The organism is Seonamhaeicola sp. ML3 (genome assembly GCF_023273855.1).
Classification (GTDB): domain Bacteria; phylum Bacteroidota; class Bacteroidia; order Flavobacteriales; family Flavobacteriaceae; genus Seonamhaeicola.
Window position 1 is genome coordinate 3,170,515 of record NZ_CP096884.1, and the last position, 115,343, is coordinate 3,285,857.

The 115,343-nt window shown below is 35.2% G+C and carries 125 protein-coding genes and 1 other RNA gene (2 of these 126 only partly in view); 90 read left to right on the top strand and 36 right to left on the bottom strand.

Going from position 1 to position 115,343, the window contains the following annotated elements; genetic code table 11:
- Positions 1 to 272, top strand: partial view of a dihydrolipoyl dehydrogenase gene (gene lpdA, locus M0214_RS13730; protein WP_248723132.1) — the 3' end only. 1,105 nt of this gene lie to the left of the window's left edge; 272 of the gene's 1,377 nt are visible here — the last part of the coding sequence; its start codon lies beyond the left edge, outside the window; its stop codon occupies positions 270 to 272.
- A 154-nt stretch (positions 273 to 426) separates the two neighbouring features.
- Here the strand turns inward: lpdA and aroQ are convergent, their stop codons facing one another.
- A complete protein-coding gene (aroQ, locus tag M0214_RS13735) occupies positions 427 to 843 on the bottom strand; it encodes a type II 3-dehydroquinate dehydratase (RefSeq protein WP_248723133.1) in 417 nt (138 codons plus the stop codon).
- Positions 844 to 930: 87 nt separating this feature from the next.
- Here aroQ and xerD point away from each other — a divergent pair, with 87 nt between their 5' ends.
- Complete coding sequence (gene xerD / locus M0214_RS13740) at positions 931 to 1,827, top strand: site-specific tyrosine recombinase XerD (RefSeq protein ID WP_248723134.1); 897 nt, start codon at positions 931 to 933, stop codon at positions 1,825 to 1,827.
- 62 nt (positions 1,828 to 1,889) lie between these two features.
- Here xerD and rny read toward each other — a convergent pair whose 3' ends face one another.
- The 4 genes from rny to M0214_RS13760 all read right to left on the bottom strand — a co-directional run bounded on the left by rny (position 1,890) and on the right by M0214_RS13760 (position 4,286).
- Positions 1,890 to 3,464 carry a ribonuclease Y gene (rny, locus tag M0214_RS13745; RefSeq protein ID WP_248723135.1) on the bottom strand — a complete coding sequence of 525 codons (1,575 nt, stop codon included), beginning with the start codon at positions 3,462 to 3,464 and terminating at the stop codon, positions 1,890 to 1,892.
- 59 nt (positions 3,465 to 3,523) lie between these two features.
- Positions 3,524 to 3,632, bottom strand: a non-coding RNA gene (ssrS, locus tag M0214_RS13750) — 6S RNA.
- Between the two features lie 54 nt (positions 3,633 to 3,686).
- A complete protein-coding gene (locus M0214_RS13755) occupies positions 3,687 to 3,980 on the bottom strand; it encodes a cell division protein ZapA (RefSeq protein ID WP_248723136.1) in 294 nt (97 codons plus the stop codon).
- A 15-nt stretch (positions 3,981 to 3,995) separates the two neighbouring features.
- Positions 3,996 to 4,286 (bottom strand): hypothetical protein, encoded by a 291-nt coding sequence (locus M0214_RS13760; RefSeq protein ID WP_248723137.1) that lies wholly within the window; start codon positions 4,284 to 4,286, stop codon positions 3,996 to 3,998.
- 214 nt (positions 4,287 to 4,500) lie between these two features.
- On the opposite strand from M0214_RS13760, the gene M0214_RS13765 reads away from it, so the two are divergent.
- The 3 genes from M0214_RS13765 to M0214_RS13775 are packed head-to-tail and all read left to right on the top strand — an operon-like array spanning position 4,501 to position 9,831.
- Positions 4,501 to 6,150: a M23 family metallopeptidase gene (locus tag M0214_RS13765; protein WP_371873508.1), complete on the top strand. Its 1,650-nt coding sequence runs from the start codon at positions 4,501 to 4,503 to the stop codon at positions 6,148 to 6,150.
- A 13-nt stretch (positions 6,151 to 6,163) separates the two neighbouring features.
- On the top strand, positions 6,164 to 8,626 hold the full coding sequence (locus tag M0214_RS13770) for a carboxypeptidase-like regulatory domain-containing protein (protein ID WP_248723139.1): 2,463 nt from the start codon (positions 6,164 to 6,166) through the stop codon (positions 8,624 to 8,626).
- Between the two features lie 14 nt (positions 8,627 to 8,640).
- Positions 8,641 to 9,831 carry a retropepsin-like aspartic protease gene (locus M0214_RS13775; protein ID WP_248723140.1) on the top strand — a complete coding sequence of 397 codons (1,191 nt, stop codon included), beginning with the start codon at positions 8,641 to 8,643 and terminating at the stop codon, positions 9,829 to 9,831.
- Between the two features lies 1 nt (position 9,832).
- On the opposite strand, the gene M0214_RS13780 is transcribed toward M0214_RS13775, so the two are convergent.
- On the bottom strand, positions 9,833 to 10,978 hold the full coding sequence (locus tag M0214_RS13780) for a cysteine desulfurase family protein (protein WP_248723141.1): 1,146 nt from the start codon (positions 10,976 to 10,978) through the stop codon (positions 9,833 to 9,835).
- A 144-nt stretch (positions 10,979 to 11,122) separates the two neighbouring features.
- Here M0214_RS13780 and M0214_RS13785 point away from each other — a divergent pair, with 144 nt between their 5' ends.
- Positions 11,123 to 12,037: a hypothetical protein gene (locus M0214_RS13785; RefSeq protein ID WP_248723142.1), complete on the top strand. Its 915-nt coding sequence runs from the start codon at positions 11,123 to 11,125 to the stop codon at positions 12,035 to 12,037.
- Here M0214_RS13785 and M0214_RS13790 read toward each other — a convergent pair.
- Both M0214_RS13790 and M0214_RS13795 read right to left on the bottom strand, forming a co-directional pair.
- Positions 12,030 to 12,590, bottom strand: a complete 561-nt coding sequence (locus tag M0214_RS13790) for a Smr/MutS family protein (RefSeq protein WP_248723143.1) — start codon at positions 12,588 to 12,590, stop codon at positions 12,030 to 12,032. The genes M0214_RS13785 and M0214_RS13790 overlap by 8 nt on opposite strands.
- Positions 12,580 to 12,780, bottom strand: a complete 201-nt coding sequence (locus tag M0214_RS13795) for a hypothetical protein (protein ID WP_248723144.1) — start codon at positions 12,778 to 12,780, stop codon at positions 12,580 to 12,582. Before M0214_RS13795 ends, M0214_RS13790 begins: the two co-directional genes overlap by 11 nt.
- Before the next feature lie 123 nt (positions 12,781 to 12,903).
- Between M0214_RS13795 and M0214_RS13800 the strand changes: the two genes are divergently transcribed.
- From M0214_RS13800 to M0214_RS13810, 3 genes are all read left to right on the top strand, one after another.
- A complete protein-coding gene (locus M0214_RS13800) occupies positions 12,904 to 13,278 on the top strand; it encodes a T9SS type A sorting domain-containing protein (RefSeq protein WP_248723145.1) in 375 nt (124 codons plus the stop codon).
- A 175-nt stretch (positions 13,279 to 13,453) separates the two neighbouring features.
- A complete protein-coding gene (locus tag M0214_RS13805; protein WP_371873560.1) occupies positions 13,454 to 13,720 on the top strand; it encodes a DUF2752 domain-containing protein in 267 nt (88 codons plus the stop codon).
- 13 nt (positions 13,721 to 13,733) lie between these two features.
- Positions 13,734 to 14,063 (top strand): CCC motif membrane protein, encoded by a 330-nt coding sequence (locus tag M0214_RS13810; protein ID WP_248723147.1) that lies wholly within the window; start codon positions 13,734 to 13,736, stop codon positions 14,061 to 14,063.
- 47 nt (positions 14,064 to 14,110) lie between these two features.
- On the opposite strand, the gene rocD is transcribed toward M0214_RS13810, so the two are convergent.
- From rocD to M0214_RS13825, 3 genes are all read right to left on the bottom strand, one after another.
- Positions 14,111 to 15,355, bottom strand: a complete 1,245-nt coding sequence (rocD, locus tag M0214_RS13815; RefSeq protein WP_248723148.1) for an ornithine--oxo-acid transaminase — start codon at positions 15,353 to 15,355, stop codon at positions 14,111 to 14,113.
- Positions 15,356 to 15,565: 210 nt separating this feature from the next.
- Complete coding sequence (locus tag M0214_RS13820) at positions 15,566 to 15,952, bottom strand: DUF6768 family protein (protein WP_248723149.1); 387 nt, start codon at positions 15,950 to 15,952, stop codon at positions 15,566 to 15,568.
- Complete coding sequence (locus M0214_RS13825; RefSeq protein ID WP_248723150.1) at positions 15,942 to 16,499, bottom strand: RNA polymerase sigma factor; 558 nt, start codon at positions 16,497 to 16,499, stop codon at positions 15,942 to 15,944. The genes M0214_RS13820 and M0214_RS13825 overlap by 11 nt, the downstream gene beginning before the upstream one ends.
- Before the next feature lie 159 nt (positions 16,500 to 16,658).
- Here M0214_RS13825 and rlmD point away from each other — a divergent pair, with 159 nt between their 5' ends.
- The 7 genes from rlmD to M0214_RS13860 all read left to right on the top strand — a co-directional run bounded on the left by rlmD (position 16,659) and on the right by M0214_RS13860 (position 23,411).
- Entirely contained in the window at positions 16,659 to 18,110 is a 1,452-nt protein-coding gene (gene rlmD, locus M0214_RS13830) for a 23S rRNA (uracil(1939)-C(5))-methyltransferase RlmD (RefSeq protein ID WP_248723151.1), read from the top strand.
- 45 nt (positions 18,111 to 18,155) lie between these two features.
- The gene (locus tag M0214_RS13835) at positions 18,156 to 18,518 is read left to right on the top strand and encodes a four helix bundle protein (RefSeq protein WP_248723152.1); all 363 of its coding nucleotides are present in this window, start codon (positions 18,156 to 18,158) and stop codon (positions 18,516 to 18,518) included.
- 24 nt (positions 18,519 to 18,542) lie between these two features.
- Positions 18,543 to 19,067: a DUF6452 family protein gene (locus M0214_RS13840; RefSeq protein ID WP_248723153.1), complete on the top strand. Its 525-nt coding sequence runs from the start codon at positions 18,543 to 18,545 to the stop codon at positions 19,065 to 19,067.
- Positions 19,033 to 19,749, top strand: a complete 717-nt coding sequence (locus tag M0214_RS13845) for a DUF6048 family protein (protein WP_248723154.1) — start codon at positions 19,033 to 19,035, stop codon at positions 19,747 to 19,749. The genes M0214_RS13840 and M0214_RS13845 overlap by 35 nt, the downstream gene beginning before the upstream one ends.
- 27 nt (positions 19,750 to 19,776) lie before the next feature.
- Entirely contained in the window at positions 19,777 to 20,982 is a 1,206-nt protein-coding gene (locus M0214_RS13850) for an acyltransferase family protein (RefSeq protein ID WP_248723155.1), read from the top strand.
- A 4-nt stretch (positions 20,983 to 20,986) separates the two neighbouring features.
- Complete coding sequence (locus M0214_RS13855; protein WP_248723156.1) at positions 20,987 to 21,997, top strand: DUF3500 domain-containing protein; 1,011 nt, start codon at positions 20,987 to 20,989, stop codon at positions 21,995 to 21,997.
- A 160-nt stretch (positions 21,998 to 22,157) separates the two neighbouring features.
- Positions 22,158 to 23,411: a DUF6161 domain-containing protein gene (locus tag M0214_RS13860; RefSeq protein ID WP_248723157.1), complete on the top strand. Its 1,254-nt coding sequence runs from the start codon at positions 22,158 to 22,160 to the stop codon at positions 23,409 to 23,411.
- Between the two features lie 159 nt (positions 23,412 to 23,570).
- Here the strand turns inward: M0214_RS13860 and M0214_RS13865 are convergent, their stop codons facing one another.
- Positions 23,571 to 24,728 (bottom strand): class I SAM-dependent RNA methyltransferase, encoded by a 1,158-nt coding sequence (locus tag M0214_RS13865; protein ID WP_248723158.1) that lies wholly within the window; start codon positions 24,726 to 24,728, stop codon positions 23,571 to 23,573.
- A 157-nt stretch (positions 24,729 to 24,885) separates the two neighbouring features.
- Between M0214_RS13865 and M0214_RS13870 the strand changes: the two genes are divergently transcribed.
- The 12 genes from M0214_RS13870 (at position 24,886) to M0214_RS13925 (ending at position 35,653) form a co-directional block, all read left to right on the top strand.
- A complete protein-coding gene (locus tag M0214_RS13870) occupies positions 24,886 to 26,196 on the top strand; it encodes a CoF synthetase (protein ID WP_248723159.1) in 1,311 nt (436 codons plus the stop codon).
- Between the two features lie 117 nt (positions 26,197 to 26,313).
- Positions 26,314 to 27,045: a bifunctional 2-polyprenyl-6-hydroxyphenol methylase/3-demethylubiquinol 3-O-methyltransferase UbiG gene (locus M0214_RS13875; protein WP_248723160.1), complete on the top strand. Its 732-nt coding sequence runs from the start codon at positions 26,314 to 26,316 to the stop codon at positions 27,043 to 27,045.
- A gap of 9 nt (positions 27,046 to 27,054) precedes the next feature.
- Positions 27,055 to 27,765 carry a ZIP family metal transporter gene (locus M0214_RS13880; protein ID WP_248723161.1) on the top strand — a complete coding sequence of 237 codons (711 nt, stop codon included), beginning with the start codon at positions 27,055 to 27,057 and terminating at the stop codon, positions 27,763 to 27,765.
- A gap of 61 nt (positions 27,766 to 27,826) precedes the next feature.
- Positions 27,827 to 28,255, top strand: a complete 429-nt coding sequence (locus M0214_RS13885; RefSeq protein WP_248723162.1) for a DUF4268 domain-containing protein — start codon at positions 27,827 to 27,829, stop codon at positions 28,253 to 28,255.
- Between the two features lie 102 nt (positions 28,256 to 28,357).
- A complete protein-coding gene (locus M0214_RS13890) occupies positions 28,358 to 28,756 on the top strand; it encodes a MerC domain-containing protein (RefSeq protein ID WP_256467932.1) in 399 nt (132 codons plus the stop codon).
- Positions 28,757 to 28,962: 206 nt separating this feature from the next.
- Positions 28,963 to 29,679, top strand: a complete 717-nt coding sequence (locus M0214_RS13895) for a hypothetical protein (protein ID WP_248723163.1) — start codon at positions 28,963 to 28,965, stop codon at positions 29,677 to 29,679.
- A 364-nt stretch (positions 29,680 to 30,043) separates the two neighbouring features.
- Positions 30,044 to 31,726, top strand: coding sequence for a PhoX family phosphatase (locus tag M0214_RS13900; protein ID WP_248723164.1), 1,683 nt, complete (start codon positions 30,044 to 30,046; stop codon positions 31,724 to 31,726).
- Positions 31,727 to 31,772: 46 nt separating this feature from the next.
- A complete protein-coding gene (locus tag M0214_RS13905) occupies positions 31,773 to 32,402 on the top strand; it encodes an ABC transporter ATP-binding protein (protein ID WP_248723165.1) in 630 nt (209 codons plus the stop codon).
- Entirely contained in the window at positions 32,399 to 33,721 is a 1,323-nt protein-coding gene (locus tag M0214_RS13910; protein WP_248723166.1) for an ABC transporter permease, read from the top strand. The genes M0214_RS13905 and M0214_RS13910 overlap by 4 nt, the downstream gene beginning before the upstream one ends.
- Positions 33,711 to 34,151: a hypothetical protein gene (locus M0214_RS13915; protein ID WP_248723167.1), complete on the top strand. Its 441-nt coding sequence runs from the start codon at positions 33,711 to 33,713 to the stop codon at positions 34,149 to 34,151. Before M0214_RS13910 ends, M0214_RS13915 begins: the two co-directional genes overlap by 11 nt.
- 41 nt (positions 34,152 to 34,192) lie before the next feature.
- Positions 34,193 to 34,726 carry a molybdopterin adenylyltransferase gene (gene mog / locus M0214_RS13920; RefSeq protein ID WP_248723168.1) on the top strand — a complete coding sequence of 178 codons (534 nt, stop codon included), beginning with the start codon at positions 34,193 to 34,195 and terminating at the stop codon, positions 34,724 to 34,726.
- Positions 34,727 to 34,741: 15 nt separating this feature from the next.
- Positions 34,742 to 35,653 carry a GTP-binding protein gene (locus M0214_RS13925; protein ID WP_248723169.1) on the top strand — a complete coding sequence of 304 codons (912 nt, stop codon included), beginning with the start codon at positions 34,742 to 34,744 and terminating at the stop codon, positions 35,651 to 35,653.
- 57 nt (positions 35,654 to 35,710) lie between these two features.
- On the opposite strand, the gene M0214_RS13930 is transcribed toward M0214_RS13925, so the two are convergent.
- The 4 genes from M0214_RS13930 to M0214_RS13945 all read right to left on the bottom strand — a co-directional run bounded on the left by M0214_RS13930 (position 35,711) and on the right by M0214_RS13945 (position 38,309).
- On the bottom strand, positions 35,711 to 36,421 hold the full coding sequence (locus tag M0214_RS13930) for an endonuclease/exonuclease/phosphatase family protein (RefSeq protein WP_248723170.1): 711 nt from the start codon (positions 36,419 to 36,421) through the stop codon (positions 35,711 to 35,713).
- 78 nt (positions 36,422 to 36,499) lie between these two features.
- Positions 36,500 to 36,994 (bottom strand): GNAT family N-acetyltransferase, encoded by a 495-nt coding sequence (locus M0214_RS13935; RefSeq protein WP_248723171.1) that lies wholly within the window; start codon positions 36,992 to 36,994, stop codon positions 36,500 to 36,502.
- Between the two features lies 1 nt (position 36,995).
- Positions 36,996 to 37,622 carry a hemolysin III family protein gene (locus M0214_RS13940; protein WP_248723172.1) on the bottom strand — a complete coding sequence of 209 codons (627 nt, stop codon included), beginning with the start codon at positions 37,620 to 37,622 and terminating at the stop codon, positions 36,996 to 36,998.
- 3 nt (positions 37,623 to 37,625) lie between these two features.
- Entirely contained in the window at positions 37,626 to 38,309 is a 684-nt protein-coding gene (locus tag M0214_RS13945; protein WP_248723173.1) for a DUF4294 domain-containing protein, read from the bottom strand.
- Positions 38,310 to 38,444: 135 nt separating this feature from the next.
- Here M0214_RS13945 and M0214_RS13950 point away from each other — a divergent pair, with 135 nt between their 5' ends.
- From M0214_RS13950 to M0214_RS13960, 3 genes are all read left to right on the top strand, one after another.
- The gene (locus M0214_RS13950; protein WP_248723174.1) at positions 38,445 to 39,533 is read left to right on the top strand and encodes a M42 family metallopeptidase; all 1,089 of its coding nucleotides are present in this window, start codon (positions 38,445 to 38,447) and stop codon (positions 39,531 to 39,533) included.
- Between the two features lie 154 nt (positions 39,534 to 39,687).
- Entirely contained in the window at positions 39,688 to 40,245 is a 558-nt protein-coding gene (locus tag M0214_RS13955) for an NUDIX domain-containing protein (RefSeq protein ID WP_248723175.1), read from the top strand.
- Positions 40,242 to 40,910 (top strand): PrsW family intramembrane metalloprotease, encoded by a 669-nt coding sequence (locus M0214_RS13960; protein WP_248723176.1) that lies wholly within the window; start codon positions 40,242 to 40,244, stop codon positions 40,908 to 40,910. The genes M0214_RS13955 and M0214_RS13960 overlap by 4 nt, the downstream gene beginning before the upstream one ends.
- A 106-nt stretch (positions 40,911 to 41,016) precedes the next feature.
- On the opposite strand, the gene M0214_RS13965 is transcribed toward M0214_RS13960, so the two are convergent.
- Entirely contained in the window at positions 41,017 to 41,613 is a 597-nt protein-coding gene (locus M0214_RS13965; protein ID WP_248723177.1) for a YceI family protein, read from the bottom strand.
- A 264-nt stretch (positions 41,614 to 41,877) separates the two neighbouring features.
- On the opposite strand from M0214_RS13965, the gene M0214_RS13970 reads away from it, so the two are divergent.
- The 3 genes from M0214_RS13970 to M0214_RS13980 are packed head-to-tail and all read left to right on the top strand — an operon-like array spanning position 41,878 to position 45,354.
- Positions 41,878 to 42,363, top strand: a complete 486-nt coding sequence (locus M0214_RS13970) for an acetyl-CoA carboxylase biotin carboxyl carrier protein subunit (protein WP_248723178.1) — start codon at positions 41,878 to 41,880, stop codon at positions 42,361 to 42,363.
- Positions 42,364 to 42,366: 3 nt separating this feature from the next.
- Complete coding sequence (accC, locus tag M0214_RS13975) at positions 42,367 to 43,806, top strand: acetyl-CoA carboxylase biotin carboxylase subunit (protein WP_248723179.1); 1,440 nt, start codon at positions 42,367 to 42,369, stop codon at positions 43,804 to 43,806.
- A gap of 6 nt (positions 43,807 to 43,812) precedes the next feature.
- Positions 43,813 to 45,354 carry an acyl-CoA carboxylase subunit beta gene (locus tag M0214_RS13980; RefSeq protein WP_248723180.1) on the top strand — a complete coding sequence of 514 codons (1,542 nt, stop codon included), beginning with the start codon at positions 43,813 to 43,815 and terminating at the stop codon, positions 45,352 to 45,354.
- Between the two features lie 321 nt (positions 45,355 to 45,675).
- Here the strand turns inward: M0214_RS13980 and M0214_RS13985 are convergent, their stop codons facing one another.
- The 4 genes from M0214_RS13985 to M0214_RS14000 all read right to left on the bottom strand — a co-directional run bounded on the left by M0214_RS13985 (position 45,676) and on the right by M0214_RS14000 (position 49,322).
- Positions 45,676 to 47,262, bottom strand: a complete 1,587-nt coding sequence (locus tag M0214_RS13985; RefSeq protein WP_248723181.1) for a hypothetical protein — start codon at positions 47,260 to 47,262, stop codon at positions 45,676 to 45,678.
- Positions 47,263 to 47,493: 231 nt separating this feature from the next.
- Complete coding sequence (locus M0214_RS13990) at positions 47,494 to 48,069, bottom strand: YceI family protein (protein WP_248723182.1); 576 nt, start codon at positions 48,067 to 48,069, stop codon at positions 47,494 to 47,496.
- A gap of 96 nt (positions 48,070 to 48,165) precedes the next feature.
- Entirely contained in the window at positions 48,166 to 48,756 is a 591-nt protein-coding gene (locus M0214_RS13995; protein WP_248723183.1) for a Crp/Fnr family transcriptional regulator, read from the bottom strand.
- 47 nt (positions 48,757 to 48,803) lie between these two features.
- Positions 48,804 to 49,322, bottom strand: a complete 519-nt coding sequence (locus tag M0214_RS14000) for a DinB family protein (protein ID WP_248723184.1) — start codon at positions 49,320 to 49,322, stop codon at positions 48,804 to 48,806.
- 140 nt (positions 49,323 to 49,462) lie between these two features.
- Between M0214_RS14000 and M0214_RS14005 the strand changes: the two genes are divergently transcribed.
- The gene (locus M0214_RS14005; RefSeq protein WP_248723185.1) at positions 49,463 to 50,080 is read left to right on the top strand and encodes a fumarylacetoacetate hydrolase family protein; all 618 of its coding nucleotides are present in this window, start codon (positions 49,463 to 49,465) and stop codon (positions 50,078 to 50,080) included.
- An 82-nt stretch (positions 50,081 to 50,162) separates the two neighbouring features.
- Here M0214_RS14005 and acs read toward each other — a convergent pair whose 3' ends face one another.
- On the bottom strand, positions 50,163 to 52,070 hold the full coding sequence (gene acs, locus M0214_RS14010; RefSeq protein ID WP_248723186.1) for an acetate--CoA ligase: 1,908 nt from the start codon (positions 52,068 to 52,070) through the stop codon (positions 50,163 to 50,165).
- A 109-nt stretch (positions 52,071 to 52,179) separates the two neighbouring features.
- Here acs and M0214_RS14015 point away from each other — a divergent pair, with 109 nt between their 5' ends.
- Together M0214_RS14015 and M0214_RS14020 are read left to right on the top strand one after the other, a co-directional pair.
- Entirely contained in the window at positions 52,180 to 53,274 is a 1,095-nt protein-coding gene (locus M0214_RS14015; RefSeq protein ID WP_248723187.1) for a heparan-alpha-glucosaminide N-acetyltransferase domain-containing protein, read from the top strand.
- A 22-nt stretch (positions 53,275 to 53,296) separates the two neighbouring features.
- On the top strand, positions 53,297 to 54,187 hold the full coding sequence (locus M0214_RS14020; RefSeq protein ID WP_248723188.1) for an alpha/beta hydrolase: 891 nt from the start codon (positions 53,297 to 53,299) through the stop codon (positions 54,185 to 54,187).
- A gap of 56 nt (positions 54,188 to 54,243) precedes the next feature.
- Here the strand turns inward: M0214_RS14020 and M0214_RS14025 are convergent, their stop codons facing one another.
- Positions 54,244 to 55,944 carry a sodium:solute symporter family protein gene (locus M0214_RS14025; RefSeq protein WP_248724972.1) on the bottom strand — a complete coding sequence of 567 codons (1,701 nt, stop codon included), beginning with the start codon at positions 55,942 to 55,944 and terminating at the stop codon, positions 54,244 to 54,246.
- Between the two features lie 16 nt (positions 55,945 to 55,960).
- The gene (locus M0214_RS14030) at positions 55,961 to 56,218 is read right to left on the bottom strand and encodes a DUF4212 domain-containing protein (RefSeq protein ID WP_248723189.1); all 258 of its coding nucleotides are present in this window, start codon (positions 56,216 to 56,218) and stop codon (positions 55,961 to 55,963) included.
- A 79-nt stretch (positions 56,219 to 56,297) separates the two neighbouring features.
- Here M0214_RS14030 and M0214_RS14035 point away from each other — a divergent pair, with 79 nt between their 5' ends.
- The 5 genes from M0214_RS14035 (at position 56,298) to M0214_RS14055 (ending at position 63,102) form a co-directional block, all read left to right on the top strand.
- Positions 56,298 to 56,666, top strand: a complete 369-nt coding sequence (locus tag M0214_RS14035; RefSeq protein WP_248723190.1) for a TfoX/Sxy family protein — start codon at positions 56,298 to 56,300, stop codon at positions 56,664 to 56,666.
- A 141-nt stretch (positions 56,667 to 56,807) separates the two neighbouring features.
- Entirely contained in the window at positions 56,808 to 57,407 is a 600-nt protein-coding gene (nrfH, locus tag M0214_RS14040; RefSeq protein WP_248723191.1) for a cytochrome c nitrite reductase small subunit, read from the top strand.
- A 36-nt stretch (positions 57,408 to 57,443) separates the two neighbouring features.
- Positions 57,444 to 58,922 carry an ammonia-forming cytochrome c nitrite reductase gene (gene nrfA / locus M0214_RS14045; protein WP_248723192.1) on the top strand — a complete coding sequence of 493 codons (1,479 nt, stop codon included), beginning with the start codon at positions 57,444 to 57,446 and terminating at the stop codon, positions 58,920 to 58,922.
- Between the two features lie 108 nt (positions 58,923 to 59,030).
- Entirely contained in the window at positions 59,031 to 62,210 is a 3,180-nt protein-coding gene (gene ccsA / locus M0214_RS14050; protein ID WP_248723193.1) for a cytochrome c biogenesis protein CcsA, read from the top strand.
- Between the two features lie 97 nt (positions 62,211 to 62,307).
- A complete protein-coding gene (locus M0214_RS14055; RefSeq protein ID WP_248723194.1) occupies positions 62,308 to 63,102 on the top strand; it encodes a carbonic anhydrase in 795 nt (264 codons plus the stop codon).
- On the opposite strand, the gene M0214_RS14060 is transcribed toward M0214_RS14055, so the two are convergent.
- The 3 genes from M0214_RS14060 to M0214_RS14070 are packed head-to-tail and all read right to left on the bottom strand — an operon-like array spanning position 63,099 to position 64,836.
- Positions 63,099 to 63,329 carry a VF530 family DNA-binding protein gene (locus M0214_RS14060; protein WP_248723195.1) on the bottom strand — a complete coding sequence of 77 codons (231 nt, stop codon included), beginning with the start codon at positions 63,327 to 63,329 and terminating at the stop codon, positions 63,099 to 63,101. The genes M0214_RS14055 and M0214_RS14060 overlap by 4 nt on opposite strands.
- On the bottom strand, positions 63,329 to 63,538 hold the full coding sequence (locus M0214_RS14065; RefSeq protein ID WP_248723196.1) for a DUF6500 family protein: 210 nt from the start codon (positions 63,536 to 63,538) through the stop codon (positions 63,329 to 63,331). Before M0214_RS14065 ends, M0214_RS14060 begins: the two co-directional genes overlap by 1 nt.
- 2 nt (positions 63,539 to 63,540) lie before the next feature.
- A complete protein-coding gene (locus M0214_RS14070) occupies positions 63,541 to 64,836 on the bottom strand; it encodes a DEAD/DEAH box helicase (RefSeq protein WP_248723197.1) in 1,296 nt (431 codons plus the stop codon).
- A gap of 455 nt (positions 64,837 to 65,291) precedes the next feature.
- Between M0214_RS14070 and M0214_RS14075 the strand changes: the two genes are divergently transcribed.
- Together M0214_RS14075 and M0214_RS14080 are read left to right on the top strand one after the other, a co-directional pair.
- The gene (locus M0214_RS14075; protein WP_248723198.1) at positions 65,292 to 65,939 is read left to right on the top strand and encodes an HAD family hydrolase; all 648 of its coding nucleotides are present in this window, start codon (positions 65,292 to 65,294) and stop codon (positions 65,937 to 65,939) included.
- 131 nt (positions 65,940 to 66,070) lie between these two features.
- A complete protein-coding gene (locus M0214_RS14080; RefSeq protein WP_248723199.1) occupies positions 66,071 to 67,729 on the top strand; it encodes a SulP family inorganic anion transporter in 1,659 nt (552 codons plus the stop codon).
- Positions 67,730 to 67,738: 9 nt separating this feature from the next.
- Here the strand turns inward: M0214_RS14080 and ppgK are convergent, their stop codons facing one another.
- Positions 67,739 to 68,488, bottom strand: coding sequence for a polyphosphate--glucose phosphotransferase (gene ppgK, locus M0214_RS14085; protein ID WP_248723200.1), 750 nt, complete (start codon positions 68,486 to 68,488; stop codon positions 67,739 to 67,741).
- 340 nt (positions 68,489 to 68,828) lie between these two features.
- Between ppgK and M0214_RS14090 the strand changes: the two genes are divergently transcribed.
- The 4 genes from M0214_RS14090 (at position 68,829) to M0214_RS14105 (ending at position 72,080) form a co-directional block, all read left to right on the top strand.
- Positions 68,829 to 69,413 (top strand): TIR domain-containing protein, encoded by a 585-nt coding sequence (locus M0214_RS14090; protein ID WP_248723201.1) that lies wholly within the window; start codon positions 68,829 to 68,831, stop codon positions 69,411 to 69,413.
- A complete protein-coding gene (locus tag M0214_RS14095) occupies positions 69,410 to 70,297 on the top strand; it encodes a DUF4231 domain-containing protein (RefSeq protein WP_248723202.1) in 888 nt (295 codons plus the stop codon). The genes M0214_RS14090 and M0214_RS14095 overlap by 4 nt, the downstream gene beginning before the upstream one ends.
- On the top strand, positions 70,298 to 70,831 hold the full coding sequence (locus tag M0214_RS14100; RefSeq protein ID WP_248723203.1) for a TIR domain-containing protein: 534 nt from the start codon (positions 70,298 to 70,300) through the stop codon (positions 70,829 to 70,831).
- 229 nt (positions 70,832 to 71,060) lie between these two features.
- A complete protein-coding gene (locus M0214_RS14105) occupies positions 71,061 to 72,080 on the top strand; it encodes a serine hydrolase (protein WP_248723204.1) in 1,020 nt (339 codons plus the stop codon).
- Between the two features lie 211 nt (positions 72,081 to 72,291).
- On the opposite strand, the gene M0214_RS14110 is transcribed toward M0214_RS14105, so the two are convergent.
- Both M0214_RS14110 and M0214_RS14115 read right to left on the bottom strand, forming a co-directional pair.
- Complete coding sequence (locus M0214_RS14110; RefSeq protein ID WP_248723205.1) at positions 72,292 to 73,239, bottom strand: phosphoribosylaminoimidazolesuccinocarboxamide synthase; 948 nt, start codon at positions 73,237 to 73,239, stop codon at positions 72,292 to 72,294.
- Positions 73,240 to 73,725: 486 nt separating this feature from the next.
- Positions 73,726 to 74,688: a PhoH family protein gene (locus M0214_RS14115; RefSeq protein WP_248723206.1), complete on the bottom strand. Its 963-nt coding sequence runs from the start codon at positions 74,686 to 74,688 to the stop codon at positions 73,726 to 73,728.
- 132 nt (positions 74,689 to 74,820) lie between these two features.
- Here M0214_RS14115 and M0214_RS14120 point away from each other — a divergent pair, with 132 nt between their 5' ends.
- The 19 genes from M0214_RS14120 (at position 74,821) to M0214_RS14210 (ending at position 92,222) form a co-directional block, all read left to right on the top strand.
- Positions 74,821 to 75,657: an S-adenosyl-l-methionine hydroxide adenosyltransferase family protein gene (locus M0214_RS14120; protein WP_248723207.1), complete on the top strand. Its 837-nt coding sequence runs from the start codon at positions 74,821 to 74,823 to the stop codon at positions 75,655 to 75,657.
- 3 nt (positions 75,658 to 75,660) lie between these two features.
- Positions 75,661 to 75,957, top strand: a complete 297-nt coding sequence (locus tag M0214_RS14125) for a putative quinol monooxygenase (RefSeq protein WP_248723208.1) — start codon at positions 75,661 to 75,663, stop codon at positions 75,955 to 75,957.
- A 6-nt stretch (positions 75,958 to 75,963) separates the two neighbouring features.
- A complete protein-coding gene (locus tag M0214_RS14130; protein WP_248723209.1) occupies positions 75,964 to 76,359 on the top strand; it encodes a hypothetical protein in 396 nt (131 codons plus the stop codon).
- 5 nt (positions 76,360 to 76,364) lie between these two features.
- On the top strand, positions 76,365 to 77,081 hold the full coding sequence (gene gldF / locus M0214_RS14135; protein WP_248723210.1) for a gliding motility-associated ABC transporter permease subunit GldF: 717 nt from the start codon (positions 76,365 to 76,367) through the stop codon (positions 77,079 to 77,081).
- The gene (locus M0214_RS14140; protein WP_248723211.1) at positions 77,078 to 77,572 is read left to right on the top strand and encodes a hypothetical protein; all 495 of its coding nucleotides are present in this window, start codon (positions 77,078 to 77,080) and stop codon (positions 77,570 to 77,572) included. Before gldF ends, M0214_RS14140 begins: the two co-directional genes overlap by 4 nt.
- Entirely contained in the window at positions 77,556 to 79,223 is a 1,668-nt protein-coding gene (gene gldG, locus M0214_RS14145; RefSeq protein ID WP_248723212.1) for a gliding motility-associated ABC transporter substrate-binding protein GldG, read from the top strand. The genes M0214_RS14140 and gldG overlap by 17 nt, the downstream gene beginning before the upstream one ends.
- Before the next feature lie 88 nt (positions 79,224 to 79,311).
- Entirely contained in the window at positions 79,312 to 80,430 is a 1,119-nt protein-coding gene (gene dnaN / locus M0214_RS14150) for a DNA polymerase III subunit beta (RefSeq protein ID WP_248723213.1), read from the top strand.
- Positions 80,431 to 80,650: 220 nt separating this feature from the next.
- A complete protein-coding gene (locus tag M0214_RS14155) occupies positions 80,651 to 81,193 on the top strand; it encodes a hypothetical protein (RefSeq protein ID WP_248723214.1) in 543 nt (180 codons plus the stop codon).
- Between the two features lie 83 nt (positions 81,194 to 81,276).
- Positions 81,277 to 82,035, top strand: a complete 759-nt coding sequence (locus M0214_RS14160) for a Rossmann-like and DUF2520 domain-containing protein (protein ID WP_248723215.1) — start codon at positions 81,277 to 81,279, stop codon at positions 82,033 to 82,035.
- Between the two features lie 55 nt (positions 82,036 to 82,090).
- Positions 82,091 to 82,624 carry an HAD family hydrolase gene (locus tag M0214_RS14165; RefSeq protein ID WP_248723216.1) on the top strand — a complete coding sequence of 178 codons (534 nt, stop codon included), beginning with the start codon at positions 82,091 to 82,093 and terminating at the stop codon, positions 82,622 to 82,624.
- A gap of 174 nt (positions 82,625 to 82,798) precedes the next feature.
- Positions 82,799 to 83,710 carry a geranylgeranylglycerol-phosphate geranylgeranyltransferase gene (locus M0214_RS14170; protein ID WP_248723217.1) on the top strand — a complete coding sequence of 304 codons (912 nt, stop codon included), beginning with the start codon at positions 82,799 to 82,801 and terminating at the stop codon, positions 83,708 to 83,710.
- Positions 83,711 to 83,713: 3 nt separating this feature from the next.
- Positions 83,714 to 84,169, top strand: a complete 456-nt coding sequence (locus M0214_RS14175) for a contact-dependent growth inhibition system immunity protein (RefSeq protein WP_248723218.1) — start codon at positions 83,714 to 83,716, stop codon at positions 84,167 to 84,169.
- Positions 84,162 to 84,755 carry a Maf-like protein gene (locus M0214_RS14180; RefSeq protein ID WP_248724973.1) on the top strand — a complete coding sequence of 198 codons (594 nt, stop codon included), beginning with the start codon at positions 84,162 to 84,164 and terminating at the stop codon, positions 84,753 to 84,755. Before M0214_RS14175 ends, M0214_RS14180 begins: the two co-directional genes overlap by 8 nt.
- A 40-nt stretch (positions 84,756 to 84,795) precedes the next feature.
- On the top strand, positions 84,796 to 85,191 hold the full coding sequence (locus M0214_RS14185) for a hypothetical protein (RefSeq protein WP_248723219.1): 396 nt from the start codon (positions 84,796 to 84,798) through the stop codon (positions 85,189 to 85,191).
- Positions 85,192 to 85,202: 11 nt separating this feature from the next.
- Positions 85,203 to 86,138, top strand: coding sequence for a septum formation inhibitor Maf (locus M0214_RS14190; protein WP_248723220.1), 936 nt, complete (start codon positions 85,203 to 85,205; stop codon positions 86,136 to 86,138).
- A 54-nt stretch (positions 86,139 to 86,192) separates the two neighbouring features.
- The gene (locus M0214_RS14195) at positions 86,193 to 86,717 is read left to right on the top strand and encodes a mechanosensitive ion channel domain-containing protein (RefSeq protein ID WP_248723221.1); all 525 of its coding nucleotides are present in this window, start codon (positions 86,193 to 86,195) and stop codon (positions 86,715 to 86,717) included.
- Between the two features lie 88 nt (positions 86,718 to 86,805).
- The gene (locus M0214_RS14200) at positions 86,806 to 89,328 is read left to right on the top strand and encodes a PIG-L family deacetylase (RefSeq protein ID WP_248724974.1); all 2,523 of its coding nucleotides are present in this window, start codon (positions 86,806 to 86,808) and stop codon (positions 89,326 to 89,328) included.
- A 115-nt stretch (positions 89,329 to 89,443) separates the two neighbouring features.
- Positions 89,444 to 91,243 (top strand): sodium:solute symporter, encoded by a 1,800-nt coding sequence (locus tag M0214_RS14205; protein ID WP_248723222.1) that lies wholly within the window; start codon positions 89,444 to 89,446, stop codon positions 91,241 to 91,243.
- A complete protein-coding gene (locus tag M0214_RS14210) occupies positions 91,236 to 92,222 on the top strand; it encodes a Gfo/Idh/MocA family protein (protein ID WP_248723223.1) in 987 nt (328 codons plus the stop codon). The genes M0214_RS14205 and M0214_RS14210 overlap by 8 nt, the downstream gene beginning before the upstream one ends.
- An 80-nt stretch (positions 92,223 to 92,302) precedes the next feature.
- On the opposite strand, the gene M0214_RS14215 is transcribed toward M0214_RS14210, so the two are convergent.
- Positions 92,303 to 93,154, bottom strand: a complete 852-nt coding sequence (locus M0214_RS14215) for a DUF2911 domain-containing protein (protein WP_248723224.1) — start codon at positions 93,152 to 93,154, stop codon at positions 92,303 to 92,305.
- A 166-nt stretch (positions 93,155 to 93,320) separates the two neighbouring features.
- Here M0214_RS14215 and M0214_RS14220 point away from each other — a divergent pair, with 166 nt between their 5' ends.
- The 19 genes from M0214_RS14220 to M0214_RS14310 all read left to right on the top strand — a co-directional run bounded on the left by M0214_RS14220 (position 93,321) and on the right by M0214_RS14310 (position 107,057).
- On the top strand, positions 93,321 to 93,977 hold the full coding sequence (locus M0214_RS14220) for an MIP/aquaporin family protein (protein ID WP_248723225.1): 657 nt from the start codon (positions 93,321 to 93,323) through the stop codon (positions 93,975 to 93,977).
- A gap of 98 nt (positions 93,978 to 94,075) precedes the next feature.
- Positions 94,076 to 94,732, top strand: a complete 657-nt coding sequence (locus M0214_RS14225) for a TetR family transcriptional regulator C-terminal domain-containing protein (RefSeq protein WP_248723226.1) — start codon at positions 94,076 to 94,078, stop codon at positions 94,730 to 94,732.
- 6 nt (positions 94,733 to 94,738) lie between these two features.
- Positions 94,739 to 96,049, top strand: coding sequence for an AarF/ABC1/UbiB kinase family protein (locus M0214_RS14230; protein WP_248723227.1), 1,311 nt, complete (start codon positions 94,739 to 94,741; stop codon positions 96,047 to 96,049).
- A complete protein-coding gene (locus tag M0214_RS14235; protein ID WP_248723228.1) occupies positions 96,049 to 96,678 on the top strand; it encodes a flavin reductase family protein in 630 nt (209 codons plus the stop codon). Before M0214_RS14230 ends, M0214_RS14235 begins: the two co-directional genes overlap by 1 nt.
- On the top strand, positions 96,678 to 98,147 hold the full coding sequence (locus tag M0214_RS14240) for an SDR family oxidoreductase (RefSeq protein ID WP_248723229.1): 1,470 nt from the start codon (positions 96,678 to 96,680) through the stop codon (positions 98,145 to 98,147). The genes M0214_RS14235 and M0214_RS14240 overlap by 1 nt, the downstream gene beginning before the upstream one ends.
- On the top strand, positions 98,098 to 98,244 hold the full coding sequence (locus M0214_RS14245; RefSeq protein WP_248723230.1) for a DUF2256 domain-containing protein: 147 nt from the start codon (positions 98,098 to 98,100) through the stop codon (positions 98,242 to 98,244). Before M0214_RS14240 ends, M0214_RS14245 begins: the two co-directional genes overlap by 50 nt.
- The gene (locus M0214_RS14250; RefSeq protein WP_248723231.1) at positions 98,214 to 99,524 is read left to right on the top strand and encodes a DASH family cryptochrome; all 1,311 of its coding nucleotides are present in this window, start codon (positions 98,214 to 98,216) and stop codon (positions 99,522 to 99,524) included. Before M0214_RS14245 ends, M0214_RS14250 begins: the two co-directional genes overlap by 31 nt.
- Before the next feature lie 2 nt (positions 99,525 to 99,526).
- A complete protein-coding gene (locus tag M0214_RS14255; protein WP_248723232.1) occupies positions 99,527 to 101,011 on the top strand; it encodes a cryptochrome/photolyase family protein in 1,485 nt (494 codons plus the stop codon).
- Positions 101,004 to 102,485 carry a cryptochrome/deoxyribodipyrimidine photo-lyase family protein gene (locus M0214_RS14260; protein WP_248723233.1) on the top strand — a complete coding sequence of 494 codons (1,482 nt, stop codon included), beginning with the start codon at positions 101,004 to 101,006 and terminating at the stop codon, positions 102,483 to 102,485. Before M0214_RS14255 ends, M0214_RS14260 begins: the two co-directional genes overlap by 8 nt.
- Before the next feature lie 103 nt (positions 102,486 to 102,588).
- Positions 102,589 to 103,038: a hypothetical protein gene (locus M0214_RS14265; protein WP_371873509.1), complete on the top strand. Its 450-nt coding sequence runs from the start codon at positions 102,589 to 102,591 to the stop codon at positions 103,036 to 103,038.
- A gap of 8 nt (positions 103,039 to 103,046) precedes the next feature.
- Complete coding sequence (locus M0214_RS14270) at positions 103,047 to 103,307, top strand: TIGR03643 family protein (RefSeq protein ID WP_371873510.1); 261 nt, start codon at positions 103,047 to 103,049, stop codon at positions 103,305 to 103,307.
- Positions 103,308 to 103,353: 46 nt separating this feature from the next.
- On the top strand, positions 103,354 to 104,049 hold the full coding sequence (gene folE / locus M0214_RS14275; protein ID WP_248723235.1) for a GTP cyclohydrolase I FolE: 696 nt from the start codon (positions 103,354 to 103,356) through the stop codon (positions 104,047 to 104,049).
- A gap of 4 nt (positions 104,050 to 104,053) precedes the next feature.
- A complete protein-coding gene (locus M0214_RS14280; RefSeq protein ID WP_248723236.1) occupies positions 104,054 to 104,281 on the top strand; it encodes a hypothetical protein in 228 nt (75 codons plus the stop codon).
- A gap of 47 nt (positions 104,282 to 104,328) precedes the next feature.
- Positions 104,329 to 105,012, top strand: coding sequence for an SDR family NAD(P)-dependent oxidoreductase (locus M0214_RS14285; protein WP_248723237.1), 684 nt, complete (start codon positions 104,329 to 104,331; stop codon positions 105,010 to 105,012).
- A gap of 5 nt (positions 105,013 to 105,017) precedes the next feature.
- Positions 105,018 to 105,554 carry a glutathione peroxidase gene (locus M0214_RS14290; RefSeq protein WP_248723238.1) on the top strand — a complete coding sequence of 179 codons (537 nt, stop codon included), beginning with the start codon at positions 105,018 to 105,020 and terminating at the stop codon, positions 105,552 to 105,554.
- Positions 105,555 to 105,561: 7 nt separating this feature from the next.
- Positions 105,562 to 105,738, top strand: a complete 177-nt coding sequence (locus tag M0214_RS14295) for a Lacal_2735 family protein (protein ID WP_248723239.1) — start codon at positions 105,562 to 105,564, stop codon at positions 105,736 to 105,738.
- Complete coding sequence (locus tag M0214_RS14300; protein ID WP_248723240.1) at positions 105,725 to 106,189, top strand: TspO/MBR family protein; 465 nt, start codon at positions 105,725 to 105,727, stop codon at positions 106,187 to 106,189. The genes M0214_RS14295 and M0214_RS14300 overlap by 14 nt, the downstream gene beginning before the upstream one ends.
- Positions 106,189 to 106,686 (top strand): SRPBCC family protein, encoded by a 498-nt coding sequence (locus tag M0214_RS14305; RefSeq protein ID WP_248723241.1) that lies wholly within the window; start codon positions 106,189 to 106,191, stop codon positions 106,684 to 106,686. The genes M0214_RS14300 and M0214_RS14305 overlap by 1 nt, the downstream gene beginning before the upstream one ends.
- Positions 106,687 to 106,826: 140 nt before the next feature.
- Complete coding sequence (locus M0214_RS14310) at positions 106,827 to 107,057, top strand: hypothetical protein (protein WP_248723242.1); 231 nt, start codon at positions 106,827 to 106,829, stop codon at positions 107,055 to 107,057.
- A gap of 152 nt (positions 107,058 to 107,209) precedes the next feature.
- On the opposite strand, the gene M0214_RS14315 is transcribed toward M0214_RS14310, so the two are convergent.
- Complete coding sequence (locus M0214_RS14315; RefSeq protein WP_248723243.1) at positions 107,210 to 107,644, bottom strand: cupin domain-containing protein; 435 nt, start codon at positions 107,642 to 107,644, stop codon at positions 107,210 to 107,212.
- Positions 107,645 to 107,716: 72 nt separating this feature from the next.
- Here M0214_RS14315 and M0214_RS14320 point away from each other — a divergent pair, with 72 nt between their 5' ends.
- Entirely contained in the window at positions 107,717 to 108,319 is a 603-nt protein-coding gene (locus M0214_RS14320) for a TetR/AcrR family transcriptional regulator (RefSeq protein ID WP_248723244.1), read from the top strand.
- A gap of 2 nt (positions 108,320 to 108,321) precedes the next feature.
- Here the strand turns inward: M0214_RS14320 and M0214_RS14325 are convergent, their stop codons facing one another.
- From M0214_RS14325 to M0214_RS14340, 4 genes are all read right to left on the bottom strand, one after another.
- Positions 108,322 to 109,221, bottom strand: a complete 900-nt coding sequence (locus tag M0214_RS14325) for a hypothetical protein (RefSeq protein WP_248723245.1) — start codon at positions 109,219 to 109,221, stop codon at positions 108,322 to 108,324.
- 107 nt (positions 109,222 to 109,328) lie between these two features.
- Positions 109,329 to 110,639, bottom strand: a complete 1,311-nt coding sequence (gene murA / locus M0214_RS14330) for a UDP-N-acetylglucosamine 1-carboxyvinyltransferase (RefSeq protein ID WP_248723246.1) — start codon at positions 110,637 to 110,639, stop codon at positions 109,329 to 109,331.
- A gap of 8 nt (positions 110,640 to 110,647) precedes the next feature.
- Positions 110,648 to 111,280, bottom strand: coding sequence for a DUF4290 domain-containing protein (locus M0214_RS14335; RefSeq protein WP_248723247.1), 633 nt, complete (start codon positions 111,278 to 111,280; stop codon positions 110,648 to 110,650).
- 198 nt (positions 111,281 to 111,478) lie between these two features.
- Complete coding sequence (locus tag M0214_RS14340; protein WP_248723248.1) at positions 111,479 to 111,772, bottom strand: DUF493 family protein; 294 nt, start codon at positions 111,770 to 111,772, stop codon at positions 111,479 to 111,481.
- 214 nt (positions 111,773 to 111,986) lie between these two features.
- On the opposite strand from M0214_RS14340, the gene M0214_RS14345 reads away from it, so the two are divergent.
- The 3 genes in view from M0214_RS14345 to fmt are tightly spaced (at most 2 nt apart) and all read left to right on the top strand, a layout consistent with a single transcriptional unit that may run on beyond the window.
- Complete coding sequence (locus M0214_RS14345; protein ID WP_248723249.1) at positions 111,987 to 112,526, top strand: AAA family ATPase; 540 nt, start codon at positions 111,987 to 111,989, stop codon at positions 112,524 to 112,526.
- A gap of 1 nt (position 112,527) precedes the next feature.
- On the top strand, positions 112,528 to 114,426 hold the full coding sequence (locus M0214_RS14350) for an ATP-dependent DNA helicase RecQ (protein WP_248723250.1): 1,899 nt from the start codon (positions 112,528 to 112,530) through the stop codon (positions 114,424 to 114,426).
- A 2-nt stretch (positions 114,427 to 114,428) separates the two neighbouring features.
- On the top strand, positions 114,429 to 115,343 hold the 5' portion of the coding sequence (gene fmt, locus M0214_RS14355; RefSeq protein WP_248723251.1) for a methionyl-tRNA formyltransferase. Its footprint extends 33 nt past the window's final position; 915 of the gene's 948 nt are visible here — the first part of the coding sequence; its start codon is at positions 114,429 to 114,431; its stop codon lies beyond the right edge, outside the window.

Genomic DNA, 115,343 nt, shown 5'->3' on the forward strand with positions numbered 1-115,343 from the left:
GAAAATTCCCATTCTCGGCATCTGGTAAAGCTAGTGCTGGAGGGAATAAAGATGGTTTTGTAAAAGTAATATTTGATGCCAAATATGGCGAGTGGTTAGGATGCCATATGATTGGTGCTGGTGTTACCGATATGATTGCTGAAGCTGTAGTGGCCAGAAAACTAGAAACTACAGGACACGATGTTTTAAAAGCTGTTCACCCTCACCCAACAATGAGTGAAGCAGTTATGGAAGCTGTGGCAGATGCCTATGACGAGTGCATCCATATATAGCCCCTCCTAACCTCCCCAAAGGGGAGGCACACTTACTCTTGGGTAAACAAAATATTTAAAAACAAAAACGGTTTATAAATTTTTTATAAACCGTTTTTGTTTTTTTTGAATATATGAGTGGAATACCTCCCCTTTGGGGAGGCCAGGTGGGGGCTTACAAAAAGCTTTCCAAGGCCAATTCATAACTCTGTAATCCAAAACCAAGAATAACACCTTTTGCATTAGGAGAAATGTAAGATTGATGTCTAAACTCTTCCCTTCCAAAAGTGTTAGAAATATGGACTTCAACAACGGGTGTTTCAATTCCTTTAATGGCATCACCTATACCAATAGAAGTATGTGTGTATGCACCTGCATTTAAAATAATCCCATCAAAATTAAAACCAACTTCATGAAGTTTATCTATAAGTTCCCCTTCTATATTGGACTGAAAATAATCAAAAGTCACCTCAGCATACTTTTCCTTTATCTCGTCTAAAAATTCAGTAAACGTTAAACTACCATAAATATTTGGCTCTCGTTTTCCCAATAAATTTAAATTAGGTCCGTTAATGATGGCTATTTTTTTCATGTGATAAATATATCTAAATTTTGGGCATAAAAAAAGGAAGCCGTTATGCTAACTTTATAAAATAAATAGTTACTACCTTTACTTATTATGAAATGGGAACATGCCATAAAAGACTATAAACTATTCCTTAAGATAGAACGAGGGTTATCCATAAACTCTATTGATAACTACTCAAGAGATGTTAGGAAATTGGTCCATTATCTAGATACAAATGATATTGACAGCACTCCTATTTCAATTTCAGCAGACATTATTAAACAATTTATCTACGAAATTGCTAAAAATGTTAATGAGCGGTCTCAAGCAAGAATTATTTCTGGGCTAAGAAGTTTTTTTGATTATTTAATATTCGAGGATTACCGAAAAGAAAACCCACTTGAACTCATCGAATCTCCCAAAATAGGAAGAAAATTACCAGACACCTTATCTGAAGAAGAAATAGACTCCATAATCAATGCTATAGACTTGAGTAAACCCGAGGGCGAACGAAATAGAGCTATGCTAGAAACTCTTTACGGTTGCGGACTTAGAGTTAGTGAACTTATTAATCTTAAAATATCCGATTTATTTTTTGATGAAGGTTTTATAAAAGTTACAGGAAAGGGAGATAAAGAACGTTTTGTGCCTATTGTTGATACCACAAAAAAATATATTAATATTTACCTTAATGAAATTAGGGTACATATTGGAGTTAAACCTGGTTTTGAGGATACGCTTTTTTTAAACAGACGGGGTAAACAGCTTACAAGGGTTATGGTCTTTACAATTGTAAAGCAACTTGTTGAAAAAATAGGTCTTAAAAAGAAAATTTCCCCACATACTTTTAGACACTCTTTCGCTACACACCTACTTCAAAACAACGCAGATTTGCGTTCTATACAGCTCATGTTAGGCCATGAAAGTATTACCACTACCGAAATATATGTGCATGTGGACCAAACCCATTTAGCTAGAGTTGTAGAAAAATATCACCCTAGAAAATAAAAAAGCCCAGAACGTACTGGGCTTAAATTATAGATTCCTGCTTATGCAGAAATAACTAAGTATTATTTAGCGATATTAACCGCTCTGGTTTCTCGTATAACTGTAACTTTAACCTGACCAGGATATGTCATGTCTGTTTGTATTTTTTGTGAAATATTGAATGACAAATCAGCTGCTTTATCATCGTTTACTTTTTCACTTTCAACAATAACACGTAACTCTCTACCCGCCTGAATCGCATAAGCTTTCTTTACACCTGTAAAACCAAAAGCGATATCTTCTAGGTCTTTTAAACGTTGAATATAACTGTCGAGTACTTGGCGACGTGCACCAGGACGAGCTCCAGATATAGCATCACAAACCTGAATAATTGGTGCTAGTAATGATTTCATTTCAATTTCATCATGGTGAGCTCCAATGGCATTACAAACATCGCGTTTCTCACCATACTTTTCTGCCCATTGCATACCTAAAATAGCATGTGGTGTTTCCATGTCTACCTCTGCATCTGGTACTTTTCCGATATCGTGTAATAAACCAGCTCTCTTGGCAAGTTTTGGGTTTAGCCCTAATTCTGCTGCCATAACCCCACAAAGTTTAGCGACTTCACGAGAATGCTGTAACAAATTCTGTCCGTAAGAAGAACGGTATTTCATTCGGCCTACCATTTTAATCAACTCAGGATTCAAGTTGTGAATACCCAAATCTATAACTGTACGTTTACCTACTTCTATAATTTCTTGGTCTATTTGCTTTTTGGTCTTCTTTACAACTTCTTCAATGCGCGCAGGATGAATCCTTCCATCAGTTACTAATTTATGTAAAGATAAACGGGCAATTTCCCTTCTTACAGAATCGAAACAAGACAGAATGATAGCTTCAGGAGTATCATCTACAATAATCTCAACTCCTGTTGCAGCTTCTATAGCACGAATATTTCTACCTTCACGCCCAATAATACGTCCTTTAACATCATCAGATTCAATGTTAAATACAGAAACACAATTGTCTACTGCTTCTTCGGTCCCAATACGCTGAATGGTGTTTATAATGACTTTTTTAGCCTCTTGCTCTGCAGTAAGTTTAGCTTCTTCAAGAGAACTTTGTATAAATGCCATGGCATCATTTTTGGCCTCCCCTTTTAAAGATTCCACCAACTGTTCTTTAGCTTCTTCGGCAGATAAACTAGAAATGACCTCTAGCTGTTGTACTTGACTTTTATGAAGTTTATCTAGTTCTTCCTGTTTTTTATCAAGAACATCAAGTCTATGATTGTAATCTTTTATTTTATCATCTAGGCTCTGATTTAACTTTTTGTTTTTGGAAAGCTCACTAGAGACTTGAGATTCTTTATCTCTTGTTCTCTTTTCAGCCTCGGCCATTTTTTTGTCCCTAGACAGTATTACTTTTTCATGTTCGGCTTTAAGTTCAATAAACTTTTCCTTAGCCTGAAGAATCTTATCTTTTTTTATCGTTTCTCCCTCACTTTTAGCTTCTTTTAAAACTAGAGAGGCATTCTTTTTTGCTTCTTTAATTATTTTAGAAGCCTTACTCTTCTCGAGTGATTTGGCAATGACAAAACCTATCAATAGGCCTACAACTGCCGCTCCAATAATTAATATAATTGGGTTATCCATCTTTCATTTAGTTGATTTATAAATATAAAAAAAGCCTACACCGGTATAAAGTTTTGTATAAACTCCTTAAAAACAAGTTTAGGGCTAACAAGCTGATCAAGGATCCTCTAACTAGGAGGCCTGCTTTTACAACTTAAACTCACCCTTTTTAAAGAATTAACGTTGAGTTTATCAAAAAAAATAACCAATGTAGGCAGTAACTTTTATTATTTTAAAGAACGCTTAAGAATTTAAGTGTGAGTGTAATATCTCATTTAATTCTTTGAGTTTTACTTCTACGTGTTCGTTTACGTTAGCTTTATCTATAGATTTTTGTTCTACTTGAGAAGCGAACTGCAAGGCACACATAGCCAACACATCTTGTTTATCTCTTACAGAGTAACTTTGCTCAAACTGTTTTATCATATAGTCAATGTTCTTGGCAGCTTTACGTAAGCCTTCTTCTTGACTTGCCTCTATAGTTAAAGGATAAACCCTATTGGCTATAGATAGCTTTATTTTAAGCTTTTCTGACATTGAACCTTAATAACATTAATCTGAAAGCTGAGCTATACAGTAATCTATCTCTCTAATTAATGCGTTTATTTTGAGCTTAGTTTCTCTTTTATTATCGTCACTACCAAGTATGGAATTTGCTATTTTGAGCGCTTCATATTTTTCTTCCCAGTGTCTCAATTGCTGATTTTGGTCTTGAATCTTTTCCTTTGAAGCTTTTAATTCTTTGTTGAGATTTAAGTTAGCTTGTTTATAAAACTCTAATTTGTGTAATACTTTGCTAATTTTATTCTCTAGAGAATCTACAATATCTTCAATACTACTCATTTACCAAATCCAATACTTACCTAGCAAAGTTAACATACCTAACCCTAAATTACAATTGTTTTATGATAAATTTTAAAACACACTCAATATCACCTTTTTAAAAACAATGGCTTGATTTTTGTCTCATGCTTTGCATATTCATATCAAATTAATATTTTAGCCATAACACTTACTTATGAGATTATTTCTGGTTTTATTTTTCCTCTGTCCACTCTTGTCGAATACCCAAAATAATTATCCTCAAGACTATTTTAGGAGCCCTTTAGACATCCCTCTTATTCTTTCGGGAACTTTTGCAGAGCTACGATCTAATCATTTTCATTCTGGAATAGACTTAAAAACACAACAACGTGTAGGCCTTAATGTGAAAGCCTGTGCTGATGGATTTGTAAGTAGAATTAAAATTTCCAACTATGGTTACGGCAAAGCTATTTATGTAACCCATCCTAACGGTTACACTACTGTTTATGCGCATTTACAAAAATTTGAACCTGAAATTGAAGCCTATATAAAACAACAGCAATACAAAAAAGAGTCTTATGAAATAGAGTTGTTTCCAAGTGCAGATACTCTACCCATAAAAAAAGGACAACTTATTGCTTACTCCGGTAATTCTGGAGGTTCTGGTGGCCCTCACTTACACTTCGAAATTCGGGACAACGCACAGCGCCCTGTTAATCCTATGCTTTTTGGCATAGACATAGCAGACACCAAAAAACCTTTTGTAAAATCGCTATATGCGTACCCGCTAGATAACAATACCTTCGTAAACAATTCCAACGAGAAACAAAAACTAAGATTAATTCCCATTGAAGGAGGAAATTATGTGGTAGAAAGCATCAAAGCCATAGGGAACATAGGTTTTGGAATTGAAACCAATGATAGACAAAATTTAGCTTCAAACTCAAATGGCGTATACAATATACAATCTTTTGTGAATGGGAATAAAAACTTTGAACTGGACTTTAAGCGGTTTGCTTTCAGTGAAACGAAACATATTAATCAACTAATCGATTATGAACATTATGCTAAAAAAAAACAGCGTATACAGAAGTTATATCGCGTAAATAATCCGTTGAGTATATACAAATCTGTATTAGATGAAGGTGTAGTTTCTATAAAAGATAGTGCCTATGTAGTTTATAAAATAAGAATCACAGATTTTAAGGACAATGAAACTTGGGTTACCCTAAACGTAAAGGGAACTAAAAAGGCCGTTGCTAAAGCCAAACAACCAAAAACAACGCCATATTATATAAATGTTAACCAAGACATAAACCTTAAAAAAGACAATGTAACTGTAGATTTTTATAAAGATACTTTCTATGAAGATTTTTACCTCAATTTTGAGGTTAGTAATGATACGCTTACTTTACACAAAGATGTAAAAGCAGCTAAAAAAAGTTTTAACATTAGTTACGACATTAGTAAATACAATGCTAAAGACAAAAGTAGTCTCTACATTGCTCGCCTTCTAGGGTATAACAAGTATCCTTCTTACACATCCACAAAACGAGAGGGTGATTTGTTAAAAGCCCGAACTAAAACACTAGGAACATTTGCCCTAGCATTGGATACCATCAATCCAACCATAAAACCTGTTAACTTTAAAAATGGGCAATGGCTAAGTAAGTATCGTTACTTAAAAATAAAAATCGACGATAAAGAATCTGGAGTTTCAAAATATAGAGCTACCATTAATGGGAAGTGGATTCTGATGGAACGTAACAACTATACAGATAATACCATAACCTTCGATTTTAACGATGGCATCGTAACCGATACCAAGAACATTTTAAAAGTAATTGTTACCGATAATGTTGGAAATAATTCTACTTTTGAAGCGTTGTTTTACAGAAAATAAACACTAACGGCCTTTGAAACCTAAATTTCTACTTTCTCTAACGCTATTTTTCTCGATAATTAGCACTTGTTTATCACAAACAGCAACCATAAGAGGTGTTATATTAAATGAAAACATACAACCTATTGAAGGTGTAAATATTACAGCAGATAAGTTAGGGACTCAAACTAACAGTAACGGTTTCTACGTTTTGGAAATTCCTTCTAACAGCGATGTAAAAATAGAGTTTACACACATATCGTTCAAAAAAGTATCCAGTGTATTTAATTTAAAAAACGGTGAAGAATTAGAGTTTAATCCAGTAATGAAATCTGAAATTGAACAAATCTCCACAGTAATAATTAATACAAAAAGAAGAAAAGAAGTTGAAGGAATCATTACGCTTCAACCAGAGGTTATTAGAAAGATTCCCGGAGCACAACCAGGTGTAGAAAACTTATTAAACACTCTTCCTGGTGTTAATATTAGTAATGAACTTAGTACCCAATATTCTGTTAGAGGTGGTAATTTCGATGAAAATTTAGTTTATGTAAACGATATTGAGGTTTACAGACCATTTCTAATTCGTTCGGGGCAGCAAGAGGGACTAAGTTTCGTAAATACCAATCTTGTTCAGAATGTAGAATTTTCAGCAGGAGGATTTCAAGCTAAATATGGGGATAAATTATCTTCTGTTCTCGATATTACTTACAAAACACCCTACCAATTTGAGGTGAATGCAGATTTAAGCCTATTGGGAGCAAGTGTTTCTTATGAAAATATTAGTGCAGATTCTAAATTTACGAGTATCATAGGTGCTCGATATCGCGACAATAGCTTACTTGTAAATGCTAGGGAAACAGAAACTAATTTCAATCCAATTTTTGCAGACTTACAAGCCTATCTTACCTATAAATTCACAAACAAGTTCCACTTAAGTTTTCTTGGAAACGCCTCTTTGAACAAATATAATTTTGAACCGGAAACCCGACAGACAAACTTTGGTACCCTAAGCGACCCTGTTGCGCTATTAGTGTTTTATCAGGGGCAAGAAAAAGACCAGTATCAAACTTACTTTGGAGCTTTAAAAGGCACCTACTTTGCCAATGATGATTTAACCCTGAAATTAATTGCTTCTACTTACTACACTTCAGAAGAAGAGTATTTCGATATTTTGGCGCAGTACAGATTGGGTCAAGTAAATACTAATATTGGTGATGAAAATGTTGGCGAGGTAGAGTTTAGTGAAGGAATTGGTAGCCAACTCAACCATGGTAGAAACGATTTAGATGCCTTAATAACAAACATAGAACACAAGGGAGATTTTAAAATTGATGATAATAGAATTGAGTGGTCTGTTAAGTATACTAACGAAGATATAAGAGACCGCTTAGTAGAATGGGAAGTTATAGATTCTGCTGGATTTTCAATAAGACCACCAAGAACAACTCCGGTAAACGAGCAACCTTATATTCCGTATAGCGGACCGATAGAACCTTTTCAAAATGTAAGAGCCACAAACAACACTCAAATAAATAGATTACAGGCCTATGCACAATGGAGTAAACGTTCCACTCTAGGCCAGAGTGAAGTCTGGTATAATGCTGGTGTTCGTGTTCACAACTGGTCTGTAAAAGGTGATGGCATTAGTTCTTCCAATCAGACTGTTTTTAGCCCAAGGGGGCAATTCACCATAAAACCAAAATGGAAAAAGGATATGTTGTTTAGGGCTGCAGCTGGTTTGTACTATCAGCCACCGTTCTACAGAGAACTGCGAGATGCCACCGGTACTGTTAGGCCAAATGTAAAAGCACAACAATCTGTTCACATTGTATTGGGTAATGACTATAGTTTTAAGATGTGGAATAGACCGTTTAAACTCACTTCCGAAGTTTATTATAAGAACTTGTCTTACGTAAACCCTTATACCATCGAAAATGTTCGTATTAGATACAGAGCCAATAATAGTGCTACGGCTTTTGCCTACGGATTAGATATGCGACTCAACGGAGAGTTTGTTCCTGGTACCGAATCTTGGTTTAGTTTCGGGTACCTTAAAACCGAGGAAAATATTAACAATAGAGGGTTTATACCAAGACCAACAGACCAACGTTTAAAGTTTGCTGCTTTATTTCAGGATTACGTACCTAACGTACCCAATTTAAAAATGTATTTAAATTTAGTCTATAACACTGGAGTTCCTGGTGGTTCACCAAGTTATGCAGACCCTTACGTTTTTCAAAGTAGATTACCCGATTATAAACGTGCAGATTTTGGACTTCAATTGGTATTAGTTGATGACGATAGACAGTTTAAGCGTGGTTGGAAAAAACCATTCAAAGAGCTTACATTAGGTCTTGAGATATTCAATATTTTTGATGTTCAGAACTCTATCACCAACACTTGGGTACGAGATGTTGCCAGTAAAAGACAATTTGCTATTCCTAATTTTTTAACACCAAGGGTGTTTAATGTACGAACAACAATGAGGTTTTAATAATTAGATGTATCATGAAGAAACTTGTAATAACGATATGTTTTATATTATGCTTTACAGGTTTATCTAATGCTCAAAAAACTCAATTCAAAACAGGTAAACCCTCAACGAGAAATTATTATACTCAAGTTACTTACGAGGATGTAAGAGGGAAAATGATAATTCCAGTTTCTATCGATGGTGAAAATTATCGTTTTCTTTTTGATACCGGGGCTCCAAATATATTGTCCAAAGCCTTATGGGATAAAATTGGTTCCAAGAAAGTAAAAAACCTTTCCGTTTCTGATGCCAATCAAAAGAAACAAAAAATGAAACTGGCAGTCATCCCAGAACTTAAGATTGGTAATATAACATTCAAAAATACCAGCGCTTTGATTTTTGAAGGCAAGAATAATCTCGTTTTTGAATGCTATAAAATTGATGGTTTCATTGGAAGCAATATTTTAAGAAAGTCAATAGTTCAAATTCGTTCTAAAGAACAATTGCTTATTCTAACCAATATGCAGAATAGGTTAAATCTAGGTCAAAATAAACCTTCAGAATTAATGCTTAGAGGAAACCAAAGTAGTCCGTATATAAAAATCAAACTTAAGGGTGAGGATATTGGTACTGAAAATTTATTGTTCGATACAGGAGCTAGCGGATTTTACGATTTAAGTAAGCAGAACTACAAAATTTTAAATACTAAGAAAATTACAACCCTATTATCTAAGGCTAGTGGTTCTTCAAGTATTGGCATGTTTGGCATGGCAGATAAAAGTGAACAATATAGGCTACTAATCCCAGAAATAACCATAAACAATCATGTCTTTAAAAATGTTATAACAGTAACGGGAAACGATAATAGTTCTAGAATTGGTTCTGATATTTTAGATTTCGGTATACCAACCTTGAATTTTATCACAAAAGAATTTTACTTTGAAACTTATAACTCTGAAAACGATTTAAACGAAAGGCTATTCGGGTTTGATCCAACCGTAGAAAACAACAAATTGGTGGTTGGATTTGTTTGGGATGAAAACCTGAAGAAAAAAATATCTTTTGGAGATGAAATCATAGAAATAAACGATACTAATTTAGAAAACACCGTCGTTTGCGATTTCATAACCAAAACTTCTGTTTTTAGGGAAAAAGACACTATAAATATGACAGTTAGAACAAAAAAAGGGAAAAAAATTCCTCTAATCTTACACAGAAAACAATAGACTAACCCTGATTGAAATCCTTTAAAATCCCAACCACATAATCAATATCTTGCTTGGTATTGTAAATACTAAACGAAAATCTAACGGATGGTTTTTGCATATCCTCTTCAGATAGAATTTCATAAAGCACATGGGAAACTTGAGCACTTCCGCTTTGGCAAGCACTCCCCTTGGAACAAGCCACACCTTTTAAATCTAACTGAAACAACATCATAGTTGCCTTTTCAGGTGGTATTGGCAAACAAACATTAACTAGTGTGTAGGTACTTTTGTTAATGTCTTCTGATTGTCCATTGAAAACAACATCGGGTATCGCTTGCATTAATTCAGAAATAAAATATTCTTTTAAACCTGTAATGTACTTTGCTTCTTGAGATAAGTTTTTTAAGGCAATATTTAGCGCTACTTCCATACCCGCGATATTATGCACACTCTCGGTACCTGCCCTAAGTCCACGCTCTTGTTCACCACCATAAATTAGTGGTTTTAACCCTGTATTTTTTCTAATGAAAGCAAATCCAATACCTTTTGGCCCATGAAATTTATGCGCAGAGGCCGCCAGGAAATCTATTGGCATGTCTTGTAAATCCAAATGATAATGTCCAACACTTTGAACAGCATCTGTATGAAACAATGCATCATTAGCTTTGCACATTGCCCCCACACGGTTTACATCTAAAATATTACCAATTTCATTATTAACATGCATTAGGCTTACTAAGGTTTTGGTTCCTTTTTTTAGATAATCCTCAAGCTGTTCGAAATCAATGTCACCTTTTTCGTCAACATCAAGATAACTCACAGTAATCTTATATTCCCTTTGAAGTTGCTCTATGGTATGTAAAACCGCATGATGTTCGATTTTAGTGGTGATTATATGATTAACACCTAAATCTCTTACCGCACTGTTCAATACCAAATTATCGGCTTCGGTACCGCCAGAGGTGAATACAATTTCACTGGCGGTAATGTTGAAATGCTTTGCAATGGCCTTTCTAGATTTTTCGACCAAAGCTTTGGCAGATCTCCCAAAACTGTGTGTTGAAGAAGGGTTACCATAACTGGTATGCATAACCTTGGCCATTTCATCAATAACCTCTTCGCGTATTTGAGTCGTAGCGGCGTTATCTAAATAAACGTTTTTCATAAAAACTATCTAGGATTTTAACTTTGGTGTGAACTGGAATAATCTAAACCGATAAATTAGACCAAAAATACTTGAAATAAAATTATTATCCATAACCAGCGTTATAAATAACAATTCTATTATTTTTGCTCTAAAAATTACCCCATGCGTAAATTACTTCTTGTTTTCATTTCTGTATTTTTTGTTGGTATTTTTTCATGCGACGACGGCGATATTATTACTTTCAATCTTGATTTTGGTGATGAATTCCTTGCCTGTAACGGAGTAAATAATTTGGTTATTTACAAGATAAAGGAAGACCCTGCAGAATCTATGTCTGTTCTTATATCTAATTATTCGAAAGAAGATTTATTAAACGTTGTAGATAATAATGAACTCGTAGAATCTAAATCAGGGACTTTTAATTACAGATCATATAACAATGAAAGTGTTTCCAATTTATTTTGTAATGATGTGCCTCCCTCTGATGTCATGATTACTCGAGACGAAGAAAGCTCTTGTAATGTAACAGTAAGAACCGTATTAACAGAAGATGATGAGGATTCTATACCTGCTAGTCTTGAAAATCAAGACCCTAATGGTGATGGTATATATGATGACGCTCAAGATACCGATGGCGATGGATTACCAGATTATTTAGATATAGATGATGATGGGGATAATGTACTAACCGATGATGAAAACCCCGACCCAAATGGTGATGGTGATTTAAGTGACGCCCAAGATACCGATGGTGATGGTACGCCAGATTATTTAGATACCGATGACGATGGTGATGGCACCTTAACTAGAGACGAAGAAAAAGGGGACCAAGACCAAAACCCAAATAATGATATTTCTATTGAAGGTGCCGGACCTGATTTTTTGAACAAAGACATTAAGGATGTACTTCCTGCGGTTGGATACAGACAACATTCTTTTAGAAAAACATACTTAGTGACTATAATTTTAGAAAATGTTAAAATAAATGAGGCAGTAATCGAATCATTAGATTTCGGGATATTAAGAAGCGATAGCGCAACTAACTTTACCGAAACAATAACACCCGATTTTAATTAGAATTTGTGTTCTGATAAATATAAACCTCAGTTGCTCCCTGTCCGTATTTTTGATAATTAGCATCGTAGAACTTTAAGTTATCGTATCTCCCAAAAAGATACTCAAGTTCTAACTTTAACACCCCTTCGCCTACACCGTGAATAAAAACAACTTTTTGGATGCGTTTGTTTATAGCAAACTCCAATTGTCGTTTAGCAGTATCAAGTTGTAAAGTAAGCATATCGTGATTACTCATCCCTTTGGAAGATTTAATCAATTTACCAATGTGTAAATCTACTTCCATGGTGGGCTGAAAACGCTCTTTTGACTTTACCTTAGGTTGCGTTCTCCGTTTTGATTGCTCCTTCTCTGAAACAACTTTATTTAAACTGGTGTGAGAGAAAATATCATTTTTAAATGAAGCTGGTTTATTAATCACTAAAGCATCATATTCAAAACTAAGCTCAAAACCATCCTCAGTTTCGATAAATACTGTATTACCAGAAACCTTTTTTACGATTCCAGACAAATCTTCATCTAAAACAGAAACCGAATCACCAATTTTAAACTTCATCTTCTGTGTTTGTTTCATTATAGCTTTCACACTCATTCTTACTGGGAATTGTTCTAGAAATTCTATAAATCCCAATCATTAGCAAAACAATGCCAAGTATTAACAAATACGTATTCTGATCATCGGTATTGTTGGCATACAACGATATTACTGCTCCAATAACCATAAGAAAATAATTTATATACTTCATGAAAGATTTTTATAACTCCTAATTAATTTTAAAATATCGATTAAAAACATTTTTTATCGATAAATTGTATTATTTGTAAGATTTTATTATATTTGTAACCAAACCTAACAAACTCTCACAACCATGCCCCTAAAGCTCTCAATTCTCGTATTGCTATTTCAGGTCATATTAAAACCGCCTATTGCAAACAAAAGTATAAACTCAGACGAAATAATCGCAGATAACTTTTACGAAAAATCTACTCAAAGCCATAATGGTATTAAAATAGTTTCGGAAAATAACGTTCCATATTTTACTTTATTAACACCAGCTCCCCTTCGTATAGAATCCTTAACTATTTTCGATTTAAGTGGTAAACAATTATACAGACGAAGAAAATTTATAATCAGGAGACGAGAAAAAGTACCCACGAGAGGACTTAAAAAAGGGATTTATTTAGTACAAATAGAAACAAAAGACCAACCATTGTTTTCTAAAACAATACTGATTAACAACTAATCTTGACTATAGTCCATACTTACTTTTGATATTCTTCACCATGAAGTATTTATGGCATTTTTATTAGACTATAAAGGTGTAAAAGTGATTTAGCATCAAGTAAATCAGGTAATAATATAATATCTTTTATATTTTTAGCATAAAATACCTTGTAATGCTATCTCCAGAAGAACATATGCTACCTTGCTTAAACAAAAAACTATTTGGTTTTGAATGTTTTGGTTGTGGTCTACAACGCTCTGTTGTTTTAATTTTTAGAGGTGAATTCGTTGAAGCATTTCATATGTATCCTGCTATTTATACACTAATAATATTATTTATTTTAATTGGCATTAACTTCTTTAAACTTTATAAAATCTCTACAAAATTAATTACTGCTATAGCATTGTTAAATGCTGTTATAATTATTTGTAGTTTTATAGTGAAAAACTTTTATAACTGATAAAATTAAAAATATGGAACAACAAAAATTACCTAACGCAACACTTGTACTAGTATTTGGAATAATATCCATAGTAGGGTGTTGTTTTTACGGTATTGGAATTATTTTAGGGATTGTGGCTTTAGTTTTAGCTTCTAAAGCCAGTAAAGTTTATGCTGAAGACCCAGATGCTTATTCTGGAATTCAGAATGTTAAAATTGGTAAAGTGCTCTCCATTATTGGTATTATTTTAAGTGCACTGTATTTAATTTTAATTATTTGGATGGTTATGACCTTTGGATGGGAAGCTATGCAAGACCAACAATTAATGCAAGAGCGAATACAAGAAATGATGGGGCAATAATTCCCTTGAATCACTATAAAGAAAAAGCGACCAAATGGTCGCTTTTTTTATGGTTCAAATTGCGTTAATGTTTTTGTTATTATATCAATACACTCTTGCAATTGTTCTCTATTCATTACCAAAGGTGGTGCAAATCTAATAATGTTACCATGGGTTGGTTTTGCCAATAAGCCATTATCCCTTAGAGCTAAACAAATATTCCAAGCCGTATCGCTGTCTTCGGTATCGTTCACCACAATAGCATTTAAGAGCCCTTTTCCTCTAACGAGATTAACTATTTTACTGGTTTTAATATAAGTGTTTAATTCGCTTCTGAAAACTTTACCCAGTTTATCGGCATTGGCCGCTAAGTCTTCATCTTTTACAACCTCTAGGGCAGCTATGGCAATAGTGGCCGCTAAAGGATTACCCCCAAACGTACTGCCGTGTGTTCCCGGGGTCATAACATCCATAATCTTGTTATCTGCCAAAACTGCACTTATCGGGTAAGCGCCTCCACTAAGAGCTTTACCAAGAATTAAAATATCTGGCCTTACATTTTCATGGTCTACTGCTAAAAGCTTGCCCGTTCTGGCAACACCAGTTTGAATCTCATCTGCAATAAACAACACATTATACGCTTCACACAGGGCCTTAGCTTTAGCTAAAAAGCCTTCTGAAGGTACATAAACACCTGCTTCACCTTGAATTGGTTCCACTAAAAACCCACCTACATTTGGATTGCTTTTTAAAGCACTTTCTAATTCTTCCAGATTATCGTAATCTATTTTAATAAACCCATCAGAATAGGGTCCGAAATTTTTATTGGACGTACTATCACTAGAAAACGAAACAATAGTAGTCGTTCTTCCGTGGAAGTTATTGTTGCAAACTATAATCTTGGCTTGATGTTCTGGTACACCTTTTACCTCATAGGCCCATTTTCTACAAACCTTCATAGCCGCTTCAACAGCTTCAGCTCCTGAGTTCATTGGTAATAATTTTTCAAAACCAAAATACTCACAAGTATACTTCTCGTAAAGCCCCAGTTTATCGTTGTAAAAAGCTCTGGAGGTAAGAGTAAGTTGTTGCGCCTGTGCAGTCATAGCCCCTATAATCTTAGGGTGACAATGTCCCTGGTTTACAGCGGAATAAGCCGACAGGAAATCATAATATCGTTTTCCGTCTACATCCCATAAATACACACCTTCTCCTCTACTTAAAACTACAGGAAGTGGATGATAGGTGTTAGATCCATACTTATTTTCTAGTGCTATTGCTTGTTTCGATGTTAACTTTTGTAACACAGCCATTTTAAAAAAATTTAAAGGTTGAATACCAATATTTAGAATACAGGTATTGTCTATAAAGACATTAAATAATTAAACCTCGTAAAACGAGTAAATAACCATTCCTGCTCTACCTTTATCCTTTCGGAGGACTCCGAAAATTCAGCGTGGGAGAGAAATCATCCCTGGATAGGCCTGCAAGTTAACAAATAATACGCTGTTTTTTTCTAAAATCTATTCAGTAATTTTGGTAGATAACGACGAAATTTGAAGCTCTAACCTTTTAATTTCTCGAGTTAATGCATTTCTATGCATTTGCATCCACAGGTATATTTTTATCATACTGATATATAAAAAGCACACTAAAACACCGCCAACCCAGAGGATTAAATCGTTGGTTTTTTCGGCATCAAACGTTTTTATGATACAATATATCAACAAACCAAAAACAATAGCCGTCATAAAGTTCATAACAATAGCTAACCAAGAGTTTTTACCTTTAAACAGTCCGCCCAACATTTGAAAAAGATTCTGCTCATCTAATTCATCATAAAATTTCGCTTCCTCTTGCGTTAATGTCTCTTTAATTAATTTATCAATGTCTTCTTTATTATTTTTCATATGTTCTATGTTTTAAAATGTCCTTTAATTTTTCTCTGGCATGATATAACCTCGACTTAACCGTTCCTTCGGAAACATCGAGTGCATTACTTATTTGCTTCAGCGAATATGATTCTGAATAAAACAACCTAATTACCATTTGTTGGTTTATGGGCAGTTTTGTTATGGCGCTTAACACATCTTTTCTAAGTGCCTCCCTTTCATCCTCTAAATCATTATTTTCGGTTTCCTCACCATGTGCATACGTTTTTAATCGGTCTTTAGTTTTATTTTGGCTTTTAACCCAATCAAAAGACTTGTTACAAACAATTCTCAAAGACCAGCTTGCAAATGTCTTTGGGTCTTTTAATCCAGATATCTTTTCAATTATGGTCTTCCATGTATCTTGTGCAATATCTTTAGCCACTTGCTTGTCCTTCACAATCCAGTACGCCTTGTTACAAAAGATTTTGTGCCACCTTTTAACCAATTGTGCCAATGCCAAATCATTTCCAGACTGATAATCTATTACCAATTCTGCATCAATGCTGTAATTGTTTTTGCTCATTAAAAAAGCCTGCTTTTAACTTAAGGACGACAAATGTCTCTAAAGGTTCATTTTGGGTTAAAGAATGTTCTAAAAAATTAAAGAAAATAAATTTTATGACCTTTTAAAGTTAATGGAAAATTACCGTAATATTTTTATGGCTATTACTATTTTTGCAGCATGCCAAGAAGAGAAAGAAACAAGTTTGTAAAGCGCGGAGAAATTATAGAATTGCTTATAGAAGATTATGCCTTTGGTGGTAAAGGTATAGGTAGAATAAGGAACGAACATGGCGAATTTATTGTCTTTGTACCCAATACTATTCCGGGGCAAACCGTTAAAACCCAAATAAAAAAATCGAGCAAGAAATATGCTGAAGGTAAACTTTTAGATGTCATTTCTAGATCGGAAGATGAAACCGAAACCCCTTATCAAGATATTCCGGGAGCACCGTATATTTACTTGCCCATAGAAAAACAGCACAATTATAAACTCAACAGTACAATAGAGCTTTTTAAGCGTATAGGAAAAGTAACGGATATTGAATCTGTTTTCGATGAGTTTGTAGGTTCTCCAAATACATTCCATTACAGAAACAAAATGGAATATGGTTTTTCGGCTATTGGTTATGACCGTAACGAAAAAACAGATATTGATGCTTTTACACTTGGTTTTAAAAAACGAGGCACCTGGTGGTGTGCCGAAAATCTTGATAAGGATAGCGGCCTCTTCGATGCCGATGTAGAAAACCAACTCAAAAAAATAAGGAGTTACTGTGAGCAAACTGGTTTAGCGCCTTGGCACGCCCCTAGAAAAGAAGGGTTCTTCCGTTATTTTATTGTTAGGAAGTCTTATAAAACCAACAAACTGCTTTTCAACTTGGTGACTACATCTTACGATTTACCTAAATTCGACCTAAATGCCTTTGCCAATTATTTAGTAGAATTATTTGGCGATAGAGTTGCTGGTTTTTTACACACCATTAACGATGAAATTGGAGATAGAACCATTGCTACGACAGGAAGTATTAAATTAATCTACGGAGATGATAAGATTGTAGAAGAGTTACTGGGCTTAAATTTTGAAATAAGTATAAAGAGCTTCTTTCAAACCAACCCTAAATGTGCAGAAAAGCTGTATTCTAAGGTTGTAGATTATGCTTTAGAAAACAAGGAAGCCGTTGATAACACAGTAGTTTTAGACCTTTTCTGTGGTACCGGCACTATAGGGCAAATTATAGCCTCTAAAGCCAACAACACAAAAATTGTAGGTGTAGATATTGTAGCCTCTGCAATAAAAGATGCTAAAGAAAATGCCAAAAGAAACCGCATAGAAGGTCTTGAATTTTATGCAGCCGATGTTGGTAAGTTCTTAACCGAACATCCTCAGTATAAAAACAAAATAAGAACTATTATTTTAGACCCTGCCAGAGCTGGAATTGCACCAAAAACACTCAAAAAAATCATAAACTTAAATTCAGAACGTTTGGTTTATGTATCTTGTAACCCTGCAACACAAGCCAGAGATGTAGAACAGTTAATGTTGGCAGGATATAGCATAAAAAAAATGAGTTTGGTTGATCAGTTTCCGCATACCGCCCACATTGAAACCGTGGTATTAATGGAGAAATAGTAATTGTGTTTATATGTTTATCCGATTATCTATGTACTCGTAAAAATGAAGGTTTATTCGTTTGAAAACTTAAAAGTCTGGAAAGAATCAATAGAACTTGTGAAGTGTATTTATAATATGACCAATAATTTCGCTCCTGAAGAAAAATTTGGATTAGTAAGTCAGTTAAGAAGAGCATCTGTTTCAATATCTTCAAATTTAGCTGAGGGAACTTCGAGAAAGTCAAATAAAGATAAAGCTCATTTCACTACAATTGCTTTTAGTTCATCCATGGAAGTTTTAAACCAAATAATAATTTCCAAAGAACTGGGTTATATTTCTGAAAAGGATTATATATTAGTCCGTAGTAAAATTGAAAAAATAACTAATATGCTGAACGCTTTAAGAAAAGCTCAATTAAACGCATAAACAGATAAACGAATCAACCTATTAATGAAATATATAAGACTAGTTTTCATTCCAATTTTTGCCCTATTGATTGGAATTTCAATAAGTTGCGAAAGAGACGATATTTGTCCGGAAAGCACCCCGACCACTTCCAGATTGGTCATAGACCTATTTGATTTCAATAATCAAGAAAATAAAAAAAATGCTTTCAACTTAATAGTAGCAGACTTAGATAACAGAGTACTAAACGATTATTTTCTAACTACAAGCAATAATCTTCTGCTACCACTTAACACCAATGAAAACACGACTACTTTTAGATTGATTAAAGATGCCAAAGTTGATGATGATGGCTTTATTACAGAAGGAAACGAAGATATTTTAGTTATTAATTACACCCGAAAGGAAGTTTATGTTTCCAGAGCCTGTGGTTATAAGACTATTTTTGAAAATGTTGGCGTTGTTGTTCAAGACGATGGCGATAAATGGATTTTAGGAAACCCAATTAACTTAACCGAAAACGAACCTATTGAAGATGAAAACGAAGCACATTTTAATCTTTTTCATTAATATTTTTCTATTCACTACTGTCGCTTTTTCACAAAACGACAGTCTAGTTAATGTTGCCGATTCACTTAAGATAAAGCAAAAATACGGGCTAAGGATTTCTGGTGATATTGGCAAACTAACCCGTTCGTTTTTAGACGATGACTATACCGGTTTTGAAATAGCTGCAGATTTTAGACTCAAGGAAGATTTTTATATCGCCGGTGAAATAGGATTTGAAGAAAAAAACACAATAAACGACTATTTAGACATTACCAGTTCGGGATCTTATCTAAAAGCAGGTGTTGATATTAATATGTACGACAACTGGTTGGATATGGACAACCTTATTTTTGCTGGTTTTAGAGTGGGCGCCAGTACTTTTAGTCACGACCTAAACAGCTTTTCTGTTTATAATACCAATCAGTTTTGGGCCCCTCAGTACAGTTCAGACGTTGCACAAGAATTTAGTTCGCTTACTGCTTTTTGGGCAGAATTAATATTAGGTATGAAGGTTGAACTTTTTAATAATCTATACTTGGGGCTTAATGTACAACTCAAATTTTTAGCCTCTGAAACTAGCCCAGATAATTTTGAAAATGTATATATCCCTGGCTTTGGAAGAACTTACGATAGCGGTCGCATAGGTACCGGATATAGCTACACTTTAGGTTATAGAATTCCGCTTTACAAAAAAAATAAGTAACTTGTTGGAATAACCCACCAACTAAATATGAAAACTACGCTTAGTAAAACCGAGCGAATTCATTCTTTAGACTCGCTACGTGCCATCATGATGCTTTTGGGTTTGGTTATTCATTCTGTTATTACTTATGGCACCTTTGATTATAAAGTTTGGCAAATTCAAGACCCAAATACCACCCATTTATCTAACGACTATATACTTGGATTAATTCATGCCTTTAGAATGCAAATATTTTTTGTAGTCGCAGGTTTTTTTGGTGCTATGTTATTCTTTGAACGCACACCTATAAAAATGATAAAAAATCGTCTTGAAAGGATTTTATATCCCTTTTTGGTTTTTGTAGTTTTACTTTGGCCTACCATTTTATTTGCTTTTAGTTATACCAGTAAAGTTTTTAGAGGTAATAGCAATGCCATGGGCGATACTTTGTCCTTATTTTCCAACTTAGAGGTGTTTGTACCCAAAAGCACATACCACTTATGGTTTTTGTATTATTTGGTACTAATTACGTTTTTTTCTGTTGTTCTGGGATTTATTTTCCAAAAGCTACCTAGAGTTTCACTTCAAATTTCAAACGGATTTAGTTGGATTATTAAAAAACCAATGTTTCGTATTTTAGCTTTGGCTAGCATATCTGCCTTTGTGTATTCTATAATGGGCACCTATTCTGTAAATACTTCGGTCTCATTTGTTCCAGACTTTAATACTTTTATCTATTATTTCACTTTTTATAGCATTGGCTGGTTATTATACCAATCTAAACATCTTTTACATGTATTTAAGAAACACGATTGGGTTAATATTATTTTAGGCATAGGTTTATTTTCAGTGTATTTTTTTATGCGTAAATCGCTTAATAAAGAAAGTTTAATCATCATAAAATCAATAATGGTTTGGTTCTTTATTTTTGGTATTACGGGGGTATTTATTCGCTATGCCAGTAATCATTCTGCAAGAATGCGCTATATTTCAGATTCATCATATTGGGTGTATTTATTACATGTTACACTAACAGCATTTATTCCAAGTTTTATTGTTGATTGGCCCGTTCCATCAACTGTTAAAATGTTGTTTGTGTTAGTTACTTCTGGAATCTTATGTTTTGTCACATATCATTATTTTGTTAGAGCTACTTTTATTGGCAGGTTCTTAAATGGCAGGCGTTATTCAAGAAAAATTTCTGATATTAAACCAACAACACCCATTGCAACTAAAGTTGTTTTAAAAAACTAAACAAATGAAAAATCTAACCATTATAATTGGCCTAATCACCTGCGTTCTATTTCAATCTTTTGGTTTCTACAATAGCAACAACGTTGTAAAGTTTTTAGAGACTTTAAATTCTGAACAGTTAGAAAAAGTAATGTTTCCTTTTGAGGATAACTCCAGAGAATCATGGCATTTTTTACCAAACACCTCCCATCCTCGTGAGGGCATTTCACTAAAAGAACTCAACAAAGAACAGAAAGACCTTTTCTTTAAAATGCTTGGCTATTTTTTAAGTGAAACTGGTTACAACAAAACCAAAAAGATAATCAGCCTTGAAAGTGTTTTGGCTGAGTTAGGTGGTGATCCGGATTACAGAAATCCCGAGGCCTATTTTATAGCCATTTATGGCAACCCAAAAAAGGACAATCTTTGGGCTTGGTCTTTCGAGGGACACCATGTGGCTTTAAACTTTACTGTTGTTAATGGTATTATTACCGCGTCACCTCGCTTTTTTGGGGCTAATCCTGCCATTGTTAAAAGTGGTAGCAGAAAAGGAGAGCGTACTTTGCACAGAGAGGAAAAACTGGCCTACATACTTGTTAACGCCTTAACCGAGAAACAACGAGAACAAGCTATTATTGCTAACGTTGCCTATAAAGATATTTTAACTTATAACCACTCGAAAGTAAAGCCCTTAAAACCCGAAGGTATTCTGGCAAGCACCCTCAATAATAGCCAAAAGACCCAATTAAAGGCTATTATATTTGAATATTTGAGCGCTCTACCAGACGATTTAGCGCACATAAGAGAGGCCCAAATACATAAAGAAGAATTTAATGACTTACGCTTTGCTTGGGCGGGAAGTACCAAAAAAGGCGAACCACACTACTACAGGATTCAGGGAAAAACATTTTTAATTGAACTCGATAATACGCAAACCAATGCCAACCACATACATTGTGTATGGCGCGATTTTGATGGCGATTTTGGTAGGGATTTGATTATGGAACACTACAAAAAATCTAAACACCATAATTAATTAGCTTCTCAAATTAAGTTCTCTGCACAAGTATATCCTGTTGATAATTCCTAATAAGTATTCATTATTTTCTGTCATTATAATTCTAACTTTGTTTATTACTGAATATAAATCATTGAAAGCGATTTATATTCTGAATACGTTAGTCAAAAGCTGAAAAATGACAACTACAGAGATTAGAAAAATAATTACCAAATCAGAAAACGCCGAATGGTTCAATACAATTGAGGTATCAATTGAATACCCGAAAATTAATTTTTCTAAACGTTTTAAAGGAGTAAGTTCTTTACACAGATTTCTAACTGAACAAGTCAAAGGTTGGGAAAAATATGGTAATAGTATCCCGAACGAGTTGTCAAATTCAAAAAGACATTTTACAAATCTAAAATCTCGAATAGAAAATTTTGTCGACACAAGACAAAATGACCATCAAAGTAATTTAGTTAGTTATTGGAGAAATGAACAAACTCAATTACAAAGCTATAATCAAAACAGTCCATTTTTTACTTATGATTCGCCACAAACGGAATTCCTAATTGATGTTCATAATAAATTCCCTTCTTCTTTTCAAGGAGCTTATCTTTTTACCATTGGTCAACATAGAACAAACAATAGGGACGAACTAATTGGAGCTATTCTTGCCTATGAATTTGAATTAAAAGACCACACAGAAATTACTCAAAGAAGGGATAAAGAAAAGGCATCAATCAGTAGATTAAGAAATGATTTTGAAAAACATATTGTCAAATCGGAAAATGAACTCACCGAGCATCTAACAAATGCCAATAAAGAATATGAAAATTATACTGATAAAATAGATGAACTTAAAAACAACAAAGAGACAGCATTTGACGAATGGTATAGTAAAATTCAAAATAAATTTTCAGCATTTGATTCTGATTCGAAAAAGAAAATTAGCGACCTTGAGAAAACCTATGAAGAATTATTAAGACTTAAAAAACCAGCTGAGTATTGGAAAACTAGGGCTTCAACTCTAAAAAGTGAAGGTTGGAAAGCAATTTATTGGCTAATTGGCTTGGTGATATTTGCTTGTGTAACTCTATACTTATTACTTTGGTTAACCCCTGAAGGAATGTTGTTGAGTTTTGTAAAAGGGAATACACAAGCTATAAAATGGTCGATTATTTATATTACGTTTATTTCTTTTCTAGCTTTTGGGATTAGAGCATTAAATAAAGTTGCTTTTAGTTCATTCCACTTAGCTCGAGATGCAGAAGAAAGAGAACAACTAACTTATGTTTATTTGGCTTTAATTAAAGATAAAGCAGTAGATGAAAAGGATAAGAATTTAATTATACAATCATTATTTAGTAGAGCTGATACTGGTTTACTAAAAGATGATTCAGGACCAACAATGCCGAATGATTTTACAGGAAAAATATTAGGAAGATAATAAAGGTCAGTGGCTAACAAAGATGTATATCCGCAATTACGGCGGATTCGACTACCTTCGAATCCAATCGGAATTGCTAACAACAGTTCTAAATCGACAAACATTAACTCTTAACCCGTAACGGAAGGTTATACGAACCGATAAGCAAACCTCCCCAAATTACTTCATATACTTCCCTTTCTTACTGCCTTCGTACATTACGTATTTTACCAAGCGAGATTCTAATTTAGCATTAAACAGCTGTATTTTTCTAGAAGGGCGCAAACCAACATGTTTTAAAGCATCTAGATTTGAGGTGATAAACCAAGCATCGGTTCCAGGGTAGTTTTGTTTAAGCGTATCTCCTATACTCTTATAAAACGCCTGCATGTCTATATTTAAACGCTCTCCATACGGCGGGTTAAACACCATGTGTAACTTATTACTACCTCCTTTTTGGGTCTTGAAGAAGTCCTCATGCTTTACAGAAATAAAATCGTCTAACTGGGCATTCTTTACATTGTCTTTAGCCTTGTAAACCGCACTGGGTGCTTTATCGTAACCAATAATTTTATGATGGAAATCTCTTGTTTTTTTTAATAACGATTCTTCAATTTTCTCGAATAAATCGACATCCCAATCTTGCCAACGTTCAAAAGCAAACTCTTTGCGCATTAAATTTGGAGGAATATTACAAGCTATCATAGCCGCCTCAATGAGCATCGTTCCCGAACCGCACATGGGATCCATAAAATCCGACTGGCCATCCCAACCCGACAACATAATCATCCCAGCAGCAAGAACCTCGTTTATTGGTGCAATATTAGTTGCTGTTTTATAGCCACGCTTATGTAGGGAGTCTCCAGAAGAATCCAGAGAAACAGTACAGTTGTTTCGGTCTATATGTACATTAATTTTAAGATCAGGGAATTTTAAATCTACATTAGGTCGCTGACCGGTAATATCGCGAAATCTATCAACGATGGCATCTTTGGTCTTAAGTGCAATAAACAAAGAATGCTTAAATAAATGCGAATGGATGGTCGCATCAACAGCCAAAGAACCTGAAGGCTTTAGGTAATCTTCCCAAGGCATTTTGTATATGTTATTATACAAATCCTGTTCATTGTTTACCTTGAATGTATGAATAGGTTTTAATATTTTTATCGCGGTTCGTAAACCTAGATTAGACTTGTACATAAAACCCTTATCCCCTATAAAACTTACGTTTCTAACACCCTTCTTAACCTCTTGGGCACCTAGTTGCGTAAGTTCATTTGCTAACAAGTCTTCAAAACCAAACAAAGTTTTGGCGACCATTTTGAAATTTTCATCCATTTTTTACTACTACTTCACAAATTATCTTATTCAGAGTGCTAAAATAAGGCTATTTATAATCAATTTGTGCGCTTTGTATTTAGAATTGATTTTGGTTAAATGAAAATTGTCGAAATCTTTGGTTATATTTTGACCTGAAATCTTAATTCAATTGAATTTGAAATATATTATTCATTTATTAGAACACCTTAGGCGATTCTCTTTTTGGACCCAAGACTTTATAAAAGGTCAAAAAACACGAAAACACTACAGAGAGATTCTTAATTTGAATGAAGACTTTACAAACCCTTCAAATATAAAGATTAGAGAAAATCATCTAGACAACATTCTGGGACATGCCGTAAGCACTACAAGTTTCTACAGCGATTACAATAATTATAAATCTTTAAGTGACTTTCCAGTAATCAACAAAAATATTATTCGGGAAAACCAAAAAGCTATGGCTTCCCAGAAATTCATGAACAGGAAAAATAAAATTGTAAGTACCAGTGGTTCTACTGGTGCCAATCTTTCGGTTGCGCACAACAGAGATAAATCTCTTAGAAATACCGCAGATACCATTTACTTTTCTGAAAAGGCAGGTTTTAAAATTGGTCATAAACTCATTTTTTTAAGACATTGGGATGACGAACTGAGAAAATCAAGACTAAAAAACTTTATTCTAAATATACAGGAGGAAGAAATTTTTGGGTTTACGGGAAATCGCATTTCAGAACTATTGATTCAAGCGGAAAAAGACACATCAAACAAAGGTTTGATAGCTTATGCCTCCGGATTAGAACTTATATGTAAACATTTAGACAACTTCAATGGTAAACTACCCACAATTAAATTTAAATCTATAATTGCTATTTCAGAACACTTGAACGACTATACAAAAAATGCTTTGAACAAATATTTTAACGTACAGGCTGTCTCCAGATATTCGAATACAGAAAATGGCATTATTGCGCAACAAAATATTGAAGGTGACCTTAGTTTTAATATTAATTGGGCAAGTTATTATGTTGAAATTTTAGATATACACAAGAACATTCCTGCAAGAAACATGGAAATGGGCAGGATTGTAATAACCGATTTATTTAATTTCGCAACCCCTTTAATTCGCTACGATACCGGAGATGTGGGTTGTATGGACTATAGTGTAACCCCTCCTGTTCTAAAAAAAATAGAAGGTAGGAAAGGAGATATTATATTCAATACAAAAGGAGAAATAGTTACACACTTTATTGTAACCAACCTATCTCTTTATAGCAATGTAAAACAAGGACAATTAATTCAAACAGATAAAACGGTCTATACACTCAAACTAAACGTTAATCCTAATTTCAATAAAGAAGGTGAAATATTAAATCTCTTTAAGGGTTTCTTAGGTGAAGATGCCTCAATAAACATTAAGTATGTAGATGAAATCCCAGTACTATCCTCTGGAAAGAGAAGATTAACCATAAATGAGTATACGGTTTAGACTTTATTACTTTAGTACTTTTTAATACAAGACAAAATAGTTTAGATTTGCTAAAATAAAGACAAAAAGGGAGTTGATATTCAAAGTAAATCATTCCCTTCAAGTTGAATACAAAAAATGACAACAAATACAACCTCTTGGTATGCGTCATGGTTCGATACACCATACTATCACATACTCTATAAAGACCGAAACGACACTGAGGCTCATGCCTTTATGGATACCCTAACAAATTATCTAAATATTCCAGAAAACGGTACTATTTTAGATTTAGCCTGCGGACGAGGAAGACATGCTCGGTTTTTAAACAAAATTGGGTATGATGTAACCGGTGTTGATCTTAGTGAAAATAGTATAGCCTTTGCAAAACAGTTTGAAAATCACCGCCTAAAGTTCGATGTCCATGATATGAGCAAACCCTACAACAAACAATTTGATGCTGTTTTTAACCTGTTCACAAGTTTTGGTTACTTTGATAATGATGAAGACAACCTTAATACAATCAAGGCTATAAAAGCTAATTTGAAAACATTTGGATTTGGAGTTATCGATTTTATGAATACCGACTTTATTATAGATAATCTTGTTCCGGAAGAAGTGAAAGTTGTAGATGATATTACTTTTAATCTAAAACGCTATGTAGAAGATGGTCATATTATTAAGGATATAAATTTTATTGCAGATGACCGCTTATACAATTATCAAGAACGTGTTAGAGCCTTTACTTTAGAAGACTTCGAGGATTTCTTTAAAAAAGCCGATGTATATTTACTTGATATTTTTGGAGATTATAAATTGCGAAAGTTTAGCAAAAAATCCTCAGAACGACTCATAATGATTTTTAAATAAAAAAGATAGTTGGCTTTACCTTGTCATATTTCAAGCAGTTTTAACTTTAGTGATTACCTTTTCCCTTTTTTGGCGGTCGTTATTGGAGTCATTATTGCAAGTTTCTCTAAAAACAGTAAATCCTGGAATACCAGGCTACTACTCTCCTTTAGTGGTGCTTTTTTATTGGCACTAACTTTATTCGAGCTTTTACCAGAAGTTTACCATCATTTAGACAGTAAACTTACCGGACTCTTTATTATGGGCGGTATCATGCTCCAAATCATACTAGAGCTTTTTTCTAAAGGTGCAGAGCATGGCCATGTTCATATTCATGAAAACAACAAAAAATTCCCGTGGTTATTGTTTATAAGTTTATGTATACATAGTTTTTTAGAAGGGTTTGCCATACACGAACACAATGATATGGTTTACGGTGTTTTAATACACAAATTACCAATAGCCATAATGATTACCATGTTCTTGTTTACATCTAAATACAACAAATTTCAAATCGCCCTCTTTTTAACTGTTTTTGCTTGTATGACACCTTTGGGGACTTTAATTTCTCAATCTTGGGAGGCTGTAGAAAATATGGTACACATAATTAATGCCATAGTAATTGGTATCTTTTTTCATATTTCTACTACGATTTTATTTGAAAGCAGCGATGGACATAAATTCAATATGTCTAAATTTATAGCCATTATTTTAGGGGTTGGCATTGCATATTTAGTTTAAAAAGTAAAAAAGGATAGAACGTTTGTTTATTGTTCCTGCATAGGAAAGACAAAATGAGTATATGTTTTCAAAAGAAGAATCTAGGTTATTAAGGCAAGAATTTTGGACCAGTTTTGGGAAATCATTCCCGAGAAAGTGGATATTATACAACACTAAACTGAAAGGATTTAGTTTTAAGTTTCATTTTGACAACAAGAAAGCTTTAGTCGCTTTAGACCTTGAAGATGATTTGGAACACCGCATTAAATATTGGGAAAAACTAACAGCTCTAAAATCTATATTATTAGACGAATACTTACCTAACGCCATTTTTGACGAGGAATATATTCTTGAAAACTATAAAGAAATCTCTAGAATTTATGTCCCGCTAGAGCAAAAAGTGTCTATTCATAATAAAAATTCATGGCAAACGGTAATGGTGTTTTTTAATGAAAAAATGAGTTTGTTCGAAGCCTTTTTTGATGAATATAAAGAGGTTATTGAGAGCTAACCAAAATAAATTTACTACAATAACACAAATCTATAGATGGCATGCAGATATAACAATCTAGATAATTATATTTGCGGCTTGGTTCGTTTTATCTAATCGTAAATGAAATTACTTTTACAAAAATCTGATACTATAGGTGCATTTTCTAGTGGACTTTGTATGGTGCATTGCCTTGCCACACCACTACTCTTTATTGCACATGCATCTTCGTTATGTTGTGACAACACAGTGCCCACATGGTGGAAATCTATAGATTACTTTTTTCTAGTAGTTTCTTTTTTTGCTGTATATCGTTCCACCCAAACAACCTCAAAAAGTTTCATTAAGCCCATAATGTGGTTTTGTTGGATACTGCTATGTCTCACAATAATAAACGAGAGCATACAACTTATACCCATTAAAGAAATCTTCAATTATATTCCAGCTATAAGTCTAATTATACTTCATATTTACAATTTAAAGTTTTGTCAATGCAAAACAGAAAATTGTTGTACCAATTAAGGCAAAGGGTGTCTTTTGAGGGTTGATATTTAGTGTATTCAATACGGTTGTACTATCGGATATTGGAACCAAACGGTGAACTTAAGCCCTATTTTTAAAGTTATTTTTCTTAAAATTGATATAATAGAGGTTGGTATTGAAAAATATTAATATATATTTATGAGATACTAAACTATTTTTCATTAATAAAAAACAAACTAAATAACATGTTACAAAGAAAATTTGACGAGGTTGTAAAGAGTGAATATCCTAACGCCAAGGATGCTAAAGACACCTCTATACATTATCTAGGCAAAATGCAATCTGAGCACAACATCGATATTTCTAAGGTATTGATGGCAACTTCGGTATGTTCTGACGATATTAATATTCCATCAACAACATTTTTCAATGTTTTATTTGGGCCTTTCATTATGGGTGGACTTGGCGGTATACCATTTGTTGGACAAACTGGTATGACAGCTTTTGCGCACCACATTCCAGATGAAGGAAGTGCTTTTATTTTCTACGGACCTCACATTGGTGTTACATTAGAGGGAGAATTGGGTAAAATGTACAGGCCAAGAATGGAAGAAAAAGGGAGCTCTTGCGGTGCTTTAATGTTGGCCCTGAGCAGATTGGGCAATACTGGTTATGAACCAGTTCTAAATGACGATGATTACCAACAAATGAAATTAGAGGAAAGCTTACTACCTTACCGAGAAGACATTATTAATAGTGACAACCCACAAAAAGCTATCACTGAGGCTACTTACAAAATCATCGACAAAAAAATACACGATCACTTAAAAACATGTAAAGATGAATTTCCTGTTGATACCGTAACCCTATTAGGCGGTGTAATCATTAATACGGGACATGGTATAGACGATTACTTCGATGCTAGAAACTTTGAAGTTATTGATTTAAAAAATTATAACTAGAATTCAAATAAGAATAAATGCTTAACTGGTTAATTTAAATATTAACGAGTTAAGCATTTTTATTTAATTAACTCAATTTAGAGTTTCAAGGCAAACAACACACCCTCTAAGACTATTGACACGAAACCATTACACTTTCCTCTCAAATACGTTACTCAAGACCTTCTTTTATCTTCAATATCCTAAAAGGTAATCCCCTTTTCTTCAAAAATGGTTTTAACATTTTATTAAAATAATGTATTGGAAAAACACAGTAAAAAGGCAGATTTTTGTAGTTGTTAAAAAGCAAGCTTTTTACAACTAGAGCATTAAACTTACTGTATATTTACAGTTCGGTTTACAAAACCAAATTTTCCTTTGAATTATGGTATACAATAGAAGAGAATTTATCGCATTTTTAGGTAAAGCCAGCATAGCAACTATTACCATACCTCCTTTTTTATCGGGTTGTAGTAGCAATACAAAACCATTAAAAAACAAACTATCCGAAGAACAAATCAAAAAGCTAAAAAATGTTGTTTTAGAGGCTTTAGTTCCTTCAGATAAAGACGACCTACTCCTTGCCAATGGTCTAGACTATAAAATAGTAATAAAATGGGGTGACAGAATAAGTGACAAAGACACCTTTGGCTTTAATCCAGACTTCAACTGTTTTATTCCTTTAGACGAAAACAATCCCAAAGATGGGTTGTTATGGGTAAACCATGAGTATACCAATCCGCTTTACGTAGCTGACTTTAATCCAAATGATTTCGAAAATCCTTCAGAACATAAAACCAAGGCTCAAGTAGATAAGGAAATGTATAGTGTTGGTGGAAGCATTGTTAGAATTAAAGAAGAACAAGGCGTTTGGAAGGTTGTGAACAACGACAGTCATAATATACGCATTACAGCCCAAACTCCCATTGCCATAAATTGGGACAAACCTATTATGGGCAAAACCGAAATTATGGGAACCAATAGCAACTGCTCTGGAGGTATAACGCCTTGGAATACGTTTTTAACCTGTGAAGAGAATTACGATAATTGTTTCGGCCAAACTATTTATGGTGAAAATGATAATACTACTCACATTCCTAGTCTAAATGGTTGGGAAAAGTTTTATAACAATCCACCAGAACATTACGGCTGGGTCGTAGAAGTAAATCCAAAAAGTGGGACTGCACAAAAACATATTGCCCTTGGTCGTTTTGCTCATGAGTGTTGCACACTTTATGAATTAGAGGATAAACGTGTGGTAGCATATTCTGGAGATGACACCAAAAACGAACACCTGTATAAATTCATATCCTCTAAACCCGGTTCGCTAAAAGAAGGCACCCTTTATGTAGCCGATACCGTTAATGGGAAATGGCTTGCGTTAGATTGGGAAAACGAACCTGTGCTAAAAAACAAGTTTAAAGATCAGACTGAAGTTCTTATCAGAGCTAGAGAAGCTGCCAAATTACTTGGAGCAACACCGCTAAATCGTCCAGAAGACATTGAAATAGACCCCATTACTGGGCATATTTTTGTTTCGTTAACAAACAATAAACCCAAAGGGGATTATCATGGGTCTATCCTAAAAATTGAAGAAACCAATGGGAAATTTGATGCGCTAACGTTCAAGGCTTCTACGTATTTAGCTGGTGGTGAAGAAAACGGATTTTCATGCCCTGATAATTTAGCGTTCGATTTATCCGGTAACCTTTGGATGACTTCAGATATGTCTGGAGACGCTATGAATAAAGAAAATGGCCCGTACATGCCTTTTAAAAACAATAGCTTGTTTGTTATTCCCAGATATGGAAAAGATGCTGGTAAAGTAATTCGTGTGGCTTCTGCCCCACGCGATGCCGAACTAACAGGACCATGGTTTTCACCAGATGGAAAAACACTATTTTTAAGCGTACAACATCCTGGAGAACAAACTACAGATAAAGCAAACCCAACCAGCCAATGGCCTTTCGATGGTGATAACATTCCAAAACCTGCCGTAGTTGCCATTACTGGAGACTTAATTGACAAAATGAATTATCTAAACCTTGTAGAAGGAAGCTCTACATAAATTATAAAATATCCGTTTATATTTTCAACGGTATCCTTGAAATGTAATGATACAAACCCAGGCACTTAGTTTCAAATACAAAAAAGGCCAAGAAGACTTCAGTTTTCCAGACATAGCTTTAAATGTTAATGATAACCTATTAATTTTAGGTAAATCTGGAATAGGAAAAACGACTCTATTACACCTTTTGGCAGGACTGTTGGAACCAACCAGTGGAAAAGTTATAATTAACAACGTAGATATAAACGAGTTGTCTTCTGGTAAATTAGACAAATTTCGAGGCAAACATATAGGGCTGGTATTTCAGAAAAAATATGCCATTCCTTCTTTAAGTGTTTACGAGAATATTAAAGCCCGTCTTTTTTTTAGCAAGCATGAGGTCGATGAATCTCAAATCGATGCTTTACTAAATGATTTGGGTTTAAGCGAATACAAAAACAGTAAACCAAATGAGTTAAGCGAGGGCCAACTTCAACGCCTTAACATAGCCATGGCCGTAGTTCATCAGCCAAAAATTATTCTTGCAGACGAGCCTACGTCTAGCTTAGACGATGAAAACTGTAATGCTGTAATGGAGCTATTACAAAAACAAGCAAAACGCACCAATGCTATTTTAATAGTGATCACGCACGATTCTAGGATAAAAGAAAACTTCCAAAACACGATAGCGTTATGAGTATTTGGAAAATTAGTTTACTCAACCTTAAATCGAAACCACTATACACGTTCTTAAGTGTTTTCACGCTGGCATTAAGTATTGTTTTATTACTCGGTATTAAGCAAATAAAAACTTCGTTTAATCACCAAATTGACAATAATTTAGCAGGAATCGATATGGTAGTAGGTGCAAAAGGTAGTCCATTGCAATTGGTTTTTGCGTCTGTATTACACCTCGATAACCCTACAGGAAATATATCATACAAAGAAGCCAAAAACATTAGTAAAAACCCTTTTGTTAAAAAGGCGATACCAATATCTTATGGCGACAACTACAAAGGATATAGAATTGTAGGCACTACTAAAGCATTTAGACATTTATATGAAAGTGAGTTAGTTACCGGACAGGATTTCAAAAAGCCCATGGAAGTTATCTTAGGCCATCATATCGCACAAACAACTAAACTTGCTATTGGAGATACCTTTTTAAGCTCCCACGGATTGGTGGAGTCCGACATCGAAGTTCACAACGAAAAGTTTACCGTTGTGGGCATCTTAAAACCTACACAAAAAGTCATTGACAGACTCATTATTTGTGATTTAGAAAGTATATGGAACGTCCATGACCATGATGAGCATGATAATGATGAAGGCCATGTTTTAGATAGCCATGATGAACATGACGAGGGACATGAACATGAGGAGCACGACGAACATTATCATGAAAATAAAGGTGAAGAATTAGATGGACACGACCATAAAGAGCATGACGAACATCACGATGACACAGAAAATGAAGTTACATCCCTATTGTTAACATTTAGCAACCCAACAGCGTTTTTAACATTACCAAGAACCATTAATGAAAGCACCAATATGCAGGCTGCCCTGCCTAAACTCGAATTAGAAAAACTGTATAATTTTCTTGGTATAGGCCTAAATGCTATTTCGTGGATTGCCTATTTAATATTGGTCATCGCGGCGCTAACCATTTTTATTAGTCTTTATAAAATGGCTAAGGAACGTGCTTTCGATTTGGCTCTACTGCGCACCTATGGAGCCACGCATTACCAAGTCATTAAGATAGTAGCATACGAGGGGCTTCTAATAATACTTTCAGCCTTTTTAATAGGGGTGTTAATAGTAAAAATAGCGCTTCCACTCATATTAGAAAACTTAGATACCGGTCTGAACAACAATTTGCTTCAAAATTTACCGTTTCAAGATATACTTCAAATTGGTATACTTGTTTTTGTTATAACTTTACTATCTATCATACTGGCGGTTTACCCGATTATGAAGATGAAAATTTCTGAAGTTTTAAGAGATGAAAAATAAAATATTAATAGCATTGGTTTGCTTTTCCAGTCTCATGTGTTTTTCACAGAAGAAAATAACATGGGAAGACTTATCGAAAGTAACATTTAAAGAACACTTTTTTCCAGCTTACGATAGAGCGTTTTTAAAGCCAACATTTTCTGATTCTGTAAAGGCTCTTGAGGGAAAATTAGTTACCATAACTGGGTATTTTTTAAATATAGACCCCCAAGGGCGTTTGTACATTTTATCAAAAGGCCCCATGTCGTCTTGTTTCTTTTGCGGTTCTGGAGGCCCAGAAACAGCCATAGAAATACAATTACCAGCTAAGCCTCCCTATAAAACCGATGATGTTCTAGAAGTTACTGGCAAATTAAAATTGAATGTTGATGATATTGAACACTTCAACTACATATTGGTTAACTGTGAAGTACAACCACTAAAACAATAATCAGCATATTTTAACAATAAAAATTCCAGATTTAAGACTCCATGACAGATATAAAAATAGGAATCATAACAGTAAGTGATAGAGCCAACGCAGGGATATATGAAGACTTAAGCGGAAAAGCAATAATAAATACGCTTAACGACTACCTCACTTCAAAATGGAAAGAAGTGTATACCATAATTCCCGATGAACAAGATGTTATAGAAAATACCATTATTAACATGGTGGACAACGAAAACTGTTGTTTGGTCGTTACCACTGGTGGGACTGGCCCGGCTAAAAGAGACGTAACACCAGAAGCTACTGAAGCGGTATGCGACCGCATGATGCCCGGTTTTGGGGAACTTATGAGAATGGAATCTTTAAAATATGTACCTACCGCGATTCTTTCAAGACAAACCGCTGGTCTCAGGGGTAGTAGCTTAATTATTAATCTGCCCGGTAAACCAAAATCTATTAGAGAATGCTTGGATGCTGTTTTTCCCGCAGTACCCTATTGCATAGACCTTATGGAAGGTCCTTTTTTAGAATGTGACGAGTCGGTTATAAAACCCTTCAGACCAAAGAAAAAATAATCTATTTGTAAAAGTATGGAGGCCATTATAACTATTGTTGGATTTTTAGGAGCCGGAAAAACCACATTATTAAAGCATTTAATAAATCGTTTTACCGATGAAGGTTGGAATCCCTTTGTGGTTTTAAACGATTATGAAAACGCCCTCATGGACGCGCAACAGCTTACAGAACACATTGACTTAAGTGCTGTTAAAGCGCTTAGTGGCAGTTGTATATGTTGTAGTGGTATTGAAGAACTTAGAAATACAGTGAATAGAATTCCCGAAAGGTCAAAGGGCATTACCTTAATTGAAGCTAATGGCACATCTGATGCTTGTAAGCTCATCGAGTTTCTTGGTGTAGGAATTAACAAGCGGTTCCTCCCTCCTGTTCAAATAGCTGTAGTTAATGTAAAGAATTGGCAGAAACGTGGCGAACACAACGAATTGGAAGCAAATCAAATTCAGGTGTCATCGCTTTTGGTATTAACACATTTGGAGGATATATCTTCTGAAAGATTACAAGAGGTTACAGACGCTTTAAACACGCTTAATCCTTATGCTAAAGTAATACCTATGGCCGAACTGGATGTTACACTTCTCCCCGAGCTTTTACCCTCTAATGCCACTGGTAAAAAGTTTGACCACCTAAAGGCGCATTGGGCGTCTTGTTCTGTAGATTTACCACATCTACCAGACACAAATACCATTTACGAGATTTGCAATGCCTTGCCCAATAGTATACTTCGTGTAAAAGGCTGTACTAAAATTGGCAACGAAGACAAGTATACCTATTTTGAACGTAAACCGGATGGAGAAATCCTCATAAGACCGTTTAACGGCTCTCCTATAACAGGCACCAAACTGCTAACCATTGGTGCAGGTAGTGAACCTTCAATATTGAATAAAGCTGTTAATGGGACTTTAGATGCTGTTAGGACAGATTAATCCTGTAAAAAATGCGAATTGGCTTTAATTTCAGTTATATATTTTACGGCTTAGTTCTTATATTTCAAATTCGCAAATAATTGGCAAGTGGTCGCTTACTTTTAACCAATCACTGATTTTTCCAAATTCCATTTTTCTTAGTCCGTTTTTAAATTCCTTACTACCGAAAACATAATCGATGTGATATGGCTTTTCTAATTTTCTTTGCAGGAAAAAAGTTGGTTGGGTTTCATCTCCTTGTTCTTCTTTCCAATATTTATGATATAAACTTTCAATTCCTATTTCTTTTAGTTCATTCACAACATCAGAGTGATTCCACCATCTATCCCATTTGTCCCAAATTTTATTACTATTGAAATCACCAATTATTAAGCTTTTACTTAAATTCGATTTATTGATTTGTAGATATTTCCACAGTTGTCCTATATATCCAAAAGTTGGTGATTTATTGCTATGATTCCATACTGCCAATAGGTCAAAATCTCTATTTACAGAGCAAGGTAAAAAGTATTTTACTTTGTGGTCTTTGAAATTATCCGACCAATTCAACCTTTTAAGTTCTATACTCTTTTTTGCAAAAATCCCAATTCCTTTATTTTTTGTATCACCAATCCATAAATAATTTACAGCCCATTCGTTATATTCATTGTGTTTTGTCTCGGCTGGATTTTCACACTCTTGTATTATGTGTATGTCAGCATCAAATTCAATTAAATTCTCAAACTTCTTTCTTAATGCTCCGTTACAATTCCAAGTTATTATTTTCAATTTGATTTATGCTTTTCTAATACTTGCCAACTTAAAAACAAGACCAATATATCCAATCTCAATTTTTCTTACAAAAACTTACAAACAAAATATCATTTCAAAATCGTCCATTACAAAACCATTACCAATATCTATAACTATTGGTCTTGCTTTTTTAAAACCCATCTTTGTATAGGCGCTTATAGTGTTTGAATTGTTTATGTTTACGGTAAGTCTAATGTTTTTAAGCTCATATTGTTTTGCTAAATCTTCAATAAAATCCAAAGCAAACCTCCCGATACCCTTACCTCTCTTATGTTCTAGAATATAAAACTTACTCAAAAAAAGAGCTTCTTTCTCTTTCTTAACAGAAAAATATCCAATAGGCTCTACTTTTTCATAAAGCAAATAATAACCATATCCATCTACGATCTGTTTTTCAATGGCCTTTTGTGACTGAAACATCTTCAGCATATAAGCCACCTGGTTTTCACCAATAATGGGAATATAATGTTCACGCCATACTACCCTCGCAATATCCGCTATAGTTTTAATATGCAATGGTGAATTTGCTTTAAGAACGTCTATTCCCATACTAGATAATATAAAAGAATATCATAAGAAAATGGCATACTGCGCCAACCAAAACAAACAAATGCCATATAACATGATTGAAGGGTATCTTTTCAAAAGCATAAAAAATTATGCCGCCTGTGTAGGCTAAACCGCCTGCAAATAGCAATAATATGGCATCGCTATGAACTAACGCAGACAGGTTCGTGAAATCAAAAACGATTAACCACCCCATCACTAAATATAAAATTGTTGAAAACGTTTCGAAACGTCCGGTAAAGAAAAGTTTTAAAACCAATCCAAAAATTGCAATGCCCCAGACCACCCAGAACAAAGTCCAGCCTAAACTTTCGTATAGCACTATCAACAAAACTGGAGTATAAGTACCGGCAATAAGCAAGTAAATGCTTATGTGGTCTACAATCCTAAAATAATGTTTTAACGTTTTTAGGGATACGGCATGATACAGTGTGGAAGCTGTAAAACAGATAATGATAGAGATACCGTAAACTACGACACTAAAAAGGCTGTAAGGTGTTTTATTGGTATCGAAAACAATGAGCAGCACCAAAGCCGCAATTCCAAAAAAAACACCAATTCCATGAGTTGTAGCATTGAGCTTTTCTTCCAACTTGCTCTGTTCTCTCATGTTTTAATCAGGTTTATGGTCTGTATTCACCCATTTTTCAGTAAGATCGTAAAAGTCGAATTCGACAGCAGATTTTTGGTATTCCAATCTGCCACTCTGGAAATTACGTTGTAAAATATCCTCTATTAAATAATCTTCTTTTACGTTTTCGGGGTCGAATTCTCGTTTTAAAGAAATATCGAACATACTAGCTGTGGTATTATACCAAAATGCACGCCAACCATTCCGTAATTCCTTTACCAAGTCGAATGCCGTTGTACCTGTTTGCCTGTGAATTAGCTTGACTAAAATCTGGCCTTCTGTTCTGGTCATTTTCTTTAATTCATCAGAGAACTCCCCTTCAATATACTTCTGTACTTTTTTGGTGTAACGTTTTTTTTGACGGTTCTTTTTCAATTGTACCAACCGTTTGTTCATAGAGTCTAGCCTTTCAGCAGCAAGTTTAGCATAAGGATACACCTTGATAGTTTTCTTTCTTAGAATTAAATATCTAATGCGCTCCTTTTTATTATCAAACTTAAGTTTATGCAAAAGTTTTACTTCCTCTAGCCCTATGGAAGTTCTTGGCACAGAATCGCCTTCGATAATAAGATACTCCACGTCAACAACAGAGTCTTTGACAATCTCATTTGTCTGTGCCAATAGCATTAAAGGAAAAAAAATGAATATGGATTTAAGAAAGTTCATGTATATAATATCGAGGCTTCTATATTCAAAATTAATAATTTACTTCTTTTAAAACGTTTTTATGATATAGATATTTTTATTCTATTAAATGTTGGCTTTCATTAATATTATTATTTTAGTGCAAAACTTTTATTTATGGCAAAGAAGCAGATTCTTAATAAAAAGTCGATTGACTTTTTAGAAAAATATTTAAATAATGCAGCACCGACGGGCTACGAGTGGGACGGACAAAAATTATGGATGGACTACCTTAAGCCTTATGTGGATGAATTTATTACCGATACTTACGGGACTGCCGTTGGTGTCATCAACCCTAAAGCGAAATACAAGGTTGTTATAGAAGGACATGCCGATGAAATATCTTGGTACGTAAATTACATTAGCGATAATGGTCTTATTTATGTTATTAGAAATGGTGGTAGCGACCACCAAATTGCACCGAGTAAGGTTGTTAATATTCACACCAAAAAAGGTATTGTAAAAGGGGTATTTGGTTGGCCAGCCATTCATACAAGAAACAGAGCGAAAGAAGAACCTCCAAAACCAGACAATATTTTTATTGATTGCGGATGTGCCAATAAAGAAGAGGTTGAAAAACTTGGTGTTCATGTGGGCTGTGTAATCACATATCCAGATGAGTTCCATATTCTAAATGACGATAAATTTGTTTGTAGAGCCATAGATAACCGTATGGGAGGTTTTATGATTGCAGAGGTAGCGAGACTACTCAAGGAAAATAAAAAAGAATTACCTTTTGGTCTTTACATTACCAATGCAGTTCAAGAAGAAATTGGCTTACGTGGGGCAGAAATGATTACCCAAACCATAAAGCCAAATGTTGCTATCGTAACCGATGTAACGCACGATACCACGACTCCTATGATTGAACAGAAAAAAGAAGGGCATTTGGAAATTGGTAAGGGGCCTGTAGTTGCTTATGCACCAGCAGTACAGCAAAAACTTCGTGATTTAATTATCGATACAGCTGAAGACAAAGACATTCCTTTTCAACGTTCTGCGCTATCTAGAGCTACTGGAACTGATACAGATGCTTTCGCTTACAGTAATGGTGGCGTTGCCTCTGCTCTAATTTCATTACCACTTCGTTATATGCATACTACGGTAGAAATGGTACATAGAGACGATGTTGAAAATGTGATTAGACTCATTTACGAATCGCTTTTGAACATTAAAGACGGTGATACGTTTAGTTATTTCGAATAAAACAGTGAGACTGTTCCAAAAAGTATTTTTTTTGTCAACCTGAACTTGTTTTAGGTTCTTGTAGTAATTGATTTTAAACCACATGTGAGATTCTGAAACAAGTTCAGAATGACAGACAGTTTCAAGTATTCTTCGGACAGTCCCTCTCTTATAGATGGACGAACTTATAGACATAGTTGACGCTCAAGGTAACCCAACCGGACAATCAGAATTAAAATCTGTTATCCACACAAAAGGCCTTTATCACCACACGGCTCATATTTGGTTTTATACGGCAGAGGGCGATATATTATTATCGCAACGTTCTGCCGAAAAGGCTATTTGCCCTTTAATGTGGGACGTATCAGTGGCGGGGCATATCGATGCCGGTGAGTCTCCCGAACAAGGTGCCATAAGAGAAACTCTAGAAGAAATAAGTTTATCTATTTCTGAAACTGCTTTAAATAAAATAGGTGTTTTCGAGTGTTTTCAAGACTACGATAGTGGCATTAAGGATTATGAGTTTCACAATACCTTTATTGCAGAATTAAAAGTCGCTCTTTCTGAACTAGTTCCCCAACAAGGCGAAGTTGAAGCACTAAAACTAGTCACTGTTAATGAATTCCAACATCTTATTAACACTATTGGTAACAACGGAAATCATTTTGTGCCGTCTAATAAAGAGTACTATGAGTTTGTACTTCAAAACATTATTCAAATTTCTAAATCATGAGTTTACTTATAATAGCCTTAGCTCCCGTTTTTTTAATTATTCTGTATATCTATTACAAGGATAAATATGAAAAAGAACCCAAAAAACTATTGTTTTACAACTTTCTGCTAGGGGCAATTGTAAGTATTATAGTCACTACAGTACTCTACTTTGCCATTGGTACTGTTGCAGAATTTAGTAGAACAAGTGTATTTGAGCAATTTATCTATGCTTTTTTTGTTGTTGGACTTGTAGAAGAATTTAGTAAGTACATTATTGTTAGGTATTTTGCACAACCTAACAAGGAATTTAATGAACCTTTCGATGGCATTGTTTACGCGGTAATGGTGTCTTTGGGTTTTGCAGCCACAGAAAATATCTTTTACGTAATCGAGGGAGGATATGCAACAGCGCTTTTAAGGGCTTTTACAGCAATTCCTGCTCATGCTACTTTTGGGATTCTTATGGGGTACTTTATGGGTAAAGCGAAATTTGCAGACAATAAAAAATTCTTGAACTTAATGGGATTGGCACTAGCTACCGTATTCCACGGTGCCTATGATTTCTTTTTGTTTATAGATTTCATCCCCGGAATTTGGGTTGGTGCATTCGTCTCCTTAATAATAGGCATCATTCTATCCAAAAAGGCAATAAAACGACATCAAGCCAACTCTAATTTTAAGTAACAATCGGCTTGGGGTTTCTAATCTAGAATACTTTTTAATGAGAAAACCTCTTTCTTAAGACAAAAAACATCAAAAGAAAGAGGCTTTACGCTGACTTAATTCAAAATTACAAAGATTCCTCGGTGATAAATTTAGTTTCAAATCTTATCATAAGGTCATCCTTTACTTTTAATTTTCCCAATAGCGCTTTAGGTGGGGTTATGTTAAAATCTGTCATCTTTAACTTAGTTTCTCCACGCAATTGCACCGTATTTTCGTTCTTAACCAAATCCAAATCCAGTTGAACTGTTTTTTTGAATCCTGAAATAATTAAATTCCCTAAAACTTCAACTTTAAAGACACCCGGGCTTATTTCTTGAACTTGTTTAACTTTAGAAAGCTCAAAAAGAATATATCGGTATTTATCTGCATTTAGAGTCTTTGCAACGGTTTCAGTAATGCCTGGTTTTACTCCTTTTAAACTTTTTGTAAGTACTGCTAGTGTTAAATGATCAATTTCACAGGTAAAGAGGTCATTAAAACTTATGGAGCCTTGCTGGGTTTCTGCACTGACTTTCCATCCATGTAGGTTTGAAGTACCAAAAACAGTTAAATGCGAAGCACTATTATCAAGTTTAAATATTTGACTTTGTATATGGTTAACTGAAAAACCTAATACAACAAAACATAGAAATAGCTTTTTAAAAAATTTATTAGTTTTCATAATATCGATATTAAATGATTAAAATAACAAGACAAATTTGAAACTATAATTATTACATAAAAATGACTTAAATCAGTTATTTATTAAAAATATGATAATTTTAATATATTTTTTCATCATAAAATTACATTATATTCAAAATTGAAATATTTAAAAATTACATTAAGCTATTGAAATCCATATAAAGCATACAACAAACAAGGTTTATAAACATCAAAACCCACCTATTAAAATTATGTATCTTTAAAGAACAATTTCTCGGTTATGAATAAACACTTTAAAGCGAAAGTTAACGCAGAATACGAATTTGAAATCAATAGTAGTCAAATTGAAGACCTTGATGCTTTTGTACTATCGGAAACCAGTTATCACATCATACATGATGATAAATCTATAGAAGCTGAAATCGTCTCTTCAAATTTTGATAAAAAAAGCTACCAAATAAAAATAAACAACACGAGTTATAATGTTGATATTCATGACGATTTAGATCTGCTCATTAAAAAAATGGGATTTGCCTCTGGCAACTCCCAAAAAATCAATTCCATAAAAGCGCCTATGCCCGGATTAATATTAGAAATTAATGTAAAAGCAGGTCAAACAATCGAGGAAAATGATAACATACTAATTCTCGAGGCCATGAAAATGGAAAATGTAATTACATCTCCTAGAGACGGTATTGTGAAGTCTGTTCACGTAAAAAAGGGGGATGCTGTAGATAAAAACCACCTATTAATTGAATTCGAATAGTGTATGAAAAAAATTTTAGTTGCCAATAGAGGTGAAATTGCCATTAGGGTGATGCAAACAGTAAAAAAGATGGGGATTAAAACTGTTGCTGTTTACTCAACTGTCGATAGGAATGCACCTCATGTAAAATTTGCAGATGAAGCTGTATGTATTGGGGAAGCCCCTTCAAACGAATCGTATTTAAGAGCCGATAAAATCATTGAAGTTGCCAAAAAACTACATGTTGACGGTATTCATCCAGGGTATGGTTTTCTTAGTGAAAATGCCGATTTTGCTGAACTTACAGAACAAAACAACATTATCTTTATAGGTCCGGGTTCTGAAGCTATAAAAATCATGGGCAGCAAATTGGCGGCCAAAGACGCTGTGAAGGCTTACAATATCCCTATGGTTCCTGGAGTTGATAAAGCCATAACCGATGTTAACAAAGCTACACGTATTGCTAAAGATATAGGGTTTCCCATTTTAATAAAAGCCTCGGCAGGTGGCGGTGGAAAAGGCATGCGTATTGTTGAAAAAGAGAGTGATTTAGAGTCTCAAATGCAACGCGCCATTAGCGAGGCAACTTCTGCATTTGGTGATGGATCTGTTTTTATTGAAAAATATGTCACCTCACCTAGACATATTGAAATTCAAGTCATGGCAGACAAGCATGGTAATATACTCCATTTCTTTGAACGAGAATGTAGCATACAAAGAAGGCATCAAAAGGTGGTTGAAGAAGCACCTTCTTCGGTTTTATCTCCTGCATTAAGAGCTAAAATGGGAGAAGCTGCAGTAAAAGTTGCTAAATCGTGCAATTATGTTGGGGCTGGAACCGTTGAATTTTTAATCGATGCGGATCATAATTTCTATTTTCTGGAAATGAATACGCGTCTACAAGTTGAACACCCCGTTACCGAATTAATCACAGGAGTTGATCTGGTGGAGCTCCAGATACGTGTTGCACGGGGTGAAAAACTTCAAATAAGGCAAGAAGATTTAAGCATAAAAGGCCACGCGCTTGAACTGCGGGTTTATGCCGAAGACCCTGTAAACGATTTCCTTCCAAGTGTTGGCAAACTAAGCACATACAAAATCCCTGTTGGTAGTGGTATTCGTGTTGATAATGGTTTTGAAGAGGGCATGGATATACCCATTTATTACGATCCTATGATTTCTAAACTAATCACTTACGGAAAAACGCGAGAAGAAGCCATTCTACTTATGATAAAAGCCATAGAAGATTACCAAATTGAAGGGGTTCAAACCACCCTAGCCTTTGGTAAATTTGTTTGTGAACATGAAGCATTCCGTTCAGGAAACTTCGATACACACTTTGTTAAGAAGTATTTTTCACCGAAAGCTTTACATCAAAAAAGTGAGTATGAAGCTGAGATTGCAGCTTTAATTGCTTTGAAACAGTACCTGTCTGACCAAAAACTTTTAAGATTACCAAACTAAACACCTATGGACTCTAGAATAAAAAAACTTAACGAACGCTTAGCATTGGCACACTTAGGAGGTGGCCAAAAGCGCATAGATAAACAACATGCCAAGAAAAAGCTAACTGCAAGGGAGCGTATTGCGTACTTAATGGACGAGGGCTCTTTTGAAGAAATTGGAGCACTGGTTACGCACAGAACTACCGATTTTGGTATGGATAAAGAAATATATTTTGGTGACGGTGTTGTTACTGGCTACGGCACTATAAATGGTCGCTTGGTTTATGTATATGCACAAGATTTCACCGTATTTGGTGGTGCCCTATCTGAAACCCATGCCGAAAAGATTTGTAAGATTATGGACCTAGCCGTTAAGGTTGGAGCACCAATTATAGGCTTAAACGACTCTGGGGGTGCGCGCATTCAAGAAGGCGTAAAATCACTTGGAGGTTATGCCGATATTTTTTATCGAAATGTACAAGCTTCTGGAGTAGTCCCGCAAATCTCTGCCATTATGGGCCCTTGTGCCGGGGGCGCTGTATATTCTCCAGCTATGACCGATTTTACTATCATGGTAGAAAACACCAGCTACATGTTCGTTACCGGGCCAAATGTGGTAAAGACCGTAACAAACGAAGAAGTAAGTAGCGAAACTCTGGGGGGTGCCCATACACATGCTTCTAAATCGGGAGTGGCGCATAAAACCTCAGCAAATGATATTGAATGCCTCGAAGACCTTAAAAAACTACTCCATTATCTGCCCCAAAACAATACAGAAACGGCCAATACGTTAGATTTTACGCCACAAGATGAAATAAGAGACGTCCTCTCCGGGATTGTTCCTAGCATCCCCAACAAGCCTTATGATATGCATGAGGTAATATCTGGCATTATAGATGTTGATTCCTTTTATGAAATCCATAAAGATTATGCTGAAAATATTATTGTTGGCTTTGCGCGATTAGGAGGAAGAAGCGTTGGAATTATTGCCAATCAACCTCTATTTTTAGCTGGTGTTTTAGATGTCAACAGCTCAAAAAAAGCAGCCAGATTTACGCGCTTCTGTGATTGTTTCAATATTCCCCTCCTCGTCTTGGTTGATGTACCAGGTTTTTTACCCGGAACCGACCAAGAATGGAACGGTATTATAATTCACGGAGCCAAACTCCTTTATGCTTTAAGTGAAGCCACCGTGCCTCGAGTTACTGTAATTACAAGAAAAGCTTATGGTGGCGCTTACGATGTGATGAATTCTAAACATATTGGTGCCGATATAAACTTTGCTTGGCCAGGAGCAGAAATAGCCGTAATGGGTGCTAAAGGTGCTAGTGAAATTATTTTTAAGCGAGAGATAGCAGCTTCTGAAAATCCGGAAGAAAAACTAGCAGAAAAAGAGGCCGAATACGCTGAAAAATTTGCAAATCCTTATCGTGCTGCCAGACGCGGTTTCATTGACGAAGTCATTCTTCCAAAAAATACCAGAAGGAAATTGATAAAAGCATTTTCTATGTTAGAGAAGAAAGAAGTAAAGGTACCTAAACGAAAACATGGTAATATTCCTTTATAAGTAAAAAGGAGGCTCCCTAACTAGCCTCCTTTTTTGTTTTAATTAATTCCTCTAAACTTTTTCTTCTGAATAATAGTTTAGTTTCATTAATTAGCTCTTAGAACCATGTTTTTAAACAAATTTTCATTAAGAAATTTTGCCCAACCAAAAAACAGGTTGAAAAAGCTTTTGAGAGATATTGATGTTGATCAATAGCTTCTTCAAATATCTTAAACTATTGCCAAAATGTTGAAAAATTCACTACGCATTTATTACGCACGCATAATATTTGCTAATTTTTTAATAAAATTTCATAAAAAATAACAAAAACCAATGGCTAACTTAATCTGGAAAAGTAGATTTTAAAAACTCATAAAGTGATATGTTTTCCTTGTGAAAGTTTAGCTTTTTTGTAATTCTATAGCGCTTACTTTCTACAGCTCTTACTGTAGTATTTAGGAATAAAGCGATTTCTTTATTCTTAAAGCCAATGTAGATGTGATAACATATAATTATCTCAGAATCATTTAATTGAGGATACATTTCTTTAAGAATATTGAAAAAGTTAATATTAAAATCGTTGACTAAATCTAGATGATTATTGCTTTCGTCTAATATTGTGGATGAATTTAAATGCAAGTCTCTGTAAAACTCCTTTATCATGTCCTTTTGGACAGAAACATCGTGTACATTGGAAATCATTTTTACTTTATTCTTCATGTTACCAATGTAATCCTCCAAACCTTGAACTTTTACCGTAAGTTTCTCGTGAGTAGATTTTAAATGAGAGAGGTTTCGGTTCTCAACATCTAAGTAATGTAACTTGAGTTTTTGTTTTCTGTAATAAATCAAATACAATGAACTAATAACCAATAAAACACCAAAAACTACAATACCAAAAAGTCGGAAAAAATACTTTTTCTCACTTTCCACAGTCAGTTCCGATTCTGTCTCCAATAGAGCCTTATTGATATGAAGGCTTGAATCCAGCATGTATTTAAACATATTATCTTCATACTGGCCAAGTGAATCTAAATAAGCTTTAGATTTTTCTAAATCTCCCATATTGGAAAAAACATCAGCGTAAGCCCCCAAATATTTCCTAACGGTGACTTCGCTCATATCAAATCGTTTTTTCGATGCTTCAGAAAGATGATATAATGCCTTATCGTTCTGATTTTTTTTAATATAAACTTTTGCAAACAATGTATTCAAACTAACCTCGAAAGCATTGAAGTTGTAACTTGACAGCTTGCTATTCCCCTCTAAGCTTTTGAATTCTTTAAAGCGTATCTTAGCATTATCTAGATCGTTTAATTTTAAATAATTATTTGTAAGCATATAAAGACCAAAAAGATAGTAGTATGGGTCATCCTCTATACTCTTATAGCTTTCTATACTTTTAAGCAACAAATCAATACTAGCTTCATGTTCACCATCCATGAGCTTAGCATACATTTTCCATTGCTCAACCTCAAGTACCCCATTTTCATAATCACATAATTCGTAATATGTTTTGGCTTTTTCAAGGTAAGCAAAAGCAAGAGAATCTAGTTTTGCAGAATACAAGATTGAAAATAACTCAGAACAAGAAAACCCTGCTGTTCTGTTGTTTTCTTCCTTATTGGCATATTTTAGTGCTAAAATATAACTATTATATTTTCCAGTAGGCTCATTTAAACCGTCATGTATTAGAGCTTTCAACACATAATATCTGGATAAATACCCTTCTATATGATTTTCAACGGGTTTCGGAATGGAATCCAAAAAAACAAGAGCCTTATTTTCACTGTATTTAACATTAATATAATAATCGGCTGAATCTAAAAAACGAGAATATTCATCTTGGGCTTGTAATAAACCAAATGATAGGAAACTAAAAACTACCAGTCCTTTTATTTTTAAATTGTTTTTGAGAGAATGAAACAAAATAATGTAATAGGATTAATTAATAAAATGTCTAATAACGTAGGGGTAGATTTACGCGAAAATATTAATTACTTGACAAAAAACAATTTTTATAGAAAAAATAGTGCATTTTCATCGAAAAAGGTAATACTACACTTACATTAAAATATATGTCGCAAAACACAACTGAAATTTACAAAAAAAGTGCTCTTTTCAGAGCACCTTTTACTATTAATCTATTTAGGTTTGAGTTTAGAACTCTAAATCGGATACTAAATCGAATTCGTCATAGATAACCTTATCTTGCAAATTATCGAAAAAGCTGGCTGAGCCATATCTTACATCGTATTTTGATCTGTCAATCTTTATATTGGCTGTAGCTTTGTTGCCGTATATAGACATATCGAAAGTAACTGGGTTAGTTTTTCCTTTGATAGTAAGATCACCAGTAACTTTATAAGAATTTTTACCAGAAGCCTCTACACTAGTAAAGATTAAGTTAGCTGTTGGGTACTTTTCAACACCAAAAAAATCATCAGACTTTAAATGCCCATCTAATTTATTTTTCCAGTTACCTTCTAAATCTGTGGTATTGATAGAGGTCATATCAATCACGAACTCCCCGCCTACTAATTTATCAGCTTCGAAAGTTAAGGATCCAGACTTTATAGCAATAGTTCCCTCGTGTGAACCAGTAACTTTGTATCCTTTCCAGACTACTTTACTTGATTCTGTTTTAATTGCTTTTTTCTCTTCATTTAAAGTAGTAAAAGAAAACGTTACGAAAGCTAGTGCAACGATAGCAGTTTTTTTAATTATGTTTTTCATTTCTATATGGTTTTAAATAATTGACGTAACAAAGATCGGCAACTTACACGATTCTAAAAATAATGTAGTTTATTAATTAATGTTAATCTAGTTTAACTAAGTCATTGCCAGTTTACGCTTTATTTTGCTCAAAAACTCTTTGGTTATACCCAAATAAGACGCCACCATATATTGTGGTACGCGCTGTTCTATGTTCGGGTATTGCGTTCTAAAATGCAAATATTGCTCTTTGGCCGTTAAGCTAAAATTTCTAGCAATGCGTTTTTGTGAAGATACCAGAGCGCGTTCTAGCATAATCCTAAAAAGGCGCTCTAGTTTAGGAATTGTTTGTAATAATTGTTCTTGAGTATGGTATGGAAACTGAATAACCTCTGTGGGCTCCAAGCATTGAACGTTATAATCGGCAGGAGTTTGGGTTATAAAACTTCCTATGTCTGATGTCCACCAATCCTCAATAGCAAATAATATGATGTGTTCCAAACCTTTATCATCCACATAAAACGTTCTTGTACACCCAGAAACAACAAAACTACTGTATTTGCACACATCTCCCTGTTGCACTATGTAATGCCCCTTAAGATACTTTCTATATTGAACTACAGAAAGTAAGATAGCTTCTTCCTCTTCGGTTAAGGTGACATGCTTTCTTATATATTGTAACAACGGGATTCCTTCTTGTCTTGTCAATTTCTTTTTAATTTTTTAACTCTTAATTTGTAAAATGACTTGATTAATCACAAATAACGTTCATTAATTACCTTAATATGCCACAGATAATGCCCCAATATAATGAATGCAGCTGCTCTGGCCGACATATTATCTCCATTAGCTATTCCAATCGCTTTTAAATCACTATCGGCTAAACTCTTTAAGAGTACAATAAAACTATCCCTAACAGTCTTAAATTCTTCTATTAATAATCCAATTGTTTTTGAGTTTGCTCGAGATGGCTTAATATACTCATCTTGTTCAAACCCTGGTATTGGTGTTTTATCATGTCGAGCAATATGAAAACACCTAAACTGAAATACGCGTTCGGTATCAATGAGATGTTGCAAGACTTCTTTAATAGTCCATTTGCCTTCTTGATAACTATAATTTAATTTGTCTTCAGCAATAGACTCAAAAAACCTGATAACTTCCTGTGCCTGATTCCTAAATCCTTCTGCCAAAGTGGTTTCCTCAGGCACTAAGTCGAGATATCGACTGTAGAAAGCATTATATTCTGATACTTTAAGCTGATTTTTATTCATAATCTGTATAAAATATTATTGCTAAAGATACTATTTATTGGGTGTAACATTCGTTATATATTCGTTAATAATTTCTTTTTCCTTCCTAGCCATTTCACTAATTTTAGAGCCTAAATTAATCTCATTTAAACTAAATACGCATGAAAATTATAGGTATTGGAAAAAACTATGTTAGCGATAAAAATGAAATAGCCGATTTAAAGGATGGGCACCAATTAATATTTCTTAAAGCCGATAGTACATTAGTTACAGGAAATAAAGATGTAGAATACCCCGCTCACCTCTCTAATGAAGTGGTTTACGAAGTAGAATTATTAGTTAAAATTGGTAAAACTGCAAAAAATATTACTAAAGAAGATGCTGCTAACTACATAAGTGAAATCGCCGTTGGTATTGACTATACAGCAAAAGACATGTTAAATGATAGCAGAGATAAAAAATGGCCTTGGGCTTTAGCTAAAAGCTTTGATGGGGCTTCTCCTATTTCTGATTTTAAACCTATTTCTGATTTTCCAGATCTTGATAATATTAATTTCGACCTAAAGATAAACGGTGTTCCTACTCAAACTGGAAATACGAGTTTTATGATTTATAATTTTAGTGAAATTATTGCTTATGTATCGCGAGTTATGACTTTAAATCCGGGTGATTTAATTTTTACTGGAACACCAGCCGATGGTATTGGCCTAATTAATAAAGGTGACCACTTAGAGGCTTCAATAGAGGGTGAATTATTATTGGATTTTAAAACGATATAATTATAATCTAACAGGTAAACAAAAAGCTACCAATATGGTAGCTTTTTGTTTTTGTAGTTTTTGTAGTTTTTGTAATGACTATTTAAAGAACATTATCCATTATATCTTGAACCACCTCTGGATTTAACAAGGTACTTGTATCACCAAGGTTACTTGTATCCTTATGAGCTATTTTTCTAAGAATACGTCTCATAATCTTACCTGATCTTGTTTTTGGAAGCCCACTTGTAAACTGAATTTTATCTAATTTAGCTATAGGCCCTATGTGTTCTGTTATGATTTGATTTATCTCATTTCTGAGGTTATTATGATCCCTGCTCTCTCCTGTATCTTTCAAGATAACATAACCATATAGTGCATTACCTTTCACATCATGCGGGAATCCAACAATAGCAGATTCGGCTACGGCAGGGTGCTCATTTACAGCATCCTCAATTGGTGCTGTGCCTAAATTATGACCCGAAACTATAATTACATCATCTACCCTACCTGTTATCCTGTAATAACCAACCTCATCTCTTAAGGCCCCATCACCTGTAAAGTATTTATTTTCAAATGCTGAAAAATAAGTATCCTTATAGCGCCCATGATTGCCCCAAATGGTTCTCGCCATACTCGGCCATGGGAATTTCACACATAATCGCCCATCTACTTGGTTGCCCTTAATTTCTTCTCCATTTTCATCCATTAATGCAGGTTGAATACCAATAAAAGGTAAAGTAGCATAGGTTGGTTTCGTAGGAGTTACAAACGGAATTGGCGTAATCATAATACCTCCTGTTTCAGTTTGCCACCATGTATCCACAATAGGACTCTTCTTTTTGCCGATATTATCATTATACCAATGCCAGGCCTCTTCATTTATTGGTTCTCCAACAGAGCCCAGTGTTTTTAAAGACGATAAATCATATTTCTCTACCAGTTCCGAACCTTGTTTTGCTAAAGCTCGAATAGCTGTGGGTGCCGTGTAGAATTGATTTATTTTATGTTTTTCTACAATCTCCCAGAAACGTCCGAAATCTGGATAGCTCGGCACACCTTCAAACATTACGGTGGTTGCTCCATTGGCTAATGGCCCGTATACAATGTAACTGTGTCCTGTTATCCAACCAATATCGGCAGTACACCAGTAAATATCATTCTCGCGGTATTGAAAGACATTCTTAAAAGTATAGGCCGTATAAACCATATAACCTGCTGTAGTGTGTACCATACCTTTAGGCATTCCTGTAGAGCCAGATGTGTAAAGAATAAATAGCGGGTCTTCGGCATTCATAACCTCTGCTTTACAATTTGGCGAAGCTTCATCCAAAAGAGGCTGTAACCATTGATCACGACCAGCTTCCATATGAATATCTGTTTCAATACGTTTGGCAACTAAAACAGTTTCAACACAAGAACAATCATTTAAAGCTTCATCAACAATGCCCTTTAAATCGATGGTTTTAGCACCACGGTAAGACCCGTCGCTGGTAATCACCATTTTACATTCAGAATCGTTTATTCTTGTGGATAATGCTGTTGATGAAAACCCAGCAAATACAACCGAATGGATAGCTCCTATTCTAGCACATGCCAATACAGAAATTGCTAGCTCGGGAATCATGGGTAAATAAACACAAACCCTGTCTCCTTTTCTAATGCCTTGCGATTTTAGTACATTGGCAAACTTATTAACACGCTCAGAAAGTTGATTATAAGTAATACTTTCGGCAGTTTCGTTCGGATTATTCGGTTCAAACAAGATAGCTGTTTTTTCTCCTCTTGTTGCTAAATGCCTGTCAATGCAATTTTCAGTAATATTCAATTGAGCACCTTCAAACCACTTAACTTCTGGTTTTGAAAAATCCCAACTTAAAACCTTGTCCCACTTTTTACGCCACATAAAATGCTCTTCGGCTATTTCTTCCCAAAAATTTTCGGGTTCCCTAACCGATTTTCTATAGACTTGATAATATTCCTCTAAATGCTTTATGTGGTAATTACTCATGTTTAGTTGTTTTATTATGGTTGTCTAAAATAAACAATTCAAGTAAAAATCATATACCTTGAACCCTAACTTTAAATTTTTAAGCCTATATTTAGTTACATCTTTTTTTATGCAAAAAACTAAAAGGTTATATTTTATAGATGCTGTAAGGGCTTTTGCTATTTTAATGATGCTTCAAGGGCACTTTATAGATACCGCATTAGATCCAGCTTACAGAGACACTGACAATATTGCTTACAATATTTGGCTTTATTTTAGAGGTATTACCGCCCCAGTATTCTTCACCATATCTGGCTTAATTTTTTCCTATTTATTACTAAGAGCGCATTCTCAAAATAACGATAAAGCAAGAATAAAAAAAGGGTTCTTTAGAGGGTTACTGCTTATCTTAACGGGCTATCTACTACGTGTAAATTTCTTTAGTTGGTTGTCTGGAGATTTCAATACCAATTTTCTTAAAGTAGATGTCTTACAATGCATAGGCTTGTCTTTAATTCTTTTAATTGGATTACACTTGCTTTTAAGGAAATACAGCTACCTATTCTCAATAGTTTTATTCACCATAGGCTTTTTATGCTTTTTAACCGAACCGTTGTATCGAGATTTAGAACTCAATAACATCCCTTTATTATTGGCAAATTATTTATCAACAACCCATGGTTCTGTATTTACGATATTACCTTGGTTTGGCTACTCTGCTTTTGGAGCTTTTTTAGCAACAGTATTTTTTAGGCATGCCGATAAACATAAATTTAAGTTTTTAACCATAATCATTTTTGTCGTTACTGGCTATTTACTCATGTTTCATTCTTCCTGGTTTTTAAATGAAGTGTTTCATATTAGCGGTATAGAAATATTTCATCTAAGTGCTGGTTACAACTATCTATTTACTCGTTTTGGAAATGTCCTCGTTTTATTTGGTCTTTTTTATACTTTAGAACGATACCTCAAAGCTTCGTTCATTGCTAAAATTGGACAAAAAACTCTATCCATCTATATATTTCACTTTATTTTACTTTTTGGAAGTTTCACAGGTTACGGATTAAAAAGATATCTGACTAAGGTTTTAAATCCGCAAGAAGCCATTGCCGGTGCTTTTCTTTTCATCTTTTTTGTATGCACCATAGCTTTTTATTACGCCAAGACCAACGCGTTCCTATACTCTAGGATAAAATTTTTGATAGAAAAAATGAAAAGTAATTAACATTTATTTCGACTACTGGTTCATGAAGTTTTTAAACACACTAATTATTGCTTTTATATTTCAAATGGGTTGGTCTCAAACTACTCACAACCATGTCCTCGATACGGTCACAATGCCATCACTAACTTATAAGGTAATTAAAAGAGACAGCCTTAAACTAGATTTATACAAACCCAACCAATCAGATAGTTCTAAACCACTAATAATCTTTGTGCATGGCGGAGGCTTTGCAAGCGGTTCTAGAAATGAACCCCATATCACTAAGTTTTGCAAAAAACTTACCCAGCATGGCTTTGCTGTAGCTTCAATTTCCTATAGATTAAGTATGAAAAACAAAGGGTTTGGATGCGATGTAAAACGAAAGGATAAAATAAAAGCATTCAATACAGCTTCTGAAGATATAAGTCATGCCACTAAATTTTTAATAAAAAACAGTAAAAAACTGGGGATAGACACCAATAAGATAGTCTTAGCGGGCACAAGTTCTGGAGCAGAAGCAGTATTAAACCTTGTTTATTTACATGAAAACAAAATACTACCCAAAGATTATAAATACTCAGGTGTTATTGGGTTTGCTGGCGCAGTAACATCTTTAGAAAAAGTGAATGCATCGAAAGCCATACCCACTCAATTATTTCATGGAACGAATGATAATTTGGTACCTTACTACATAGCAGCTCATCACTTTTGTAATGAAGATAAGGCCGGGTATTTAATACTTCATGGATCTCGTGCCATAGCAGATCGTCTAAAAGGTCTAGGAAAAAGTTACTATTTGGTATCGATTATTGCCGAACCACATGAAAGATCGAGCGCTCCCATGTTTACTCATTTTAATGATATTCTAGATTTTCTCAATAATGATGTTATGAGAGAAAAAATTAGACAAACCGAACGTACCTTAGGTTTCTAATTGTTGCTTGTTACTATCACTTTTTTTTCATAATTCTGAACTCAAAGAATTTAGTATTAATGATGTGAAGAAACTTCGCTAGCACCCTTGGGTATTCTTATATCCTCGACCAACTTTTGAATTTCTTTAGATGGCGCCTTAGTAAATCTCATAATAGTAATGGCAACCCCAAAATTTAAGAGCATAGCAACTGTCCCAAAACCTTCTGGAGATATCCCAAACCACCATTCGCTCTTATCTGGTAAGGTTTCATCGAACCAACCTAATTTATACTTAATCATGTAAAGCAACATGGATACAATACCAACTACCATTCCTACAATAGCACCTTCTTTATTCATACGTTTGTAAAAAATCCCTAAAACAATGGCTGGAAAGAATGACGCAGCAGCTAAACCAAAGGCTAAAGCTACAACAGCAGCAACAAACCCCGGAGGGTGAATACCATAGTAACCTGCTATAACTACCGCCCCTACGGCAGACAAACGCGCGGCTATTAACTCGCCTTTTTCTGAAATAGAAGGTTTGATAACTTTCTTAATTAAATCGTGTGATACCGATGCCGAAATAACCAATAGCAATCCGGCAGCAGTAGATAATGCTGCAGCTAAACCACCGGCAGCAACTAGCGCTATAACCCAATTAGGCAATTTGGCAATTTCGGGGTTTGCTAACACCATGATATCTCTATCAACAGTTAATTCATTCTTTGATTTATCGGCTAAATATTGAATATTACCATCTCCATTTTTGTCTTCAAAACTTATAAGTCCTGTAGTTTCCCATTTCTTAAACCATTCGGGCATCTTGGCATAGGGTTGATTAGAAACCGTTTCAATCATATTTGTTCTTGCAAAAACAGCAACAGCAGGTGCAGTTGTGTAAAGAAGTACAATTAATAGTAAGGCAATACCAGCTGATTTTCTGGCATCTTTTACCCGCTTTACGGTAAAAAACCGAACAATTACATGAGGCAACCCAGCCGTACCCACCATAAGTGCTAACGTTATGGCAAACATGTCTATGGTTGATTTGGTTCCCTCTGTATATTCTGAAAAGCCTAACTCGGTGCTCAAACCATCCAGTTTATCCAAAAGGTACCCTGAGCCATCAGTCAACTTGTCTCCAAAACCAAATTGTGGAATAGGATTCCCTGTCATTTGAAAAGAAATAAAAATAGCAGGAACCATAAAAGCAAAAATAAGCACACAATATTGGGCTACCTGCGTATACGTGATACCTTTCATCCCTCCAAGAACAGCGTAGAAAAGAACAATGAGCATCCCAATAATTACACCAGTGTTAATGTCTACCTCCAAAAAACGTGAAAACACAATACCAACACCACGCATCTGCCCAGCCACATATGTAAACGACACAATGAGCGCACAAAACACTGCTACAATTCTTGCCGTTTTAGAATAGTATCTATCTCCAATAAAATCGGGTACAGTAAATTTACCGAACTTACGCAGGTAAGGTGCCAAAAGCAGTGCCAAGAGCACATAACCTCCAGTCCATCCCATAAGATAGACTGCACCATCGTAACCAGCAAAAGAAATAATACCGGCCATAGATATAAATGATGCTGCACTCATCCAATCGGCCGCAGTTGCCATACCATTTGCCCAAGGCGAAACACCACCTCCGGCTACATAAAATTCTTTTGTAGAACTTGCCCGTGACCAGATTGCGATACCAATGTATAAAGTAAATGTTAATCCAACTAAGATATAAGTCCAATCCTGTACGCCCATAGCTGCAACTAGAAATTTAATCGTTATAGCCATATTTTTTATCCAGTTTATTCATGAGACGTACATAAACAAAGATGAGAATAACGAACACATACATAGACCCTTGCTGTGCAAACCAAAAGCCTAGTTTAAATCCGCTTATTTTAATAGTATTTAATTCGTCTTTAAACAAGATACCTGCTCCATAAGATACTAGAAACCATATTAAGAGGAGTGCTAAAACATATTTAATGTTTTCTTTCCAATAGGCTTTTGCCTTATTTTTATCAGTCATTTTTTAGTTGGTTATAATTTCTAAAGATAGAAAAATGTATTTTTAGGGTTACAACACTATCTTAATCAAATTTTAAATCATGGCTTACGACAACTATTTAGCAGACCGAATTATCAATCAGCTTAAAGAGAAAAAAGTAAACTTCACAGATCAAAAAATGATGGGTGGATTGTTGTTTAAATTAGATGGCAAAATGCTTTGTGGTATTAATATTGACAAAAAATTTGGCGATAGTCTATTAATGGCACGTATTGGTGAAGACGCTTATGAAAAAGCGCTTGAAAAGCCGTATTGTTTGCCCATGGATTTTACCGGCCGCCCCATGAAAGGTTATATTTTTGTTACACCCGAGGGTTTTGATTCTGAAGATGATTTAAGTTACTGGCTAGATTTATGTATTGCATTTAACCCTAAGGCGAAGGCGAGCAAACCTAGAAGGAAAAAATAAACTAAGTTTTACACACCCACTTCATTGCATTTTTTTAATATTTTTTTGGAAACATGACAAATGTTAGTTTTTAATAGATAACCCCAATGTACTTTTGGTTCAACAATATTTAGGATATAAAACTCCTTAAAAACTAAAGACTTGAACCTAAAGAAAAAAGAAATTCTACCCAACAAAAAGTCCAGATGGCGTCCCGTAGCTATTGTGCTCATAGGTGCTCTTGTAGGTTTGGGCTTTTTTATGGCTAAGGAAGCCTCGTTAGTTTCCTATATGTCTAACAAGCCAGAGGCTTGTGTTAATTGCCATGTCATGACCCCTATGTACAATAGTTGGATGCACAGTTCTCACCGCGAATATGCCAACTGTAACGATTGTCATGTTCCTCATGATAACGTAGCAAACAAATACTTTTTTAAAGCTAAAGACGGTTTATTTCATGCCTCGATTTTTACAGCTAGAATGGAGCCTGAAGTCATGTTTATGCGCGAGGCTTCCGAAGAAGTCGTTCAAGACAACTGTATAAGATGCCATGTTCAACAGGTAACACAAGTAAAATATGATGGTTGGCTAGACGGACACAAAGCGAGTAGAACAGACCGAAAATGTTGGGAATGCCATCAAGAAATACCTCATGGTACTGTTCACGGTATTTCAACTATAAGAAACAACATTGCGCCAATTCCAACCGATACGGTTACCACAGTAATACCTAAATGGCTGGATAATAAAATAAACGATTAAAACTAATTTACACGACCCACAAATATTTTTAAAAAGATGAAAAACAAAGTATTATTTATTGTAACTGTAGTTGTAGTTTTCCTTTTGGGATTACTCGCTTCGAGCATTGTAAATAGGAAAAACGAAGCTAAATACAAGTATGTTCCTCAGGTGGAGATTGCCGAAAATGAACCAAGAAATGAGGAATGGGGGAAAAATTTTCCGGCAGAATACCAATCATTTTTGCAAACCGAACAAGGTGACTTTGCTTCTTTTCAAGGTGGTAATGCCATGAGAGATATGTTGGAAGAAGATACACGATTAGCAGTACTTTGGGCAGGGTACGGATTCGCTAAAGACTACAATCAAGGTCGCGGTCACCAATACGCTGTTGAAGACATCCACAACTCCTTAAGAACTGGTGGGCCAAAAGGTAAAGGTGACGGACCAATGCCAGCGACTTGTTGGACTTGTAAATCTCCGGATGTACCAAGATTAATGAACGAAATTGGAATAGCTGAGTTCTACAGCGGTAAGTGGGCCGATAAAGGTGAAGAAGTTGTAAACCCGATTGGTTGTGCAGATTGTCACGATTCCAAAACTATGAAATTAACCATTACGCGTCCAGCATTAGTTGAGGCGTTCGAAGCCATGGGCAAAGACATCAATAAAGCAACACACCAAGAAATGCGCTCTTTGGTTTGTGCACAGTGTCACGTAGAATATTACTTCAACAAAAACACACCAGGTAAAGAAGGCGTGCCTTACTTAACATTCCCTTGGAAAAACGGTATGTCTGTTGAAGCCATGGAAAAATACTACGACGATATGAACTTCAAAGATTGGACACATAAATTAAGTAAAGCGCCAATGCTAAAAGCACAGCATCCAGGTTACGAAACTTACCTAACTGGTGTTCACGCCGACAGAGGCGTTTCTTGTGCCGATTGCCACATGCCATATAAGAGCGAAGGTGGTCAAAAATTCACAGATCACCACATACAGTCGCCTCTTAATAATGTAGCCAACTCTTGTCAAGTATGTCACCGTGAAGAAGCCGAAAAACTAAGAACTAATGTTTACGAGCGTCAGCAAAAAGCTGCAGAAAGCAGATTGCGTTTAGAAGATGCCTTAGTAAGAATGCACGTAGAGGCTAAAAAATGTTGGGACTTAGGTGCTTCCGAAGAACAAATGAAAGACATCTTAATGGACATTCGTCACGCACAATGGCGTTGGGATTATGCAGCAGCAGCCCACGGTGCCTCTTTCCACTCTCCGGTTGAAACAGCTAGAGTATTAAGTAGCGGACTAGACAAAGCTACCGAAGGTCGTGTAAAACTGGCTCGCTTATTAGCAGAATTAGGACATAACAAACCTGTTGAAATACCAGATATTTCCACTAAGGAAAAAGCACAGGCATATATTGGTTTAGATATGGAAAAACTAAACAAAGAAAAGGAAGAATTTAAAGCAAATCTTCTTCCAAAATGGTTAGAAGCAGCAGAAAAAAGAGAAGCTACTTATGGTACTAAGTAAGTTTCCAAGAAAACTAAATATTTAAGTTAAGTAATAGTAAGGCCTTCTTGGCCGAAAGAGGTAATCTTTGGAGGCGTTTCAAAGATTATCTCTTTTAAAAATAAAGGTATGAGCAAGTTATATAAATTCTTTTCCTCTTCAGGATTAGCATTAATCCTGTTATTGGTGTTCGCAATAGCCATGGGCGTTGCTACGTTTGTAGAAAATGATTACGGTACAGCAGTAGCTTGGGCCAGTATTTACGATTCTTGGTGGTTCGAAGTTGTAATGGTCGGCCTCGCCATAAGTTTTGTCTTCAATATTTTTAAATACAAACTGTATAGAAAACAGAAATGGGCCATTTTCTTATTTCATATTGCTTTTATTGTCATTATCCTTGGGGCAGGTATTACGAGATATACGGCATTTAGTGGTATTATGCGTATTCGTGAAGGGAGTAGTTCTAATGTTATTATCTCAGATACAAAACTTTTAACGGCAACAATTACCGACGGCAAAAACGAAAAGACCATTCACAAAAAACTGAGCTTTTCGCCGTTGGAAGACAATCATTTTGAAATCGAAACTGATTTTAATGGCAAAGACATCAACATTAGTTATAATGAATATATCGCTGATGCTTCTCCAAAAGTAATTGAAGATTCCATTAACGGAAAACCACTTTTAGAAATGGTTGTTACCTCGGGCAATGGCAGAAATACCATTTACTTAGAGAAAGGAGAAATAGAACGCATAGGGTCGCACCAGCACGAAGTTGGTTTTGAGTCCAATAAAGAAGACATCATCAATATTTATGAAGATGACGGTACTTTTAAAATAAGAAGTCCGCATCCGGTAGATTTCTTTATTATGGCCAGTCAGCAAGCTGGTAAAATAAAGCAAGATACGCTTCAGCAGATATCATTAAAGACTTTGTTCCGTTCAGGAGATTTTTCTTTTGTACCAACCGCCTATTATCCAAATGGCACTTTTAAATTAGAGAGTTCTGCAATTACTAAAACCGATAACGATGCTACTTTAGATGATGCTTTAATCGTGAATGTTAAAGTGGGAAACGAAGCCGTTCAAGAAACCAACCTACTTTATCGCGAAGGTTTTTTACCTATAAAACATATTGGTGAGTTTGAGGATGACGTGCAGATCATCCTATCTTATGGTGCAGGAGCCATAGAATTGCCATTTTCATTAAAACTGAACGATTTTCAATTAGAACGCTATCCAGGCTCATCAAGTCCATCTGCCTATGCCAGTGAGGTTATGATACTGGATGATGGACAACAAATACCGTATAGAATATTCATGAATAACGTTTTAGACCACAAGGGCTACAGGTTTTTTCAAGCCAGTTATGATACCGACGAACAAGGTACGGTTCTATCTGTAAATCACGACAGTGTGGGTACATGGGTAACTTATATCGGCTATTTTTTAATGGGTCTAGGTATGTTTTTCACCTTCTTCGGAAAGACATCGCGTTTTCAAATAATCAATAAAAAACTGAAAAAATTAAAAACCAAGACCGCTGTAGCTGTTGCTATTTTGACGTTATGGTTTGGTATGCCATTCGCCAATGCAACCACTAATCAAGATAGTATTCCTGATGCACCTTCAATTGAAAACTTAATAAAGTCACAACAGATTGAGCAACAACAAGCCGATTTTTTTGGGCGCTTATTGGTTCAGGATTTAGACGGACGGATTAAACCCATAAACACACTGGCTTCAGAATGTATAAGAAAGATTTCCAGAAAGTCGTATTTCAAATACCCAATAGACGGTGAAAACTTTAAACTTGATGTTAACCAGGTCTTTTTAGGAATGCACATGGCGCCAGGTGTTTGGCAGCGCATCCCTATTATTAAAGCCGATTCTGAAAAAACCGGTGACTTACTAAACGATATTCCTGTTGGTAAAAATGGACTGTATGCTTTTGTTAGCTTTTTGGATGAAAACGGAGCATATTTACTATCTGAAACGGCAGAACAAGCCAATAAAAAGAAACCCGCCGAACGTAATGAGTTTGATAAGGAAGTCTTGAAAATTGACGAGCGTTTTAACATCCTTTACAATTTATTCACCGGTAATTATCTCAAGGTTTTTCCAAATAAAGAAGACACTAATAATACTTGGTTTAGTTACACGCACGACTTCAAGGATTTTAGTGATGAAGATGGCAGGTTTGCCAAAAGTATTCTACCGGCATACTTTAATGATATGAGAACAGGTAAATACAATGAAGCCTATGAGAAAATAGGCTACATTAAAAAGTACCAAGACGTTATTGGAGCCAATATTATTCCGTCTCCAGAACGTATTGAGGCCGAGTTGTGGTACAACAAAGCCAATATTAATTTTTGGTTGTTCCAAGTGTTCTTTACCATTGGTTTTGTGTTGTTAATTATGGCCATTGTAAAGATGTTCCTTAACAACAAACTGGTAGATATCGTTTGGAACGGGCTTGTCTTACTCACGCTTATTTCGTTCTTGTTATTTACATTCAATATTATTTTACGTTGGTATGTATCACAGCATGCCCCATGGAGTAATGGTTACGAAATGCTGGTCTTTGTGGCTTGGTGTTTATTATTAAGCGGACTCTTAACGTTTAGAAAATCTGATTTTTCTTTACCGCTCTCCACCCTATTTTCTGGCGCCTTACTGTTTGTGAGTTATCTAGATTGGCTTAATCCAGAAATTACTAACCTCATGCCGGTATTAAAATCATATTGGTTGAAAATTCATGTGGCGACTATAGTTAGTAGTTATGCGCCTTTAGCCTTATCGGCCGTTTTAGGCATCATGGCATTGTTGCTCATGTTATTCAAAACCAAAAAGACTAAAGATATCATCGAAATAAAAGTAAAGGAACTGTCTTACATCAACGAGCTTTCCATGACCATAGGGTTGTTCACATTGGCAGTAGGAACTTTTCTAGGAGGTGTTTGGGCCAATGAAAGCTGGGGACGCTATTGGGCATGGGATCCAAAAGAAACTTGGGCACTTATTAGCATAATAGTATATGCTATTGTGTTACACTTGCGGTTTGTACCAAAGTTGAACAACTTCTTTACGCTTAATGTGGCCAGTATGTTTGCTTTTTGGTCAATTATCATGACCTCTTTTGGAGTAAATTATTACCTGTCTGGCTTGCACAGTTATGCCTCTGGAGACCCTGTTCCTGTCCCAAAATTTGTGTATTTGATTTTTATGGGTATGGTATTGATTAGTATTCTCGTGGCTTTTAAACAGGGAAAAAACAAATTACAAACAACTAAAGGAACCCGATAGTTATTTTTTTAAAATTTAAACCAAAACCTGACAAAAGTTAGATTTTATAGTTATTCAGTGAGGTAATTTTGTAGTACAATTACAAATTACTCCAATTATGAAAACTACAGTCAAATTATTAATTACCCTTATTCTTTTGGTAAGTATTGCCTGTAACAAAACCAAAAAACTATCAGACCATCATATTGCAGAGCATACGCCCCACGAAAAGCATTGGAGCTACGAAGGTGAAACCTCTCCTATCCATTGGGCTGAGATAGAAAAGAACTCAGATTGTGATGGCAATCATCAATCACCCATAAATATTATTCATAGCGAAGTAGATTCCGTTCGTATCAACGACGATTTAAAGATTCTTTACACACCTACTACGCTCTTAAGTGAGGTTGAAAACAATGGTCATTCCATTCAATTCGATTTTGAACCTGGAGATTCCATTAACTACAAAGGCAAAACATTCTACTTAAAACAAATTCATTTTCACGAACCTGCTGAGCATAGAATCAATGGTATTACTTACCCTATAGAAATGCATTTGGTTCATGTTAGTAAACGGGGTGAAATAGCCGTACTTGGTGTTTTAGGCGAAGAAGGCCAAGAGAGTCAACTGTTCGAATTCTTTGAGAGCTTTTTACCACTTGAAAATGGAGCAGTAAAAGATATTCATCAGAAGATTGATTTGTCTAGTCTACTTTTAGAAGATAAGCATTACTATTCGTATGGTGGTTCGTTAACAACGCCACCATGTTCAGAAAATGTGAATTGGATTGTTTTTAAGGAACCTATGGTATTATCGGTAGAAGAAGTACTAAAACTAAAAAGCAATATGCCTGTAAATAATTATAGAAACGAACAACCCTTAAATGGTAGAATTGTAAATTATCATTATTAGCCACGCTTTCTATTACTTAGCATCTTCAAATACATTTGCTCCACTTTGGTTCTAGCCCATGGTGTTCGGCGTAAAAATTTTAGACTGGATTTTACAGAAGGATCGAGGGTAAAGCACCTAATTTTTATGGTATACCCCATATATTCCCAACCATAATGAGCTACCAAATCATTTATAATTTGCTCTAGCTTAATACCGTGCAAGGGGTTATTGGGTTGTGCTTCCACTACAAAACAAGGGCTTTTATCTTGGTAGCTTTTTCAAAATGATCTAACTGGTGGGTTTTAATCCACCAAGTGGCGGCTTCCATTAAAAAATCAGGGTTATCATTTTTATTTGAGAAAAATGCATAAAAGGATACACCAACAGTCTCACCTTTCTGTGCTATTTTCTTGTCGCAAACCGCAATTATCTTATCTCTTAATTCAGAAGTCATTTTTAAGCCCTGTTGTCTTTAGACCGTCTATTTCTATTTCGTTTTGGTCGTCTAGATTGATTGCTTTCATTTCCTGCACTTCTGGAATTATTAGAACGCCTAGATTTAGGTTTTCTTTTGTTTCCACCGCCTTGGCCTTGTTTTATAGGTTCTGTTGAAGCATTTGGGTCTGGTTCAAACCCTTCAATAATTTCTACTGGTATTTTAAGGCCTACCAGTTTTTCAATATTCTTTAAATAAGTAGTCTCATCGGCACTAACCAAAGATAGCGCTTCACCGCTAGCACCTGCTCTACCCGTTCTACCAATACGGTGCACATAATCTTCAGAAATATTGGGTAATTCAAAATTCACTACGTGCGGTAGCAACGGAATATCCAATCCACGAGCAGCAATATCGGTAGCAACCAAAACCCTCACAGTTCCTTTTTTAAAACCTGCCAATGCCTTGGTTCGTGCTCCCTGGCTTTTATTTCCGTGAATAGCAGCTGCAGAAATACCAGCGCTAACCATCTTTTTACAAAGCTTATTTGCACCGTGTTTGGTCCTGGTAAACACCAACACCTGTTTCCAGTTACCATCAGAAATCAGTTTGATAATCAACCCCGTTTTCTTTCCTTTGGCTACTCTATATACTTTTTGGTCAATAGCATCGGCCGTTGAATTTTCAGGAGTTGCCTCAACCAAAACAGGATGATGTAAAAAACTATTGGCTAAATTTTTAATCTCTTTTGAAAAGGTTGCCGAAAACAAAAGATTTTGTCTTCTGGCTGGTACTAAACTAATCACCTTTTTAATATCCCTAAGAAACCCCATATCCAACATTCTATCGGCTTCATCTAAAACTAAAATTTCGATTTTGGCAAGCGATAATAATCTTTGGTTTTCTAAATCCAACAAACGCCCCGGTGTTGCGATGAGAATATCCACGCCTCTGCGAATGGTGGCCACTTGTGGTTTTTGATTCACACCCCCAAAAATAACAGCAGATCTAATATCCAAAAACTCACTATACGCCTTTACATTATTATGCACTTGGGCAGCCAATTCTCGGGTTGGCGTTAATACCAAAGCACGAATAGGACGTTTACGCATGCGTTGTCCTTGCGTCAACTTTTGTAACATAGGCAACGTAAAACCAGCAGTTTTACCAGTTCCTGTTTGTGCCGATGCCAAAACATCTTTACCTTCTAAAATTAACGGAATGGCTTTTTCTTGAATGGGAGAAGGCGTTGTATAGCCTTGTTTACTGATTGCTTTTAATAAAGCATTTGATAATCCTAAGGAATTAAATGACATATAAATGAATGTACAAATGACATTCTTATATATAGCGTCATTCTAATTAAGCTGCAAATTTAAGCCTTTAAGTATTAACTAGAGCATATTTACAGTAAAACGTGGGGAGCAGAAGAAATATTAGCGATTTAACACCTAAAGTTTCCGTTAGTAAAATAAACCACTAGGGATTGGAAATCCATAGTTTTAATCAATGAATGAAATTATTTTTCAACGCAAGACTGTCATTCCTGCGAAGGCAGGAATCCAAGTATAATGATTGGATTCCGCATCAAGTGCGGAATGACAAATCGATTGAAAAAGTTTATAGAAACTAAAGTAACTGCAATGGAATTGCAAGGTTTTAACCTTTAACTGGATAATAAAATGGAACCTGCTACTAAAACTTCCAAATTTAACAAAATGAACAAGCTATAAACCTTAGAATTGTAGACTTTAATTATTAGTTTTACTGCATGACATATAAAGCAGTAATTTTTGATTTAGACGGCACATTGGTAAACTCCATATTCGATATAGCCGATGCTATGAACACCGTACTTAGCCAACGTAATTATAAGACTTACGATTATGAAACCTACAAAACTTTTGTTGGGCATGGCGTAAGGAGTTTGGTATTAAAAGCCATACCAGATTCTCCCGAAAAAGGAGAACTTGTGGATGTGTGCTTAAACGAAATGCTAGACATTTACAGTGAAAATTGCACCAATAAAACCGAACCTTATCCGGGTATTTTGGAGCTACTGGAAACTTTAGAACAGAAAGGGATTAAACTGGCAGTACTATCCAATAAAGAAGATACTTTAACCAAAAAAGTAGCTGCTGCCCTGTTACCTAAATATGTCTATCCTACACTGGGATTAAAAGAGGAAGCCCTAAAAAAACCAAATCCGCAAACCCTTTTGGGAATTTGTGAATCCCTGAACGTAACACCCGAAGAGAGCATCTATGTAGGAGACACCAATGTAGATGTAGAAGTTGCTAAACGTGCCAACATGTTTTCGGTTGGTGTAAGCTGGGGATTTAGGGATAAAGCAGAACTTATTGCCCAAGGTGCCAATGCTATTATAAATCACCCTTCAGAATTACTCGATATTTTATAATTCTCAGATTAAAAATTGAAAACTAAACAGCTGTCTTTCGGATAAATAGGCTATAAATCTTTATCGAAATGTAAAAAGCATATCCGGTTTACTCCTGTTTTTAGTATCTTCAAACCTGAAAATTTTAAAATATGCTTTCAAGATTCTATAATATCAAAAATTTAAAAGGAGATTTTACTGGTGGTTTAGTGGCTGGGGTTGTGGCACTTCCATTAGCATTAGCATTTGGTGTGCAATCTGGAATGGGTGCTACCGCAGGACTTTACGGCGCTATAGCCGTTGGTATTTTTGCAGCCTTGTTTGGGGGAACCGAAACTCAGGCTAGCGGACCAACAGGACCTATGACCGTGGTTTCTGCAACACTTGTAGCCGCCGCCATAGAAATGAGCGGCAGTCTTGAAAACGGACTAAGCATCATATTGGCAGCCTTTCTACTGGGAGGACTGTTTCAGGTTATTTTTGGTTTTTTGAATATTGCCAGCTACGTAAAATATTTCCCTTATCCTGTAGTTTCTGGGTTTATGAGTGGTGTCGGACTCATTATCGTTATTCTGCAATTGTTTCCATTTGCGGGTTTAGACTCGGCTAAATCTACCGTGAAAGTCATTCAGCAATTTCCAAGATTGTTTACAGAGGGTAATTTGAATGCATTACTCTTGGGGGCGGCCACCATTGTTATCTATTTTATATTTCCCAAGATAACTAAAGCCATACCAAGCGCCTTGGTGGCTTTGATAGCAGCAACTTTAATCGCTTACTTTTTAAAGCTAGATGTGCCTTTAATTGGTGAAATTCCTTCGGGCTTGCCTTCATTTCAATTGGGCGGTATTTTAGAAATAGATTCTAGTGCTTACAGTACTATTTTAGAATACGGGGTTGTCTTTGCTGTTTTGGGTAGTATCGATTCCTTACTTACCTCGGTTATTGCCGATAATATGACCAAAACCAAACACAATAGTAACAGAGAATTAATTGGCCAAGGTATTGGCAATATGCTAGCAGCGGCCATAGGCGGAATTCCAGGTGCTGGGGCTACAAAAGGTACGGTTGTCAATATAAATGCAGGAGGAAAAACACGTTTATCGGGTATTTTTCATGGGCTCTTTCTACTGGCGGTTCTTCTTGGTTTAGGGCAATTAGCAGCGCATATTCCGCTTTGTGTTTTGGCTGGTTTGTTAATTCCTATTGGATTTAAAATCGTTGATTTCAAAGGGCTAAAGCACTTAATAAAAGTTCCAAGAGCAGATGCCGTGGTCTTAGTTTTAGTGCTATTGATAACCACTTTTGGAAGTTTAATACAAGCCGTAGGTATTGGAGTTGCCCTTGCTTGTTTACTCTTTATGAAAAAATCTGGAGATATCAGCGAACAAGGTTTAGAAGTTGGTGCTGTGGCCGATATTGATGGTGATAAACCTTGGCAAGACGAAACCGAGTTTTACGAAAACTATAAAGACAAGGTAATTATCAAACACCTGTACGGTGCTTTATTCTTTGGCTTTACCTCCTATTTTAAAGACCAAATTAAAGAACTCCCCGACCAGGTAAAAGCCGTTATTTTAAGAATGGATCGTGTGCCCTACATGGACCAATCTGGCTTATATGCTTTAGAAGATATCATCTTCGATTTAAATCAAGAAGGTATTGAAGTGCTTTTAGTAGGTCTAAAAGAACAACCAAAAGATATGCTAGAGGCCGTAGATATTATCCCCGATTTGGTTCCCGAAGACGACGTTTTCGAGCATATTGAGGATGCCTTTGTGTATTTAAAGGAAAAACTTAAAAAGAAATAAGGCTAAAAATTAGTCTTTATTAAACTGACGAAATGCAGCAGCAGCGGCACCAATAATACCTGCATGGTTACCTAATTTAGCTGGTATAACGGGAGTATTGATTTTAATCTGCTTTTTGTATTTATCAAAATCCTTTGAACTACCACCTCCTAAAATAATTTCATCGGGGCAGATAATAAGTTCTACCAATTCCAGAAACTTATTGAAACGTTTTCCCCATTGTTTGTGGTTAAGCCCGTACTTTTCTTTGGCGCCATTAGAAGCATAAGCCTCAATCTTATTGTATTTCTTGTAAGGTATTTGTCCGAGTTCGAAATTAGGTAAAAGTTCGCCGTTTAAAAACGCACCACTACCTAGGCCAGTACCAATGGTAATCATTAACACCAAACCCGGCTTGTCTTTGCCAATACCGTAATTCATAACCGCATATCCGGCGGCATCGGCATCGTTAATAACGGTAACAGGTAATCCTGTAGCTTCTGAAAATAATTTTTGGGCATTAACTCCTAGCCAATCTTTGCTTAAGTTACCCGTTGCCATACAAACCCCGCGTTTTATAATGGTTGGAAAACCAACACCAACAGGTCCGTTATAATCAAAGTGCGTTACAATCTTATTGAAGACTTTGGCCATGGCCTCGGGAGTTCTCGATTTTGGTGTGGGTATTCTAAAGCGTTCGGTAAGCATTTCGCCCGTTGCAGCATTTACAATAGCACCTTTCATGCCTGAGCCACCAATATCTATCCCGAGTATGTTCATCTGTTAATTTTTAAGTTGGAAACGCTAAAAATAAGAAAAGTAAATTTGTTTCTGTTTCAATCTGACTATCAACACGTTTACAAAGTTCACTATCCAAAACCTAGTTTAAAAGCCCAGCATATTGGTGCATTGTATTTAAGCAAATCATAGAGAACCTTGTTATGATAATTTTCAGAATTGCACTAAATAGCTATTAATAATATAGTTCATATTGTTTATAACTTTTCTTTCTTTATATGTAGTATATATTTACTTTTAACTTGTAAAATTAATTTGGCTTATCAATTAATGAATTCGGTTACAACTGAGTTTATTTAGCTGTTAGCAACAATTATAAAATATGGCACACAAATGTTTTATTTCATTCAAGACTCAAGATATTGATTATAAAGAATATATCAGAGACGAAATGAATTTAGATATGATTGACAAATCACTGAATGAACCTATAAATTCGGAGGACGAGGATTATATAATGAGAAAAATAAGAGAAGATTATCTATCAGACTCTACTGTCACTATCTTTTTAATTGGAAATAACAGTGCAGAAAATTCATTTTTTCAAAATCAAAATTTTATAAAAAGAGAACTACAAGCTTCTCTTTTTAATGGACAAAATAACTCAAAAAATGGAATTTTAGGAGTGGTTCTTCCCAGTATGACTGACAAAATATTTGGAGGAACGTATGACTGTTCAATTTGTAATAGTTCTCACAATACAGTCAAAATAAACGACAGCACAGTAATTAAAGAATTTTCGTATAACTATTATATACCAAACGACAAGTGTGCTTGGGCAGATGAAGATAGATATTGTGTACTCGCTAAATGGGAAGACTTTGAAAAAACACCAAATGTTTATATAGACAAAGCATTCTATAAAAGAAGCGAACCTATTGCTAATAAAACTAAGGTAAAACCGTGAAAGAAACAACAGAATACCCAAACTACTTTCAAGCATCGGACAAGTTATCTAATGATTCCCAATCAAATTATTTAAATATTATAAGAATCGACCTAGTGTCAATGGTCTTAGCAGCTGTACTGGCTATATACTGTTTTACAGATACTAATTATAAACTTTATATTCATATACTTTCAGGAATCTTTTTATTATTAGGTTTAATCTTAACAATTATTCTTAAAAGTAAAAAATACGAAGATGTTTGGTATCAATGTAGAGCATTTGCAGAATCATGTAAAACACTTACCTGGAGATTTGCGATGTGTTCGGAGTCCTTTGAAAAACAAATACCTATTGATATCGTGAAAGAACTTTTTATTGAACGGATATGCGATATATCTAATGAGTTTAATTCATTATCAAGACATTTAGATTCAAAAATTCTAAACTTAAAAATTATTACATCAAGAATGCTAGAATTGAGAGACTATTCAGTTTCGGACAGAATAAGTTATTACATCGAAAATAGAATTGAGAATCAGAAACAATGGTATTCTGATAAAGCTGAGTGGAATAAAAAAAAATATAATATCTGGTTTTATATAATAATCGCCTCTCAAAGTCTAGCTATTATCAGTGTAGTCTTTTTGATTAAATTCCCCAATAACGATTGGAATTTTGTAGGGTTTCTTACCACAATTGCGTCCTCTGCGATAAGTTGGTTGCAAATAAAACAACATCAAGAGTTAAAACAAGCCTATACAACAGCCTCTATAGAATTGAATATTATTAAGGAACTATCATATAAAGTTCAAACTGAAGAACAGCTATCAGAGTTTGTTTTGGACTCAGAAAATGCAATTTCGAGAGAACACACATTATGGACTGCTCAAAGAAGAAAATAAATGGATAATGAAACTAAAAAATCATCTTGGCTGCCGCTTATTATTTCAATTGGAGGAGTTCTTTTATTTGCAAATTTGATTTCTAAACTTATAGATTACCTTATCAGTAATCAATTGAATGAAGATGAAAGTCATATCTTAGAAAGAAAACAAAGAAAACCTCGAATTTTTGTAAGCCATTCTTGGAAACATAATAAAGATTACAATAACCTAATCAAAGGTTTTGAAAAACAAGGTTTCAATTATTACAATCATAGTATTTCTCTAGATAAAGCAGAGGATTTAAAAAACGAAAAAGAAATTGAAAATAAAATAAAAAACCAATTACTATACAGTAGATGTCTACTTGTCCTTGGTGGTAGTTATTCAAATAAATACTGGATAAAAAAAGAGGTTGAAATAGCTAAATCCTTGGGTAAAAAAGTAATTGCAGTAAGACCTTGGAACACCAATAAAGTTCCGAAATATTTGGAGAAAACAGCTGATGAAATTATTGGGTTTAACTCTAAAGCGATTATTGAAAAAATAAAATAACTGAGATAGCTATAAGTAAGTGCTTGTTCTCACCTACTAGTGAAAACCCTAGCAACTACTATTAGACCAACTCTTAGGCACAACCAGTAAAATATTCCTAATCAAATCACTCTTTAAATAAGTCAAGGACTTCTTATCATCAACCAATCCCAAAAAAACAACAATCCAGACACTAAGATTTAAATAAATTGTATCTTAAACACACCTTTGCGCTATCAATCCATTAGGTATGAAAAAAATACAAATATTCAGAATCGTGTTGCTAAGCTCAACGGCCATATCCTTATTTTTTGTGCCATGGATTTTAGTTTGGTCATGGATATTACCCTTACCCGATACCATACAAGAACAGGTTGATGAAACCGTTGGCCATGGCTTTGCTGGTATGATTGTTTATGTAGATGAAGCTGGTAACCCCCCTGTGTTTTATGCTGGCGGCTATGATAACAAAGAAAACAAAACACCAGCTAACCCCAACGCCTTATTCAAAATTGCCAGTATTAGCAAATTATACACTGCTGTTGCGGCAACTAAGTTGGTTAAAGAAAAACGTTTGTCTTTTGATAAAACACTCACGGATTATATGCCAGAACTTAAAGGCAGGATTGAACATGCTGAAGAAATTACCTTGAGGATGATGATTCAACACCGTTCTGGTATTCCGAATTTTACGGATAACCCTGCCTATTGGGAAAACGAACAGGAAAATGGTACACATGCTCTAGATTTTGCCCTCGACCTACCCGCCAGTTTTAAACCTAACGATGGTTACGAATATTCGAATACGAATTATTTATTGCTTAGGAAGATTATGGATGATGTTTTGGGCTATGACCACAATGCGTATATCAAAGAGAACATATTAATTCCACTAGAATTGAACCATACATTTTTTTCAATTACCGAAGTTAATCTAGATGATGTGATGAGTGGTTATTACGTAGGTTATGAGGAAGATTTTAAAGCTCGTGAATATGGCATGTTAGCCACCGCACAAGATGTTGGTAAATTTTTGAGAGCCTTAAACGATGGCTCTGTATTTGACGAGGGCGAACAGGCAATTTATCCTTATGAATATGACCATGGCGGATTGGTTGTTGGTTATCAAAGTCTAGCGGAATACCACGAAGACATAGACACTGTTGTGGTTCAGTTTTTGAATACCACAGACTTTGAAGGCTACGAATGGAATTTATCGCAAATTTCCATTAATAGAATTGTGAAAATACTTAAGAAGAACCGAGAATAAAAAAGACCTTGCGAATGCAAGGTCTTTTTATATATGTTTACCGTCATTATGAGGAGTGAAACGACGTAATAATCTGTTTCATTATAAAGATTGTCACGACAAATTTCCAATTTGTCTCACAATGACGTCAGCTAGAAATGCGGTCGCTCAAGAAGTTCTCGATACAATCTCGCTTTGGCGTGATCACTCGAACTGACATATCGTTAAACCATTATTTCAAATACTCCAAAACATTAGCCTCTATACGCTCCTGAATATTGGAAACATCGGCTTTTTCAAAAGTTTCGCCTGTAATGTTTTCATAAAGCTCGATATAACGCTCACTTACGGTTTCAATGTACTCATCGCTCATAAACGGCACGGTTTGTCCTTCTAAACCTTGAAAACCATTAGAGATTAACCACTGGCGCACAAATTCTTTAGACAACTGTTTTTGGGCTTCCCCGTTTGCTTGGCGTTCTTCATAGCCTTCGGCATAAAAATAGCGTGATGAATCTGGTGTATGGATTTCATCAATAAGCACGATTTGGCCGTCTTTGGTTTTTCCAAATTCGTATTTGGTATCCACTAAAATGAGTCCGCGTTCTGCAGCGATTTCTGTTCCTCTTTGAAATAATTTACGGGTGTAATCCTCTAAAACCACATAATCGGCTTCAGAGACAATACCTCTGGCTAAAATATCTTCACGGGAAATATCTTCGTCATGGTCGCCCATTTCAGCTTTTGTTGCCGGCGTGATAATAGGCTCTGGAAAAGCATCGTTTTCTTTCATGCCTTCTGGCATAGGTACGCCACAAAGCATACGCTTGCCCGCTTTATATTCGCGTGCCGCATGACCGGACATATAGCCACGAATAACCATTTCTACTTTAAACGGCTCACATAAATGACCTATCGCCACGTTTGGATCTGGTGTAGCCATCAACCAATTGGGTACGATATCCTGGGTTGCTGCCATCATTTTGGTAGCAATCTGGTTTAGGATTTGTCCTTTGTACGGAATCCCTTTTGGCATCACCACATCGAAGGCAGAAAGCCTATCGGTTGCAATCATTACCAATTGCTCATCGTTGATGTTATATACTTCGCGTACCTTTCCTTTATAGACACTTTTTTGCCCCGGAAAATTAAAATTGGAATCTATTATTGTGTTACTCATTTGTTAGCTTTTGGCTGTTAGCTACTAGTGTATTTGTTTATTTGTTAACTCTTGTCTCACTTCGACTGCGCTAAGTGTGACAAGTGGAATGCAAAAATATTATTTATTTGTAATTATGGAGAGTGAAATGGTATAATAATCTGTTGCATTTTATAGATTGTTACGACAAATCTCCAATTTGTCTCACAATGACATATGTTTCTTTGTCATTACGAGGAGTGAGGTACGAACAACGTGGTAATCTCTTCCTAATTTGTCTCGCAATGACGTATGTTTCTTTGTCAGTTCGAGTAATCACGCCAAAGCGTGATTGTATCGAGAACTAGCCCCGATTGCAGCGGCATCCTTTTTTGAGGCGCGAGAAAAAGATATAGCGGAAAGCGGGATATAGCTCCTGAAAAAAATTAAGATGCTGAAACAAGTTCAGCATGACAAAGATCCTTTTCACTGTATACTGCCTACTGCTCACTGCCCACTGAATACGACCTACTCAACACCCCCTCTGTTTTCTATCCCATCGTAAGCCTCAATAATCTTTTTAACCAATTTATGACGGATTACATCTTTATCGTCTAGGAATATCATGCCTACACCCGGAACATTCCTAAGGATAAGCATGGCTTCTTTTAGTCCGGAAATGGTACGGCGAGGTAAATCGATCTGCCCGGGATCTCCTGTTAATAAAAATTTAGCATTTTTCCCCATACGGGTTAAAAACATTTTCATTTGCGCATGTGTGGTGTTCTGCCCTTCATCTAAAATTACAAATGCATTGTCTAATGTTCTACCACGCATAAAGGCCAATGGTGCAATTTGTATGGTTCCGTTTTCTATGTAATGTGCCAGTTTTTCGGCGGCTATCATGTCTCGTAGTGCATCGTACAGCGGTTGCATGTATGGATCTAATTTTTCTTTTAAATCGCCTGGTAAAAATCCGAGATTCTCCCCTGCCTCAACAGCTGGCCTAGTTAATATAATACGCTTTACCTCTTTGTTTTTTAAAGCTTGAACAGCCAAGGCCACTCCTGTATAGGTTTTTCCAGTTCCCGCAGGTCCAATGGCAAAAACCATATCGTTTCTGCGCATACTCTCAACTAACTTACGCTGGTTTGCTGTTTGCGCCTTAATCATTTTTCCACCAACGCCATGCACAATAACTTCACCACTTTGCTTAGTCGTTGCATAGTCATCACTACTAACGCTTGTAAGCACACGCTCTATGGTGTTTTCATCTAATTTGTTATACTTGGCGTAATGCGATAATAGCATGGTTAGTCTACGATCAAATTCTTCGAGTAATTCTTCGTCTCCAAAGGCTTTTATTTTATTACCTCGTGCTACTATTTTAAGTTTTGGAAAATACTTCTTTAGAAGTTCAATGTTAACGTTTTGGGCTCCAAAAAACTCTTTTGGAGTTATTTCTTCAAGTTCAAAGATTAATTCGTTCAAAGGCGTGGTATTATTTTAAATTACTTCTTCGTTTTCGTTGTAATCAACTAAAAACAATTGTTTAGTTTTGTATATCTCAAATGTAAAAAAATTTGAGTGACCTAACCCGAAAAACATATCAACAATTTGCCAATGGCAATTATAACTTTAACTACTGATTTTGGTGAAAAAGACCACTTTGCTGGCGCAACAAAGGGGGCTATTTACAGTGAACTACCAGATGTTAGGATTGTTGATATCTCACATTCTGTATCGCCGTTTAATATTCCTGAGGCAGCCTACATCATTAGAAATGCCTACAGCAGTTTCCTTAAAGGCACCATTCATATTATTGGAATTGATTCTGAAATTAACCGTGAAAACAAACACATAGCTATTAAACTCGACGACCACTATTTTATTTGTGCCAATAATGGGATTATGAGTATGATTTGTTCTGAAATTGCTCCAGAAAAAATCGTAGAAATTAATATACACGATAAAATACAGACCAGTTTTCCTGTTTTAGATGTTTTTGTAAAAGTAGCTTGCCATATTGCACGTGGTGGGACATTAGAGGTAATTGGTAAAACCATAGACCACATAAAACCTATAAAGAATATTGTACCGTATGTAAACGATGATAAAACTCAAATTATAGGTAGTGTTATTTATATCGATAACTACGGTAATGTCGTAACCAATATCAAACGTGGTTTTTTTGAAACCATTCAAAAAGGACGGGCTTTTGAGATATCGGCTAGAAATTATAAATTCAAGACCATTCATAACAAGTACAGTGATATTGTGAACTTTGAAATCCCTGAAGACAAACGTTTTGATGAAGGGAGAGGTCTTGTTGTTTTTAATTCTGGTGGATTTTTAGAAATTGCGGTTTACAAAAGTAATTCGGCTACGGTTGGAAGTGCAAGCACACTTATGGGACTTGGGGTTATGGATACGGTGAGCATAAAATTTTTAAAGGAATAATCTATGTTTGTTAGAATAGTGAAAATAGGATTCCATAAAGAGTATGTTAATACATTCTTATCTATTTTTAACGCGCACAAACTACAGATTAGACACTTTGAGGGCTGCAGGTTTTTAGAGCTTTATCGCGATAAACTAGACTCCAATATTTTTTTTACTTACAGTTATTGGGACTCTGAAGACCATTTAGAAATGTACAGACAATCTGAACTATTTAACGATATTTGGGGTAAAACAAAAATACTTTTCGACAGAAAACCCGAAGCATGGAGTGTAGATAAAATAGAAAGTTTAAATTAGCAAACTATGCTTGGTAAAATTCACTTGTTTTTTGGAATAGCTATAGTGGTCCTTTTTGCCTACACGGGTCATTATTTATCTGAAAACTTCCAGTATACAGAAGGGAAAGAAATGATGGGGCGTGCTTTAACCCGTGCTGGTCACTTATACATTCTACTCTTTGGTTTAATTAACGCTGCTTTGGGAGCTCACCTTAAGCTATCTAAAAACAAATTGATTAGAACATTCCAGAAATTCGGTTCTATTATTATTTTTGGATCTACACTTTTAGTCGTTTATGGTTTTTTTACTGAATTACCTGCAAGTGAAATTAGAAGACCAATGACGCAAAAAAGTCTGTATTTAATTTTACTCGGTGTTACTATTCATGGCTTAACAGCTTTAATTCCGGAAAAAAAATAAATACCATGCTTGCTATACTAAGAAAAGAAATTAATTCATTTTTTGCCTCGCCAATAGGCTATTTGGTCATAGCTATTTTTCTCTTATTAAATGGCTTGTTTTTGTGGGTTTTTAAAGGCGAATTCAATGTTCTAGATTATGGTTTTGCGGATTTATCGGCATTCTTTATGCTTGCGCCATGGATTTTAATGTTTTTGATCCCGGCGGTAACAATGCGTAGTTTTTCCGATGAGAAAAAGCAAGGCACTCTAGAGCTACTCCTAACAAAACCCATTTCACCCTTAAAAATAGTTTTAGGAAAATACTTTGGCGCTTTTGTATTAATTCTAATTGCACTGATACCAACATTTCTTTATGTATACACAGTTTATCAATTAGGTAATCCTGTTGGAAACATGGATATGGGCAGCACTTGGGGTTCTTATTTTGGCTTACTGTTCTTAGTCGCTGCTTATACCGCAATGGGAGTGTTTAGCTCTACGATTTCCAACAATCAAGTTGTGGCTTTTATTATTTCAGTTTTTCTATGCTTACTTTTCTTTATAGGGTTTGAAGGTATTGCAGATTTCACCTCTAGTAACCTCATTGAAAAATTTGGTATGAGCTACCATTTTAAAAGTATGGGTCGTGGTGTAATAGATACGAGAAATGTTATTTATTTTTTAAGTATTGCAGTGGTCTTTATTGTATTCACCAAATTAAATCTTAGTACAGACAAATGATAATTAAACCTTTATTTGTAATACTTGTTTTGGTGGTTTTTGTTTTGGTATGGGTTTTTGCCAACACCATAGACAAACGTAAATGGGTGTCTTTTTTAATCGCTATTGTGTTAACTCCCTTTGCTTACTACTATATCCTTTATCCTGTTATGAATATCTTTAGTTCTTACCACCATGAAAAATATTTCGAAACTACAGCCTGGAAGGAAAAGCCAGCGTTCAGATATGAAATGTTAGAAAATTTACTTCAAGACAGTCTACTTGTAAAAAAATCTAGGCAAGAGGTGGAATTGCTTTTAGGTCCCAGCGAATGGTTTGGTTGGGATGACAATCTTAAAGCAAACTCTGAAGCGCAATGGAACTATAATCTTGGAGTAAAGCCCGGTGTTTTCAATAACATGCAGGAGTGTCTAGAAATTAAGTTTGTAGACAATAATGTAAACGATATACGCCAATATCAAATAGAACAGACTTTTGAAGAAAAAGATTAAACATATAGCGCTGGTTTTAATTTCTGCAATAGCAATAAATATCCTTGGGAACAAAGTGTACTCGCGTTTCGATTTAACCGAAGACAAACGTTACACACTTAGCGAGTCGGCTGTAAATATCATTAAAGATGTTGATTCCCCAATAGTGATTGATGTATTTCTTGAGGGCAACGATTTCCCTGCAGAATTTAGAAGACTTCAAACCGAAACCAAACAGCTTATAGAGGAGTTTTCTAATATAAACGATAATATAGTGTTCAGTTTTATAGACCCTATAGAAAATGAAGCTACAAGAGATCGTAACATTGATCAGCTTAATGCTAGAGGCCTTACGCCTATGGAACTTAGTGTTACCGAAAGTGGAAAGTCGTCTAAAGCCGTTGTATTTCCGTGGGCCTTGGCCAGTTACAACGAGCAAACAGTTACCATTCCGTTAATAAAAAACAAAATTGGCTCCAACCAACAAGAACTAGTATCTAATTCGGTACAGCATTTAGAATATGCCTTTGCTGATGGTTTTAGCAAACTTATAAATCCGAAACGCAGAAAAATAGCTATCCTTAAGGGCAACGACCAAATTGAAGACAAATACATTGCAGACTTTGCGAGGAAACTGGGTGAATACTATTTTTTAGCGCCTTTTCCGTTAGATAGTGTTTCTAAAAATCCGCAAACAATTTTAAAGGCCCTAAACACTTTCGATTTAATAATTTCTGCCAAGCCTACCAAGGCATTCAACGAAGACGAAAAATTCGTTCTTGATCAATACACCATGAACGGTGGTAAAAGCCTGTGGCTTATTGATAAGGTCGCTATTGAAAAAGACAGCCTTTACAACGATGCCGGAAGCAACTTTGCAGTAGCCAGAGATTTAAACCTCACCGATGTCTTCTTTAAATACGGTATTAGAATAAACCCGAGCATAGTAGCAGACCTGTACTCTGCCCCAATCATGCTGGCAACAGGTAAAGATAACGACACCCGATTAATGCGGTTAAGATGGCCTTATGCACCGCTTGCGAAAGGAAATCCGTATCATCCAATTACCAATAATTTAAACCTCGTAAAGTTCGATTTTGCCAATCAAATCGATACCTTAAAAAACAGTGTTGAAAAAACTATTTTATTACGAAGTTCAGAACGCTCTAAATTAGAAGGGGTGCCAAGAGAGATAAGTATCGAAAAGGCTACAGAAGACCCTAATTTGGACCACTACAACAATGGCAATCAAACTTTAGCCGTGCTTTTGGAAGGTGAATTTACATCAGCTTACAAAAACCGAATTAAACCCATAAAACTTCAAAATGTTAAAGATAAAAGCATCCCCACGAAAATGATAGTTATAGCCGATGGTGATGTCATTAAAAATAACATAGACAGAAAAGGCCCAACAAGTCTGGCTTTTGACCGTTCCAGTAATCAAGAAGTTGGAAATAAAGAATTTCTACTAAATGCAGTCAATTACTTATTGGACGATAACGGACTTATAAACATTCGGTCTAAAGAAATAGCTGTTGCCTTTCTAAATCGTGAAAAAACAGCCGCCGAAAAAACCAAATGGCAACTCATAAACATCGCGTTACCGTTGGCTTTACTCGGGCTTTTCGGATTGGTCTTCGGTTTCATTAGAAAGAAAAAGTACACTTCTTAAATGTTAATAAGTTTGTTTCGGTTATTTCTTTGTATGGAATATATTTGTAAGAATCATTATTCCTAAAAATTAAATTCAGCATACATACATGAAATTTATAGTATCAAGCACGTATTTATTAAAACAACTGCAGGTTTTAGGTGGCGTTATAAACAACTCTAACACGTTACCTATTTTAGATAATTTCTTATTCGAATTAGATAACAATACACTTACTGTTTCGGCGAGCGATTTGGAAACCACTATGGCCTCTACCCTAGATGTAGAAAGCGATAGCGTTGGCAGTGTTGCTATTCCAGCACGTTTATTACTTGATACTTTAAAAACATTTCCAGAGCAACCTTTAACCTTTGTCGTGGAAGACAATAATACAGTTGAAATTAGCTCAAACCATGGTAAATATGCCTTAGCTTATGCCGATGGTAATGAATTCCCAAAAGCAGTGGCTCTAGAAGACCCTAGCAAAACCGTTGTAACGGGAGATGTTTTAGCAACAGCTATTAGCAAAACTATTTTCGCAGCTGGAAACGATGATTTACGCCCCGTAATGAGTGGTGTATTTTTTCAGTTTTCTACAGAAGGCCTAACCTTTGTAGCCACAGATGCCCATAAATTAGTAAAATATACCCGAGAAGACGTACAAGCTAATCAGGTAGCAGAATTTATCATGCCAAAAAAACCTTTGAATTTATTGAAAGGGATTTTAGCTACTAGCGAAGATGAAGTATCTATAGAGTACAATGAATCTAATGCGAAGTTTACCTTTGAAAATTCAGTGCTAATATGTCGTTTAATTGATGGAAAATACCCTAATTATGAAGCGGTAATTCCTAAGGAAAACCCAAATAAATTGGTAATTGACAGAACACAGTTTTTAAACTCGGTTAAACGTGTTAGTATCTTCTCTAACAAGACGACACACCAAATTAGATTAAAAATTGCTGGTGCAGAGTTGAACATATCTGCTGAAGATATCGACTATAGCAACAAAGCCGAAGAGCGATTAACCTGCGATTATCAAGGAGACGATATGCAAATTGGATTTAATTCGCGTTTCTTAACTGAAATGTTGAATAACCTTGGTTCAGACGAGGTTCAGTTAGAAATGAGCATGCCAAACCGAGCAGGTATTTTAACTCCTATTGATGGTTTAGATCAAGGTGAACAGGTTACTATGCTTGTAATGCCTGTAATGTTGAATAGCTAACATACTCCCCGAAATACCAGGTGTTTACCATATAAAAAAAACAGTAATCTAAAATTAGGTTACTATTTTTTTTGTTACAGCAAGTAAATTCTTGGATTTATAAAAGCTTTCGGCTACCTTCGTTCGGTATCAAATTCTTAACAGTAGTTGTATAAACGACTAACTGTAAAAGTTATTTTTTACGCATCTCTTATGGCATTAACCCGCTAAATTTAAGATTATGAAAAAACAAGTTGCAGGTCTTCTCATTATGTTGTGCACTTTGGTAGCCTCTGGTCAAGTAAACGAATCTTCTACCCGAAAGTTTATTGATAACGCCCAGTTTACAAGAATCAATAAAGATTGGACAACCATTGCAGAGTTTAAATCGGGCATTGGAGAAACCGTTGAATTCTACCCTATTGAGGTCATAAACCTAAAAACCGGAGAAAAAACCAAGGCTTTGCAATTAGATATGAACATTAAAAAGCCCGAAGTATTTAAAACAGCGTGGATAGGCATTGAGGAAATCAATGAATTCATAGATTTCATTGAGCAGAATGTTATTCCTAATCTAAATTTAAAGTTTAAGGATAAATCCTCAGAGTTCATTTTTAAGGCTAACGAAATGACACTCTCTTATTTTGTTTATGAAAAAAGGAGAAGACTTACCATTAAACTGAACAGTTACGACGACAGTGAATACAAAAATTACACATTTTGGACCGAAACCCAGGTTGAAAAAATACCACGTCTGTTGGAAATTTTGAAAATTATAAAGTAACAAAACAGAATACCGTTTTTAAAGCCTAAATCAAAAACTCGCTTTTAATTTTCTTATCCATATTTCATTAGTATTTTAGCACTATGATTTCAGTGATTATCCTTGGTGCAGGTAATATTGGCACACATCTTTATAAGGCATTAAAAAAAGCCGAAAATGTTACGGTAAATCAATGGTATAATAGAAGTATTAAAACTATTAATGCGTTTCAAACAGAAGTAGATGTTACCGATGATTTATCTCAGCTCAAAGAAGCCGATGTTTATGTACTAGCAGTAAGTGATGAAGCCGTAGCTCCCATTTCTAAATTACTGCCCTTTGAAAATAAATTGGTAGTCCATACCGCAGGAAGTGTGAACATACACGACTTAGACAAGAAAAACAGACGCGGTGTATTTTATCCCCTACAATCATTTACTAAAACTGCAGATTTGGATTTCTCTGACATTCCCATCTGTATTGAGACTCTAGAAAAATCCGATTATAACATATTAAAATCTTTGGCATCGGGATTGGGAGGTCCTGTTAAGAAAGTGAATAGTGATCAACGCAAGGTATTGCATTTGGCGGCTGTATTTGTGAATAACTTCAGCAACCAATTGTATCGTATTGCTCATGAAATTGTAGAGTCTGAGGCTGCTGAATTCGATTTATTAAAACCATTGATTTTGGAAACTGCAAAAAAAGTTCAGGATCTATCACCGTATATGGCTCAAACTGGACCTGCTAAGCGCAACAATCAAAAAACCATAAAAAAGCATCTTGCACTTTTAGAAAAAGAACAGCATAAACAGATTTACAAACTAATGACCAAATCGATTCAAGATACTCATGGTAATTAAAAACACTTCGATAGCAACAAGTATAATACGCTTAACCAACAAATAATATTTTACAATGGAAGACAATAAAAGCTACAAAGAATACCTAGAAAACATAAACACGTTTATATTTGATGTAGATGGCGTATTAACCGATGGTAGCGTTACTATAATGACCAATGGTGATATGCTAAGAACCATGAACATAAAAGATGGTTACGCATTAAAAGCAGCGGTTGATGCTGGTTTTAATGTATGTATTATTTCTGGTGGCACTAACGAAGGTGTGAGAAAGCGTTTGGCCGGTTTAGGTATTGGGGACATTTTTCTTGGTGCTCACAACAAAATTGACCAGCTTAATGAATACATGAACAGTAAAGGTATTCAACTGGAAAACATTTTATATATGGGAGACGATATCCCCGATTATCCTGTTATGAAATTAGTTGGCTTGCCTTGTTGTCCGCAAGATGCCGTTAATGAAATAAAGGGCATTTCAAAATACATTTCACATAAAAACGGTGGTAAAGGTGCCGTACGCGATGTTATTGAGCAAGTCCTTAAAGTTCATGACAAATGGAACGGGAATTTTAGTGCTAAGTATGATTAGTTCCCTATCAGTAAGCAGTCACAGTTATCAGTAAACAGTATTAGAATTGGAATTTAGTTTTTGGAATTTTTAGAGCCTTTGCGACTCTGCGACTTTGCGCGAACAATAACCATAATTTAAACATTAGTGAATTCGTGGCAACTTTTAATTCTTAACTTATAACTTTTTAACTAAATGCTCAGCATTTTAAACCTAATCCGCTATAAAAATCTACTCATGATTGCCTTAGTGCAGTTGTTGGTAAAGTACGCTCTCCTAGAACCACTAGGAGCTTTAACCAGTTTAAATACCCTTGGCATTTCAATACTGATTTTAGCTACTACATGCATTGCAGCGGCAGGAAACATCATCAATGATATTCATGATATTGAAACCGATTTAGTAAATAAACCCGAAAAAGTTATTGTTGGTAAATCTATTTCAGAAAAAAATGCCTTTACTTTTTTTATCGTATTCAACGTCCTAGGAGTTGGTTTAGGGTATTATTTATCACACACTATTGGTAAAAGTGCTTTCTTTTCGCTTTTCGTTTTAATTTCGGCATTACTGTACATTTATGCTACTTATTTAAAACGCACACTATTAATAGGAAATATTGTCATTTCCATATTGGTGGGCTTAAGCGTTTTAATTGTTGGGGTTTTTGAGTTAATGCCCTCTATCACATCCAATAACCAACAGCTTCAATTTGTATATTTTAAAATTATTGTAAACTACTCCGTTTTTGCATTTACTATTAATTTAATTCGAGAAATAGCCAAAGACATTGAAGATATCGATGGTGATTACAACGCCAGAATACAAACACTACCAATTGTTGTAGGAAGAGAACGAGCATCTAACATACTCTTTGCACTTTCACTAATCCCAATATTAGGCGTTGGTTATTATATAGTTTATAAAATTTATCAAAATCAGGTGATGGTGGTATATTTTTTAGTGGCTGTCTTGGGACCGTTGATTTATAATACCATTAAAACATTCAATGCAACAACCAAAAAACATTTTCATCATATTAGCAACATGCTTAAATTAGTCATGCTTTTAGGCATGCTTTCGCTATTAATTTACAAGTTTTCTTTTTAAATCATGAAGAATACCAAATTTGAAAACAACTGGCTTTTTAAATCTCTAGATAGTTTAGAAAAGAAAAGCTTTGCTGAAATTCCTGAAGATGAAGGATATTTGGTAACAACATGTTCAAGGCTAAGAAAGGTACCATTAAATGAGTTTAATACTGAAGACCTAAGAATAATGATTGGTCAGGATATTGGACTAACATTTCTAATTCCTTTGGCTATTCAAATTTTAAAAAAAGATATTTTAGCAGAGGGGCATTTATACGAGGGTGACCTTCTAAAAGTAGTCTTAACAAGTAATAAAGATTACTGGAAAAATGAAGTGCTGAATTGGAAGATTGTTTGTAAACTTTTCACTGAAAATATTGAAATATTAGAAAAAGAAGCGCAAGCATTTAGTACGGGTAAAAAAATACTTAAAGCTTTTGATGACTTCACAAAAATACACCCAAATCAACATGCTTAACGAAAAACTCAAAGATTATAACCTTATTTTGGCCTCGGGGTCGCCAAGGCGCCAAGCATTTTTTAAAGGTTTAGGTTTGGATTTCGAAATCAGATTAAAACCTGTAAAGGAAGAATATCCGCCACGATTAACCCACTTCGAAATCAGTAACTATTTAGCACAGCTCAAAGCATTACCATTCAAGGAAGAGCTCCAAGACAAAGACATTTTAATTACCAGCGATACTATTGTTTGGCACAATAACAAAGCATTAGGAAAACCAATTAATGCGCAAGATGCGTTTTCTATACTAAAGTCATTGAGTGATGCGACCCACGAGGTCATAACCTCGGTTTGTTTTACTTCAAAAAGCTATGAAAAAACCTTGCACAATATTACCAAAGTAACTTTTAAGGCATTAACCGATAAAGAAATTTGGTACTACATTAAAACCTGTAAACCTTTTGATAAAGCAGGCGCTTATGGTATTCAAGAATGGATTGGCGAAATAGGCGTTATAAAAATTGAAGGTTCGTTTTTTAATGTAGTTGGCTTGCCTGTGCACCTTGTTTATAAAACGTTAAATGAGATGGTGGATAATGCTTAAGTTCGTAACTTTAAGCATATCATTTTAACCTTTACTTGTTTTGGATAAAATAAGAAAATTGCTGTTTGTGGCTGGAGTCCTAACAATACTCGAAATTCTTACATTTAAGTATACTATAATGTTAACAGACTCCCTTTGGCCATTCAAAGAAATTGGGGTTGGTTGGGGCATTTATGAATTCTACACCTTAATGCTTTTCTTTTTTTTAATGTTCTTTACCAATCTTCTTTTGTCATTACTAGAGGTTAGCAAGAAAACCATCGTAATAGTTTTTGGGCTTTTACTACTTTATGTCTATCTAATCCATACCCCTTATTCAACACGCCCATACCGCGTTCTCTTACGAATTATTATAGCTTTAAGCTGTACATCGATATCGACATTAATTGTTTACCAATGGAATAAAAAAACGGCCCTAAGCCAAATAGAAAAATAAAATTTTGAATTATGAAAAACATACACCTAACTCCACTAATGTTCATGTTGTTACTACTTTTAGCAACATCCTGTAAAGAGCAAAAGCAACCTGAAGACGTTACCCATAATTGGGAAACTCATTTTGAAATTGCTGAACCTTTTGAGAGCGAAAAGCTTTCTCAAGAATTTAAAGCGTATTGGTATACAGGCAAGGCAGAAATATCATCCTATGAATTAGAACAAGCCAGATATGGTGAAATTAGAAAAGGCAAAGCTGTTTTAATCTATGTAACCGAAGACTTCCTTCCGGAGATTCAGGTAAAAGCAGATAACCCCAATCCGAAAAATATACCGGTACTTAAACTAAATGCCACCAAAAACTTCAATACGGGTATTTACCCTTACGCTATTATGCAAAGCGTGTTTTATCCGGTTTCTAATAATCAGCATGCTTTAAAGGTGTCTAGCTCCATGCAAGAGTGGTGCGGACATGTGTATGCCCAACTTAACAACTATGACAACTTTAAGATTATGTCGCATTCCTATTTTGAAGGAGAAGCAGACCAAAATTTCGAATTAGATAAAACCATTCTTGAAAACGAACTTTGGCCCCAATTAAGAATCAATCCTGAGTCTTTACCCACTGGTGAATTGGAAATAATACCTGCTTTTGAGTATTGCAGAATGCGCCACATGGATATTAAACCCTACAAAGCCTCTGCAGTACAAAAAAAGGGCGAGTATACAGTTTCATACCCCAATATTAACAGAAGTTTAAAAATAATGTTTAATCCAGAATTCCCTTTCGATATTCTTAGTTGGGAAGAATCAATTAAAATTGGCGTTGACCCAAATGCTAAAGTCTTAACCACAAAGGCCTCTAAGCTCAAAACCATTAAATCTGCGTATTGGAACAAAAATAGTAACAAGTATGAAGTTTTAAGAGATACTCTAAAACTTAATTAAGATGGTTTCAAATTGCTATGTATCTTTGCCGCTTAATTCTTAAATACGGAATTCATGTTTTTTGAAACTTATAAAAGTGAATTAATCGATACAGCATTTGTGGTTGGTATCCTATTTTTTATCGGACTAATCATAAACCTACTTATCAAAAAAATTGGTAACAAGAACGGTATTAACTCCCCTAGAATCAAACTTATATGTAAATATGTAACTGTAAGTTTGATCTTAATTGGTATTTTGATTGAAGTCTATGTTTTTGGTGTAAAATTTGAAGAAATCGCCATCATTTTTTCATCAGTCTTTGCTATTCTTGGTATAGCCCTCTTCGCGGTTTGGTCTGTTTTAAGCAACGTAACCTCTGGCATTATTCTGTTTTTTTCATATCCATACAAGGTTGGCGATAAAATAAAAATTCACGATAGCGATTTACCACAGCAGGAAGCTATTATCGAAGATATTGGAGCATTCCAATTGCACTTAAGGTTGGAAAATGGTGATTTGGTAACTTACCCGAACAATTTAATTTTACAAAAGCCCGTAACCCTTGTTGAAAAGGATGCTATTCAAGAAGCAAGCTAACCCTTATACTTAAGTTAAAGAAACATTAAAACTAGAGCAATGGCCACAGCACTTTGTTATATTTGAGCTTAGTTAATTAAAAACTATGATGCAAAGACAGATCGCTTTATTATTAGTTTGGTCCGTTTGTTTTTTTCAAGCCAACGCTCAAAAACCCAAAACACCATCTTCCTCTCAGATATACGAGTCTATTCAAAAGCTAAATTTTTTAGGTTCGGTTTTATATGTTGCTGCGCACCCCGATGATGAAAACACGAGGTTGATTTCCTACATGTCTAATCACGTTAAAGCCAGAACAGCCTATTTATCTCTAACACGAGGTGATGGCGGACAAAATTTAATTGGCCCAGAAATACGAGAACTTCTTGGCGTAATAAGAACCCAGGAATTATTAGCGGCCAGACGTGTGGATGGCGGAGAACAAATATTCTCGAGAGCTAATGATTTTGGCTACTCTAAACACCCTGAAGAAACTTTTAATATTTGGGATGAAGCACAGGTTCTAAGTGATGTCGTTCTAGCCATAAGACAATTTAAACCGGATATCATTATAAACCGATTTGACCATAGAACCCCTGGCACAACCCACGGTCACCATACAGCCTCTGCTATATTGAGCGTTGAAGCGTTCGATTTGGTTGGCGATGAAAACTCACACCCAGAGTTACTGGAATATGCAAGTACATGGCAACCTAAGCGTTTGTTTTTCAATACAGGATGGTGGTTTTATGGCAGTAGAGAAAACTTTGATAAGGCAGATAAGAGTAATATGTTAAATGTCGATATTGGCGTATACTACCCATTAAAAGGCTTATCTAATAACGAAGTCGCTGCATTGGCCAGCAGTCAACATTTGTGTCAAGGATTCGGAAGGCTAGCGCAACGCGGTTCACAACATGAATATATTGAACTCATTAAAGGAGATGCTCTCGAGGGTGATAATATTTTTGCCGGTATAGATACCTCATGGAACCGCATTAAAGGCGGTAAAACCATTGGAGATTTGCTGTATGCTGTTGAAAAGAATTTCAACTTTCAAAATCCTTCAATACATCTTCCCAATCTAATTGAAGCCTATACCCTATTGCAGACCGTAGAGAATGAACACTGGAAAACCCAGAAGACAAAGGAGCTAAAAGCCATTATAGAAATGTGTGCCGGGTTGTACCTTGAAGCTTCGGCATCTACCTTTTCCGTTTCGGCCGAGAATAACTTAAAGATTAATATTGAAGCGCTAAAAAGAAGCGATGCTAACATTAAGCTAAAAAGCGTTAGTATTTCACCCATAAATCAAGTTAAGACTACACATGTTTTTATGGAAAATAACAAGAAATATAATTTTTCATTCAATACCATTATCCCAGATTTAGATCACACCAGCCCGTACTGGTTAAATAAAAAATGGACTAAAGGTATGTATGTTGTTGAAAATAAAGCCTTAATAGGAAATCCTGAAACCAAAAGAGCTTTACAGGCTACTTTTTCTATTGATTTTGATGGCTTAACAATTGATTTTGAAAAAGATGTGATTCATCGCTATTCAAAACCAGATAAAGGTGAATTGTATCGTCCGTTTGAAATCATTCCAGAAGCATCTGCTAAAATAGCCCAAAAGGTGGTTATTTTTGAGAATAATCAACCTCACGATATCACCGTAGTCGTAAAAGCGGGTAAAGATAACTTAGAAGGTCATGTGGAAGTTTGTCATCCTAACGATTGGAGCGTATATCCCAAAAACCAAAAAATATCAATCAAACACAAAGGAGAAGAACAAACTTTAGTGTTTACGATTATACCTCCTAAAAATCAAAGTGAAGGCTTGATTGGCCCCATTGTACACATAGGTAACAATGCCTACACAAAAGAACTTGTTGAGATTAAGTACGATCATATTCCCTATCAAACCGTTCAGTTGCCAAGTGAAAGTAAGGTGGTGCGTTTAGACATTCAGAAACGGGGTGAAAATATAGCTTATATCCAAGGTGCTGGCGATGTTGTTCCAGAAAGTTTACAACAAATAGGCTATAGTGTTCGTGTCATAAAACCAGAAGACATTTCGGCTGAATTATTAAGTAGATTTGATGCGGTAGTTGTAGGCATTAGGGCTTATAATACTGTTGAAGCCTTAGAATTTAAACAAGAAACACTGTTCGATTTTGTGTCTAAAGGCGGTAATATGATAGTGCAATACAACACCTCCCATAGGCTTAAAACAAAGCAATTGGCACCATACGATTTAAAATTATCTAGAGATCGTGTAACCGATGAAAACGCCGAAGTTAGATTTTTAAATCCTGAACATCCTGTACTTAATTTCCCCAATAAAATCACTCAAAAAGATTTTGAAGGTTGGACCCAAGAGCGCGGTTTGTATTTTCCAAACCAATGGAGCAATGAGTTTACACCAATACTCTCCATGAACGATAAGAATGAAACCCCTAAAGACGGTAGTTTATTGGTCGCCAAATACGGTAAAGGCTATTACATTTACACTGGCCTGAGCTTTTTTAGGGAATTTCCAGAAGGCGTTTCTGGTGCTTACCGATTGTTTGCAAATATGCTATCTTTAGGAAAAGACAACCTAAAGCTAGAAGCTAAACTTAACGATTAGTTTTATGACCGATAAAAACCAACCAAAACAACCTTGGCTTAAATTATACTCTATTGTTTTAATAGCTAATGCGGTTTATTTCATATTGTTTTACTTAATAATGAAAGCGTTTTAGATGCAATTAAATTGGATTGATTGGGTTGTTTTAAGCGTTACCTTGCTTACCATTGTTGGTTATGGCACTTGGAAAACCAGAGGCCGTAATAGTGCCCAGGAATATATAAAAGGCGGTAACTCCTCAAAATGGTGGACTATTGGTTTATCGGTAATGGCCACCCAAGCGAGTGCCATCACTTTTTTATCTACTACTGGACAAGCATTTTCAGATGGTATGGGGTTCGTTCAGTTTTATTTCGGACTCCCAATTGCAATGGTTATCATTTGTTTGGTCTTCATTCCGCTGTACCATAAATTAAAGGTATTCACTGCCTATGAATTTTTAGAAAGCAGGTTCGACTTAAAGACCCGAAGCCTCACTGCCGTTTTGTTCTTAATTCAACGGGGTTTAGCAGCAGGAATAACCATTTTTGCTCCAGCCATAATCTTATCGGTAATCCTAGATTGGAACCTTACCTATCTTAATATTGCCATTGGTATTTTAGTCATAATATATACGGTTTCTGGAGGCACAAAAGCTGTGACCGTAACACAAAAACAGCAAATGTTTGTCATTTTTGCTGGTATGCTGGCGGCCCTATTCATTACTTTGAACCTTATTCCAGATGAAGTCTCCTTTACCAAAGCATTAGATATTGCTGGTGCCAACGGAAGAATGGAAATTTTAGACTTTTCTTTCGATTTGGAAAATAGATATACCGTTTGGTCTGGCCTTATTGGAGGTACATTTTTAGCCCTCGCCTATTTTGGTACAGACCAAAGCCAAGTACAACGCTACCTATCGGGCAAGTCCATTAAAGAAATGCAAATGGGACTTATATTCAACGGAGTTCTAAAAGTACCCATGCAATTCTTTATTTTATTGGTTGGAATTATGGTCTTTGTATTTTATCAATTTAACCCACCACCACTAAATTTTATTGGACCATCAACAGATAAAGTTTTGGCTTCGGAATATGCTGAAGAATATAAAGCACTTCAAGAAAAACAAAATGTGCTTTTCAGTAAAAAGAAAGCACTTAGTTTGACTCTGTCTAAAAGTGAAGATGATAATATTAGAAAAGAATTATTCGAACTAGATAAACAAGAGAAGGCGTTTCGTTTAGAATCTAAATACCTGATAAAAAGGGCTGTAGATTCTGCTTACGCCAATACATATGACAGACTACAAAATGAATTAAAGGCTTTAGAAGATAATACTGAAAGTAGTGCATACAAACAAAAAGAGGAAGCTTTACAAAATCTGTATGAGGAATCTGCAAAAGACACTCAAACAAATGACAGGGATTATATGTTCATTACCTTTATCCTGAAACATCTTCCTAAAGGGTTGATAGGATTGCTTTTGGCCGTAATACTTTCGGCAGCTATGTCTTCTACAGCATCAGAAATAAATGCGTTGGCCACTATTACTTCGGTGGATTTATACGGTAGAAATCTTAAAGTGGATAAAGGAGAAAAGCACATGGTTAAAGCCACAAAACTATTTACACTACTTTGGGGCATTGTAGCAATAATAATTGCTTGTTTTGCCAATCTTGCCGAGAATTTAATACAGCTAGTGAATATCATAGGCTCAATCTTCTATGGTAATGTTCTGGGTATTTTCCTTTTAGCATTTTTTATAAAATCTATTAAAGGGAATGCTGTATTCTTGGCCGCCATCATAACGCAAATCATAGTTATTACAGGTTGGTGGTTCGACTGGATGCCTTACCTGTGGTTAAATTTATTTGGATGTGCTTTAGTGGTAATTATCGCTCTAGCCATTCAACCTTTTTATAAAAACAATGACTAAATCAACAACTAAGAAAACCATTAACTGGGGCATTATAGGACTTGGTAATATTGCTCACAAATTTGCAAAAGACTTACTCACCATTCCCGATGCTAAACTACACGCCGTAGCTTCAAGAACTCAGGAGAAATCTGATGTCTTTGCCAAGGTATATGGCGCTACTAAGGCTTATTCCAGTTATGAGGCACTAGCAAAAGATAAGGATATAGATGCCGTTTATATCGCCACACCGCATGCGCTACACAAAGAAAACACCACCCTTTGTTTAGAACATGGTATTGCTGTATTATGTGAAAAACCTTTTGCTATGAACAGCGATGAAGTCGATATGATGATTGCAAAAGCAAAAGAAAATCAGGTCTTGCTCATGGAAGCCTTGTGGACTTACTTTTTACCGCACTACCAATATGTTCTTGATCATCTTAAAAATGAAACTTATGGCAAGCTGTTAAAACTGGAAGCCGACTTTGGGTTTTTTAAGGCTTTTGATGACAACTCAAGACTTTTTAACAAAGACCTAGGTGGTGGTAGTCTTTTAGATATTGGCATCTACCCTATTTTTGCGGCCTTATCTACTTTGGGTATTCCAGAGAATATTGAAGCTAATGCTACGTTTTTCGAAAATGGTGCAGATTCCTCTTGTAGCATAACCTTTAAGTACGGTGATGGCAGCACAGCGCTATTAAACAGTTCTTTGATAGAAGATACACCTACCGAGGCTATCTTTTATTGTGAAAACGCTACAGTTAAGATTAACACCTATTTCCATGCCCCTTCCACAGTTTCTATTATCAGGGACAACAACGAGGAACGTATTGACTTTAATTATAAAACGATTGGCTATAACTACGAGGCCATTCATTTTAATGAGTTAATTAGAAATGGTAAAACCGAAAGTGATGTCATGACGTTTGAGTTTAGCAAACAGTTGATAAAACTATTGGATAGCGTTAGAAAAATTATCAATCTAGAGTATTAAACAAGTAAGGCGCAACCTAAACAGCTGCGCCTTACTTTCTAAAATATCTATAAATGTAACGCTATAGTTATATAGGTAGTCTACATAGCTCCCCACTCTTTTAAAACTTTCTCGTTCTTATCTATGAAGGGTTGATAATTTCTTTTCTTAGCTAATTCCAAAGATGTTTTAGCTGCTTCAATCGCTGCTTTTTTATTTCCAGCTTTAGCGTGTATTAGAGCCTGTTGGTGAATAAACCAAAAACGCGGTTTCTTACTTGTCATTTCAACGGCTTTATCAATCCATTTTACGGCCTCAGAAATATCTTTGCCTTCCTCGTAATAATATACAGCAGAATTAAAATAATCTTGAGGAGAAGGTCCATTCATAACACTTTTAATGCTTTTACTCACCTTAGCATCTGTTGGTACAGTGAAAGGAACAGCAGCATAAGATTTCTCCCAAATAATTTCTAAAACAGCACTACTGTTCTTAATCTGGTTAATATCAATAGCCAATGTCTCAACATTAAAAGGCACCTCATAAACTTTAACTTTGGAAGTAGCAACTACTTTGCTATCATCCCAATCTTGAGGTGTGCCCCAATTGTCCGAATCGGCATATAACATCACATCCCAAGCTTCGGCTGAGTTTAATCGTGTGTAAATGGCATAAGTACCGGCTTTTACTTCTTGTCCGTCGAACATGATGTCGTCACTGAAGGTTATTGTGGTATTTTTATTGGCACCTGTTCTCCAAACTGTTCCCCAAGGTTCTAATCCACCAAATATTTTTCGTCCTTTAACACCTGGTCTGGAATATGCTATGGTGATATCTGTAAGACCAACGGTTTGTTTTAAGGTTGCCGATGGACTTGGTGCTGGGGTTTTAACTTGAGCGTTAACAATGCTAATTGTTGCAAACGCCATAAACAGTAATACTAACTTTCTCATTTTTTTGATTGTTTAATGAATTTTAGGTTTATAATGGTTTAAAATTAACGATTTAATAACTGCTTACTGTTAATAAAACCTTAAATAAGCCTCGTATATTTGCTTGATATAATTTTTAATATCGACACAGTTTATCTGTGTACCTTGATTATAAAAACTACTTAACATGAAAAAATATATAGCTGAAATTATAGGAACATTCACCATGATTTTTTGTGGCTGTGGCGCCATGACCATCAATGAAATTACTGGAGGTTCAATTTCTCATGTTGGTGTTGCCGCAACATGGGGATTAATAGTTATGGCCATGATTTATGCCTTTGGAGAAACCTCTGGAGCACATTTTAATCCAGCTGTAACCATTGGATTTGCTGTAGCTAAAAAATTCTCTTGGCTTGAAGTTCCTAAATACATCACAGCTCAATTTGTTGGAGCTGTTTTAGCTGTTTTTATATTGTGGTTTCTTTTTCCTGAAAGTCAATTTTTAGGAGAGACCACTCCTGCTTCTGGTTTCCCTGCTTACAAAGCAGCTATTCTAGAGTTTCTATTAACTTTTTTCCTAATGGTGACCATAATAAATGTTTCAACAGGCAGTAAAGAAATTGGCACCATGGCCGCCATAGCTGTTGGAGGTGTTATTCTATTGGAGGCCATGTTCGCAGGCCCGATGACTAAAGCCTCTATGAACCCTATACGCTCTATAGCTCCTGCAATTTTTACAGGAAACTTTAAAGATTTATGGTTGTATATTATTGCTCCTGTAGTAGGCGCAATAGCCGCAGTATCAAGCTGTAAATTGGTCAAGGATGACCAATGTTGCTAACCATAATAAGAATTCCTTATAGCATTATATTTTATTTTGTTTAACTTTTTTGATTAATGGTTAAACATTTTTATATCTTTACCATAAATATTTTAATTATGGCAAAGAAATCTGCAATATCCGAATCTAAGATTATAGAACAATATATGGGTCATGTTTTAGAACATGGTAAAAACCCTTCCTCTGTATACGCATTTGCAAAAACGAATGCTTTTGAAGAAAGTGATTTCTATAAATTTTTCGCATCGTTTGATGCCATTGAAAAAGGCATATTCACTGCGTTCTACCAAAACACCATTAAGATTTTAGAAAAGAGCGAGGATTACAAAATATTCGATGCTCGAAATAAACTATTAGGATTCTATTATACCTTTTTTGAAAACTTAACTGCCAATAGAAGTTATGTAACCCATGTGTTGGACAAATACAAGAACAATCTAAAGGGCTTACAGATTTTAAACGGTCTAAAAAATCACTTTACAAATTATGTTGGGGCATTGGGAATTCAAATGTTGGACATTAAACAAGAGCAGTTTGAAAAAATTCAAGAGAAAGCCCTCAAAGAATCAGCATGGTTACAACTTATAGTTACCATGAAATTTTGGCTTGAGGACACCTCACCTGCTTTCGAAAAAACAGATATTTTCATTGAAAAGTCCGTTAATACAACTTTTGATGTCTTAGATATCACCCCGATTAAAAGTGTTCTTGATTTAGGAAAATTCCTTTTCAAAGAAAAATTCCAAATGAACTAGAGTCTTATGAAAACAATTGATAGTATACCAACATCTAAAATCCAGAGGGCAACCAAATTGGTTACAACTGGAGCAAAAGTGGGTGTTAATTACATAAAATATTACGGTGATAAATTAGTAAACAGTGAAGCCGAAGCCAAAGAACGGTTAAATAAGAACAATGCAACCGATATATATGATGGTCTCAAACAGCTCAAAGGCAGTGCTCTCAAAGTAGCACAAATGTTGAGCATGGAAAAAAGTATTTTGCCGCAGGCTTATGTAGAGCAATTTTCTTTGGCTCAATTTTCGGTTCCGCCGCTTTCACCACCATTAGTTATAAAAACGTTTAAAAAATATTTTGGGAAACATCCCAATGATCTTTTTGATACTTTTAGTGCAACTTCCGTTAACGCTGCTAGTATCGGCCAGGTACATGTAGCATTTAAGAATGGGAAAAAACTTGCTGTGAAAATCCAATACCCGGGAGTTGCAGAGAGTATCGCTTCAGACCTAGCCATGGTTAAACCTGTGGCTATGAGTATGTTCAATATCAAAGGTAAAGATTCAGATAAATACTTTAAAGAAGTTGAGCATAAACTCGTTGAGGAAACGAATTACATCAACGAGATTAAGCAAAGTAAAGAGGTTGCTGAAAACTGTAAACATATTCCGCATCTTCGTTTTCCGCATTATTACGAAGACCTATCTTCTGAAAGAATTATTACCATGGACTTCATGGAAGGTGAACACCTTTCTGAATTCACTGCTCACAACGAAGACCAAGACAAAGCAAACAGATTAGGACAAGCCTTATGGGATTTTTACATGTACCAAATACATAATTTGAAAAAGGTACATGCCGATCCGCATCCGGGCAACTTCCTAGTTTCTGAAAAAGGAGAATTAATTGCGTTAGATTTTGGGTGTATGAAAACCATTCCAGACGAATTTTATACACCCTATTTTAACCTTGCAAAAAAAGAAAACTTGAGCAATCAAGATTATTTTGTCTCTAAACTCTATGAATTAGAAATTTTGAGAGCAGACGATTCACCCGAAGAACTCGAATTTTTCACTCAGATGTTTCATGAAATGTTGAGTCTTTTTACACAGCCGTTTCACCAAGATACTTTTGATTTCTCTGATGCTAATTTCTTTGGACAAATAGCGGACCTAGGAGAAAAATATTCTAAGAACACCGAATTACGAAAAATGAATGGTAATAGAGGTTCTAAGCATTTCATTTACATAAACAGAACTTTCTTCGGACTTTACAACCTTATGTTCGATTTGAAGGCACAAAACATAAAAATCAATAATTTTTTAAAGCTGTAATGAGATACTTTAGCGAAAACGACATACAAGAACTAAACCACATCTATAAGATTAATTTAATCAATAGTTGCTCAGGGTATAAATCGGCAAACCTCATCGGTTCCATATCTAATGATGGTATAGAAAATGTTGCTGTGTTTAGTTCTGTAACCCACATTGGTTCTAGCCCCGCTATGCTAGGTTTTTTCTTAAGACCAACTACAGTCATAAGAAATACCTACGAGAACATTAAGGCGACTGGTGTTTATACCATAAATCATATTCACAATGATATAACTGAAGATGCTCATCATACATCTGCAAAATATGAGGCTGATATCTCAGAATTTGAAGTAACCAATCTCAATCCACAATACCGGTCAAATTTCAAAGCACCGTTTGTGCATGGTGCTCCAGTACAGTTGGCAATGCAATACGTTGAGGAATATGACATTAAAGCCAATAACACCATTTTAGTCATTGGGAAGGTAATTGGGCTATACGTTAAAGATAACCTCATAGAGGACGACGGGTTCATTAATTTATCTCAAGCTGGTGTAGCTGCAATAAACGGCTTGGATGGTTATGCAATACCAGATGCAAAAACAAGATATGGGTACCAAAGACCCAAACTATTAATACAACAATAATGACCATATTAGTTACAGGAGCCACCGGTTATATAGGAAAACGACTTATTCCAATTTTATTGGATAAGGGGCATACTGTAATTTGTGTGGTTAGAGACCGTTTGAGAGCGGATAAAAAATTCGCAAATGAAGATAACGTGTATGTTATTGAAGCAGATTTTCTAAAACCAATCACCTTAAGTAACATCCCCAAAAGAATAGATGTGGCATACTATCTTATGCACTCTATGTCTAATACCTCCAAGGACTTTGCTGCTTTAGAAAAACAATGTGCACAAAACTTTAAGGACTATTTAGAAACCACCGAGGTAAAACAAGTGATATACTTAAGCGGAATAACCAATGAAGATAAGCTATCCAAACACCTAAATTCCAGAAAACAAGTGGAGTTTATTTTAAAATCTGACAACTACGCACTTTCGGTTTTTAAAGCGGGAATTATAGTGGGTTCTGGAAGTTCTTCTTTTGAAATCGTAAGAGATCTTGTAGAGAAATTACCTTTTATGATTGCACCAAAATGGTTAAATACAAAAACACAACCTTTGGCTGTTCGGGATGTATTGAGCTTTTTGAGCAAAGCGGTTGGTAACGAAAAAGTCTTCAATAAATCCTTTGATGTTTTCGGACCCGAAATAATCACTTATAAAGACATGTTATTACAATTTGCCGAAGTAAGAGGACTAAAACGGAAAATAGTAACTGTACCGGTTATGACCCCAAAACTCTCCTCCTACTGGTTATATTTTGTGACCTCAACGTCTTATAAATTGGCAAGTACCCTAGTAGATAGTATGGGAGTTCAAATAATTGGTAAGCCTAGCAAAATTAATGAGATTTTAAATGTAAAACCCATTCCATACAAAGAGGCTGTTGCCTTGGCGTTCGAAAAGATAGAACAGAACAGTATTGTTTCCAGTTGGAAAGACTCCATGATAAGCAGCGGTAGGTTACAAAACAGATTACACCAATACATTAATGTCCCACAATTTGGATGCTTCACAGACCATAGAGAACGTTTTATAAATGACACTGAACAAACTCTAGATAAAATATGGAGCATTGGTGGTAAGAACGGATGGTATTACGGTACGTTCCTTTGGCGTATAAGAGGATACATTGATAAGCTCTTTGGAGGCATAGGTCTAAGAAGAGGACGAACTCACCCCACCCATTTGGCAGCAGGAGATGCTTTAGATTTTTGGCGTGTTATTTATGCCGATAAAAACAAACAAAAATTACTACTATTCGCAGAAATGCGCTTACCGGGAGAGGCCTGGCTAGAATTTAAAATTGAAGACAATAAACTTAAGCAAACAGCAACTTTTAGACCACGTGGACTCTGGGGAAGACTGTATTGGTACACCGTATTGCCTTTCCATGGTTTTATTTTCTCTGGTATGATTAACAAACTCGTAAAAGTTGAAATTCCGAAAACCTCACTTACCACAGAAAATATGTCCAATTTGTAATCGTCCATTCTCTTGGAGAAAAAAATGGAGTAAAAACTGGGATAACGTAAAATATTGTAGTGACAAATGCAGGAGAAACAAAACAACTTTGCTTTAGTTTGGTTCCAAAACAATTTAAGAGTTCAAGACAACGCTCTGTTATACGAGATTGTTAAAAAACATAAAAACATCATAGCGGTTTATTGCTTCGACCCGAGACATTATGAAAATACGCCTTTCGGATTTCTAAAAACCGGTAAGTTCAGAACCAAATTTCTTATTGAGACCGTTACCAATCTCAAAAATAATCTGAAGACTTTAAACATCGAATTATTAGTTTTTAATGAAAAACCTGAGACAGCCATTAAGGGCATTACCGAAAAGTATCAAGTTGAAGCGTTGTATTTACAAAAAGAATGGACTTCAGAAGAAGTTCAAACTTTTAATAATGTTGTAAAAGAGCTTCCTAAAAGCATTAAAATCCACGCAGCTTACGATCAGTTCTTATATCACCCAGATGATATAAACTACTCGGCAAGGGAAATTCCGAAGGTCTTTACCAATTTCAGAAAAAACACAGAAAAAACAAGCACAGTAAGACCTGTAATTAAAATAGAACCTTTAAAAACCAATGCCGTAGTTGAGAATAAAACAAAAATACCCACATTAAAAACCTTGGGATATGCTGATTTTGAAATGAATCCAAATACAGCGTTTCCATTTTCTGGTGGAGAAACTGCTGCTCTAGAACGCTTAGAATATTATGTGTTCAAAACAAAGAAATTGGGTGTTTACAAGAAAACACGAAATGGACTATTGGGTAAAGATTTCAGCTCTAAGTTTTCACCCTGGCTTGCTAATGGAAGCCTTTCTGCAAGAACTATATTTTGGGCCGTGAAAGAATTTGAAAAGCAACATTTCAAAAATCAATCTACCTATTGGTTGGTTTTCGAATTAATGTGGAGAGACTATTTTAAATACATTTCTCTAAAGCACAATAACAACATCTTTAAAATAGATGGCATACTAAATAATAAATACCACTGGGAAAGAAATCAGGATTTGGTTGAAAAATGGATTAATGGCGAGACAGAATCAAACTTTGTTAATGCCAATATGATCGAACTAAAAAAAACGGGATGGATGAGTAACCGCGGGCGACAAAATGTAGCTTCTTATTTTTCCAAAGACCTAAAACTGGATTGGAGAATTGGAGGCGCTTATTTTGAATCGCTGCTTATAGATTATGATGTTCATAGCAATTATGGCAATTGGATGTACGTATCTGGTGTTGGAAACGACCCCAGAGACAGAAAATTTAATGTGAATTTACAGGCACAACGATACGATGCCTCTGGCACCTATCAAAAACTTTGGTTACAACCCACCTTGTTTTAGATATGAAAACAACAGACGTCCATATCATTTTTCCCAATCAACTGTTTAAAACCTCCAAGGCTTTAGAAAGTGCTACCGATATTGTTATGGTAGAAGAATTTCTTTTCTTCAAACACTATAAATTCCATAAACAAAAAATTGCCTTCCATAGAGCTTCCATGAAGTCCTATCAAGACTATCTAAAACTTAAGAATAAAAAAGTACATTATATCGATTCCCAAAAGGCAATAAGCGATATAAGGTTACTTCTTCCATACCTTGCGAGCCAAGGCTATAAAACTGTTCATATCATCGATCCTGTAGACTGTTGGTTAGAAAAACGCATTATAAATTATGCCCAAAACGTTAATATTGTTTGGTACGATAACCCAGGGTTTATAAATTCTAAAGAGGCGCTATCAGATTTTTTTAAACCTACTAAAAAGAAATTCTTTCAAACGGCATTTTATAAAAACCAAAGAAAGAAACTCAACATTTTAATGAACCAAGGGGAACCTGAAGGCGGAAAATGGACTTTTGATACCGATAACCGGAAAAGATATCCAAAAGATAAAACGCCACCTAATATTCATTTTCCAGACAAAACAAAATATCATATCGAGGCTGAGGGCTACGTTAGTAAACACTTCGCTAATAACTATGGGGCTCTTAACGATTTTATTACTTATCCCTTAGACTTCGATTCATCTGAAGCTTGGCTTGACCAATTTTTTGAGCAACGGTTTTACGAATTCGGTATTTATGAAGATGCCATAGTTAAAGAAGCCCATTTTTTAAATCACAGTATATTATCGCCATTGGTAAATGTTGGGTTACTTGACCCGGAACACGTTGCAAGAAAAGCGGTTCAATTTGCAAAAAAGAATGATATCCCTATAAACTCAACCGAAGGTTTTGTTAGACAAATAATAGGATGGCGCGAATTTATTAGAGGTGTTTATCAAATAAAAGGCTCCCAAGAACGTACAACAAATTTTTGGGGGTTTACCAGAAAAATACCCAAATCGTTCTACACGGGCACAACCGGAATAGCTCCAATAGACGATGTTATAAAAAAGGTATTAAAAACAGGCTATGCACATCACATCGAACGCCTTATGGTTTTGGGTAACTTTATGGTGTTATGTGAATTTAACCCAAATGAGGTTTACCAATGGTTTATGGAACTTTTCATTGACTCATACGACTGGGTAATGGTTCCAAATGTTTATGGCATGAGCCTTTATGCAGATGGCGGTATTATGTCTACAAAACCCTATATAAGTAGTAGTAACTACATCATGAAAATGAGCAATTATAAAAAAGGAGAATGGCAAAAAACTTGGGATGGATTATTCTGGACGTTTATGGACAAGCACAGATCCTTTTTTTTATCAAACCCCAGGTTGGGCATGCTTATTAGAACCTTCGATAAAATGCCAGTAGAAACAAAAGAAGCCCATTTTGAAAATGCCGATTTTTTTTTAAAAGCCCTCAATAATGATTGAAAAAGAACATATCAATGTCGTTTGGCTAAAACGCGACCTACGCTTGTTTGATAACGAGGCTATTTATGAGGCTTTAAAAAGTGAAAGGCGGGTCTTGTTGTTATATTGTTTCGAGCCCATTTTAGTTGAAGATGTGCATTACAGCGAGAGACATTGGAATTTCATAAAAGAATCTATAACAGACCTAAACGAACAATTAGCGCCCTACCAATCCAAAATCCTAGCGGTAAATGCAGATATTAATGCTACCATTAATCAGTTATTAACGCGATACCGTATAACAGAAATCTTTTCTCATCAAGAAACCGGAATTCTAGTAACCTACGAGCGGGATAAAAACTTCAAGCGTTTCTGTAAAAACAACCTTATTGATTGGAAGGAATACATAAATAATGGTGTAATAAGAGGTTTGAAAGACAGAAAAGGATGGAATGAATTGGTAGACGCGCTTTATGCGATAGAGCCTTTACCGTTTCAACCTAAAAGTAATCAGCTTATTTCTTTAGATACCATTAAATCTATTGAAGAAAATTTTAAACTTCCACAGTTAAAAACCTCGGAATTCACGCCATTTCAAAAAGGTGGCCGAACAACAGGTTTAAGGTATTTAAACTCATTTTTTCAAGAACGGCACAAAGATTACATGTTCCATATTTCTAAACCCGATTTAGCTAGAACAAGCTGTAGCAGGATCTCACCATATATTGCTTGGGGAAATCTTTCTGTTAGAGAGGTTATTCACAAAACCAAAGAGACAAGGAAAGTTTCCAAGCATAAAAAAGCGTTGGATGCTTTCATGTCGCGCTTAAGGTGGCAATCACATTTCATTCAAAAATTTGAAATGGAACATACTATGGAAGAAGCAAGTATTAACAAAGGATTTCATAAACTGAAAAAAAATATCTCCGAAAGCTATCAAATAGCTTGGAAAAAAGGACAAACGGGCTATCCATTAGTAGATGCCTGTATGCGGTGTTTAAACGAAACAGGGTATTTAAACTTTAGAATGCGAGCCTTAGTAGTATCTTTCTTCACGCACAATCTATGGCAACCTTGGCAAGCAGCAACAACACATCTCTCTCAAATGTTCTTAGATTTTGAACCTGGTATACACTTTCCGCAGTTACAAATGCAAGCAGGAGAAACTGGAATTAATATGCTTCGCATTTATAATCCTGTAAAAAACAGTTTAGAGCATGACCCCTCGGCAGCTTTTATAAAAAAATGGGTTCCAGAACTAAGAGACTTGGATACGCCATTTGCGCATCAGCCATATTTAATGACTGAACTGGAACAACAATTCTACAATATTACCTTGGGAGAGGATTACCCGTTACCAATTGTGGATTTAGAAGCCACTAGAAAAAAGGCCGGTGATACACTTTGGAATTTAAGAAAAGATAAAACGGTTATGGAAGAAAGTCAACGTATTCTTAGGAAGCACACCTTAAAAAACCGCCGAAAACAATCTTAAAAAACTTATTACCAAGCAATTATTATATCCCATAAGAAATACTGATAGTGCCATTGCTATTTTTGTTTAAACTTTTTTATAAAAACTTAAACATTTTGTATATTTGAAAGAGAATAGATACAATATGTTATTAAATACAACCCATCAAAATAAAGAACACAAACAAATAATTAGGGAATTGGTTGGTACTTCTTTTACCCTATTGAAGACTTTCAAACTGAAAGGTGTTGGGTCTAAGCGTATGATTATATCACAAGTTAGTCCAAATTTGGAACAAATTATAAACAAAAGCTCAGATATCAATTATGCAAATTTAGAATTAAGAACCGAAGGTATTTTAATATACATAAACAAAGGGCTAGAGAATTTTACATGGGTTATTCCCTATCCACAATTAGTAGTTTTTAAAGGTGATGAGCTCAGTTTACATGCCCAAGGGAAGTTCGTGAGGTTTAAAAATAATAACATGGTTAGAGAGAATAAAACATTCCTAAATAAAATGATTGAACAAAAATTGATTTACGAAGAACGTTATAATTTCCAAGATTTATGACTTTATCCATGTTAGATATAGACCGAGTTATAGAAATGGCCTGGGAGGATAGAACAACATTCGATGCCATAAAATATCAATTTGGTCTCAAAGAACAGGAGGTCATCGAAATCATGCGAAAGCATATGAAACCCAAAAGTTTCAAAATGTGGCGTAAACGTGTTCAAGGAAGAGCCACTAAACATCAAAAATTAAGAGGCTTCGAAAAAGGTCGTTTTAAATGTAGCAGGCAAAAACAAATTACACATAATAAAATTTCAAAACGTTAACGTGCTTTGATTACAATACGCTAAGACAGCACATAAAAAAGAAGATATGCAATTAGAAAAAGAAAAAACAAAAATTAACGGACATCACTTAAACGGGTTTAGTATTGAAGATATTGGAGATGATCACCTTTCCACGGGCCTTGAGACACCTCTACGAGATGATGCATTTAGACTTAGTGATGCCGACAAGAAAAAACAAATAGCTATTCTTTTTGAAGAAATTATGCAAGTTATGGGTTTAGATTTAAACGACGATTCCCTAAAAGGAACCCCAGAACGTGTCGCAAAAATGTACATTGATGAGATATTCTCTGGTCTAAATCCGAGTAATAAGCCTAAAGTAGCATTGTTCGATAACAAGTACAAGTACAACCAAATGCTGGTTGAAAAAAATATTACGTTCTATTCTAACTGTGAGCATCATTTCGTACCCATTATAGGTAAAGCTCATGTTGCATATATATCTTCTGGTAAAGTAATTGGCCTTTCTAAACTTAATAGAATTGTACAGTACTATGCTAAAAGACCACAGGTACAAGAACGTTTAACAAACCAAATAGCAAACGAATTAAAATCAATTTTAGACACAGAAGATGTTGCTGTCATTATCGATGCTAAACATCTATGTGTGTCTTCCAGAGGTGTAAAAGATGACACCTCCTCGACGGTTACCGCTTATTACGGCGGAAAGTTTAATACCCCTCAAAAAATTACAGAATTACAAAATTATTTAAACGATTAACACCATGGAATTAGAATTAATTAACAAAGCGCTAGAGTTTGAACAAAGAAAAATGAGAGGTCTCTCTACAAGCGACCGTGTAAAAATATCCAGAGAAGCTAAAGCCCTCATTTTAGATTTAAATCAAATCTACAAAATAAAAAAGGACCAGAAACTCATGGACATAATGAAACGCCTTACTGCTATTAAACGAAAGGTTGAAAAGAGATTAAAAGGACCTTTAATTGTATAACGAATACCCAATACTAATTGGTACTGTTCAGTCAGAAATAATACAAAATGAAAACAATAATTATAGTAGGTGGAAGTAAAGGTATTGGCAATGCCCTTGTGAAAAATTTATTAGAACAACATAAGGTTATAAACATAAGCAGGACTAAACCAGATATATCTAACGATAATTTGGTGCACTATTCCTGTAATGTTCTAGAAGATGAACTACCAGATATAGAGCAAGCAGATGGACTAATTTATTGCCCTGGTAGTATAAACCTGAAACCTTTCCAAAGGCTGACTTTAGACGATTTTCAAAATGACTTGAACATAAACGTTTTAAGTGCTGTAAAAGTACTTCAAAAGTATATGACAGCGCTAAAGAATGGAAATAGCCCTTCGGTTGTTCTATTCAGTACAGTTGCTGCAAAATTAGGCATGCCTTTTCATGCCAGTATTGCTGCGGCTAAATCTGCCGTAGAAGGCTTGGTAAAATCGCTTGGCGCCGAATGGGCCCCTTCTATAAGAATAAATGCAATTGCACCTACAGTCACCGATACTAGTTTGGCCGCTAAATTATTGCGTAATGACAAAATGATTGATAGTATTAAAGAACGTCATCCCTTGAAAAAAATATTGCAACCCGAAGAGGTCGCTAATATGGCTGAGTTCTTACTGTCTGAAAAAGCGAACTCCATTTCTGGCCAGATTTTTGAAATAGACTGTGGTATCGTAAGTTTTAAAATATAATTATTATGAACGTTTTAAAAACATTTGTAGCAACATTGTATCCAAAGCAACCTGAGGTAAATGCATTGGTTTCTAATCTGTACGATGTAAACATTTCTAGTCTCAATGGCTCTGCATTGGATTTAAAACAATTTAAGGGAAAATATATCCTGTTCGTTAATGTAGCTTCAAAGTGTGGCTTTACTCCTCAGTATAAAGAATTGCAGGAACTACAAGATACGTTCAGCGATGTCCTAGCAGTCATAGGTATTCCTTGTAACCAATTTGGTAGGCAAGAACCTGGAGATGCAGACGAAATACAGGAATTTTGCGAAATAAATTATGGTGTAACTTTTAATATCACCGAAAAAGTAAATGTTAAAGGAACACACAAACACGAACTCTATCAATTCTTAACCGAGAAACATAACAATGGTGTTAGACAATCTACGGTTAAATGGAATTTTCAAAAATATTTAGTTGACCCTCAAGGCAAGTTAGTAGATTATTTCCTTTCTACAACTAAACCTCTAAGCCCGAGAATTACGAATTATTTAAAATAAAATTGCCATGTTCAAAATTTTCAAAAGAAATTCGAAAAGAGAAAAATTAGAAAAAAAAGTTAAACGCTTATTAAAAGAGTGGCATGAACTGTCCTCGATAAACAGAAAAGAAAGCGATAAAAAATATGCAGAAGCTCAAGAGATTTTAGCGTATTTGAATAAAACAAATCATGAAATTAGTTAGTTATAGTGTTCTCTTCTTAATTTTAAATTTCGGTGCCCTTGCCATAGGCAACTTGCTTATGGCATCGGGACCGCAAAAAGAGTGGTATTTAGCACTTAACAAAGCACCTTGGACTCCTCCCGGTTGGGTGTTTGGTGTTGCTTGGTTTACCATTATGGCCTGTTTCTCGTTATACATGGCTTACTTATTACAAACTGGGCTAACTTCAAAAATAATACTACTATTCACGCTTCAATTTGTACTAAATATTAGCTGGAACTATGTTTTTTTTAATGCGCACCAAGTCGCAGTTGGACTTATTGTGCTTTTAGCGCTAACCTCCATAGTCTCAATATTTACCTATAATTACTGGAAAACACTAAAATTGAAAAGCGTGCTTATTCTCCCCTATTTATTCTGGCTCTTTGTCGCAACATCGCTTAATATGTACATACTAATACACAACAAATAATGAAAATATACAGCTTACATAGAAAACAAAATTTACCCATTTCGGTAGATGAAGCTTGGGAGTTCTTATCCAATCCCAAAAACTTAAAAACCATAACACCAGATTATATGGGTTTCGAAATTTTGTCTGGAGCAGACAGACCCATGTATGCTGGCCAAATTATCGAATACATTGTAACACCAGTTTTGGGTATTAAAACTAAATGGGTTACCGAAATAACGCATGTTATAGATAAGCAATACTTTGTAGACGAACAACGCTTTGGCCCCTATGCCTTATGGCACCATAAACATTTTATAAAGGAAATAGAAGGTGGTGTAGAAATGGAAGATATCATTCACTATAAAATTCCGTTTGGAATCTTAGGTCAACTCATGCACCCTATGGTAGTGGCGCCTAAACTAAATGAGATTTTTGAATACCGCACCAAAAAGCTAAATGAACTCTTTGGAAACATGCCTGAACCTAAAATAAAATCGAAAGTAAAAGTAGCTTGAAAACGCTAAAGTGTTAAAATGGGTTAAAATATTCGTTTCCCTCCATAAATTCAATTTAAAAACATAAGTTTGGCAAATTTTATTATATTGTCTTCCTGCTAATAACCGTATTTGGCAGATTGTTTAATTGAATATTGACTATGGAATTGATTGATAGAGCTTTAGAATTTGAAAATCGTAGACACACCTTTAAAACTACAAGTGAACGCATTGAATCTTCTAGAGAGGTTAAAGCCCTTATATTAGAAATTAACACTATTTACAAAGAAACCAAAGATCCAGAACTTATGGACCTTATGAAGCGCTTAACCGTTATAAAACAAAAAATAGAAAAGCGTTTAAAGGGAAGACAAAACGACCTTATTGGTTAGATTTTACCTGTTCTTTTATAAAACGTAAAAGCAATATTACTTTTCACAAAATTTGCGTAATTACTTTACAACAATATACTTTTTAATCTAAGGCTAGGCTAGACTATTGGAGTTAAAATAAATACTATCAAGAGACTAAAAAGACCAATAGGTTATCCAGCAATTAACATATCAAAATCTGCAGCTGTCTGTATAACCTCCTGAATTATTGAAGGCGCGACTGAACGTTCTTGAGCATTCTCCTCATCTTCTGAGATACCCAATTTTTCAAAAAAGTTTCTAAAACCTTTTGGACTATGAATATTCACCCATTTGCACACTTTATCTGTTTTATTACTAAAAGTATGTAAGGTGTTCTTTGGTAAATCAACAGATTCTCCTGCACTAACAACTTTAACTTCACCATCAATAAAAAATTCCATTTCGCCTTCAATAATTAAAAAAGACTCATCAAAAGAGTTATGAGAATGAGGCGGTGGCCCTTGAACATGTGCTGGAGTTTCAGCAAACATAATATCGTAATTTCCAGTAGTATCATATGGTGTTACCTTATGCCCTAACACCCACTTGGTAGTTGATTGTTTCATTTTATGAGATTTTTGTCTCACAAACTTAATAATGAATTTTGAATTCTGCAAATTTTATAAGACATTTGTCTCATGAGAAAGAAATACATAGAAACCGGAAGAAAACAGCAAAAGCTAAAAACTCGGAATAAAATACTTGCTAGCGCAAAGAATTTACTGAGAAAAGGAACCGACTTTACCTTAGAGCAAATTGCTGAAGACGCTAATATATCTCGGGCAACGGTTTACCGCTATTATTCTAGTGTAGATATACTTTCTTTAGAAGCTGGTCTAGATTGGCAAACAAAGCCCCCTGAAGCTATACTGAAACCCCTACTAGATAAAGATATTAGACATAAACTCATAGGTGTTCAGGATTACTTTAACCAATTAACCTACAATCACGAAAACGCTTTTAGAAAATATTTAAGTCATGCCATTACTTCTAATTCAGATGAAGGTAAAAGAGGTGCTAGACGCGTTAAAACCTTAGAATTAGCTTTAGAAAACAATACCCTTAACCTATCGGAAGAAGATACCGAAAAACTAATCGTTGTCGCTACAGCACTTATGGGAGTTGAAGCTACCATTGTAACCAAAGACGTTTGCGGTCTAGACAACGAGACCTCTAAAACCATACTCAATTGGGGATTAGACACGCTTTTAAAAGGTATCCTTACTGACAAATTCAGATAAATCTATTCTAATTTAAGCTTGTAAGCCCTTACAGTATTATGAAAAAAAGTAGGTACTAAAAGTGTTTGGGTTTCTGGAATAAAATCTATATCTGCAGCGTTAATAGATGCTTCCCTGGTGTCTAAAAGTTTTTCTTTACTCCAATCTTTAGCATGAATATAAAACACTTCTCCTTTCCAACTTGAGGTTATAAAATCACCGTTTTCTAATTTTACAACACCATCGCCATGCCCAATACTATCCGTTAATTTTTTAAAACCATTTGTAGCATTATAAACTCCAAATTGTTGAGTGCCAGAATCTAAAAAATAAAGACCTTCCTTTTGAAAAAGCAATCCGTTTAATCGTTTTAAATTTAAGGTATCCGAAGCATATTCTGTAATTGAACCATGCGCTATTTTATAGACAGTACCAGAACCAGATCCCGAGGCATAAACAACACCCTCATGGTCTACAGTAATATCGTTTAATTGTGGATTTCCCTCTACATTATAAGTATTGGTAATTGTCTGGGAGGCTATATCTATCTCAGCAACACAATCAATATCACTTACATATAACTTACCGTGGCTTAAGCCCAAACCTTTAGGGCCACTCACCCCTTCCATCCATTTTAAATCAACAATCTCACCGCTGGTATTTATTTTAGAAATGAATCCGTTACCATCTTTTTCCCAAGGATTGTTGTTTATATTAGAGACATATATTGTCTTTGAGGCCTTATCAAATAAAACAGCTTCGGCTGTAGTAAGCAACGTATCGGTTTCCCAAACTAACTCTAAAGATGGGTTTACTTTCGAAGATATAACTTGATCCGTTGAAACGTTAGATTTATTCTTGTTAGCACAAGATATTAAGAGGGTTAACATAAATAACACCAATGGTAAACTATAATTTCTCATAACGAGTTTGTATTTAAGTAAGAATTGTTAAAAGTAGATTGCTTTTATAAAGTAACCCAACAGAAAAATACAAATTATAATTTATTTGGTGTTTGTTGAGAACTATATTAATCTAAACGTTCAATTTTTGCTCCAATAGCCTTTAAACGCGTGTCTATATTTTCATAACCACGATCAATCTGCTCAATATTCATAATCGTAGATGTTCCCTTGGCAGACAGCGCCGCTATAAGCAACGACACTCCTGCTCTAATATCTGGTGAAGTCATTGTAGTCGCCTTTAAGGTTGACTTAAAATCATGACCGATAACCGTAGCTCTATGAGGGTCACATAAAATGATTTTAGCTCCCATATCGATCAATTTATCAACGAAAAACAATCGGCTTTCAAACATTTTTTGATGAACGAGAACACTTCCTCGTGCTTGTGTGGCTACGACTAAAATGATACTTAACAAATCTGGTGTAAAACCTGGCCAGGGCGCATCGGCAATGGTTAAAATAGAGCCGTCTATAAAGTTTTGTATTTCATACCCATCGGTATGCGCTGGAATATGAATATCGTCTCCCTGCCTTTCCACAGTAATGCCCAATTTTCTAAACATATTAGGAATTACCCCTAAATCATCCCAAGATACGTTGGTAATCGTAAGTTCACTTTTGGTCATGGCGGCCAATCCAATCCAACTACCAATCTCAATCATATCTGGTAACATGGTGTGCTCTGTTCCTCCTAAACTTTCAACACCTTCAATAACAAGCATATTAGAACCAACACCACTAATCTTAGCTCCCATCCTATTCAGCATTTTGCATAATTGCTGTAAATAAGGTTCACAAGCAGCGTTGTATATTGTAGTTTTACCTTCAGCTAAGACAGCTGCCATAACAATGTTGGCCGTACCTGTAACCGAAGCTTCTTCAAGAAGCATGTAGGTTCCTTTAAGTTTATCGGCTTCTACACCGTAAAATTGTTCTTCTTTACTGTATCTAAATTTCGCACCTAAATTAATTAAACCTTCGAAGTGGGTATCCAATCTTCGTCTACCTATTTTATCACCACCAGGCTTTGGGATATAACCTCTACCAAAACGCGCCAATAATGGGCCTACTATCATAATCGAACCTCTTAGACCACGTCCGTCAATCTTAAATTGATCGGATTCCAAGTAATCTAAATCAACTTTATCGGCTTGAAACGAATAAGTACCTTTGGAAAGTTTTTCAACAGTAACCCCAAGTTTTGTAAGTAAACTGATTAGTTTATTAACATCAACAATATCAGGAATATTATTAATAATAACTTTTTCTGGAGTTAATAATACAGCACATAATATTTGTAGCGCTTCGTTTTTGGCACCTTGAGGCTGAATGCTTCCTTTGAGCTGGTGACCGCCTTCAATTTTAAAGATTCCCATAGGTAAATTTAGTGACGTTTTCTTTGACGATTGTTCGTGTTCTTTTTCTTCTTGTTACTGTATTTACCTTTAGAACGCATTAAACTAGCAGAATCTGATAAATCTTCTTCAGAATTTCGTAAATCTATCTTTCCTCCAGATAACTCGAACAAATGATCGTAGATAACCGCATCTTCAACAGAGTCTTTATTCCAATTTAAGAAACACTTTTTCATATGGTTTGCTATGGTATAAAGAAGCGCTTCTTTTAACTCGCCATCTTCCCAAGTATTGGCAACATCTATCATTGTCTTGATGTTGTTACCATAAAAACGGTATTTAGGATGATTTTGTGGGTACCTCAAAGGTTCCGGGCGCTCTTCTAAAACCTCTTTTGTTGGCTTCGGAAATGGTGAATCTACATCTAACTCAAAATTGGCCATGATGAATAATTGATCCCAAAGTTTATGCTGAAAATCGGGCACATCGCGTAAATGTGGCTGCATATTTCCCATTACAGAGATAATGGATTTTGCAATTTTATTGCGTTCTTCTTTGTCCTCTATTGTCTTGGCATGATTTATCATTTTCTGCATATGGCGTCCATATTCAGGAATAATTAAATGCTCACGCTCGGTATTATATTCTAAAGTATCTATCAAAATAAATGTGTGAATTAAAATTAATGCATGTAGTTCTTATGCAAGTGCAAAATACAAAAAAAACTTAGAGGCTATTTAAAAATATGTGATTAGAATTATTACAGGCCTTTTTTGTGGTGTTTTAGGTAGAGTTTAGTTTTCTTCACAACGTTTTAGTCAAAACTATAAAACGGGAATTGCGATATTTCTAAACTGTTTCTACAAACTAATAACACCTTCAACTTTTTCGGCTACCTCTTTGTATTTTTCAATAACGGCGTTTGGGTCTCTCATTAAAAGGTTAACGGACACGCTTGTGTACTTCCCGTTTTTAGATTCGGCTGTATTTATAACCGCTCCCATGTTATCGAATATGGCCTCGACCTGAGCAATTTTTTTCATATCGGACTTTACTATAAACTTATATAGGTATTCGGCTGGCCAAGTGGTTGTTTCATAAAGTTGGCCTTTTAGTTTTTCGTAAAATTCGTCTGATTTATGTGATGATGCCATAGCAATTTTTTATGCTGCAAAAATACATGATTTTTTTATTGAAAAACTCATAAATCCATAATAAAAACCCAAATGGATTTGTGTCTTTATGAATCAGTTTTTATCCCATTTTTATAGCTAAATAAAACTCAGGTTATACTGAAGCGATATACAGTTTAGCTTCTATTTTTTTAATCGGTTCTAAATTCCGATTTTTACACTAAATTCTACAAATTTGAGCACTAAAAAAGTTGTCATTACAGGAGGGCCAGGCACCGGAAAATCCACAATAATAAACGAACTTATAAAACGGGGCCATCATTGCTTTGAGGAGATTTCCAGACAGGTAACACTCGAAGCTCAAAAGGAAGGTATAGACCAACTTTTTTTAACCAAGCCATTATTGTTTAGCGAACGCCTTTTAAAAGGTCGTGAACAACAGTTTATTGAGGCCTCAAAAAGTAGTTCAAATATCGTGTTTTTAGATCGAGGCGTTCACGATGTCCTAGCCTATATGGATTATATTGGTAATACCTACCCGCAAGATTTTAGAGATGTTTGCCGCTCCAGTATTTACGACCATGTCTTTATTTTTAAACCCTGGGACCTTATTTACGAAAGCGATAACGAACGTTACGAAAACTTCGAGCAATCGCTTAAAATCCACGAACACCTTTTAGAAACTTACCAATCCTACAATTACAATTTAATTGATGTTCCCTTTGGAACTGTAGAAGAGCGCATCAATTTTATCCTTGAAGCGTTAAACTTGTAATATGGAGCACCCAATTAACATATTAGAACGTTATTGGAATTACACCAAATTTAGAAACCAGCAGGAAGATATCATAAATGCGGTAATTGATGGTGAAGATACTTTTGTGCTATTACCTACGGGAGGTGGTAAATCTTTGTGTTTTCAAATACCTGCTTTAGCCAAAGACGGTATTTGCATTGTCATTTCGCCATTAATTGCTTTAATGAAAGACCAAGTAAAGGCCTTAAACCAAAAAGGCATAAAAGCATTGGCCATTACCGGTGGTATTTCCCTTAATAATTTGGATACGCTTTTAGACAATTGTATCTACGGAAACTACAAGTTTTTGTATCTATCTCCCGAAAGGCTACAACAGGAATTGGTTCAGGATCGCATTAGGCAAATGAATGTGAATCTCATAGCTGTTGATGAAGCACATTGTATCTCCCAATGGGGAAATGATTTTAGACCATCTTATAAAAACATTACGCTTTTACGTAGGCTTCAACCCTCGGTCAATGTGGTTGCGTTAACGGCATCGGCTAAACCCGAAGTTGTTCAAGATATCATAAAGGAGCTTGATTTTATCCAACCTAAAATCTTTAAACAATCGTTTGTCAGGCCTAATATTGGCTATATGGTGCTTCATGAAAACGATAAATATTACAGACTCGAAACCATTTTAAAAAAGTATACACAATCGGCTATCGTTTATGTTAGAAACAGAAAAGCTACACTAGAATTAAGTCAATTTTTAGAGTCAAAAGGTTCTACAGCGACCTACTATCATGGTGGACTATCTAACGACGAAAAGGAAGCCAATATGACCCAATGGGCAAATAACAAAAAACAAGTCATAGTGGCTACCAATGCGTTTGGTATGGGCATTGATAAGCCTGATGTTAAAACGGTTATACATTTTAATTTACCAGAAAGTATCGAGAGTTATTTTCAAGAAGCCGGACGCGTGGGAAGAAATGGTGAAAAATCTTTTGCCGTTATTATAAAAAACGACAGTGACCTACAACTGGTGAAAAATCAATTTCTGAATGTTTTACCTAGTGTAGATTATGTAAAGCAGGTGTATAGAAAACTATGTAATTACTTCCAAATATCTTACGGAGAAGGGGCGTATAGTACTTTTGATTTTAATTTCAATGCCTTTAGTAAAACCTACGATTTTAATACACTTCTTTGTTATAACACCCTAGAGTTACTTGATAGAAACAGTATCATAAATCTTTCCAAACAGTTTAAAAACAAAGTCACTGTTCAATTTATAATGGACAGCCATGCTATTTTCAATTATCTCGATACGCATAGTGATTTAAACATTATAATAAAGTCCATACTTAGAATGTACGGCGGTATTTTTGATCATGAAACCAAAGTAGACACCAAAAAAATTGCCGAAAGAGCATCGGTTTCAGAACAAACACTAATTCATACTTTGCAACGATTAGAAAAAGATGATGTCTTGACATTAAACCTCGCAAAAACCGATGCTCAAATAACATTTATAGAACCGAGGGAAGACGATAAAACCATAAACCGTATTGCCAAGGTTTTAACGCATCAAAACAAAATAAAGCACGACCAAGTTAAAGCCATGCTTGCTTATGTTGAGAATGATAGTGACTGTAAAAGCATGCAATTGCTATCTTATTTCGGTGAGAAAGACCTAAGCCCTTGTGGTGTTTGTTCGGTTTGTACTTCGGCTCAAAAAAAACTCAAAAAGGTTGATATACCTGCTTTAAAAAACCGTATCATTGACCTCTTGGAACAAGGCGATTTATCCTCTAGGGCAATTGTTTCGAAACTAAATTGTTCAGAAAAAGATTTAAAAACAGTTTTAAAACTATTAGTTGAACATAATATGATTACTATTACACCAAAAAACACTTATAAACTAAGTTGATAATGAAAGATTTAAGAATTGTTTTTATGGGAACCCCAGATTTTGCTGTCGAGACCTTAAAAATACTAGTAGAGAATAAATATAATATTGTTGGGGTAATTACCGCTCCCGACAAACCTGCAGGTAGAGGACGTAAACTAAATGAGAGTGCCGTAAAACAATATGCCAAAGAAAATAACCTTAACATACTACAACCTACCAACCTAAAAAACGGAGATTTCCTTAATGAACTCAAGTCGCTTAGGGCAAACTTACAGGTGGTGGTTGCTTTTAGAATGTTACCGGCTGTTGTTTGGCAAATACCAGAATATGGAACGTTCAATCTACACGCCTCCCTGCTACCTAACTACAGAGGGGCAGCTCCCATAAACTGGGCTATTATAAATGGTGAAACTAAATCTGGGGTTTCAACCTTCTTTATAGATGAAAAAATTGATACTGGTGCCATGATTCTTCAAGAGGAAGTAGATATTGAACCAGATGAAAATGCTGGAGAGCTTCACGATAAATTGATGGCACTTGGAAGTAACTTAGTTTTAAAAACCGTAAAACTTATTGAGGTTGGCTCTATTGAAACTAAACCTCAAGTAGATACCACCGATATAAAAACAGCTTACAAATTAAACAAGGACAACTGTAAAATAAATTGGCAAGACTCCTTAGACAATATATATAACCATATTCGTGGGCTTAGCCCCTATCCTGCTGCTTGGTGTACTTTTATTAATGGCGAAGATGCACTGGATGTAAAAATTTATAAAGCCGAAAAAGAATCTGCTGAACACGATTTAAATCTCGGAACCATTGTTTCCACTAAAAAAAGCTTAAAAATTGCGGTTTTAAATGGATACCTATCCATACTGGAAATTAAACTTCCGGGGAAGAAACGCATGGATATAAAATCGCTACTAAACGGC

What these genes read in the sequence shown, in the direction of transcription:
- M0214_RS13895 (WP_248723163.1), top strand. Translation starts at nt 28,963, where the DNA reads ATGTTACAAAGAAAATTTGACGAGGTTGTAAAGAGTGAATATCCTAAC.
- rny (WP_248723135.1), bottom strand. Translation starts at nt 3,464, where the DNA reads ATGGATAACCCAATTATATTAATTATTGGAGCGGCAGTTGTAGGCCTA.
- M0214_RS13800 (WP_248723145.1), top strand. Translation starts at nt 12,904, where the DNA reads ATGCCCCTAAAGCTCTCAATTCTCGTATTGCTATTTCAGGTCATATTA.
- M0214_RS14215 (WP_248723224.1), bottom strand. Translation starts at nt 93,154, where the DNA reads ATGAGAAAGTTAGTATTACTGTTTATGGCGTTTGCAACAATTAGCATT.
- M0214_RS14140 (WP_248723211.1), top strand. Translation starts at nt 77,078, where the DNA reads ATGATAATTAAACCTTTATTTGTAATACTTGTTTTGGTGGTTTTTGTT.
- M0214_RS13960 (WP_248723176.1), top strand. Translation starts at nt 40,242, where the DNA reads ATGAGTTTACTTATAATAGCCTTAGCTCCCGTTTTTTTAATTATTCTG.
- M0214_RS13835 (WP_248723152.1), top strand. Translation starts at nt 18,156, where the DNA reads ATGAAGGTTTATTCGTTTGAAAACTTAAAAGTCTGGAAAGAATCAATA.
- M0214_RS14340 (WP_248723248.1), bottom strand. Translation starts at nt 111,772, where the DNA reads ATGGCATCATCACATAAATCAGACGAATTTTACGAAAAACTAAAAGGC.
- folE (WP_248723235.1), top strand. Translation starts at nt 103,354, where the DNA reads ATGCAATTAGAAAAAGAAAAAACAAAAATTAACGGACATCACTTAAAC.
- M0214_RS14295 (WP_248723239.1), top strand. Translation starts at nt 105,562, where the DNA reads ATGTTCAAAATTTTCAAAAGAAATTCGAAAAGAGAAAAATTAGAAAAA.
- M0214_RS14015 (WP_248723187.1), top strand. Translation starts at nt 52,180, where the DNA reads ATGCAAAAAACTAAAAGGTTATATTTTATAGATGCTGTAAGGGCTTTT.
- M0214_RS13845 (WP_248723154.1), top strand. Translation starts at nt 19,033, where the DNA reads ATGAAAACGAAGCACATTTTAATCTTTTTCATTAATATTTTTCTATTC.
- rlmD (WP_248723151.1), top strand. Translation starts at nt 16,659, where the DNA reads ATGCCAAGAAGAGAAAGAAACAAGTTTGTAAAGCGCGGAGAAATTATA.
- mog (WP_248723168.1), top strand. Translation starts at nt 34,193, where the DNA reads ATGACAGATATAAAAATAGGAATCATAACAGTAAGTGATAGAGCCAAC.
- M0214_RS14270 (WP_371873510.1), top strand. Translation starts at nt 103,047, where the DNA reads ATGTTAGATATAGACCGAGTTATAGAAATGGCCTGGGAGGATAGAACA.
- M0214_RS13980 (WP_248723180.1), top strand. Translation starts at nt 43,813, where the DNA reads ATGGACTCTAGAATAAAAAAACTTAACGAACGCTTAGCATTGGCACAC.
- M0214_RS14310 (WP_248723242.1), top strand. Translation starts at nt 106,827, where the DNA reads ATGGAATTGATTGATAGAGCTTTAGAATTTGAAAATCGTAGACACACC.
- M0214_RS14280 (WP_248723236.1), top strand. Translation starts at nt 104,054, where the DNA reads ATGGAATTAGAATTAATTAACAAAGCGCTAGAGTTTGAACAAAGAAAA.
- M0214_RS13925 (WP_248723169.1), top strand. Translation starts at nt 34,742, where the DNA reads ATGGAGGCCATTATAACTATTGTTGGATTTTTAGGAGCCGGAAAAACC.
- M0214_RS14120 (WP_248723207.1), top strand. Translation starts at nt 74,821, where the DNA reads ATGGCAATTATAACTTTAACTACTGATTTTGGTGAAAAAGACCACTTT.
- M0214_RS14070 (WP_248723197.1), bottom strand. Translation starts at nt 64,836, where the DNA reads ATGTCATTTAATTCCTTAGGATTATCAAATGCTTTATTAAAAGCAATC.
- M0214_RS13885 (WP_248723162.1), top strand. Translation starts at nt 27,827, where the DNA reads ATGTTTTCAAAAGAAGAATCTAGGTTATTAAGGCAAGAATTTTGGACC.
- M0214_RS13860 (WP_248723157.1), top strand. Translation starts at nt 22,158, where the DNA reads ATGACAACTACAGAGATTAGAAAAATAATTACCAAATCAGAAAACGCC.
- M0214_RS13780 (WP_248723141.1), bottom strand. Translation starts at nt 10,978, where the DNA reads ATGAAAAACGTTTATTTAGATAACGCCGCTACGACTCAAATACGCGAA.
- M0214_RS14235 (WP_248723228.1), top strand. Translation starts at nt 96,049, where the DNA reads ATGAGATACTTTAGCGAAAACGACATACAAGAACTAAACCACATCTAT.
- M0214_RS14160 (WP_248723215.1), top strand. Translation starts at nt 81,277, where the DNA reads ATGATTTCAGTGATTATCCTTGGTGCAGGTAATATTGGCACACATCTT.
- M0214_RS14210 (WP_248723223.1), top strand. Translation starts at nt 91,236, where the DNA reads ATGACTAAATCAACAACTAAGAAAACCATTAACTGGGGCATTATAGGA.
- M0214_RS13955 (WP_248723175.1), top strand. Translation starts at nt 39,688, where the DNA reads ATGGACGAACTTATAGACATAGTTGACGCTCAAGGTAACCCAACCGGA.
- M0214_RS13785 (WP_248723142.1), top strand. Translation starts at nt 11,123, where the DNA reads ATGCGTAAATTACTTCTTGTTTTCATTTCTGTATTTTTTGTTGGTATT.
- M0214_RS13820 (WP_248723149.1), bottom strand. Translation starts at nt 15,952, where the DNA reads ATGAAAAATAATAAAGAAGACATTGATAAATTAATTAAAGAGACATTA.
- ccsA (WP_248723193.1), top strand. Translation starts at nt 59,031, where the DNA reads ATGAGCAAGTTATATAAATTCTTTTCCTCTTCAGGATTAGCATTAATC.
- M0214_RS13950 (WP_248723174.1), top strand. Translation starts at nt 38,445, where the DNA reads ATGGCAAAGAAGCAGATTCTTAATAAAAAGTCGATTGACTTTTTAGAA.
- M0214_RS14255 (WP_248723232.1), top strand. Translation starts at nt 99,527, where the DNA reads ATGAAAACAACAGACGTCCATATCATTTTTCCCAATCAACTGTTTAAA.
- M0214_RS14290 (WP_248723238.1), top strand. Translation starts at nt 105,018, where the DNA reads ATGAACGTTTTAAAAACATTTGTAGCAACATTGTATCCAAAGCAACCT.
- M0214_RS14240 (WP_248723229.1), top strand. Translation starts at nt 96,678, where the DNA reads ATGACCATATTAGTTACAGGAGCCACCGGTTATATAGGAAAACGACTT.
- M0214_RS14000 (WP_248723184.1), bottom strand. Translation starts at nt 49,322, where the DNA reads ATGAATAAAAATCAGCTTAAAGTATCAGAATATAATGCTTTCTACAGT.
- M0214_RS13900 (WP_248723164.1), top strand. Translation starts at nt 30,044, where the DNA reads ATGGTATACAATAGAAGAGAATTTATCGCATTTTTAGGTAAAGCCAGC.
- M0214_RS14225 (WP_248723226.1), top strand. Translation starts at nt 94,076, where the DNA reads ATGGCAAAGAAATCTGCAATATCCGAATCTAAGATTATAGAACAATAT.
- ppgK (WP_248723200.1), bottom strand. Translation starts at nt 68,488, where the DNA reads ATGAACATACTCGGGATAGATATTGGTGGCTCAGGCATGAAAGGTGCT.
- M0214_RS14035 (WP_248723190.1), top strand. Translation starts at nt 56,298, where the DNA reads ATGGCTTACGACAACTATTTAGCAGACCGAATTATCAATCAGCTTAAA.
- M0214_RS14075 (WP_248723198.1), top strand. Translation starts at nt 65,292, where the DNA reads ATGACATATAAAGCAGTAATTTTTGATTTAGACGGCACATTGGTAAAC.
- M0214_RS13805 (WP_371873560.1), top strand. Translation starts at nt 13,454, where the DNA reads ATGCTACCTTGCTTAAACAAAAAACTATTTGGTTTTGAATGTTTTGGT.
- M0214_RS14300 (WP_248723240.1), top strand. Translation starts at nt 105,725, where the DNA reads ATGAAATTAGTTAGTTATAGTGTTCTCTTCTTAATTTTAAATTTCGGT.
- M0214_RS14110 (WP_248723205.1), bottom strand. Translation starts at nt 73,239, where the DNA reads ATGAGTAACACAATAATAGATTCCAATTTTAATTTTCCGGGGCAAAAA.
- nrfA (WP_248723192.1), top strand. Translation starts at nt 57,444, where the DNA reads ATGAAAAACAAAGTATTATTTATTGTAACTGTAGTTGTAGTTTTCCTT.
- M0214_RS13905 (WP_248723165.1), top strand. Translation starts at nt 31,773, where the DNA reads ATGATACAAACCCAGGCACTTAGTTTCAAATACAAAAAAGGCCAAGAA.
- M0214_RS14230 (WP_248723227.1), top strand. Translation starts at nt 94,739, where the DNA reads ATGAAAACAATTGATAGTATACCAACATCTAAAATCCAGAGGGCAACC.
- M0214_RS13940 (WP_248723172.1), bottom strand. Translation starts at nt 37,622, where the DNA reads ATGAGAGAACAGAGCAAGTTGGAAGAAAAGCTCAATGCTACAACTCAT.
- M0214_RS14260 (WP_248723233.1), top strand. Translation starts at nt 101,004, where the DNA reads ATGATTGAAAAAGAACATATCAATGTCGTTTGGCTAAAACGCGACCTA.
- M0214_RS13855 (WP_248723156.1), top strand. Translation starts at nt 20,987, where the DNA reads ATGAAAAATCTAACCATTATAATTGGCCTAATCACCTGCGTTCTATTT.
- M0214_RS14005 (WP_248723185.1), top strand. Translation starts at nt 49,463, where the DNA reads ATGAAAATTATAGGTATTGGAAAAAACTATGTTAGCGATAAAAATGAA.
- M0214_RS14190 (WP_248723220.1), top strand. Translation starts at nt 85,203, where the DNA reads ATGAAAAACATACACCTAACTCCACTAATGTTCATGTTGTTACTACTT.
- M0214_RS13965 (WP_248723177.1), bottom strand. Translation starts at nt 41,613, where the DNA reads ATGAAAACTAATAAATTTTTTAAAAAGCTATTTCTATGTTTTGTTGTA.
- gldF (WP_248723210.1), top strand. Translation starts at nt 76,365, where the DNA reads ATGCTTGCTATACTAAGAAAAGAAATTAATTCATTTTTTGCCTCGCCA.
- M0214_RS14130 (WP_248723209.1), top strand. Translation starts at nt 75,964, where the DNA reads ATGCTTGGTAAAATTCACTTGTTTTTTGGAATAGCTATAGTGGTCCTT.
- M0214_RS13795 (WP_248723144.1), bottom strand. Translation starts at nt 12,780, where the DNA reads ATGAAGTATATAAATTATTTTCTTATGGTTATTGGAGCAGTAATATCG.
- aroQ (WP_248723133.1), bottom strand. Translation starts at nt 843, where the DNA reads ATGAAAAAAATAGCCATCATTAACGGACCTAATTTAAATTTATTGGGA.
- M0214_RS14155 (WP_248723214.1), top strand. Translation starts at nt 80,651, where the DNA reads ATGAAAAAACAAGTTGCAGGTCTTCTCATTATGTTGTGCACTTTGGTA.
- M0214_RS14125 (WP_248723208.1), top strand. Translation starts at nt 75,661, where the DNA reads ATGTTTGTTAGAATAGTGAAAATAGGATTCCATAAAGAGTATGTTAAT.
- xerD (WP_248723134.1), top strand. Translation starts at nt 931, where the DNA reads ATGAAATGGGAACATGCCATAAAAGACTATAAACTATTCCTTAAGATA.
- M0214_RS14220 (WP_248723225.1), top strand. Translation starts at nt 93,321, where the DNA reads ATGAAAAAATATATAGCTGAAATTATAGGAACATTCACCATGATTTTT.
- M0214_RS13825 (WP_248723150.1), bottom strand. Translation starts at nt 16,499, where the DNA reads ATGAGCAAAAACAATTACAGCATTGATGCAGAATTGGTAATAGATTAT.
- M0214_RS14205 (WP_248723222.1), top strand. Translation starts at nt 89,444, where the DNA reads ATGCAATTAAATTGGATTGATTGGGTTGTTTTAAGCGTTACCTTGCTT.
- M0214_RS13775 (WP_248723140.1), top strand. Translation starts at nt 8,641, where the DNA reads ATGAAGAAACTTGTAATAACGATATGTTTTATATTATGCTTTACAGGT.
- M0214_RS14325 (WP_248723245.1), bottom strand. Translation starts at nt 109,221, where the DNA reads ATGAGAAATTATAGTTTACCATTGGTGTTATTTATGTTAACCCTCTTA.
- M0214_RS14090 (WP_248723201.1), top strand. Translation starts at nt 68,829, where the DNA reads ATGGCACACAAATGTTTTATTTCATTCAAGACTCAAGATATTGATTAT.
- M0214_RS14165 (WP_248723216.1), top strand. Translation starts at nt 82,091, where the DNA reads ATGGAAGACAATAAAAGCTACAAAGAATACCTAGAAAACATAAACACG.
- M0214_RS13810 (WP_248723147.1), top strand. Translation starts at nt 13,734, where the DNA reads ATGGAACAACAAAAATTACCTAACGCAACACTTGTACTAGTATTTGGA.
- murA (WP_248723246.1), bottom strand. Translation starts at nt 110,639, where the DNA reads ATGGGAATCTTTAAAATTGAAGGCGGTCACCAGCTCAAAGGAAGCATT.
- M0214_RS13760 (WP_248723137.1), bottom strand. Translation starts at nt 4,286, where the DNA reads ATGAGTAGTATTGAAGATATTGTAGATTCTCTAGAGAATAAAATTAGC.
- M0214_RS14105 (WP_248723204.1), top strand. Translation starts at nt 71,061, where the DNA reads ATGAAAAAAATACAAATATTCAGAATCGTGTTGCTAAGCTCAACGGCC.
- M0214_RS14055 (WP_248723194.1), top strand. Translation starts at nt 62,308, where the DNA reads ATGAAAACTACAGTCAAATTATTAATTACCCTTATTCTTTTGGTAAGT.
- M0214_RS14100 (WP_248723203.1), top strand. Translation starts at nt 70,298, where the DNA reads ATGGATAATGAAACTAAAAAATCATCTTGGCTGCCGCTTATTATTTCA.
- M0214_RS13970 (WP_248723178.1), top strand. Translation starts at nt 41,878, where the DNA reads ATGAATAAACACTTTAAAGCGAAAGTTAACGCAGAATACGAATTTGAA.
- rocD (WP_248723148.1), bottom strand. Translation starts at nt 15,355, where the DNA reads ATGGCTGTGTTACAAAAGTTAACATCGAAACAAGCAATAGCACTAGAA.
- M0214_RS13875 (WP_248723160.1), top strand. Translation starts at nt 26,314, where the DNA reads ATGACAACAAATACAACCTCTTGGTATGCGTCATGGTTCGATACACCA.
- M0214_RS13915 (WP_248723167.1), top strand. Translation starts at nt 33,711, where the DNA reads ATGAAAAATAAAATATTAATAGCATTGGTTTGCTTTTCCAGTCTCATG.
- M0214_RS14080 (WP_248723199.1), top strand. Translation starts at nt 66,071, where the DNA reads ATGCTTTCAAGATTCTATAATATCAAAAATTTAAAAGGAGATTTTACT.
- acs (WP_248723186.1), bottom strand. Translation starts at nt 52,070, where the DNA reads ATGAGTAATTACCACATAAAGCATTTAGAGGAATATTATCAAGTCTAT.
- M0214_RS14180 (WP_248724973.1), top strand. Translation starts at nt 84,162, where the DNA reads ATGCTTAACGAAAAACTCAAAGATTATAACCTTATTTTGGCCTCGGGG.
- M0214_RS13890 (WP_256467932.1), top strand. Translation starts at nt 28,358, where the DNA reads ATGAAATTACTTTTACAAAAATCTGATACTATAGGTGCATTTTCTAGT.
- M0214_RS13850 (WP_248723155.1), top strand. Translation starts at nt 19,777, where the DNA reads ATGAAAACTACGCTTAGTAAAACCGAGCGAATTCATTCTTTAGACTCG.
- M0214_RS13865 (WP_248723158.1), bottom strand. Translation starts at nt 24,728, where the DNA reads ATGGATGAAAATTTCAAAATGGTCGCCAAAACTTTGTTTGGTTTTGAA.
- M0214_RS14200 (WP_248724974.1), top strand. Translation starts at nt 86,806, where the DNA reads ATGCAAAGACAGATCGCTTTATTATTAGTTTGGTCCGTTTGTTTTTTT.
- M0214_RS13990 (WP_248723182.1), bottom strand. Translation starts at nt 48,069, where the DNA reads ATGAAAAACATAATTAAAAAAACTGCTATCGTTGCACTAGCTTTCGTA.
- M0214_RS14315 (WP_248723243.1), bottom strand. Translation starts at nt 107,644, where the DNA reads ATGAAACAATCAACTACCAAGTGGGTGTTAGGGCATAAGGTAACACCA.
- M0214_RS14030 (WP_248723189.1), bottom strand. Translation starts at nt 56,218, where the DNA reads ATGACTGATAAAAATAAGGCAAAAGCCTATTGGAAAGAAAACATTAAA.
- M0214_RS13755 (WP_248723136.1), bottom strand. Translation starts at nt 3,980, where the DNA reads ATGTCAGAAAAGCTTAAAATAAAGCTATCTATAGCCAATAGGGTTTAT.
- M0214_RS14305 (WP_248723241.1), top strand. Translation starts at nt 106,189, where the DNA reads ATGAAAATATACAGCTTACATAGAAAACAAAATTTACCCATTTCGGTA.
- M0214_RS14020 (WP_248723188.1), top strand. Translation starts at nt 53,297, where the DNA reads ATGAAGTTTTTAAACACACTAATTATTGCTTTTATATTTCAAATGGGT.
- M0214_RS13790 (WP_248723143.1), bottom strand. Translation starts at nt 12,590, where the DNA reads ATGAAGTTTAAAATTGGTGATTCGGTTTCTGTTTTAGATGAAGATTTG.
- M0214_RS13840 (WP_248723153.1), top strand. Translation starts at nt 18,543, where the DNA reads ATGAAATATATAAGACTAGTTTTCATTCCAATTTTTGCCCTATTGATT.
- M0214_RS14025 (WP_248724972.1), bottom strand. Translation starts at nt 55,944, where the DNA reads ATGGGCGTACAGGATTGGACTTATATCTTAGTTGGATTAACATTTACT.
- M0214_RS14065 (WP_248723196.1), bottom strand. Translation starts at nt 63,538, where the DNA reads ATGACTTCTGAATTAAGAGATAAGATAATTGCGGTTTGCGACAAGAAA.
- M0214_RS14195 (WP_248723221.1), top strand. Translation starts at nt 86,193, where the DNA reads ATGTTTTTTGAAACTTATAAAAGTGAATTAATCGATACAGCATTTGTG.
- M0214_RS13935 (WP_248723171.1), bottom strand. Translation starts at nt 36,994, where the DNA reads ATGGGAATAGACGTTCTTAAAGCAAATTCACCATTGCATATTAAAACT.
- M0214_RS14175 (WP_248723218.1), top strand. Translation starts at nt 83,714, where the DNA reads ATGAAGAATACCAAATTTGAAAACAACTGGCTTTTTAAATCTCTAGAT.
- M0214_RS13910 (WP_248723166.1), top strand. Translation starts at nt 32,399, where the DNA reads ATGAGTATTTGGAAAATTAGTTTACTCAACCTTAAATCGAAACCACTA.
- M0214_RS14285 (WP_248723237.1), top strand. Translation starts at nt 104,329, where the DNA reads ATGAAAACAATAATTATAGTAGGTGGAAGTAAAGGTATTGGCAATGCC.
- M0214_RS14170 (WP_248723217.1), top strand. Translation starts at nt 82,799, where the DNA reads ATGCTCAGCATTTTAAACCTAATCCGCTATAAAAATCTACTCATGATT.
- M0214_RS14350 (WP_248723250.1), top strand. Translation starts at nt 112,528, where the DNA reads ATGGAGCACCCAATTAACATATTAGAACGTTATTGGAATTACACCAAA.
- accC (WP_248723179.1), top strand. Translation starts at nt 42,367, where the DNA reads ATGAAAAAAATTTTAGTTGCCAATAGAGGTGAAATTGCCATTAGGGTG.
- M0214_RS14250 (WP_248723231.1), top strand. Translation starts at nt 98,214, where the DNA reads ATGCAGGAGAAACAAAACAACTTTGCTTTAGTTTGGTTCCAAAACAAT.
- dnaN (WP_248723213.1), top strand. Translation starts at nt 79,312, where the DNA reads ATGAAATTTATAGTATCAAGCACGTATTTATTAAAACAACTGCAGGTT.
- M0214_RS13945 (WP_248723173.1), bottom strand. Translation starts at nt 38,309, where the DNA reads ATGAACTTTCTTAAATCCATATTCATTTTTTTTCCTTTAATGCTATTG.
- M0214_RS14320 (WP_248723244.1), top strand. Translation starts at nt 107,717, where the DNA reads ATGAGAAAGAAATACATAGAAACCGGAAGAAAACAGCAAAAGCTAAAA.